The organism is Streptomyces sp. NPDC025721, from assembly GCF_055558595.1.
Genome location: NZ_JBVHMF010000033.1, coordinates 1 through 94,283 on the forward strand (window position 1 = coordinate 1; position 94,283 = coordinate 94,283).

92 protein-coding genes and 4 pseudogenes are annotated in these 94,283 nt (G+C 71.0%); 55 read left to right on the forward strand and 41 right to left on the reverse strand.

Going from position 1 to position 94,283, the window contains the following annotated elements; all coding sequences use genetic code 11:
• The 3 genes and pseudogenes from ACZ4EF_RS32255 to ACZ4EF_RS32265 form a co-directional block, all read right to left on the reverse strand.
• Positions 1-276: transposase (locus ACZ4EF_RS32255; RefSeq protein ID WP_467507679.1), on the reverse strand; the 276-nt coding region annotated here is incomplete at its 3' end.
• A gap of 655 nt (positions 277-931) precedes the next feature.
• A pseudogene (locus ACZ4EF_RS32260) lies at positions 932-1,258 on the reverse strand (helix-turn-helix domain-containing protein); the annotation flags it as partial.
• Between the two features lie 450 nt (positions 1,259-1,708).
• On the reverse strand, positions 1,709-2,215 hold the full coding sequence (locus ACZ4EF_RS32265; protein WP_467507681.1) for an RHS repeat-associated core domain-containing protein: 507 nt from the start codon (positions 2,213-2,215) through the stop codon (positions 1,709-1,711).
• 327 nt (positions 2,216-2,542) lie between these two features.
• Between ACZ4EF_RS32265 and ACZ4EF_RS32270 the strand changes: the two genes are divergently transcribed.
• Complete coding sequence (locus ACZ4EF_RS32270) at positions 2,543-3,070, forward strand: hypothetical protein (protein ID WP_467507682.1); 528 nt, start codon at positions 2,543-2,545, stop codon at positions 3,068-3,070.
• Between the two features lie 577 nt (positions 3,071-3,647).
• Here ACZ4EF_RS32270 and ACZ4EF_RS32275 read toward each other — a convergent pair.
• Entirely contained in the window at positions 3,648-4,262 is a 615-nt protein-coding gene (locus ACZ4EF_RS32275) for a hypothetical protein (protein WP_467507683.1), read from the reverse strand.
• 151 nt (positions 4,263-4,413) lie between these two features.
• Between ACZ4EF_RS32275 and ACZ4EF_RS32280 the strand changes: the two genes are divergently transcribed.
• A complete protein-coding gene (locus ACZ4EF_RS32280; RefSeq protein WP_467507685.1) occupies positions 4,414-5,202 on the forward strand; it encodes a helix-turn-helix domain-containing protein in 789 nt (262 codons plus the stop codon).
• Positions 5,203-5,337: 135 nt separating this feature from the next.
• Here the strand turns inward: ACZ4EF_RS32280 and ACZ4EF_RS32285 are convergent, their stop codons facing one another.
• The 5 genes from ACZ4EF_RS32285 to ACZ4EF_RS32305 all read right to left on the reverse strand — a co-directional run bounded on the left by ACZ4EF_RS32285 (position 5,338) and on the right by ACZ4EF_RS32305 (position 7,585).
• Positions 5,338-5,781 carry a hypothetical protein gene (locus ACZ4EF_RS32285; protein WP_467507686.1) on the reverse strand — a complete coding sequence of 148 codons (444 nt, stop codon included), beginning with the start codon at positions 5,779-5,781 and terminating at the stop codon, positions 5,338-5,340.
• Positions 5,778-6,122 carry a hypothetical protein gene (locus ACZ4EF_RS32290; protein WP_467507688.1) on the reverse strand — a complete coding sequence of 115 codons (345 nt, stop codon included), beginning with the start codon at positions 6,120-6,122 and terminating at the stop codon, positions 5,778-5,780. Before ACZ4EF_RS32290 ends, ACZ4EF_RS32285 begins: the two co-directional genes overlap by 4 nt.
• A 43-nt stretch (positions 6,123-6,165) precedes the next feature.
• The gene (locus tag ACZ4EF_RS32295; protein WP_467507689.1) at positions 6,166-6,387 is read right to left on the reverse strand and encodes a hypothetical protein; all 222 of its coding nucleotides are present in this window, start codon (positions 6,385-6,387) and stop codon (positions 6,166-6,168) included.
• 65 nt (positions 6,388-6,452) lie between these two features.
• Positions 6,453-6,875 (reverse strand): hypothetical protein, encoded by a 423-nt coding sequence (locus ACZ4EF_RS32300; RefSeq protein WP_467507691.1) that lies wholly within the window; start codon positions 6,873-6,875, stop codon positions 6,453-6,455.
• Positions 6,876-6,937: 62 nt separating this feature from the next.
• Positions 6,938-7,585, reverse strand: a complete 648-nt coding sequence (locus ACZ4EF_RS32305) for a hypothetical protein (protein ID WP_467507692.1) — start codon at positions 7,583-7,585, stop codon at positions 6,938-6,940.
• A gap of 203 nt (positions 7,586-7,788) precedes the next feature.
• Between ACZ4EF_RS32305 and ACZ4EF_RS32310 the strand changes: the two genes are divergently transcribed.
• The 3 genes from ACZ4EF_RS32310 to ACZ4EF_RS32320 all read left to right on the forward strand — a co-directional run bounded on the left by ACZ4EF_RS32310 (position 7,789) and on the right by ACZ4EF_RS32320 (position 10,901).
• Entirely contained in the window at positions 7,789-8,328 is a 540-nt protein-coding gene (locus tag ACZ4EF_RS32310; protein ID WP_467507693.1) for a hypothetical protein, read from the forward strand.
• Between the two features lie 224 nt (positions 8,329-8,552).
• On the forward strand, positions 8,553-8,933 hold the full coding sequence (locus ACZ4EF_RS32315) for a hypothetical protein (RefSeq protein WP_467507695.1): 381 nt from the start codon (positions 8,553-8,555) through the stop codon (positions 8,931-8,933).
• A gap of 1,635 nt (positions 8,934-10,568) precedes the next feature.
• On the forward strand, positions 10,569-10,901 hold the full coding sequence (locus ACZ4EF_RS32320) for a MerR family transcriptional regulator (RefSeq protein ID WP_402713083.1): 333 nt from the start codon (positions 10,569-10,571) through the stop codon (positions 10,899-10,901).
• 574 nt (positions 10,902-11,475) lie between these two features.
• Here ACZ4EF_RS32320 and ACZ4EF_RS32325 read toward each other — a convergent pair.
• From ACZ4EF_RS32325 to ACZ4EF_RS32345, 5 genes are all read right to left on the reverse strand, one after another.
• Positions 11,476-11,679, reverse strand: a complete 204-nt coding sequence (locus ACZ4EF_RS32325) for a cold-shock protein (RefSeq protein WP_355342726.1) — start codon at positions 11,677-11,679, stop codon at positions 11,476-11,478.
• A 466-nt stretch (positions 11,680-12,145) separates the two neighbouring features.
• Positions 12,146-12,454, reverse strand: a complete 309-nt coding sequence (locus ACZ4EF_RS32330) for an SCO5918 family protein (RefSeq protein WP_401308827.1) — start codon at positions 12,452-12,454, stop codon at positions 12,146-12,148.
• A 71-nt stretch (positions 12,455-12,525) separates the two neighbouring features.
• Positions 12,526-14,067, reverse strand: coding sequence for a DEAD/DEAH box helicase (locus ACZ4EF_RS32335; protein ID WP_467507698.1), 1,542 nt, complete (start codon positions 14,065-14,067; stop codon positions 12,526-12,528).
• Positions 14,068-14,395: 328 nt separating this feature from the next.
• A complete protein-coding gene (locus tag ACZ4EF_RS32340; protein ID WP_311297653.1) occupies positions 14,396-14,599 on the reverse strand; it encodes a cold-shock protein in 204 nt (67 codons plus the stop codon).
• A 381-nt stretch (positions 14,600-14,980) separates the two neighbouring features.
• Complete coding sequence (locus ACZ4EF_RS32345; protein WP_355342716.1) at positions 14,981-15,421, reverse strand: hypothetical protein; 441 nt, start codon at positions 15,419-15,421, stop codon at positions 14,981-14,983.
• Positions 15,422-16,273: 852 nt separating this feature from the next.
• Between ACZ4EF_RS32345 and ACZ4EF_RS32350 the strand changes: the two genes are divergently transcribed.
• The 4 genes from ACZ4EF_RS32350 (at position 16,274) to ACZ4EF_RS32365 (ending at position 18,153) form a co-directional block, all read left to right on the forward strand.
• Positions 16,274-16,714: a hypothetical protein gene (locus tag ACZ4EF_RS32350; protein WP_467507700.1), complete on the forward strand. Its 441-nt coding sequence runs from the start codon at positions 16,274-16,276 to the stop codon at positions 16,712-16,714.
• Between the two features lie 241 nt (positions 16,715-16,955).
• Complete coding sequence (locus tag ACZ4EF_RS32355) at positions 16,956-17,672, forward strand: hypothetical protein (protein WP_467507702.1); 717 nt, start codon at positions 16,956-16,958, stop codon at positions 17,670-17,672.
• Complete coding sequence (locus ACZ4EF_RS32360; protein WP_467345888.1) at positions 17,669-17,806, forward strand: hypothetical protein; 138 nt, start codon at positions 17,669-17,671, stop codon at positions 17,804-17,806. Before ACZ4EF_RS32355 ends, ACZ4EF_RS32360 begins: the two co-directional genes overlap by 4 nt.
• A 47-nt stretch (positions 17,807-17,853) precedes the next feature.
• Positions 17,854-18,153 (forward strand): hypothetical protein, encoded by a 300-nt coding sequence (locus ACZ4EF_RS32365; protein WP_391046191.1) that lies wholly within the window; start codon positions 17,854-17,856, stop codon positions 18,151-18,153.
• Between the two features lie 15 nt (positions 18,154-18,168).
• Here the strand turns inward: ACZ4EF_RS32365 and ACZ4EF_RS32370 are convergent.
• Positions 18,169-19,014: pseudogene (locus ACZ4EF_RS32370) on the reverse strand (IS5 family transposase).
• A gap of 904 nt (positions 19,015-19,918) precedes the next feature.
• Here ACZ4EF_RS32370 and ACZ4EF_RS32375 point away from each other — a divergent pair.
• Positions 19,919-20,530: a hypothetical protein gene (locus tag ACZ4EF_RS32375; protein ID WP_467507704.1), complete on the forward strand. Its 612-nt coding sequence runs from the start codon at positions 19,919-19,921 to the stop codon at positions 20,528-20,530.
• Positions 20,531-20,713: 183 nt separating this feature from the next.
• On the opposite strand, the gene ACZ4EF_RS32380 is transcribed toward ACZ4EF_RS32375, so the two are convergent.
• Complete coding sequence (locus ACZ4EF_RS32380; RefSeq protein WP_391162955.1) at positions 20,714-21,541, reverse strand: class I SAM-dependent methyltransferase; 828 nt, start codon at positions 21,539-21,541, stop codon at positions 20,714-20,716.
• Between the two features lie 289 nt (positions 21,542-21,830).
• Here ACZ4EF_RS32380 and ACZ4EF_RS32385 point away from each other — a divergent pair, with 289 nt between their 5' ends.
• The 3 genes and pseudogenes from ACZ4EF_RS32385 to ACZ4EF_RS32395 all read left to right on the forward strand — a co-directional run bounded on the left by ACZ4EF_RS32385 (position 21,831) and on the right by ACZ4EF_RS32395 (position 24,927).
• Positions 21,831-23,357 carry a multicopper oxidase family protein gene (locus ACZ4EF_RS32385; protein WP_467507706.1) on the forward strand — a complete coding sequence of 509 codons (1,527 nt, stop codon included), beginning with the start codon at positions 21,831-21,833 and terminating at the stop codon, positions 23,355-23,357.
• Positions 23,358-23,543: 186 nt separating this feature from the next.
• Positions 23,544-23,714: pseudogene (locus tag ACZ4EF_RS32390) on the forward strand (MarR family transcriptional regulator); the annotation flags it as partial.
• Between the two features lie 229 nt (positions 23,715-23,943).
• A complete protein-coding gene (locus tag ACZ4EF_RS32395; RefSeq protein WP_467507707.1) occupies positions 23,944-24,927 on the forward strand; it encodes a phosphotransferase family protein in 984 nt (327 codons plus the stop codon).
• A gap of 112 nt (positions 24,928-25,039) precedes the next feature.
• Here ACZ4EF_RS32395 and ACZ4EF_RS32400 read toward each other — a convergent pair whose 3' ends face one another.
• On the reverse strand, positions 25,040-25,267 hold the full coding sequence (locus tag ACZ4EF_RS32400; protein ID WP_467507709.1) for a hypothetical protein: 228 nt from the start codon (positions 25,265-25,267) through the stop codon (positions 25,040-25,042).
• Positions 25,268-25,854: 587 nt separating this feature from the next.
• Here ACZ4EF_RS32400 and ACZ4EF_RS32405 point away from each other — a divergent pair.
• The 6 genes from ACZ4EF_RS32405 (at position 25,855) to ACZ4EF_RS32430 (ending at position 32,530) form a co-directional block, all read left to right on the forward strand.
• A complete protein-coding gene (locus ACZ4EF_RS32405; protein ID WP_355342695.1) occupies positions 25,855-26,709 on the forward strand; it encodes an STAS domain-containing protein in 855 nt (284 codons plus the stop codon).
• Positions 26,706-27,110 (forward strand): STAS domain-containing protein, encoded by a 405-nt coding sequence (locus ACZ4EF_RS32410; protein ID WP_355342692.1) that lies wholly within the window; start codon positions 26,706-26,708, stop codon positions 27,108-27,110. The genes ACZ4EF_RS32405 and ACZ4EF_RS32410 overlap by 4 nt, the downstream gene beginning before the upstream one ends.
• Positions 27,107-27,520, forward strand: a complete 414-nt coding sequence (locus tag ACZ4EF_RS32415) for an anti-sigma regulatory factor (protein WP_355342689.1) — start codon at positions 27,107-27,109, stop codon at positions 27,518-27,520. Before ACZ4EF_RS32410 ends, ACZ4EF_RS32415 begins: the two co-directional genes overlap by 4 nt.
• Positions 27,517-28,857, forward strand: a complete 1,341-nt coding sequence (locus ACZ4EF_RS32420) for an ATP-binding protein (protein WP_391046178.1) — start codon at positions 27,517-27,519, stop codon at positions 28,855-28,857. The genes ACZ4EF_RS32415 and ACZ4EF_RS32420 overlap by 4 nt, the downstream gene beginning before the upstream one ends.
• An 8-nt stretch (positions 28,858-28,865) precedes the next feature.
• Positions 28,866-30,245, forward strand: coding sequence for a PP2C family protein-serine/threonine phosphatase (locus ACZ4EF_RS32425; protein ID WP_401719149.1), 1,380 nt, complete (start codon positions 28,866-28,868; stop codon positions 30,243-30,245).
• A 323-nt stretch (positions 30,246-30,568) separates the two neighbouring features.
• Positions 30,569-32,530, forward strand: coding sequence for a hypothetical protein (locus ACZ4EF_RS32430; protein ID WP_467507712.1), 1,962 nt, complete (start codon positions 30,569-30,571; stop codon positions 32,528-32,530).
• Positions 32,531-32,784: 254 nt separating this feature from the next.
• Here the strand turns inward: ACZ4EF_RS32430 and ACZ4EF_RS32435 are convergent, their stop codons facing one another.
• The 8 genes from ACZ4EF_RS32435 to ACZ4EF_RS32470 are packed head-to-tail and all read right to left on the reverse strand — an operon-like array spanning position 32,785 to position 42,157.
• The gene (locus tag ACZ4EF_RS32435) at positions 32,785-33,849 is read right to left on the reverse strand and encodes a hypothetical protein (protein WP_467507713.1); all 1,065 of its coding nucleotides are present in this window, start codon (positions 33,847-33,849) and stop codon (positions 32,785-32,787) included.
• The gene (locus tag ACZ4EF_RS32440; protein ID WP_467507715.1) at positions 33,846-35,063 is read right to left on the reverse strand and encodes a ring-opening amidohydrolase; all 1,218 of its coding nucleotides are present in this window, start codon (positions 35,061-35,063) and stop codon (positions 33,846-33,848) included. Before ACZ4EF_RS32440 ends, ACZ4EF_RS32435 begins: the two co-directional genes overlap by 4 nt.
• Complete coding sequence (locus ACZ4EF_RS32445) at positions 35,060-36,499, reverse strand: amidase (RefSeq protein ID WP_402711537.1); 1,440 nt, start codon at positions 36,497-36,499, stop codon at positions 35,060-35,062. Before ACZ4EF_RS32445 ends, ACZ4EF_RS32440 begins: the two co-directional genes overlap by 4 nt.
• On the reverse strand, positions 36,496-38,148 hold the full coding sequence (locus ACZ4EF_RS32450) for an ABC transporter substrate-binding protein (protein ID WP_467507718.1): 1,653 nt from the start codon (positions 38,146-38,148) through the stop codon (positions 36,496-36,498). Before ACZ4EF_RS32450 ends, ACZ4EF_RS32445 begins: the two co-directional genes overlap by 4 nt.
• Entirely contained in the window at positions 38,138-39,238 is a 1,101-nt protein-coding gene (locus ACZ4EF_RS32455; protein WP_467507720.1) for an oligopeptide/dipeptide ABC transporter ATP-binding protein, read from the reverse strand. Before ACZ4EF_RS32455 ends, ACZ4EF_RS32450 begins: the two co-directional genes overlap by 11 nt.
• Positions 39,235-40,131 (reverse strand): ABC transporter ATP-binding protein, encoded by an 897-nt coding sequence (locus tag ACZ4EF_RS32460; RefSeq protein ID WP_467507721.1) that lies wholly within the window; start codon positions 40,129-40,131, stop codon positions 39,235-39,237. The genes ACZ4EF_RS32455 and ACZ4EF_RS32460 overlap by 4 nt, the downstream gene beginning before the upstream one ends.
• Positions 40,128-41,063 carry an ABC transporter permease gene (locus ACZ4EF_RS32465; RefSeq protein WP_391162970.1) on the reverse strand — a complete coding sequence of 312 codons (936 nt, stop codon included), beginning with the start codon at positions 41,061-41,063 and terminating at the stop codon, positions 40,128-40,130. Before ACZ4EF_RS32465 ends, ACZ4EF_RS32460 begins: the two co-directional genes overlap by 4 nt.
• On the reverse strand, positions 41,060-42,157 hold the full coding sequence (locus ACZ4EF_RS32470; protein WP_355342656.1) for an ABC transporter permease: 1,098 nt from the start codon (positions 42,155-42,157) through the stop codon (positions 41,060-41,062). Before ACZ4EF_RS32470 ends, ACZ4EF_RS32465 begins: the two co-directional genes overlap by 4 nt.
• A 355-nt stretch (positions 42,158-42,512) precedes the next feature.
• Here ACZ4EF_RS32470 and ACZ4EF_RS32475 point away from each other — a divergent pair, with 355 nt between their 5' ends.
• From ACZ4EF_RS32475 to ACZ4EF_RS32495, 5 genes are all read left to right on the forward strand, one after another.
• A complete protein-coding gene (locus ACZ4EF_RS32475) occupies positions 42,513-43,478 on the forward strand; it encodes an IclR family transcriptional regulator (RefSeq protein WP_391046162.1) in 966 nt (321 codons plus the stop codon).
• Positions 43,475-44,755 (forward strand): hypothetical protein, encoded by a 1,281-nt coding sequence (locus ACZ4EF_RS32480; protein ID WP_467345911.1) that lies wholly within the window; start codon positions 43,475-43,477, stop codon positions 44,753-44,755. Before ACZ4EF_RS32475 ends, ACZ4EF_RS32480 begins: the two co-directional genes overlap by 4 nt.
• Positions 44,752-46,047, forward strand: coding sequence for a Zn-dependent hydrolase (locus ACZ4EF_RS32485; RefSeq protein WP_391046157.1), 1,296 nt, complete (start codon positions 44,752-44,754; stop codon positions 46,045-46,047). Before ACZ4EF_RS32480 ends, ACZ4EF_RS32485 begins: the two co-directional genes overlap by 4 nt.
• A 29-nt stretch (positions 46,048-46,076) precedes the next feature.
• Complete coding sequence (locus tag ACZ4EF_RS32490) at positions 46,077-47,390, forward strand: dihydroorotase (protein WP_467346208.1); 1,314 nt, start codon at positions 46,077-46,079, stop codon at positions 47,388-47,390.
• Positions 47,391-47,580: 190 nt separating this feature from the next.
• Entirely contained in the window at positions 47,581-47,952 is a 372-nt protein-coding gene (locus ACZ4EF_RS32495; RefSeq protein ID WP_467507724.1) for a hypothetical protein, read from the forward strand.
• A gap of 194 nt (positions 47,953-48,146) precedes the next feature.
• Here the strand turns inward: ACZ4EF_RS32495 and ACZ4EF_RS32500 are convergent, their stop codons facing one another.
• Together ACZ4EF_RS32500 and ACZ4EF_RS32505 are read right to left on the reverse strand one after the other, a co-directional pair.
• Positions 48,147-49,226, reverse strand: a complete 1,080-nt coding sequence (locus tag ACZ4EF_RS32500; RefSeq protein WP_391162977.1) for a glycoside hydrolase family 25 protein — start codon at positions 49,224-49,226, stop codon at positions 48,147-48,149.
• A gap of 499 nt (positions 49,227-49,725) precedes the next feature.
• Positions 49,726-50,466, reverse strand: a complete 741-nt coding sequence (locus ACZ4EF_RS32505) for a class I SAM-dependent methyltransferase (RefSeq protein WP_467507726.1) — start codon at positions 50,464-50,466, stop codon at positions 49,726-49,728.
• A 131-nt stretch (positions 50,467-50,597) separates the two neighbouring features.
• Here ACZ4EF_RS32505 and ACZ4EF_RS32510 point away from each other — a divergent pair, with 131 nt between their 5' ends.
• From ACZ4EF_RS32510 to ACZ4EF_RS32530, 5 genes are all read left to right on the forward strand, one after another.
• Positions 50,598-51,728, forward strand: coding sequence for a sensor histidine kinase (locus ACZ4EF_RS32510; protein WP_467507728.1), 1,131 nt, complete (start codon positions 50,598-50,600; stop codon positions 51,726-51,728).
• Positions 51,725-52,375, forward strand: a complete 651-nt coding sequence (locus ACZ4EF_RS32515) for a response regulator (RefSeq protein WP_391046147.1) — start codon at positions 51,725-51,727, stop codon at positions 52,373-52,375. Before ACZ4EF_RS32510 ends, ACZ4EF_RS32515 begins: the two co-directional genes overlap by 4 nt.
• Before the next feature lie 260 nt (positions 52,376-52,635).
• Positions 52,636-53,202, forward strand: a complete 567-nt coding sequence (locus tag ACZ4EF_RS32520) for a type 1 glutamine amidotransferase domain-containing protein (RefSeq protein WP_391046146.1) — start codon at positions 52,636-52,638, stop codon at positions 53,200-53,202.
• A 128-nt stretch (positions 53,203-53,330) separates the two neighbouring features.
• Positions 53,331-53,888 (forward strand): DNA starvation/stationary phase protection protein Dps, encoded by a 558-nt coding sequence (gene dps, locus ACZ4EF_RS32525; protein WP_355342623.1) that lies wholly within the window; start codon positions 53,331-53,333, stop codon positions 53,886-53,888.
• Between the two features lie 44 nt (positions 53,889-53,932).
• The gene (locus ACZ4EF_RS32530; RefSeq protein WP_355342620.1) at positions 53,933-54,211 is read left to right on the forward strand and encodes a DUF6479 family protein; all 279 of its coding nucleotides are present in this window, start codon (positions 53,933-53,935) and stop codon (positions 54,209-54,211) included.
• Positions 54,212-54,335: 124 nt separating this feature from the next.
• Here the strand turns inward: ACZ4EF_RS32530 and tal are convergent, their stop codons facing one another.
• Both tal and ACZ4EF_RS32540 read right to left on the reverse strand, forming a co-directional pair.
• Positions 54,336-55,958, reverse strand: a complete 1,623-nt coding sequence (gene tal, locus ACZ4EF_RS32535) for a transaldolase (protein WP_467345917.1) — start codon at positions 55,956-55,958, stop codon at positions 54,336-54,338.
• Between the two features lie 371 nt (positions 55,959-56,329).
• Positions 56,330-57,004, reverse strand: coding sequence for an HSP18 transcriptional regulator (locus tag ACZ4EF_RS32540; protein WP_391046140.1), 675 nt, complete (start codon positions 57,002-57,004; stop codon positions 56,330-56,332).
• Between the two features lie 141 nt (positions 57,005-57,145).
• Here ACZ4EF_RS32540 and ACZ4EF_RS32545 point away from each other — a divergent pair, with 141 nt between their 5' ends.
• Both ACZ4EF_RS32545 and ACZ4EF_RS32550 read left to right on the forward strand, forming a co-directional pair.
• Positions 57,146-57,577: an Hsp20/alpha crystallin family protein gene (locus tag ACZ4EF_RS32545; protein WP_355342611.1), complete on the forward strand. Its 432-nt coding sequence runs from the start codon at positions 57,146-57,148 to the stop codon at positions 57,575-57,577.
• A 174-nt stretch (positions 57,578-57,751) separates the two neighbouring features.
• On the forward strand, positions 57,752-58,186 hold the full coding sequence (locus ACZ4EF_RS32550; RefSeq protein ID WP_467507731.1) for a DUF2267 domain-containing protein: 435 nt from the start codon (positions 57,752-57,754) through the stop codon (positions 58,184-58,186).
• Here the strand turns inward: ACZ4EF_RS32550 and ACZ4EF_RS32555 are convergent.
• A complete protein-coding gene (locus tag ACZ4EF_RS32555) occupies positions 58,141-59,385 on the reverse strand; it encodes a PP2C family protein-serine/threonine phosphatase (protein WP_391046133.1) in 1,245 nt (414 codons plus the stop codon). The two genes, ACZ4EF_RS32550 and ACZ4EF_RS32555, sit on opposite strands and share 46 nt — an antisense overlap.
• A 367-nt stretch (positions 59,386-59,752) precedes the next feature.
• Positions 59,753-60,085: a MerR family transcriptional regulator gene (locus tag ACZ4EF_RS32560; protein ID WP_355342602.1), complete on the reverse strand. Its 333-nt coding sequence runs from the start codon at positions 60,083-60,085 to the stop codon at positions 59,753-59,755.
• Between the two features lie 717 nt (positions 60,086-60,802).
• On the opposite strand from ACZ4EF_RS32560, the gene ACZ4EF_RS32565 reads away from it, so the two are divergent.
• Both ACZ4EF_RS32565 and ACZ4EF_RS32570 read left to right on the forward strand, forming a co-directional pair.
• Positions 60,803-61,816 (forward strand): dihydroxyacetone kinase subunit DhaK, encoded by a 1,014-nt coding sequence (locus tag ACZ4EF_RS32565; RefSeq protein WP_355342599.1) that lies wholly within the window; start codon positions 60,803-60,805, stop codon positions 61,814-61,816.
• A 35-nt stretch (positions 61,817-61,851) separates the two neighbouring features.
• Positions 61,852-62,598 carry a DAK2 domain-containing protein gene (locus ACZ4EF_RS32570; protein ID WP_391162991.1) on the forward strand — a complete coding sequence of 249 codons (747 nt, stop codon included), beginning with the start codon at positions 61,852-61,854 and terminating at the stop codon, positions 62,596-62,598.
• A gap of 130 nt (positions 62,599-62,728) precedes the next feature.
• Here ACZ4EF_RS32570 and ACZ4EF_RS32575 read toward each other — a convergent pair whose 3' ends face one another.
• Together ACZ4EF_RS32575 and ACZ4EF_RS32580 are read right to left on the reverse strand one after the other, a co-directional pair.
• On the reverse strand, positions 62,729-63,421 hold the full coding sequence (locus ACZ4EF_RS32575; protein WP_355342593.1) for an HAD family hydrolase: 693 nt from the start codon (positions 63,419-63,421) through the stop codon (positions 62,729-62,731).
• A 161-nt stretch (positions 63,422-63,582) separates the two neighbouring features.
• Positions 63,583-64,548 (reverse strand): ScbA/BarX family gamma-butyrolactone biosynthesis protein, encoded by a 966-nt coding sequence (locus tag ACZ4EF_RS32580; RefSeq protein WP_355342590.1) that lies wholly within the window; start codon positions 64,546-64,548, stop codon positions 63,583-63,585.
• Positions 64,549-64,659: 111 nt separating this feature from the next.
• Here ACZ4EF_RS32580 and ACZ4EF_RS32585 point away from each other — a divergent pair, with 111 nt between their 5' ends.
• Positions 64,660-65,319: a ScbR family autoregulator-binding transcription factor gene (locus tag ACZ4EF_RS32585; RefSeq protein ID WP_391163259.1), complete on the forward strand. Its 660-nt coding sequence runs from the start codon at positions 64,660-64,662 to the stop codon at positions 65,317-65,319.
• 248 nt (positions 65,320-65,567) lie between these two features.
• Positions 65,568-65,882 carry a hypothetical protein gene (locus ACZ4EF_RS32590; RefSeq protein ID WP_391162994.1) on the forward strand — a complete coding sequence of 105 codons (315 nt, stop codon included), beginning with the start codon at positions 65,568-65,570 and terminating at the stop codon, positions 65,880-65,882.
• Positions 65,883-65,947: 65 nt separating this feature from the next.
• On the opposite strand, the gene ACZ4EF_RS32595 is transcribed toward ACZ4EF_RS32590, so the two are convergent.
• The 6 genes from ACZ4EF_RS32595 to ACZ4EF_RS32620 all read right to left on the reverse strand — a co-directional run bounded on the left by ACZ4EF_RS32595 (position 65,948) and on the right by ACZ4EF_RS32620 (position 73,212).
• The gene (locus ACZ4EF_RS32595; RefSeq protein WP_402711524.1) at positions 65,948-67,213 is read right to left on the reverse strand and encodes a chloride channel protein; all 1,266 of its coding nucleotides are present in this window, start codon (positions 67,211-67,213) and stop codon (positions 65,948-65,950) included.
• A 221-nt stretch (positions 67,214-67,434) separates the two neighbouring features.
• The gene (locus tag ACZ4EF_RS32600) at positions 67,435-70,389 is read right to left on the reverse strand and encodes an AfsR/SARP family transcriptional regulator (RefSeq protein ID WP_467507735.1); all 2,955 of its coding nucleotides are present in this window, start codon (positions 70,387-70,389) and stop codon (positions 67,435-67,437) included.
• 93 nt (positions 70,390-70,482) lie between these two features.
• Positions 70,483-70,845 (reverse strand): hypothetical protein, encoded by a 363-nt coding sequence (locus tag ACZ4EF_RS32605; protein ID WP_467507736.1) that lies wholly within the window; start codon positions 70,843-70,845, stop codon positions 70,483-70,485.
• A 118-nt stretch (positions 70,846-70,963) separates the two neighbouring features.
• Positions 70,964-71,485 (reverse strand): hypothetical protein, encoded by a 522-nt coding sequence (locus tag ACZ4EF_RS32610; RefSeq protein WP_391162999.1) that lies wholly within the window; start codon positions 71,483-71,485, stop codon positions 70,964-70,966.
• 120 nt (positions 71,486-71,605) lie between these two features.
• Positions 71,606-72,238, reverse strand: a complete 633-nt coding sequence (locus ACZ4EF_RS32615) for a response regulator (protein ID WP_188280250.1) — start codon at positions 72,236-72,238, stop codon at positions 71,606-71,608.
• 26 nt (positions 72,239-72,264) lie between these two features.
• The gene (locus tag ACZ4EF_RS32620) at positions 72,265-73,212 is read right to left on the reverse strand and encodes a HAMP domain-containing sensor histidine kinase (RefSeq protein ID WP_401856479.1); all 948 of its coding nucleotides are present in this window, start codon (positions 73,210-73,212) and stop codon (positions 72,265-72,267) included.
• A 449-nt stretch (positions 73,213-73,661) separates the two neighbouring features.
• On the opposite strand from ACZ4EF_RS32620, the gene ACZ4EF_RS32625 reads away from it, so the two are divergent.
• The 6 genes from ACZ4EF_RS32625 (at position 73,662) to ACZ4EF_RS32650 (ending at position 78,556) form a co-directional block, all read left to right on the forward strand.
• Positions 73,662-73,934 carry a cation:proton antiporter regulatory subunit gene (locus ACZ4EF_RS32625; RefSeq protein ID WP_188280217.1) on the forward strand — a complete coding sequence of 91 codons (273 nt, stop codon included), beginning with the start codon at positions 73,662-73,664 and terminating at the stop codon, positions 73,932-73,934.
• A 45-nt stretch (positions 73,935-73,979) separates the two neighbouring features.
• Positions 73,980-74,438: a CBS domain-containing protein gene (locus ACZ4EF_RS32630; RefSeq protein ID WP_355342569.1), complete on the forward strand. Its 459-nt coding sequence runs from the start codon at positions 73,980-73,982 to the stop codon at positions 74,436-74,438.
• A 112-nt stretch (positions 74,439-74,550) separates the two neighbouring features.
• Positions 74,551-75,837: an ArsB/NhaD family transporter gene (locus tag ACZ4EF_RS32635; RefSeq protein WP_355342566.1), complete on the forward strand. Its 1,287-nt coding sequence runs from the start codon at positions 74,551-74,553 to the stop codon at positions 75,835-75,837.
• 365 nt (positions 75,838-76,202) lie between these two features.
• Entirely contained in the window at positions 76,203-76,565 is a 363-nt protein-coding gene (locus ACZ4EF_RS32640) for a hypothetical protein (RefSeq protein WP_355342563.1), read from the forward strand.
• 227 nt (positions 76,566-76,792) lie between these two features.
• Positions 76,793-78,037, forward strand: coding sequence for an NAD(P)/FAD-dependent oxidoreductase (locus ACZ4EF_RS32645; protein WP_467507738.1), 1,245 nt, complete (start codon positions 76,793-76,795; stop codon positions 78,035-78,037).
• A 165-nt stretch (positions 78,038-78,202) separates the two neighbouring features.
• On the forward strand, positions 78,203-78,556 hold the full coding sequence (locus ACZ4EF_RS32650) for a PRC-barrel domain-containing protein (RefSeq protein ID WP_355342557.1): 354 nt from the start codon (positions 78,203-78,205) through the stop codon (positions 78,554-78,556).
• On the opposite strand, the gene ACZ4EF_RS32655 is transcribed toward ACZ4EF_RS32650, so the two are convergent.
• Entirely contained in the window at positions 78,544-79,185 is a 642-nt protein-coding gene (locus ACZ4EF_RS32655) for a TetR/AcrR family transcriptional regulator (protein ID WP_467507740.1), read from the reverse strand. The genes ACZ4EF_RS32650 and ACZ4EF_RS32655 overlap by 13 nt on opposite strands.
• A gap of 141 nt (positions 79,186-79,326) precedes the next feature.
• Between ACZ4EF_RS32655 and ACZ4EF_RS32660 the strand changes: the two genes are divergently transcribed.
• The 14 genes from ACZ4EF_RS32660 (at position 79,327) to ACZ4EF_RS32725 (ending at position 94,182) form a co-directional block, all read left to right on the forward strand.
• Positions 79,327-80,478: an FAD-dependent oxidoreductase gene (locus ACZ4EF_RS32660; RefSeq protein WP_467507742.1), complete on the forward strand. Its 1,152-nt coding sequence runs from the start codon at positions 79,327-79,329 to the stop codon at positions 80,476-80,478.
• Positions 80,479-80,804: 326 nt separating this feature from the next.
• The gene (locus ACZ4EF_RS32665) at positions 80,805-81,458 is read left to right on the forward strand and encodes an RNA polymerase sigma factor (RefSeq protein WP_355342550.1); all 654 of its coding nucleotides are present in this window, start codon (positions 80,805-80,807) and stop codon (positions 81,456-81,458) included.
• On the forward strand, positions 81,455-82,534 hold the full coding sequence (locus ACZ4EF_RS32670; protein WP_467507744.1) for a CU044_5270 family protein: 1,080 nt from the start codon (positions 81,455-81,457) through the stop codon (positions 82,532-82,534). Before ACZ4EF_RS32665 ends, ACZ4EF_RS32670 begins: the two co-directional genes overlap by 4 nt.
• A gap of 154 nt (positions 82,535-82,688) precedes the next feature.
• The gene (locus ACZ4EF_RS32675) at positions 82,689-83,708 is read left to right on the forward strand and encodes an aldo/keto reductase (RefSeq protein ID WP_401856423.1); all 1,020 of its coding nucleotides are present in this window, start codon (positions 82,689-82,691) and stop codon (positions 83,706-83,708) included.
• A gap of 269 nt (positions 83,709-83,977) precedes the next feature.
• A complete protein-coding gene (locus ACZ4EF_RS32680) occupies positions 83,978-84,553 on the forward strand; it encodes a hypothetical protein (protein ID WP_401308691.1) in 576 nt (191 codons plus the stop codon).
• A gap of 147 nt (positions 84,554-84,700) precedes the next feature.
• Entirely contained in the window at positions 84,701-85,672 is a 972-nt protein-coding gene (locus ACZ4EF_RS32685) for an outer membrane protein assembly factor BamB family protein (RefSeq protein WP_467507747.1), read from the forward strand.
• Between the two features lie 667 nt (positions 85,673-86,339).
• Positions 86,340-87,413, forward strand: a complete 1,074-nt coding sequence (locus ACZ4EF_RS32690; RefSeq protein WP_366823751.1) for a substrate-binding domain-containing protein — start codon at positions 86,340-86,342, stop codon at positions 87,411-87,413.
• Positions 87,410-88,393: an ROK family protein gene (locus ACZ4EF_RS32695; RefSeq protein WP_467507749.1), complete on the forward strand. Its 984-nt coding sequence runs from the start codon at positions 87,410-87,412 to the stop codon at positions 88,391-88,393. The genes ACZ4EF_RS32690 and ACZ4EF_RS32695 overlap by 4 nt, the downstream gene beginning before the upstream one ends.
• Positions 88,390-89,214 (forward strand): ATP-binding cassette domain-containing protein, encoded by an 825-nt coding sequence (locus tag ACZ4EF_RS32700; protein WP_188280229.1) that lies wholly within the window; start codon positions 88,390-88,392, stop codon positions 89,212-89,214. Before ACZ4EF_RS32695 ends, ACZ4EF_RS32700 begins: the two co-directional genes overlap by 4 nt.
• A complete protein-coding gene (locus ACZ4EF_RS32705; protein ID WP_391046090.1) occupies positions 89,211-90,452 on the forward strand; it encodes a sugar ABC transporter permease in 1,242 nt (413 codons plus the stop codon). The genes ACZ4EF_RS32700 and ACZ4EF_RS32705 overlap by 4 nt, the downstream gene beginning before the upstream one ends.
• Positions 90,449-91,474 carry an SIS domain-containing protein gene (locus ACZ4EF_RS32710; protein WP_467507751.1) on the forward strand — a complete coding sequence of 342 codons (1,026 nt, stop codon included), beginning with the start codon at positions 90,449-90,451 and terminating at the stop codon, positions 91,472-91,474. Before ACZ4EF_RS32705 ends, ACZ4EF_RS32710 begins: the two co-directional genes overlap by 4 nt.
• Positions 91,475-91,580: 106 nt before the next feature.
• A complete protein-coding gene (locus ACZ4EF_RS32715; RefSeq protein WP_355342525.1) occupies positions 91,581-92,426 on the forward strand; it encodes a GntR family transcriptional regulator in 846 nt (281 codons plus the stop codon).
• Complete coding sequence (gene nagA, locus ACZ4EF_RS32720; RefSeq protein WP_402711515.1) at positions 92,423-93,520, forward strand: N-acetylglucosamine-6-phosphate deacetylase; 1,098 nt, start codon at positions 92,423-92,425, stop codon at positions 93,518-93,520. Before ACZ4EF_RS32715 ends, nagA begins: the two co-directional genes overlap by 4 nt.
• Positions 93,517-94,182 (forward strand): N-acetylmannosamine-6-phosphate 2-epimerase, encoded by a 666-nt coding sequence (locus ACZ4EF_RS32725; protein ID WP_401719060.1) that lies wholly within the window; start codon positions 93,517-93,519, stop codon positions 94,180-94,182. The genes nagA and ACZ4EF_RS32725 overlap by 4 nt, the downstream gene beginning before the upstream one ends.
• On the opposite strand, the pseudogene ACZ4EF_RS32730 reads toward ACZ4EF_RS32725, so the two are convergent.
• Positions 94,179-94,283, reverse strand: a pseudogene (locus ACZ4EF_RS32730) (IS481 family transposase); the annotation flags it as partial. The gene ACZ4EF_RS32725 and the pseudogene ACZ4EF_RS32730 overlap by 4 nt on opposite strands.

The following is a 94,283-nucleotide window of genomic DNA, read 5'->3' on the forward strand; positions in this document are numbered from 1 at the left end:
CCGCGGCAGCGGCACCCCGGCAAGGGCCCGCCGCAGCCGCGCGACATCGAGCCCGCCGCGGTTGAGGCCGGCATACAGGGAGCCGTGTCCGCGGCGGTGTTCGGGTGCCAGGGACAAGTCGACCAGCGACCGCACCGGCCCGTCCGTGCACAGCACGGCGTCCGCCAACTCGAACAGCGCGTCCGTGCGGGCGGTCAGGCAGTCGTAGAAGCCGGTCCGGAACCGGGACAGCACGGCCAGGGACTCGGCGCGGACAGCATCGTGCAGCGGACTCACCCTCGCGGCCTCGACATGATCAGCAGCATCATGGCAACGCGCATGATCACACCGGGGCTGCATCGTTGTCACTTCGGCCTGTCTGTGGGAACCCGCAGGGTGAGACGGGTGGTTCGTCCGCGTCGGCGGGGTGTGCGGGAGTAATCTCCGCTGACGGTTGTGGAGACGGGCCGGGGGGCTGAGGTGGGCGGCGGGCGTACGGGGGTTTTACTCGGCCTGGTGGCGGTCGAGGCGGTTGCGGCGGCGGGGGGGTCGCTGGCCAGCAACGCCGCGACGGGGCAGGACCGGTGGCTCGGTGTGCTGGACCTGCTGCGGCAGCATCCGTGGCCGGCGTTCGGCGCGTTCACCCTTCTGCTTGTGGTCGTGGGCCTGATAGCCGTGGTCACGGACAGCGGGGGGTGGGCCGGGCGGGGCGATCCGCCGCCTGACCCGCCCCGGGTGCCGGGGTGGGTGGTGGACCGGGACGAGGCCGACCGGGTGGTGGCGGTGTGCGGGGGTGGGTGGCGGGCAGTGGGGATCACCAGCACCACCGGCCTGCACGGTGCGGGCGGCTTCGGGAAGACCACCCTGGCCGAAGTGGTGTGGCCCGCCGGCGGGTGCGGCGGCGTTTCAGGAGGTGGGTCTACCGGATCACCGTGGGCCGGGATGTGCGCAGCCCGGCCGCGACGCACTCGGCGAGGGTCCCATCGAGGAGGACGAAGTCCGGGTCGTTGTCGCGCAGCGTCTTCAGCAGTCCCGGGGCACGATCGGCAAGCAGGCCGGTGAGGGCGGTGACGTATCCATGCGCGGTGCCGACGGATATCCCGAAGGCGACTGCAAGGCGGGCGAGGGTCTCGTGACGGCGTAAGTACACCAGCGCGACGAGCGCACGCTGATGCGGCGGAAGTTTGCACCGCCGGTCACCCTCTCGGATGACGATGAGCATTGTGACCCACTCGACCAGGCCATGAGGCAGGTCAAGTGCGGCAGGATAGGGAACCAACAGAACTCCTGTGCCATCGGGTTGAGACATCGAACACCTCACTCAACGGCACGGGAGCCCTGTCCGTTGCGGCCCCGCCCTCACGCCGCCCCCGTCCCCCGATCGGTGACCCGCTGAAAGGCTCAGTTAATGCTCCTCGTGACCATTACCTCAGGGCTGGGATTTTGACTTCACCCGCATGATGTAGAAAAAGGGACCTGATAGCATAAGAATGAACGCCAGAAGGAACCACCCGCCTTTGTTTCCCATGGCGATAAGTGCGATTGAAAGCACCAGCCCAAGGAATACAAATACACTAGTGAAGATGACCGAACGTCGCAGTACCGCACGCTGTCGAATGTTCCATCCGAGATCAGGCATGCAGCTACCCCCTCTAACTCTACTTTCATGAAGGGGCTGAGGCGACTGCGTCGCCTCAGCCCCAGAAATCTTGCGCAGAACTCAAATCAATTATCCTGAGACTTCACCTGATGCATATTGGCTCCCCGTGTTGGAAAGTGCGTAGCACCTCAGTCCCGCTACAAGGGAAATTCCTTCAGTCTCAGGAGCTCCTGCCACGGCAAGGCTAGTGCACATACCTCCTACGATTCCACCAGCCATAACACCAGCCAAGTCTCCCCACAAAGCTTTTGTGTCGCCTTGGTATGCGTGATAGCCAGCTTGAGCGAGGTCGCCAACCGGTCCAGCCCACTCGCTAACGGCATCGAGGATTCCGAGCCCGTTGGGGTCGGTGTGGTTGACGGGGTCGGCGCCGAAGGCGGCGTAGGGGTTGGTTTCCTGGCCTGAAGGGTCGGTTTGGGTGAAGCGTTCGGTGACGGCGTCGTAGTAGCGGGCGCCCATTTTGTACAGGCCGGTGGGGTCGAGGTAGGCGCCGTGGTAGCGGTAGGGCTGGGGGACGGTCTCGCTCACGCCGCCGGTGCGGGGCATGCCGGTGGGGTTGTAGGTGTAGGTGTTCACGCGGTGCGGGGCGTTGTCGACCAGGCCGAGGACGGAGCCGTCGGCGTCGGTGAGCCCGGACCCGTGCAACAACGTAGGGAAGTTTGATCGGCGATGTCCGGGCAACAGGCTGGGAGGCGGGTGACGTGTACGTACATGTTCCGTATGTAGAAGCGGACTGGGTCACCGCCGAAGATCTCCATTGTCCGGCCGTCGAACGGGTAGCACCTGGTGCCGACCGTGATGATCACCTCGGGGTGACTGCTCGTAGACGATGGCCGCGCCGGACAGGCTGCACATGTGGATAGGCCGTCGGCCGATGTCAGTGGGGTGGGTTCTACTGGGGTCATGAGCGAGAACACGGGTGAGAGTGCCTTCCGTGAGGACGAGGACGCCGCGTTCTTCGACCGGCTCCGCCGGTGGCAGGCGCGTTACGGCGACGGCGCCATGGTCGGGCCCATGCCCCGGTGGTGGCCCTGGCCGCTGGAAGAGGTCACCTTCGACGACGGCGACCCGGACAGCGGGCTGATCGTCATCGGCCTCGAACCGGTGCTGGCACCGCGGCACAGTGCCGCCGAGGCCGGGCGGCCGTACGCGAAGCTGGCACGCCAGCCCGCGGGCGAGCCGCCCTACCGCTTCGGCTGGGCCGGCCTGGCCTGGGGGCTTCCGCCGCTCACTGAGGAGGAGGCCGCAGAGCTGGAAGCGGAGCCGCTGGACCCGGTGGTCGCGTACAGCTGGCACGAAGCCGACTGGCAGTGGCACCTGTTCACGAACGGAGGGCAGCGGCGGCTGACCGCCGCCGAAGTGACCCGTATACGCGAGAACCTGGACCACGATCACCGGTTCCCGCCGGGCTTCTCCTCTTTCCGGCTCTGACGCTTCCAGCGATGCAGTTGTCGCCGCTGAGCGCCACCGGGGACGCTGCTGCTCGGTGGGGCTACTTCGCGTTCGTGATCGGCGCGGCCACCGTCTGCGAGCAGTCACCCGAGATGATCAAGTTCAGTGGCAAACGGTCAAGGTTCAGTGGCACCGGACAGCGCCGCGGTGCGGGGACCGGCCGGCAGGGGCCGGCGGCCCGGCACAGCGTCAGCGGTGAGGCGCGCGCGTCACCACCACCGTGGCACGCAGCACGCGGGCGAGCGGGCCGTCCGGGAAGCCGCCGCCCGGCCCGCGCCGGGACCGGAACGCTCGACGCCATCGGCATCGACGAACCCGACCTCCACGGCTGAGGCGTACTCCTCAGCCGACGCCATCACTGCACCCCCGTCCACGACCACCTCCGCCCCGCTGCGATCTCCCCTGCACTGCGAGGGCCGAGCACCTTGCGGACCGTCGCTGCCAAGACCCAGGTCGCGTCACTCGAAAGGGTGACAACCCGTCTCAAACAATCTGGTCGGGGCAGGGCAGCAGGCACTTGACTCCGTACCGGGCGGAGGATGGGCCGCTGGGGAGCTCACTCCCGGCTGGAGAGGGGAGCGCGTAGTTCGACACGGAGTCGGATGGACGTGTCGATGGGCAGTCCCAAGCTGGCGTGGCGAAGATCCTTTGAGTGTCGTGCGATGAGGTCCAGATCCCGGAGTTGCCGCTGGAGCTCAGAGGCGAGCACTTCGTCCGTGTCGACGGGAAGTTCGTCGTCTTCTTCCTGCTCGGCCAGGTACTGAAGGTGCTGGTCGATCGCCTCGACCGCCTGGTTGCTGGTCCAGGCTGCGAATTCCTGGCAGCCGAAAAGGTAGGCGTGTGCGGAATACAACGTCGCCGCTGCTGCCGACTCGTCTGCGTCATCCGGGCCGTCCTGGCCGTCGTTGTGGCAGTACTCGCTGAGTATGTACTCGCCGACACCGCGCTTGACTGCCGAGAAGGCCGTCGAGTCGCCGAGAACGCCCTCCCATACGAAATTCAACAGAGGCCGCAGGCTCATGGTGAACGGCGCTTGCTCGTCCTCGGGCAGTGTTTCGTGCCGACTCATCAGTCGTTCCGCGACACCGGCGGCGAACACACTGCGTTCGCCGGACGGCATCGCCTTCAGTCGCTCGTCCACCAGAGCGGAAAGCTCCTGCCACGTATCCATTCGAAGCCACTCCAAAGGCGCGGTGCCAGCGTGCTCACGCCGGCCAGAGCGATCATCGCAGTCGCCAGTGACAGGTCCGCCCGCGCCCTCAGCGGCCCGCGTTCATCGAGGACGGCTGTGTCCCACACGCGCACCTGGTTAGTCTGCGGGTATGACGGAGCACTTCGCGTTCGGCGCGATGCTGGCGCGGCTGCTGGACCAAAGAGAACTCGGCGCCCAGGAGCTGGCCGACCGCGCCGGGCTGAGCCCAGACGAGGTCCGCACTGTGCTCGCCGGGGACAGCCCCAGGCAGGAACTCCTCCGACGGCTTGGGCCCGCACTGGGTTTCCATGCCGTCGATCTGTTCATCCTCGCTGGGCTGGCGGTCCCGGACGACATGGCGCCGCTGGACGCCATGGCCGCGATATGGGTGAGGAACACGGTGACGGAGGCGGTGCGTCTGCCTACGGCGGGACGCCGCGAGCTTCTGCAACTGGTCCGCTCGCTGCCGCAGGAGAAGCGGTGTTCCAGCTTCGTCCCGGAGCCGCTCATGCCCCTCGATGGCGGTCCGGGTGCTTGGGTCATCCGCATGCTCCAGTACCGCAATCTGAACTGGACGGGCATGGCGATGGCGCTCGCGTTCGTGACGCCCACGTATCTGTCGGCGGCCACTTACGGTGTGATCGGCACTGGCCGCAAGGAGTTGACCCCGCGCTTGGTGACGGACTTCGCTGCCCTGATGGGGATCGACGCACGCGATCTCGCCGCGCTGACGCGCGTCGATCTGACTGAGCTTCCACCGCCTCCGCCATCGGAGGCGGTAGATGCCGCAGCACTGCTGTGGGAGGCACGGCGTCTGTCCGCTGCCCAGGTACAGCACGTCTTCGATTTGGCACGCTCAATGCAGGGCGACTCCCACGACACGCATTTCACGGAGCCGCCCGGATCTGACACCTGCTGACTGGCCCGTCTCATTAGATCTTGCAGGGGCGAGGCCGTTGACCTGCGGAGTGACAGGTTCAACCGCGATTTACTGGGGGGCAGCGACGAGGCGTCGCGAAGACGCGTGGGCGGTGCGGTTGGCGCGTCTCATGGATCATGGCGAGGGTGGTGCCGCCTGAGCAGGACCTTGCCAGGTTGGCGAGACGCCTGACGGTCGTTTTCGGGTTGAAGATGGCAGTTTTCCTGGTCGGGATCCGCAGTAATGGACGTGCTCAGGAAGGGGGCGCCGCTGACGATGCTGAAGTTCACCGCGGGCGGTCGACCAAACGATCTCGAACTGATCGGCCGACGACGACTGCGGGTCGTGCCCTTCCCACTCGGAGATGGCCGGTTCCGCGGTCAGACCGTAGACGCTCTCGTATTCAACGGACCGACCGTCTCTTCGGGCTTCTTGCCACTCGGCCAGCGAGGCAGCGGTCAGAGCCTTGTTTCCAGGCTCCTGCAATTCGACTTGACGGATCACATAGCCATCGGCGTCCAACTCGAAGTAGAAACAACCGTCTTCCTCGTCCCAGAAGCAGTGGACCCAGGCCGTCACGGGCTCACCGCGTCGAAGGGCTCGTCGTGCCAGCGCCAGCCGGCGGTGCCGTCGTCGTGGATGTGCAGCATGAACTCGGCGACCCGGCTGCCGCCGGGAAACGTCAGGGTCAGCGCACTGCGGATCTGGGTGTAGCAGGCATCGGCCCGGTCCCAGTCCTCCTCGTCGACAGCCCGCTCTTGCTCACTGAAGAGGGGACGGAACTCTTCAAAACCAGGAAGTGCCTCGACTTCTGCGTGCGGCCAGGGCATATCGGCGCCGGTCACGGTCAGCCGGGCAATCTCCTGGTCGCCGTGGTGGAGCCGCCAGATACTGCCGGTGATGAGGTTCGGGTTGGTCATGTCTCCGATGATGACGATCGACACTGACAGCCGGCGAGTGAGATCACGGCCCCTCCTCGGTCGCGGTGACGACCGTCTCATGCAGCGGAAGCCGATGGGGTGCGATGTTGAGCCGCTGTGCCGCTTCGGTCGGCAACTGGGGATGGTCTTGCCAGTAACGCGAGGCGAACAGGCCGGTGAGAACGATGGCCTCGGGGTAGGTGGCCAGTTCGATCCGGGCGTCGGAGGGACGGTGGGGATCACCGAACGTGTCCTCGCGCAGCACGTGGAGTCGGCGGTTCCATCTCTGTTGAAGCGGCTCACCGTTGCTCTCGCTGGTGAAGCACCCGTTCAGGCGGTCGTGGGCGTCGACGTAGGCCAGTGCCGTGGAGGGATGTGCGCCTCCACCCGCCCCACCACGCCGTCGTCCAGGACAACCAGCACGCCCAGCGGCGTGGTGTCGATCTGCACCACCTCACCGGGACGGGCGGCCAGCGTCGGAGAGAACGGGAGCATCCGGCCGCCCGGCCAGAGAACGCCGGGTCGTTGCCGCCCCAAAGCTGTGGCGCCCTCGGAAAGCGACTTGAGCAGCCGGAAGTACGTTGCCTGCGACGGCAGCGGGACCGCGCCCTGCCCATGCCGCTCGGCGACGAGCTTCTCGGCCAGCCGGATCACGCGGGTGCGGGTCCCCGACGACGCATCCTCCTGCGCGGCCAGGACCTTCAGCACCGCCTCGGCCAGACGCTCGTCCACCCGCCCGATGCCCGGCACCATGGACAACCGGGTAGCCCGCCGATCCACCAACCCCCAGAGCCCTTCATCCCGCCACTTCGACCTCAGCCGGAACAGGGTCCGTCCGACACCTCGTTGCCTGCCGCGGTCAGCCCGGCCACCTTGGACACGACGCGCTCGTTCACGGTTCGCCACTGCGGGTCGTACTCCGGCCGAGGAACAGTCCCTTTCGGCGCATCCGGCGGGAGCCTGGTCTCCACCTCGATCAGGTGCTTCTCGTAGAACCGGGCCTTGCGCAGAGCCACTTCGGGAACGGTGTCCAACAGGCCGAAGGGCGGAATCGCCGGCGTGGGCGCCGTAGAGTCCAGCAGTTCGAACTCCTGTGACACCATCAGCTGAGCGAACATCAGCATGCTCGCGGTGTTGTGCTCGTCGAGCAGGCGGACCGCCGTGCCCGACAAGCCCACCACGGTGTGGACCCGGTCCTCGAACCGGATCCGATCACCCACTCGCAGCACACCCTTCGGCCGCTCGTGCTCGGTCATCAGCCCTCCACCCGGCTCACCAGAGAGTGATCGTTCAAAGGGCGCGACAGATCCGTTGTCAGCCGCCCGCAGCCGGCCAGACGACACCGCCACCCCACCGGCCACCACCACGACGACCGCGTCCGCCAAAGCCAACCCGAAGCCCGCCGCCGCGATGCCTTCGCACACCACTACGAAAGCGACGGTCCCCGGGCCCGCATCGTGCAAGGCCGCGATCAAAGCCCGGTACGCCCCGGGTACCGCGGTGCTGACCTGGGGCGCCGTCGAAGCCCCCGGCGGGCGACGACCTGTCGTCGGATGAGCTGTCTCAGATCGTCACGGACGTGCTCACCGAGAACACCAGCGGCTGACCTGTCGGACCCGCGCGCCATACTGCATACGGGCGCTGGGGCACCCGGATGGAGGACTTGATGGCTGCGTTCGATCGGCTGGGCGACCTGTTCGGCAGCGACGCAATCCGAGAGCATTTCATGGAAGCGATCGAGACAGCCGGGCTCGGCAGCCCCAGCACGGAACGCGACCTCCGCCAGAGGGCGTTTGCCGAGGCGGCGAAGCTCACCTACCACTTTCTTCGCGGTGACAACACCGCACGGACCGCGGAGGGGCGACGCCAAGTCGCTGACGCCGTTGTCTTTGCGCGGCACCTTGTGCGCTGCGGATACGCGATGCGCCAGGCGCGCCAGCACAACGACCCGGTGGGGGACGACTGGGCCGAGCTCCTGGCCTTCGTGACGAAGGCGCGGGCGGCGATGGCAGAAGGCTCGGCGTCAACGGCGTGGTGCGGTGCGTTCGTCTACATCACCGAGCGGTGCGAGCAGTTGCACCAGCCCGGTCGACCCGAGGCGGACCGCACGGACGCGTACGCCGCCGTGCGGTACCTCGCCACCGAACTGCGGGGGTGCACCGGCTTCGAGGAGCGGTGGGCTCTGGTCGTCGGCGAGCCTGAGTAGAGGGGCGTCCGGCCCCGCCACCAGGTGCGCTGCCCAGCCTGTGGTGTCGAGCTCGCGCTCTGGGGCCCGGCACTACTCCGCGCAGGCATGCGACAAGTGAGCCCCGCCACCAGCGCGGTAACGGGGCGGCGACGCCTCCGGGGTGCTTCTCCCTGAGTGCCAGACCCAGGCCCGGAAGGACCGGTAGCACCTGCAACTCCCGTCCCGTGAACGAAGGGGTGTCCATGCTGACGGTTCGGCCAATCACGAAGCCAGAGGACGCCAAGTTCGCCACGGACCCCCTGGTCGCACCGTCGGCATTCGTGAGGCCGCAGGAGCCGCGGGACCTGCGGGCGCACACGGTGTGGTCCGGCTCGGATGAAGCGCTGCACGTTCTTGGTCTGCAACGGGGCATGCAGGCGAAGGAGGAACAGATCGCGGCGGCGATAGTCGGGCTGCACGTGGACAGCGGCGAGAAGGTCCGGGACGGCCGCGCGTTCGACCTGACTCTTGTCGCTCCGGACTCGCTGACACGGCTGCAATTGGTGGATGGCTTCTTCTCCCGCTTGTGGCCCTCGTCCTCGGCTCGTGCCGCCACGTACTCGGTCCAGTCGCGTCTGACGTAGGCGACCCAGCGGATCGCGGTGTGGCGGTGCGTGCCGGTCAGGTCGGCGAGGATGGGGCTGGGGAGGTTGGTGGCGAGGGCGGAGTTGGGGGCCGCGCGGCACGAGATTCTGTGCCGGTTCAGCTTCTGTGCCATGGAGTGCGTCGAAATCGGCTTCCGCGGGACCAGACCCGCGAACGGCAGTGGTGGACCTGGAGTGGTCTGAGCGAACAGGGGTCGGGGGACGGACCATGGTTCGTCGGCCAGCTGCTGCAGCAGCTCGACCAGTCGTGGCGCCACCATCCGTACGCGCCCAGGACCATTTTGCGGTTGCCCGCAAGTGCCGTCAGACCCTGAGCCTGGTCACCGGCTTCGAACAGGCACTCGGCCGCAGCGCGGGCTCGGGCGACCGTCTCGTCCGTTACGGCAGGGGACCAACCGGGGACCACACGCGGTGCGCGGTAGTGAGCGATGGACGCATAACTAGGCGTAATACGCGGGGGGATTGGTCCCGAATGGCGGGGAAATTCCCTTGGCCTTCGCGACTGGGGGTCAGGGGGTCGCAGGTTCAAATCCTGTCGTCCCGACGGTGCACGAAGGGCCCGCTGGACTGGCATTTAGCCAGGTCAGCGGGCCCTTCGGCTTGTCGGCAGCGGTTTCCGTGTGATGAGGCGTCGGAGGCGGCGCTGGGTGGTCTGCGGGAGCCGTGGACGGTGATCAACCGCAGGACGTGCAGGGGGACTCCGGCGTCCGCCGTCCAGGTCGGGTCGGTGTGTCTCAGGTCGTGTCGGCGCGGGTGTTCGTAGTCGAGGGTCTGGACGACGTCGTCCCAGTGGGTGGCGTCGCGCAGGACGGCGGTGGTGATCCGTCTCCCATGGGTGCCCGCGAAGATGCGGGCGTCGGAGTTGGTGGCAGGTTACCTCGGCCCCCGGTGACTGAAAATCTGTGATGGCCGGAGTAGACATTTGGTGGTGGCGTGGGTACGGTTTCTCTTGTACCCAGAGAGACAGAGGGCCCGGCAGAGACGAACTGCCGGGAGGCAGTACGCACATGACGCAGGTCGGTACGGTGGTGGAGTTCCAAAGCCAGGGATGTTGCCAGACGGGCGATGGGACTGACGACCGGACCGGGTGGCCCGCAGTGATCAGGGGCCGCCGTGAGAAGGACCGCAGCGGTAGTAGCGGTAAGTGCAGTGTGCGGTAACCAGCAGCGAAGTCAGTGAGCAGTACCTCGGTGAAGGCGTCGGCTGCGGGCGCGCGCACCGGGAGGTTCGGCAGTGGGGTTCCAAGCCAGAGAAGACGCAGGACGGGCGACGGGGCTGGCTGTCGAAGAGTGGTGCTGGTAGAGGCCATCAGCAGTACAAGAAGTGTGCAGTTCACGTTTGGCAGGCAATTGATCCAGAGGGAAGAACGGAGGAGTTGAGCGCCATCGGGATCGCCCGGGCGGAGTGTTGAGTCCGGGTACCGCAGGACATCGATAGTGAGGTGGTCTCCGGTCAAGCAACCGCGATCCCCGCACCTGCCGCTCACCCTTTGGTGGCGGTGCGGACACAGTAGGCCGACGCAATAGCAGGTCGGCAGATGGTGTAGCAGTTCCTTCGGGGCCCCGGTGCCGGTATGGCACCGGGGCCCCTCCACGCGTTCCGCAGAGAGGTGCGATGACAGCAGGCGACACGAACGGGCGTCTCGATGACGACGACTACCCCGCGTACACCATGGGCCGAGCAGCCGAGATACTCGGTACCACCCAGGGCTTCCTCCGCGCGATCGGCGAAGCCCGCCTGATCACCCCGCTGCGTTCCGCGGGCGGCCACCGGCGCTACTCCCGCTACCAGTTGCGCATCGCCGCACGCGCCCGCGAACTCGTCGACCAGGGCACCCCGGTGGAGGCGGCCTGCCGCATCGTGATCCTTGAAGACCAGCTCGAGGAAGCGCAGCGCATCAACGAACAACTACGCCGTTTCCAACCCGGCGACCGGGCCGACGTCTGACCGGTGTCCCTGACACGAGGGAGCCTCTGCGGCTCGCGGAGGTGCTCCTCATATGTGCACATGATCGCCGAAGACGTTCAGCCGCCGGCTCCTGAGCGTGCTTCCCGGCCTGGTGCCGACACGCCACCCGACGTCGTCCCGGACACCGCTGGTGCACCTTCCGCCAGCGGGCCCGGCCACCGGTCCTCTGCCGCGGATGGCGTCGTGGGCGTCGTGGTGGAGCGGGTGGTCGCCGGGCCGAAGCCGGGGATGCGTGGCTCGCTGCACGCGGGTGGTCGAATCCGCTTTTGTGGTGTCCCGGCGACGGCCAATCCTTGGGCCTGCCAGGAGAGATGGTGATCGACCACGGGGACCCGCTGTGCTCGGGTGCTTGACCAAGCGTACGGAAAAAGATTGGCACTTCTTACGAGCCGCGGGTCTTTTCCGGTACGGGCGTCCGGCTCGACGAGCCGTGCGTCGGGGCGGGCCGCGACCGTCGGATCGCGGAGGGGTCCGGACCGGGAAGACCGCCGTGTCCACGCTACGGAGCCACCGGACAGCGAGCCGACTGGGACGGGCCGGGAGTGGCCCGGCGTCAGTCGCAGGTGATGTTCTCCGCGTACAGACCCCTTGGGTTCTGCCCGATGTCGAAGTGGACCCTCTGGCCTTCGGTCAGCCCAGGAAGAGCGTCGTTGACGAGATTGGAGTAGTGCGCGAAGACGTCTTCACCGTCGCCCGACTGCTCGATGAAGCCGTATCCTTTAGCTGAATTGAACCATTTCACAGTACCTGTGGCCATTCTGTAACTCCTGCTCGCTCGGCGTGCGGCAACAGATTCGCGAACTCCGCATCTTTGTGGAATTTTCTTGTCCGTGCACCGGTGAAAAGGAAGAACCAGTCGTCAATCACGCGGCTGGCGCGGCCCCACGGGCTGGTGGACGCGGGCATCTGCGGCGAGGCCGCCCGCAGCCCTCTTCCTCGGGCGTCGCCCGAGAGGCCCCTGGCGTCTGCCCCGCCGGCGGCTGGTGGGGCAGAGGGCTGAGCGTCCGCCCGCGACATGCGAGGGTCGGCGACCGCGGGCTGAGCATCCGCCCGCGACATGCAAGGGTCGGCGACCGCTCGAATCGGAAGCCTGGCACGGCCGTTGGCCGGGTTGGCGCGGGCCGAGGAGTGACCTCGGCGCTTGGGGCGAGGCGGGATCGGGCGCCTGCTGCTCGGAGCCAGGAGCCCGCCGGTGTGCCGCGAGTGTGGGTTCTCCTCGTGGGTCAGGCTGTCACGGGGATGCCGAGCAGTGACTGGGCTGTCCGGAGTGGACTGGAGGCGGTGGCGGGGACGTGGGGGGCGATGTTGCGGCAGGTGTAACCGAGGCTGAGGAGGGCGCGGGTCATCTCGGCGGCGCTGAAGTCGCGGCGGTCCTGGCGGGTGATCACCTCTCCCACTTGCTTCACGGGGTAGTGGCGTCGGCCGATGATCACGTACTCGCCCGTGACGACCTCGGGTTTGATGCCCTTCATGGACGCTTGCACGCCGCTTTTGGTGAGGTCGAAGGGGAAGTGGGCGATGATGCAGCGCATGGGACCTCGCGGAGATGAGGGGGGATGGGGACAGGAGCCGGTTCGCCCTGGTGAGTGCGGTCCGGCGGCGTTCAGGCCGCCGGGCTGAGGGCGGTACGGCGGCCCTGGGTCTCCGTCGAGGCCGTGGTCGGACGGGCGGAGCGCCGGGCCGCGGCGGGGCGGCTGCGCCGGCCGCGCGCGGAGGCGGCGGACGTGCTGCGCCTGGTGCGGTCGGCGACTGGCTCGGTGATGGTGACGGGCACGCCGGAAGGCGTGCGGGCTCCGGTGATGCGGTTCAACTCGGCTTCCCCGGACCGGATCTGGGTGGTCTGCGGGGTGATGCCTGCGGTGGTCATCAGACGGGTCATCTCGCGGCGCTGGTGGGGCAGGACCAGGGTGACGACCCGGCCGGACTCACCGGCGCGGGCGGTGCGTCCACCGCGGTGCAGGTAGTCCTTGTGGTCGGCGGGCGGGTCGACGTTGACCACCAGGTCGAGGTCGTCGACGTGGATGCCGCGGGCGGCCACGTTGGTGGCGACCAGCACCGTGACGTGCCCGGTCTTGAACTGCGCGAGGGTACGGGTGCGCTGCGGCTGCGACTTCCCACCGTGCAGCGCCGCCGCCCGTACACCGCTCTTGAGCAGGTGCTCGGTGAGCTTGTCGACGGCGTGCTTGGTGTCGAGGAACATCAGCACCCGGCCGTCACGCGCGGCGATCTCGGTCGTCGTGGCGTGCTTGTCCGTGTTCTGCACGTGCAGAACGTGATGCTCCATGGTGGTGACCGCGCCGGCGGACGGGTCGACGGAGTGGACCACCGGGTCGTTGAGGTAGCGGCGCACCAGCAGGTCGATGTTGCGGTCCAGGGTGGCGGAGAACAGCATCCGCTGGCCGTCGGGGCGCACCTGGTCGAGCAGCGCGGTGACCTGAGGCATGAAGCCCATGTCGGCCATCTGGTCCGCTTCGTCCAGGACGGTGACGCCGACCTGGCCCAGTTGGCACGCGCCGCGGTCGATGAGATCCTTGAGCCGTCCGGGCGTCGCCACGACGACTTCCGCTCCGCCGCGCAGCGCGCTGATCTGCCGGCCGATGGACATGCCGCCGACGACCGTGGTCATCCGCAGCCGCAGGGCGCGGGCGTACGGGGTGAGAGCGTCGGTGACCTGCTGGGCCAGTTCGCGGGTCGGAACCAGCACCAGGGCCAGCGGTTGCCGGGACTCGGCGCGCTGACCAGCGATACGGGCCAGCAGGGCCAGGCCGAAGGCGAGGGTCTTGCCGGAGCCGGTGCGCCCGCGGCCCAACACGTCACGTCCCGCGAGGGAGTTGGGCAGTGTCGCGGCCTGGATCGGGAAAGGCACGGCCATTCCCTGTGTGGCCAGCGACGTCAGCAGAGTGGCGGGCAGGTCGAGCTCGGCGAAGGTTTCCACCGGCGGCAGGGCCGGAGTGACGGAGACCGGCAGGGCGAACTCGCCCAGCGGGGCCGAGGGCCGCCGACCGCCGTAGCCGCCGGAGCGGGAAGGGCCGCCGGAACGGCTCGGGGCCTGGCTGCCGCGGTATCCACCACGGCCGGAGCCGGAGCCGGAGCCCGGGGAGCGGGTGCGGGAGTAGCGGTCGGTGGAGCGAACAGTGCGGTTCACGGAGAACCTTCCTCGATGCGGTGCGTCGAGGGATCCCCGGCGGCAGACGAGCCGCACAGGGAGCACAGGAACGAACCGATGAAAGTGAATGTACGAAGCGGGCCATCTGGAGCTCTCGACGAGCTGTCCGGTCGTTCCCGCGGGCACCAGCGGTACTCACACGTTGATGGCGGACCGGGGCTGGACTTCCCCGCTGCGGCAGAGGTGCTCCTCCGGGCGGCCGGGAAGGCGCGCGGGCTGCCATGGCGGCCGGGGGCGGGGGGAAAACCAAGTAGGCCGGGGCCCGCACCCCAAGGTGCGGGCCCCGGCCTACTGCTACGCGTGAGCGTCAGGCGGGAACGATGTTCTCGGCCTGCGGGCCCTTCTGGCCCTGCGTGACGTCGAACGAAACCTTCTGGCCCTCCTGCAGCTCGCGGAAGCCGGAAGCGGAGATGTTCGAGTAGTGAGCGAACACGTCAGCGCCGCCACCGTCCTGCTCGATGAAGCCGAAACCCTTTTCCGCGTTGAACCACTTCACGGTGCCAGTAGCCATGTCATATCTCCTTCGGGGCAGTGCCCGGAGCCCGCACTGTGCGGCCTCCGCGTCGCCGCGAGGTTGCCCCATCCGGAATGCACCGGAAATACAAAAGTGCTTCCACCGCTTACAGCAGTGAAGGCACTTGAAGTCTTTGGGAACCACAACTGCAACTGGGGAAACCATAGCATGCCACCAGCGGTAATGCTGGATCTCCGATTACTGGCCGCTAAAGGCACGAAATGCTGCGGTCGGTCTGCTGGTATTTCTGTGCCGGCGGTGTCAGATATTCCACCTGGGCTTTGACAGGGTCGGCGGACAGGATGCCGGGGGAGGCGGTCACCGACCGGCCCTCGCGCGCAGGCGGGCGACGCGTGCGGGGGCTGGCGAACTGCCCGGTCAGCGGCGGCCGGTGGCCAGGATGACGAGGAACTGGCCGCCGCCCGGCTCGATTTCGGCGGTCACCGGCAGCCCGGGAACCAGTCGGGAGAACCGGTCCACCAGCCAATCCGCGGCCTCCTGGGCGTCCCGCCGGGTCGGACAACGGCCCACCATCTCGCGACCCCCCTTGCGCTCCAGTCTTCCGGCAACGGTAATCAGCGGCGCGGGTTCGACCACGTACAGGCGGTCCGGCCAAGCGATGACCACCTCGACCGCGCCCTTGCGGGTGTTGCAGCCGCGGTGCGCCAGCCGCTCGGCGACCTTGGCCTTCCGGTCGGCGGTCCGGCTGTCCACGCTGGGCCCCCGCGGGTCGTTCACCGACATCTCGGGGTCGACCGGTTCGTCGCACACCCAGCACCGCCAGCCGTCGCGCTCGGCCACATCATCAAGGAGGCTCACCCGGGTAAGCTACCGCGCCCAGCCGGTACCCCGCGCACCTGGGCCGCGGCGGGCGAGGGTCCAGCCGTCAGTCGGGCACGGCGACTCTCCGTAGCCAAGAGACCGACGAAAACCCACCTGTAATCTCGCATCAGCCGCGATGTCAGGCGGCCAATAAACGACCGCGTTCATACCCGGTCACACGGAGAATGTGAACGCAACAGGCATTGAGCCGTACGCGCGTATCGCCAGTTCATCCCGGTCGGTCTGGAATTCCCGGGCGCTGCCGGAGGCGTCATGACGGTCGACGCGCACCCTTCGTTTCCTCCGCCTGCCATCCCTCCTCCACCACGTCCCCGAGCCGCCATCCCCCGACCGCCCCTGACCACCCGTCAGCCGGAACATCCGCAGGCCACACCCTGTCCCCCTGCTCCGCTGGGGGACAGGGCAGGTGCATCGCCTGACTCGCCGCAGGTTCGGGCGCTCGAACCGTTACCACATCCGAGCCGGTACCACCTTGCGGCATCCGGGGGCGTGGGATCCTCCGTTGCTGATCTTCCGGTCACGTTCGCTCTGCGCGACGAAGAGGCCATCCGTCGGGAACTGGAAGCTTTCCCAGCCGCCTTCAGTCTGCGAGTTCTGTGGCGGGGGCTGGATTCGTAGTCACCTGTTTGACCGGTCCGGCAGGCGTGGGCACGCGGGGAGCCGCCTACTGGGGATGGGTGCGTGGTGCCGGGCCTGCTTTACGAGCCGGCTTCCGGGACCCGCGGAGATCTGTTCGCACGAAGGGATGTTCCTGTGCCAAGTCAACTCACGCGTGGCAAGCGGCTTGCACTGTGCGCTGCCGTAGGAGCGGTTGTGGCGGCGGGGGGTGTGGCTGCTCTGGGCTACGGTACGGCCGCAGCGGTTCCGCAGGCGGCGGCGCGGCACACCGCATCGCCGAACCCCTGCACAGCCCAGGACCATCTGCTCACCATCGCCGTTACCACGGATGCCAAGAACGTCGCTGTCGGCGACCGCCTGTGGGACAGCCATGCCCGCTTCGTCAGGAGCACTCATCAGTCCTTCCTGGTCGCCTACGGCCTTGCGAAGGGTCCGGAGCGGGCCGACCCGCTGGACCCGGCCTCGGCGCTGACGGGTCGGACGGTGTACGTCCTCAACGAGTGCTACCGGACCAGCGCCGACATCAGCAGGCACTGGAAGATCACCTCCACGCGGTGGCCCGAGTTCCAGGCAGTCCTCGACTGGATGCACACCCCGGGCACGCAGGTGGTGACCCTGCACGACGGGCAGGTCAGAAACTCCCTCTGGTAGTCCGCGGCCCGGCGCCAGTCGGGCGGGCAGGGCTGGTCGGCGCGGCGCCTGACTCTAGCTGTCGGCAGTCGACGGCCGGTTCGTCCACGTCAGCGATGCTGGGGCCTTCGGGCGGCGCCCGCTCCGGCGTCTCGCGGCCTTCGGCCGTGGCGGCGCGCAGCCCTGGGGGCGGTTTTCCTGAGGCTGCGGGTTCTCGGCGACGGGGCCTCCGGGCAGGGTGAATGGGCCGTTTCCGTTGGTCGTGTCCCACGAAGATCAGGACGGCGGTCCAGTGGACCGGCGGTCGCCAGTTCTCGTATCGGGCGCATGCCAGTGGGGCGACCGGACCGGCGTCCACCACGTCCTCAGCCGCGCCGAGGAGCTCGCCGAACGGCACGATGTTCCCGACACCATGACGCCGTGCGTCTCGCTGTCCCCCTACGGCCTGACCCGTACCCGCGCCAGCGCCGCGACCGCCCACCTGGCCCTCGGCGACAGCTCGCAAGCCCTTTTCCGCGCCGGGCAATTCGCCGAGGTTCCGGCAGACCCGTGGAGCCGCGCACTCGTCAGCCTCGACGCCGCCACTGCCTACCTGGCCGTACGGGACGTAGAACGCGCGATGGAACTGTGGGCCGCCGCCATCCGGCAGCCCGCCGGACCGCCGATCCCGTCCGTCGTCACACGCGCCCACGAACTCGCAGCCCGCGCCACCGCCCGCTGGTCAGAACTGCCCTCGGTCCAGGACGACACCGAGATCCTCAGAGCCTGGTCCGCGACCCCTGCTGTCGCCGGCTTCGCAACACCTGCCACCATGATCGCAAAGCCGGTCGAGGGAGGGACATCAGCACGTGCGGACCGGCCCGGACAAGCGGCCGTTTCCCGCCGACCCGCCGACCCGCCGACCCGCCGCCCGACCTCGACAGTACGGCATCGGTGGCCGCACACGACTGGGCCGCGTTCACCGATGTGGAGGTCATGACCAACCACTGGGACGGGCCGGGCTGGACCGAAGCGACACGCGCCTACTACTGGCTCGTGCACTTCACCGATGCCCCGGACCTAGGAGCTGTCCGGCCGATCATTGATGGCGTGCGTGCGGCTGCTGCTGCATGAGATCGAAGTCGATTGCTGGGCGCCTGTTGCTGCGCGACCATCGTCGGATGAGTATGGATGAAGGTCGAAAGCTGACGCGGGTCGTGCAGACGTGTTCTGGCTGCCCATCGCAGTGGGATGCCTGGACGGCGGACGGCCACTACCTGTATCTCCGATACCGGCATGGCGAGGGCAGCGTCGAGTGGCACCCCGGCCCTGACTTTGATGACAGTCCGGAGTCTTGGAACGAGGGTCGCTCGGGGCTCCTGACCGAATGGGACGACGGCACCGGCAGCGGCGTCATCAGCCTTGAGGACTTCATGACGGCAGCCGGCCTAGTACTTGCGCCGGCAGCTTTGGTGGGTTGATGTCATGACACGCGGTCAGGTCCGGAGCCTGATGACAAGGGCGGCTGGCGTGACGGTGCCGAGGAAGACGTAGCCGCGCTTGTGGTAGCGGGTCGCGACAGCGCGGAAGTTCTTCAGCTTGTTGATGGCCCTCTCGACAGTGTTGCGGCTCTTGTACCGCTCCTTGTCGAAGCCGGGTGGCTGTCCGCCTCGCGATCCCCTGCACAGGCGGGCAGCCTGGCTGTCGGTCTTCTCCGGGATCGTGTGCCGGATGCCGCGCCGCCGCAGGTACTGACGGCAAGGACCGTTGCTGTAGGCCTTGTCGACTGCGGCGCTGTCGGGCTTCTTACGGTGCCGGCCCGACCCGAGCCGCGGAACCCGGATCTTCTCCAGCACTGGAATGAACGGGGTGCAGTCGGCCCGCTGCCCCGGCGCGACGATGAGGGACAACGGATGGCAGAAGCCGTCCGCTCTCAAGTGGATTTTGCTGGTGAAGCCGCCGCACGAGCGCCCCAGGCTCTCGCCTCCCGCACCACCTCCGCCGGGCGGCCGACGAGGCTCTGCCACGGAGTTTCGTCCTGGTGTTCCAGGGCCCCCGTCCCCCTTTGAGTCGGCAAGGCCCGGCGGCGGGTCGGTGCCGGCGCCGGCCGCGTGCTGATGCGCGCGCACGATGGTGGAGTCCACCGAGACGGCCCAGTCGATCTCGCCCACCGCGTCAGCTGCGGCTGGACCTGCCGCATCAGGCGTTCCCAGGTACCGTCGGCCGACCACAGCCGATGGCGGTCGTAGACCGTCTTCCCACCGACCGTTGCTCACCGGCAAGAACGGCCGCAGCCGTTCCCACTCGGCGTCCGACAGATCGCCGCGTTCTCCCCGCCCCATAACGGGAACACCGAGCAGATCAGGCGACGGTCACATGATCGGCCGGACAGCTCTTAGCAGACCAGGCAGAGCGCTGCCGGACCGTCCTCACCGGTCTGGGCTTCGACGCCATCGACCGCACCGGCCTTTACCTTGCTCTCGGCCGCATCGGACGGGCCCAAGACGTCACCGAACACCAACTCGCCCGTCTCGTTGACCTGGCCGGACACAACCTGCCGTCGGCGGCTACCGTGCACGCCATCCCCATGACAGGCTCCTGCGGCGCCGTCCGATACAGCCTTGCACCCTGGACCCCCGTCCGTCGGCTCCACTCCCATCTCGACACGTCGACTCGCGCCGCGGGGCTGCCCGGCCTACACCCCACCCCGACGCTGCGCCCCCACATCGGCATCGCCTACTCCAACCGAGTACAGCCCGCCGCTGCATGGGGTTCCACGCGGGCACGGCGGGCACGGACAGTGCCCACTACGTCCAGCCCCTTGGCGCTGGACCGAGTCTCGCGACCGCCCTGAACAACGCATTGCGTGCGGGGCGTTGGGACACGGCGGCGATGTTCGACTGTCAGATGCTGCCATGTGAGGCAGACCAGAAAAGGGACGTCTTGTGAGGCGCGGGCCCAGGTTGCCAGGGAGCAACCGGGGACCACACGCGGTGCGCGGTGGTGAGCGATGGAGGACTTCGCGATTTGGTGATCAAGGAGTCGCAGGTTCACATCCTGTCGTCCCGACGGTGCACGAAGGGCCCGCCGACCAGGTCAGCGCCACTTCACCCTGGACCAAGATCGTCTCAACCGGCGGTGAGCCCGCGCGGCCCGGGGCTGTCGGTGAACTACCTGCGCAATAAGGTGAGTTGAGCCTCCGGGCAGTACCCTGTGGTGCTTTGCGGCGACCACAGGGAGATCACGATGCACTACCGGAATCCCCGTTTCGAGCACTGGCCGGTCTACGAGGACATCACCGACACCTACTACCGGCACGGCCGCTTCTTCTACGGCGAGGACCGGGACGGCCACCTGCGGGTGGGGCGCGTCGTGGCCTTCTACCGGTACCTGCATCCCATCAACACCTCTGCCGTCGAGCCGGTCGTGCGCTTCGTCGGCACCGGCGGGGTGGAGGGCGAGCCCGAGTACGTCTCGCTGGGTGAGGTGACCGAGCGGTGGTGGATCGGCCGGACCGCCGAGGACGTCGAAAAGGCGTGGCGGGCGGCATCCACGACCGGGGAGTGGCCGCAGCCGCAGACCGGCGGGCCGGGACAGCACCCCGCGGCACCCTTCTACGTCGATCCGGCGCACTACCTGCTGTACTACGCGGCCCGTGACGACGACCGGTCCTACCTCGGCCGGGTCGTCGGGTGGGATCCGCCGCTGGATCGCAATGAGCTTCCCACGCCGATCGTGCGTCTCTACCAGCCGGACGGCAGCCTGGACGAGGAGGGCCAGTACGAGGGGCTGAACCTGCCGGTCGGCGGTTACGTCGCCGGGACGCTGGATGCAGCCCGGGACTACCTCGACAAGTAGCGCTAACGGGTGCCACATGCCCTGCCGCGCGAGGGGAGGCGCGGCGGGGCGCTGTCGAGCCGCTGTTCGCGGGAAATGCCTGGGCCCGCCGCCATTCGGTGGAGCGCGCCCAGTCGTCGCGATGCGGAATCTCCACGCCCACGGTCGAGTCCACGGCCGATCCGCGCGCACGGCGCGGGTGGCTCACTCGGCGCGTTGTCCGACCCGGAGGACGCTCAGATAGCGGCGTGCTGCTCGGTCGCCCATCCGCGTGCGGACGCGCTCGGCTACCGCGTCGAGCAGGGGCTCACGGATGTCGCGGTCGAGCCTCCGGTACAGCGACAACGAGCGAAGGTGATCGGCAAAGCCGTCTCCGTCGAACCATTGCACGGTCGGGTACCAGCGCACGATCGGGGGGCCGAACAGTCCTCCGGGATCGTCGACCAGGCCCCAGCCCTGGTCGGTGGCGCGCACCTCGTCCTCCAGGGGAGGACGACGCCAGTCGGGGTTCCCGGGGCAGAGCTGCTCGTGGAGATCGGCGGTCTCGGCGTAGAGCTCCTGCTCTCCCGGCCGGCGGACAACGACGTGGCCGAGCACCGCCATCCAGCCTCCGGGACGGAGCACGTCGTGCGCCCGTTGCCAGCCGATCGACGGGTCGACCCAGTGCCACGACGACGCGGCCACGAGAGCGTCGAAGCGTCGGCCGCGATCGTCCCACTCCTCGAACGTCGACGTCTCGACGTCGACGTTGCCGAAGGACGCGATCCGTTGGCGAGCGAGCGCGGCCATCTCCGCGCCCGGCTCGACGGCGGTCACTGAGCAGCCGAGTGCTGCCAGCGAGCGCGTCGCCTGACCGGTGCCGCAGCCCACTTCCAGCACCGACGACCTGTCGTCCGTGCCGGTGACGGCGACAAGGTCCGCGAACAGTTCGTCGGGGTAGCCCGGCCGGACCCGGTCGTAGAGCTCCGGCACGTCGTTGAACACCCGGCCGAGGTCGCGCGGATTCGGGCGCATCTCCGGAGTATCGGTCATGGGCGTACAAGCTATGAGGTTCGTCCACGGGGACGCCACTGGTTTAACGGCGGCTCCTCGACAGCAGCCGTGTCGGTCCTCTCTGTCTGCCCTGCGCGACGGCCCCGCAGCGGTCGCGGCGGTGTGGGACAGGTGGAAGGCCGGGGCGAGGTGCGGCGGGTCGGCGCCGACGGCCAGAGCTTCCCGGAGTGACGCGGCGCATCAAGGGTCAGGCGTGTCGTGCTTGTAGGCATTTGCGCATTTCGCGATGCTTGACGCGACATTGGTCGGCATCGTGTGGAGGCGTTTCATGGGTTCATCACGTGGTGTCAGCCGGCGTGCGCTGCTGGCGTCGGCCCCGGCGCTGGCGACGGGGGCGCTGCTCGCGCCCCGGGCCGCAGCCGCGCCCGCGCCGTTCCCGCAGCCGCCGGTCATCCGCTCCAAGGGCGGCGTCCTGTCGACCTCTCTGCGGGTCGCGTTCACCCGCGGCGTGCTGCCCGGCGTCGGCAACGTCAACCTCCGGCTCTACAACGGGCATGTGAACGGGCCGACACTTCGGCTGCGCCCGGGCGACGTCCTCGACCTGGAGCACGTCAACGACCTGCCGCCCAACCCCGACCAGACCTCCCACGCCGACCACAACGTCCCGCACAAGTTCAACTCGATCAATGTTCACACTCATGGCCTGCACGTCTCGCCGACGGGGAACGCGGACAACGTCTTCCGCGAGTTCACCCCCTACGACCCGCGCAACGGCCTGAACACGCGCAGCTACCGCAGCCGGATCGAGATTCCCGCGGATCACGAGGGCGGCACGTTCTGGTACCACCCCCACGTACACGGAGCAGCCGCCGTCCAGTTGTCCAGCGGGCTGGTGGGCGCCCTGATCGTCGAGGGGGCCATCGACCAGGTCCCGCAGGTGGCCGCCGCGAGCGACCTGGTGATGTGCGTCGGCGAACTGAAGCTCGCCCGGGGCCAGGTACCCGACCTGCACGCCGAGGACGATCTCAGCTCGGTTCCCTCGACCTTCGTCGTGAACGGGAACTACCGGCCGCAGGTGCGGCTGCGGGTGGGCGAGGTCCAGCGCTGGCGCCTGGTCAACGCCTCCGCGTTCACCGTCCTGCCGATCGAGGTGGAGGGGCACACCCTGCACCAGATCGCCATGGACGGCATCGCCTTCACCCGGCCCGTGGAGCGCGAGCGCGTCACCCTGGCCATGGGCAACCGCGCGGACGTCATGATCCGCGCACAGCGCCCGGGCAACTACCGGATCATGGCCGGGGACACCCTGCTGGCCACCGTGACCGTGCAGTCGGGACCCGGCGTACGGATGGACCTGCCCACCGAGCTGCCCGGCCCCGCGCCGTTCATCGACCCTGCCGAGGTGACCCGGCGCCGGGCCCTGACCTTCCACAGCGACATGGACGCCTTCCCCGGACAGGCGTTCACCCACGCCTTCCGCATCACCGGTGACGGCGCGACCCCCGCCACCCGCGACGCGGCTGACCCGTCGGATCCGACCTACGGGCGATTCGACCCCTCCTACGTCAACCACACGCTGCGGCTCGGCGACACCGAGGAATGGACGCTCACCAACGACTCCGCCAGCCACGCCAATCACCCCTTCCACCTGCACACCAACCACTTCCTGGTCACCGCCGTCGACGGCCGCGCACTCGACACACCCGTCTGGCAGGACACCGTCGCCATCAACAAGTCCGGCTCGGTGACCCTCCGCGTCCGCTTCAAGGACTTTCCCGGCCGGGCCCTGGTGCACTGCCATCACCTCCAGCACGAAGACCGCGGCATGATGCAACTCATCGAATACGTCTCCTGACCAGGGCGGGGACCAAGCCTGTTGCTCGACGCCCGGCCGGCCCTCCTCGGTCGTCCCTGCCCCGGAGACCGGCCGTCGAGCCGCTCTTCACCGCAGGCCAGCGGACCGAGGGCGATCCGGAGACCCCGACCGTGCTGGACGCCGCCTACACCGCCCGTCGGTGCCCGCCACCAGGTGGTCGGGGCAGCGGGCAGCGCTCTGCGGCTCACGGATGCCGGGGACGCTGCCAGGGCGAGGTTGCGCGCGCTGGTGACCGAGCTGCGCGGTGTGGTCCACGAGGGCATCAGCGACGAAGGGTACGTAGCCGCGCTCAAGGCGCTGCGCAAGATGGTCGCCAACGTCCAGCGCAGCAAAGCCTCCGGGCCGGCTTCTTCCTCTCGGCCTGCCTGCGAACCGGTCGGGGGAGACCATGTGCGTAGGGTGCAGAAGCCGGTTGACGGCGGCGCTGGCCAGCGTCTTGGGCTTGGTCGAATCGACGTCTGAGGGGTACAGGTTCGAGGCGGCGCACGCCGAGCGGGCGAACGGGACCGTCGTGGGCACGGTGGCCATGGGATGCGTCCGTCGGTGAGGTCGGTAGCCTGCCGTCATGGTTTCGGGCGAGGGGGCCGGGCACATCGGTGCCGATCTTGAGGGTCAGGGCTGGGGTGTGACGCGTGCCTGGGTGGAGAAGGGGCTGTCAGCGGCCGAGCGCATCGAGGACGTCGTACGGTTGCGTGGCGGCTGGACGTCGGAGATGCGCCGCCTGGGCATCTGCGGGCCGGGCGGTCGACGCTCACTAGTCCTGCGGTCCTTTGCGAAGCCCTTCTTCGTCCGGCACGCGGAGGGCCTGCTGACCCGCGAGGCAGCCGTCCTGCGCCTGCTCGGCGACACGGACGTGCCCGCAGCCACGCTTGTGGCGGTGGACGCAACGGCGCGCTACTGCGACCATCCCTCCTTGCTGATGTCCCTGCTGCCCGGGACCGTGCGCCTGGGCGATGAAGGGGCCGAGCGGCGTGCCGAACTGCTTGCCCGTCAATTGCTGCGCATCCACCGGCTGCCGGTGACCGCGGAGGCCCGGCCGCGCACCTATCAGGCGTGGACCTCTCCCGAGCGGGTGAGCCCGCCCGAAGACACCGAGCGGCCTGAGCTGTGGCAACGGGCCGTGGACGTGATCCGCCGCGAGCCCCCGGACTACCGGGCCTGTTTCCTGCACCGGGACTTCCATCCCGGCAATGTCCTCTTCACGGGTGACGGCGACGGTCTGCGGATCAGCGGCGTCGTCGACTGGGTGGAGACCTCCTGGGGGCCGGCCGACCTGGACGTGGCCCACTGCTCGACGGCCCTGGCCCTGCTGCACGGCGTTCCCGCGGGCATGCGCTTCGCCGACCGCTACCTCGATGCGGGAGGAACGCTGGCCGAGGACCGCGCCGCTCATCTCTACTGGCGTCTGCTGGACGCGTTGGCCTTCGCTCCGGACGCCGAGAAGGTCGCCATCCCCTGGCGCGAGGTGGGCCGTGCTGATCTGACCCCCACCGTGCTGACCAGGCGGCTGGAGGGATACCTCCAGGCCCTTTTCGACCGGTACGCATGAATCCGGACCGGTGGCCCGGCCGCCAGCGGTCCTGGGCGGACGCGATCAGCGGCGGTCTCCCGCTGCGGCAAGCGGCTCAGCCACGCGGGAGCGGTGGGCGTTGACCGTCTCGTCAACTGCCTGACCGAGGTTGGCCCCAGGAGAAACCGGTCCCCGACCCGCGGTGCAGGCGGCGGCGGAGTTGCCGTAGAGCGCGGACTGCGAGGCACCGGTCGGCGAGGTCGTAGGTGGTGTGCGGCACCGAGGCGACCGGCTGGGCCTGGTCGGTGTTGGGCGCGGCCAGCAGGGTCCGCGTCGCGGAGGGGTAGGACAGCCGGGCCACCGAGTCGCCGGGCCGCACCGGCGGCTGGGCTGGTGATCGACGTCAGCTTGTGCGCGGTGTAGCCGAAGGACGTCGTGCGGTTGAGGGTGTCGTTCACCGAGGCCAGGTCCCCGGAGCCGTTGACGGCGTAGGTCACGGTGCGGACCGTACCGTCGGATGCCGTCTGCTTCAGGGGCGCCGTAGCGCCATTGAGCAGATCCCGCGCCCCGCCAGCGGCATACGTCTCCGCGAAGAACTTCGCCGTGACCTTCCTCATGACATGAGCCGCGTTATCCGGGGAACGGCCGTGCGCGGCCGGAGAAGCGAGGCCGCCCGGCCAGGGGGAGGCGCAATGCGCAGGAGAGGCCGAGGCGCGGGAGGGGCGGCGACGCCGCCTCGTGCTCGGGGGGCGGGGCGTTTTGGCTTCGGCGCCGTCGACCAGAAGGGTTTGACCCGGTTGGTGGGCTTGGCGTCTCTCGTGATCGTCGGTGGTACGGGGGGCGGAAGGGGCGTCGCTTCGCGGGGGAGCGGAGCGGCGGCGCCTCGGGGGATCACCCGGCTGCCTCTCACCCGTATGGCTTAGAGTTCCGCGAGGATCGCTTGATCCCGTTGAGAGAGGATTCCCTGTGGCTGGCAAAGACATCGCTAAGCGCTTGATCGGTCTGCTGTCCGTCCGGGGTGAGGATCTGGCCGCCGAGTGGGCCGACAAGGTGACCGGTTCGCTCGGCGGACGGGTGAGCCGTTCCGAGGTCGAGCGGGAGCTCCGGGAGATCTACGCCGCGCTGCTGGCCGCGCTCGGCAGCGGGAGCGTGGACGGGCACGACGAGGCGTTCGGCGAGGTACGTGCGCTGCTGACCGAACTGTCGCGGAACCGGGCCATGCAGGGCTTCGCTCCCACCGAGACCGCCGTGAGCGTGTTCGCGCTCAGGGAGGTCCTGGCGCCGGCGCTGGAGGGCGAGGACAGCGACCCGCAGGCGTACCTGCAGTTCGCCGCGCTGCTGGACACGCTCGGGCTGTTCACCATCGAGGTCTACACCCGTACCCGCGAAGGGCTGATCGCGGCGCAGGCGGAGCAGTTGCTGGAGCTGTCCACCCCGGTCGTGAAGCTGTGGGACGGCGTGGTCGGCGTCCCGCTGGTCGGAACCCTGGACTCGGCGCGCACCATGGTGGTCATGGAGAAGATGCTCCAGGCACTGATCGACACCGGGTCGGAGCAGGCGATCATCGACATCACCGGTGTGCCCGCCGTGGACACCGAGGTCGCCCAGCATCTGCTGAAGACCGTCGTGGCGGCCCGGCTCATGGGCGCCGAGTGCACGATCTCCGGCATCCGCCCGCAGATCGCCCAGACCATCGTGGCGCTGGGCATCGACTTCGGTGACATCGTCACCAAGGCCACGCTGGCGGACGCCCTGCGGCACGCGCTGCGCCGTTCCGGAGTCACGGTCTCCCGTACGGCACCGCAGGCCGGTGGCCGATGAGCGAGCAGGTACCCGTCCTGCGGATCGGGCAGGTACTTCTGGTCTCGATCCAGACCGACCTCGACGACCAGGCCGTGATGCGACTCCAGGACGACCTCGCCGCCGCGGTGGTGGACACCGGCGCGCACGGGGCGATCATCGACATCACCGCCGTGGAGATCGTCGACTCGTTCGTCGGCCGCATGCTGGCCACCATCGCCAACCTCGCCCGGCTGCTGGACGCCCAGACCGTCGTGGTGGGCATGCGCCCCGCCGTCGCGATCACCCTGGTCGAACTCGGCCTCTCGCTCGGCAACGTACGGACCGCGCTCACCTTGGACAAGGGCCTGCGCATGCTCGAACACGACCGCGTCGGGCACGGCTTCGAAAGCACCGTGCCGGACGCAGCGGCTGACGCATGAACGGCGCCTCCCGTACCCCGGAGGTACTGGAGATCACCGCCACCACCCAGGTCGTACAGGCCCGCCAGTTGGTGCGCGCGCTGGCACAGGAATGCCGGTTCTCCCTGGTGGAGCAGACCAAGCTGATCACCGCGGCCAGTGAACTGGCCCGCAACACCCTCATCCACGGCGGCGGGGGCACCATGACCGCACTGCTGGTGGAGCAGCACGGACGGCGCGGCGTGCGGCTCGTCTTCACCGACGACGGACCGGGCATCGCGGACATCGACCTGGCGATGACCGACGGCTGGACCTCGGACAGCGGAATGGGCCTGGGACTGCCCGGTTCCAAGCGGCTGGTCGACGACTTCGTACTGGAGACGACGCCCGGCGAAGGCACCACCGTCACCATCACCAAGTGGGTCCGATGACGACCCCCGGTTCCCCCGGGCTGGCCGACTGCGAGGACGTGGCCTGGTTCCGCGACCGGCTCGACGCCGCGCGTGGCGCGGCGGCGGCGCTCGGCCGCCGGATCGGCCTGGGCGATCAGCGCACCGCCGAGTTGGTCCTGGCCGTCTCGGAACTGGCGGCCAACATCACCAAGCACGCCGTCGACGGCTCCCTGCTGCTGCGGGTGCTGCGCAGCCACGCCGAGTCCGCGGGGAACGTGGTGGCAGGTGTGGAGGTGATCGCTGTCGACAGCGGTCCCGGCATGGCCGACGTCTCCGCCGCCCTGCGGGACGGGATGTCGACCGCGGGCACGCTGGGCATCGGCCTGGGCGCCGTACAGCGTCTCGCCGACACCTTCGACATCCACTCCCAACCGGGCGTCGGCACCGTCCAGTTGGCCCGCTTCTGGCCGCGCTCCGCGGCGCCCGCCACGGCCGGGGAACCCGCCGTCGGAGGCATCACCCGCCCGATCAGCGGCGAACAGTCCTGCGGCGACGCGTGGGCCGCGCGTATGGACGCGCGGACAACGGCGCCGCGCGGCCAAGCGCCGACAGCCCCTGACCAGGCCGCCGGCGCACCGCCCAGTTGGTCGGACCTGACCAGCCCCCGTCCCACCGCGGTCAGCGCCGCGGACGCCGGCCTCCGGGCCGGTCCGTGGCCGGGTTCGGGCGGCCGTCCGGCGTCGGCACACGGAGGCGACCGTCCGGCGTCGGCACACGGGGGCGGCCGTCCTGCGCCCGTGCACGGGGGCGGACGTCCCGCGTCGGTGCGCGGAGGCGGACGTCCCGCGCCCGTGCGGGGCGCCGTGCCAGGGCCCGGCGAGGGCCTGCTCGTCATGTCCTGCGACGGACTGGGCCACGGCCCGCTGGCCGCACTGGCCGCACAGGCGGCCGTCCAGGCGTTCCGCACCGGATCCGGTCATACGCCCGAGCAGGTGATGGAAGAAGTGCACCGCGCCCTACGCGGCACCCGCGGCGCCGCCGTGGCCGTCGCCCGTCTCGAGCCCGACGGGCGGGTGCTGTTCTGCGGCGTCGGAAACATCACCGCGGTCCTGCTCACCCGGACCACCCGCACCACGTTGCTGTCCCACCCCGGCATCGTCGGCCACCAGACGCACCAACTGCGCACCCATGAATACCGGATGCCCGCACAGGGGGCGCTGGTGATGCACTCCGACGGGCTCAGCGAACGCTGGAAAGGCGCCGATCTGGCCGGGATGCTGCACCATCCGCCCGCGGTGATCGCCACGGGGCTGCTGCGCCTGGCCGCGACCCGCCGTGACGACGCCAGCGCAGTGATCGCCAAAGCGGCCCAGTGAGCCCGCCCGTGTCCGACCGCCTCAGCCCGACCCCCCTGCTGGTCACCCCCATCAGGACCGAGCGGGACGTGTTCGCGCTGCGCCGCCACGCCAAGACCATCACCGAGGCGGTCGGCCTGGACAGCCGCGACCAGGTACGTCTGGCCACCGCGGTGAGCGAACTGGGCCGGGACCTGCTCCGCCCCGCGGTGAGCGAACCGGGCCGGGACCTGCTCCGCCCGGCGCCGATGACCGCGGTCTTCAGCATGCGGCAGGAACCGCCCGTTCTCCTCACCGTGTTGCAGTGGGGCGACGACCGCGCCCCCAGCCGCGAGTCGCTGACGGCCGTCACCCGGCTGCTGCCCCAGACGCGTTACGAGACCGCCCCCGCCGCTCCCGCGCGGCCCCCGTCGGGCCCCGGCCGCGTCGAGATCGCCTGCCCGATCCCCGAACTCGCCGCCCGCGACCTGAGGATTGAGCAGGTCCGCTCGCTCCTCGCGTCCGCGAGCCCGGCCAGCGCGATCGACGACCTCCAGGCCCAGACCCGCGACCTGATCGCCTCACTCCAGGAAGCACACGCCCAGCGCGACGAACTCGAACGGCTCAACGACGAACTGACCGAGACCAACGCCGGCGTCATGGCCATGTACGCGGAACTCTCCGTCGAGCACAAAGACGTCGTCGAGCGCTACAGCCAGGAACACGAGCTCGCCCTGGCTCTGCAGAGTACGTTCCTGCCCGCCACCCTCCCACAGGTCCCCGGCGCCGAACTCGCCGTGCGCTACCTGCCCTCCGCCACCACGGCCGAGATCGGCGGTGACTTCTACGAAGCCGTCGACACCTCCCGAGGGCTCCTCCTGGCAGTCGGTGACGTGGTCGGCCATTCCCTGCAAGCCGCCATGGTCATGGGCGAACTCCGCCACGCACTGCGCGCCTACGCCGCCCAGGACCACCCCCCGCACGTACTGCTGGAGCAGCTCGACCGCCTCCTGGGCCTTCATCGGCCCGGATGGACCGCCACCGTCTGCATCGCGCTGGTCGAGCCCGGCAACGCCTGCCTGCGTATCGCCAACGCGGGCCATCTCCCGCCGCTGCTCCTCCACCCCGACGGCACCTATCGCTACCTGACCGAACACGGCCCGCTGCTGGGCCTGGGCCTGCCCCATCCCCCCGCCACCGCGCACCCCGTCGAACCCGGCAGCCGACTCCTCATGATCACCGACGGGCTCATCGAGACCCGCGACAGCATCCTGGACAAACGCCTCGAACTCCTCGCCGCCACCGCCGCGGCCGGCCCCCGAGAACCCGACGCCCTGTGCTCGGAACTGCTCGACACCTTCGGCGCCGAGCCCGACGACGACATCATCGTCTTCACCACCCGCCTCACCCCGCCGCCAGCGGAGGGGTGAGTGTCGCCGTCGGCCGTGGTCCTGCCCGGGGCCGGGCCGGGCCGTGCCGCCGGGTGAGACCCGCCGCACCCCCGGCGATCGACGGTGTCGACGGCCCCTGCCGCCGACTTCGGCGATGACGTGGGGGCCGTACAGGGTTGCCAGCACCCGGCATCGTGGTCCGTTGCTCCGTCCTGTCATCATGACCACGGCGCGGGAGTGGCGGCGTCGTGGTCCGCATGAGGGCATCCGCGCCATGTGCCTTCCACCGGTGCTGTGCCGCCTCGCTCCGATGTGCGCGAGCATGCCGGGCGCAAGAGCGCTCGCCTGAGACAGGAGCCGTAATGGCACTGAAGATACGCACACCGAAGACTGCCGCCGTGGCGCTCGCCGCCACCGTGGCCGCGGTCTCGTTGGGCACCGCCCTTCCCTCGGCCGCCGCCGGGTACACCGCGTCGGCGGGACCGTGGAGCGCGGCCGTCGCCCTGACCGGAGCGGACGGCCAGCAGACTCTCATCGATGTCCAGGTGGCCGGTGACGGCGCCGCGTTCGCGCTGTGGCGGGACAAGGCCGCCGGGGCCACCGGTTGGGACTTCCGGACCGCCGTACGGCCTGCCGGAACCACGACATGGAGTGCGCCGCACACCCTGGCGACCGGGCGTGCCGAGAATTCCGCGGCCGCCCTTGCCGTGAGCGCCGACGGACGGGCCGTGGTGTCCTGGCTGGACGGCAGTGGCACGGACGGTTCGCTGGTCGCCCTGGCCGCGGGCTGGAACCCGGCCACGGCGACCTGGTCCGCCCCGGCCACCCTCGCCGCCTGGGACGGCCTGGACATGTCCACGCCCCGCCTGGCCGCGGCGGCCGACGGCACCTTCACCGCCGTATGGGACCAGGGCGACGGGTACCGTAACTACGATGTGAGAACCGCCGCCCTCGCCCCCGGCGACCAGGCGTGGTCCGCACCCCGGACGCTGGCTTCCACCACGACCGGATCCCTCTGGAGCATCGACCTCGCGGTGGCCCCCGGCGGCGCCGCCACCGCGGTCTGGGATGAACTCAACCGTTTCACCGGCGAGCACACGGTCTCCACCGCCACCCGCACCTCGGCCCGGTCCAGTTGGAGCGGTGCCTCCGTGCTGCCCGGCACCGACGCCACGTCAAGCGACGTACAGGTGGCGATGGACGCCAAGAACGCCTCCACCGTGCTGTGGCGCAACGGCGCCAACGACCTCAAATCCGCCACCCGCACCGCTCCTTCGGGTAGCTGGAGCGCAGCTCAGACCGCCGTTTCCGCCATCAACTACAGCGACGGAAGCGAACCGTTGGCCGCGCCCAACGGTGACGTCACCTACGTGTGGACGGGCTGGAGCCCCACCGCCGGTGTCCCCATTGTGCAGACCGTGACCCGTACCGCGAGCACCGGGACCTGGTCGGCGCCGAAGACGCTGTCCACCGGCTACGTGAACTGGCGGGTGGACGCCTCCATCGGCGCTGACGGAACCGTGCAGGTCGTGTGGCCGCAGGTGCCGAGCATCGACAACGGCAACGACCACTACCTCGAGTGGGCGGTGCGCGCCGACGGCACCTGGAGCCAGGCCACCGCTTTGAACAGCACACCTGTCGTCGACGTCCCCAACACCGACGCCCTCGCAGGCGAGGTGGCTGCCGGACCGGACGGCCGGGCCACGGTGCTGTGGCGCAAGGCCGAGTACGTCGGCAGCGGCGGCTACACCTCCCAGGTGTGGTCCGAGGCGCAGACCCTGTCGATGGTCAAGCCACAGATCACCACCAGCGCAGCGGTGAGCGGAACGGCCCGAACCGGCTCCACCCTCACCTGCTCCGCCGCCTGGAACGGCACCAACGCCAAGGCCGCCTTGGCCTGGCTGCGCGACGGCGCGGTCATCTCCGGTGCCACCGCCAAGACCCGCGTCCTCACCTCTGCCGACTACGCCCACAAGGTGTCCTGCCGGGTCACGGTCAGCAACGGCGCGGGCTCCGTCGCTTCCACCTCGCCCGCGCGGAAGGTCGAGGTCGGCCCCGCGCTGAAGACCACCACCGCGCCGTCGATCTCCGGCTCCGTCAAGGTCGGTCACAAGCTGACGGCTGCCCGCGGCACCTGGTCGCCGTCCGCCACTTCCTACACGTACCAGTGGAAGCGCAACGGCAAGACCATCAAGGGTGCGACCAAGTCCGCCTACGCCCTGGTGAAGGCCGACCGCGGCCGGAAGATCACGGTCACGATCACGGCCCACCGCAGCGGCTGGACCAATGGCGCGGCCACCACAAAGCCCGTCACCGTGCGCTGACCCGACGCGGGCCGGTACCACCGGCCCGCGTCCGCCGGTCCGGAGCCCGGTCGACTCAGAGGTGGTGGGCCAGCCCCGAGTCGGCATGTCCAGGTGGGCGAACGCCGCGCGCGTCAGCGCCGGAGGCCGGGCGACGCCACGGCGGCGACCGGGGCCGAAGGGTCGGCCTCCGTGCCCGGTCGCCTGCCTCGCTGACCCGCGGGGACGGTGTTCCGTGAGGTGCGCCGCCCGCTGACGGGATCAGCGGGGGCGGTTCAGCCGATGCCGAGGCGGCGCATTGTCAGGCAGGCCAGGGCCACGTCGCAGGCGGCGACGCCCTGGACGATGCCGAGGACCCGCTCGTCGGGGTGCGTGCGGCCGGGGAGGGAGCCGGCGGCGACGGCGGGGAGGGAGCCGGTGAGCCGGGCGTCAAGGGTCCGCGGGGGCAGGCCCGCCGCGAGCCAGGAGGCGACCGAGCCGATCTCCCGGGCGTAGCCGAGATCGTCGACGAAGAAGCGGTCGGCCGTCCCGGTCCCGTGCCCGGTGGCCTCCGGTGCGAGCACGGCTCCCGCGACGCTTCCGCACCCGGCTGCCTCGGCGGCATCGGGGGCGGGGGTCCGGGTGCCGTACGGCGTCGGCCCAGTCACGATCTCGGCCGCGATCTCCGCGCCGCCGCCGAGGCCGAGCAGCGTGACGCCGGGCCCGAAGTGCCGCGGGTGGACGACGGGTTGGCGGGCCGAGGTGAGGGCGACGACGATGTCCGAGCCCGGTGCGGCGGCGTCCAGGCCGTCGTACGGGGTGAGGGTGGCGCCCGGTGCGACGGGCTGCCGGGCGACGAAGTCGGCGGCGGAGCCGGCCGTGCGCGCCACCACCCGGATCTCCTCCAGCGCGAACGCCTCGGCGAACGCGGCCGGGACGAAGGCGGCGATCTGTCCGGCACCGACCAGCGTCAGCACCTTGCTGTCGGGCCGGGCCAGCAGCCGCGCGGCGACGGCGGCGGAGGCCGCCGTCCGCAGCCGGTGCAGCCAGGTCTCCTCGACGGCGACCAACGGGCGGCCGGACTCGGTCTCCAGCACCAGGCACCAACTGTTGCGCCCGGCGGTGTGGGTCGGGGTGACCCGCACCCCGGCGACCCCGTACCGGTCGAGCAGCGCGCCCTTGAGGCCGAAGCCCCGCGTGCCGCCGCTCACGCCGAGCCGGGTGATGGTGGGGGCGGACAGGGAGAGCCGGTCGGCGCCGAAGTCGGCGTAGGTGGCCTCGACCACCTCCAGCGCGTCGGCGACGGTGATCACCGACCGTACGTCGGCGTCACCCACCATGGGCAGGGTCGGCAGGCTCATACGGCGCCACCCGCCGGGGAGGCCGCGACGGAAGCCGGTACGCCGCGCGGCGGCACGTCGGTGGCCGGCGCGCCGGAGACGGGCGGTCCGACGATCGCGACGCACAGGCCGCCCCCGTCCGGTGCCTGGTGGACGGAGTTGGCGGAGATGAACATCCGCCCGGTGCCGAGCACCGCTCCCGCCACCCCGCTCATGATCGCCCGGACGTGCTTGTCCGGGTCCAACTGGCTGGTCAGCACGGTGGTCCGGGCGCCACGCAGAGTGCCGTCCCGCCGGTTGCCCGCCTTGATCAGCAGAGCCGCGACCTGTCCCGGCTCCCGTACCGTCCCGTCGGCGGTCAACTCCGTGCCCGCCGCGGCCAGGACGCGGCGGATGCCGGGCGCGTCCAGGACGTCGGCGAGCAGTCCGGAGACGATCCGGAGGTCGCCGCCCGCGCCGGGGCGGTTGCCGAACACCAGGACCTCGACACACGCGGCCTCCGAACTGGAGAAGACCATGGTGCGGCGCGAGTGCAGGGTCAGGTCACGGCCGAAGGCGGCCGGGACGACGTCGGCCCGCTCCACCTCGCCGAGCGCGAGCGCCGCGCCGAGGGCGCCGACCGCCTTGGCCTCGGCGGAGGTGACCCGCATGGGCTCGTCGTGTGCGGTCAGCGGCGTCTTGACGACGGCCAGCGCGACGTCGGCGGGGTCGAGACCCGCGTCCGCGACGGCCTCCGCGACGGCCTGCTCGGCCAGCGCGACGTGTTCGGCCGAGCCGATCTCGGAACCGCGGATCCGGCGGCTGCGCCCTATGCCCACGCAGAGCGTGCCCGCTGGGCCGGGCGCCCCGCGAGGAGCCGGGGCCGCCTCCCCGCCGGTGGACTCCGCGTCGTCCGTCACGGCAGCGGCCTCTGCGGCACCCGCGCCGTCCGCGTCGTCCGCGTCGTCCAGCTCGACGACGAGATAGCCGAACGGCGTCATCGCCCCCTCGGCGCCCGTGGAGTGCAGGAACACCGAGCGTTCCAGCAGGTCCCCGCCGCCGTGCGCGAGCACGGCCTCCCGGGCCCGCCAGGACGCGAGTTCGCGTGAGAAGTCGTTGGTCTCGGCGCTGCCCTCGGTCTTCACCAGCAGAGCGAGCCGCCGTATCCGTGCCGGGTCGTGGGCGCTGAGCACCGCCACCAGCCCGTCGGTGTCACCGGGCCCCGCGGTGTCGAAGGAGTCGATCCTGACTGTCATGCTCGGGCGCCTTTCGGAAGGGGGGCGGCGACAGCCGGCCAGCGGTCGGCCCAGCCGTACGCGGCCTCGTAGTCGGATGCGAGGTCCAGCAGCGCCCGGTCCGCGCCGTACGGGCCGACGAGCTGGAAACCGATCGGCAGGCCGGCCGGGGACGGCGGTCCCGGCAGGCTGAGAGCGGGCACACCGGTGGCGTTGGCGATGCCGGTGAACACCCGCTGGTAGGGCGGGGCGAGCTGGTCGGCGGCCCAGGGCATCGCCCCGGCGACCGGGGTGAGCAGCAGGTCGGTGCCGGTGAAGAAGTCGGCGAGCTGCGCGAACAGATCACGGAAGGCGTCGAGCGCGTCCACGTAGTCCGCGGCGCTCAACGAGCGGCCGTGCTCGACCATCGGCGGGTAGATGTCGCCGACCGCCGCGCGCCAGTCCGGGTGACGGCGCATCAGCCAGGCCAGGCCGGTGGTGCCGATGGTCCGCCAGTGGGTGTCGAACCGGCCGAAGTCGAAGGGCACTTCGCCGGTCTCCACCCGGTGGCCGAGCGCGCTGAGCCGGTCGGCCGCGGCCGTCAGCGACGCGGTGATCTCCGGTTCGACCGGATAGTCGCCGAACCGCCCCACCATCCTGATCCGCAGCGACCGGCCGCGGAAGGCGGGGCCGTCCGGCACACCGAGCGAACGGCGGTCCCGCGCGTCGGGCCCGGCCACCGCCCCGAGCAGCGCGGACAGGTCCGCCACCGTACGGGCGGCTGGTGCGATCACCTCCAGGTCGTGCAGCACGGTCGGCAGGCCGTCGAGCCGGGCGACCCGGCCCAGCGTCGGCTTGAGCGCGACCAGCCCGCAGTACCCGGCCGGCCAGCGGATCGAGCCGCCGCCGTCGGTGCCCAGCGCCACCGGCCCGACGCCCGCGGCCACCGCCGCCGCGCCGCCGCCGGTGGACGCGCCGGTGGTGAGCGCGGGATTCCACGGGTTGCGGGTGGTGCCGTGCAGCAGGGTGCTGACATTGCCGAGACCGAGGGTGAACTCCGAGACATTGCTCTTGCCGAGGATCACCCAGCCGCCGGCCCGCAGCCGTCCGACGCACAGTTCGTCGCGCTCCGGTGTGCGGTCGGCGTAGAGCCGGCTGCCCCAGGCGCAGGGCATCGCGGCCACCGGGATGTTGTCCTTGACCGTGAGCGGCACGCCGTCGTACGCGCTCAACGGGGTTCCCGCGCGCCACCGTTCACCGCTGGCGGCGGCGGACCGCCGGGCGGCGTCGAAGGCGCGGTGGGCGAAGACGTTCAGACGCCGGTCGACCTGCTCGGCGTGCTCGACCACCGCTTCCAGCACTTCGGCGGGCGTGGCCGAGCCTTCGGCATAGGAGGCGGCGAGTTGCCGCGCCGAGCGGCGCCACAACGGCTCGGAGCCGGACTCCCCGGTCGACGGCCCGGCCTGCCCGGCCGTCACTTCTTGGGCTCCAGCGTCCAGTAGAGGGTCACGGGCTCCGGGGTGAAGGTCAGGCCGGAGACCCCTGAGGCGCTGACCAGGGTGCGGCCGGTGACCACCAGCGGCAGATACGCGGCGTCCTGCGCGGCGAGTTGCTGGATCTTCTCGTACGCCTGGTCACGCGCCGGGCTCGGCGCCGCCATGGCGAACTCGCCCTGGAGCCGGTCGATCTCCGGGATGCTGGTGCGGGAGAAGTTCACGACCCCGCCGGTCACGGTCCACAGCTTCACCGGGGTCTTGGCGTCCTCCACGTACGTCGACAGCGTGGTGAGCACCATGCCGTCGTCGGCGCTGCCGCCGGTCTTGGCGGTGGCGCGGCCGATGATCGAGGTGATCAGCGCGGCCGAGGTCTGCGGCTGCAGGGTGACGTCGACGCCGATCGGCTTGAGCGCGCTCTTGATGAGCTGGGCGGCGGTCGCGAAGTCGGTGTTCTCGCTGGGGTAGCGGAGCTTGGTGGAGACCGACGGGTTCCCGGCCTGCGCCATCAGGCTCTTGGCCTTCGCGGCGTCGCCGTAGTCCTTCCACGCGGCGCTGTAGCCGGGGGCGCCGGCGGAGACGTAGGAGTCGGCACGCTCGGCCTGGCCGTAGTAGACATTCTTCACCAGCGCGTCGTACGGGAGTGCCTCGGCGACGGCGCGCCGCACCAGCGGGTTCTTGAACGGGCCCGCGTCGGAGGCGAGTTGGAGGTAGAGGTAGCTGGAGGTGTTGGCGTGCTGGACGTTGAAGCCGGCCGACTTCAGCGAGGTCGCGTCCCGGGGGCTCAGGCCGTACTGGGCGATGTTGACGCTGCCGCCGCGCAACAGGCCCGCCACATTGCCATCGTTGACGACGCGCAGTGTCACGGCGGAGAACTTCGGCGCGTTCAGGGCCGCCCCGGGCACCGCCGCGAGATTCAGCGACTGGCCGGTCTGCCGGCTCTTGACGTAGTACGGGCCGCTGCCCGCCACGTGGCTCTTCAGCCACTCGGCGGCGATCGGGTCGGACGGGCCGGCGTTCTTGAGGGCGGCGGCGGAGTCGATGACGCCGTACCAACAGGTGCGCAGCGTGGCGATGTTGACCTCGCTGGCCTTGATCGGTTTGCCCGCGCTGTCCTGGTAGCGAATGGCGACGTGGGTGGCGTCGGGGGCGGTGATCTGCGCGGCGTCGAAGACACCGCTGTTGTTCAGCTCGACGGCGCCGTTGAGCTTCAGCGCCCGCTGGAGCGACCAGACGGCGTCCTTGGCGGTGACCGGGTTGCCGCTGGGGTAGAACTTCAGGCCGTCGCGGAGAGTGAAGGTGACGGTGTCCCCGGCGATGGTCCAGGAGGAGGCGAGGGCGGGTGCGGCGGCGAGGCCGCTGGAGGCGGAGTGGCCGCCCTGGGCCGTGGTCTTGTAGCCCACCAGGTTCTGGTAGACGTTCATCGCCAGCTCTTTGTCCTGGTCGGTGTTGACGTTGCCCGGGTCCATGGTGGAGATGTCGCTCGGCCAGGCGGCGACCAGCGCCGCGGGCGGTTTGGCGGCGCTCTGTCCGGTGGTGCCTGCCGAGGACGAACAGGCCGTCAGGACGGCGGCGACCGCGACCGCGGCCGTACCGGCCAACAGCCGGGCGCGCCGCGGAGATCTACTGGTCATCTGAGTCTTGCCTCTCTCTTCGCGCGGCCGAGAGGTCGGCGCTGACCTGTCGGTGGGTGATGGGGCAGGCGGCGTCGTGCGTGCCGCCGAAGGACAGTTGCGGGGGCCTACCGGCCGTGCAGGACTCCTCCGCCAACGGGCAGCGGGGGGCCAGCGCGCAGCCGGCGGACAGGTCGAAGGGGCCGGGGTTCTCGCCGCTGAGCCGGATGGCGCGGGTGTGGCCGCCGTACGCGGCGACCGGGGCGGCGTCCAGCAGCGCGCGGGTGTAGGGGTGAGCGGGACGGCGCAGCACCTCCTCGGTGGTGCCGGACTCCACGACCCGGCCCACGTACATCACCTGCACGCGGTGCGCGATCCGGCGTACGGCCTGGAGGTCGTGCGAGATCAGCAGGTAGGCGATGCCGGTCTCGCGCTGGAGGCGGGCCAGCAGGTCCAGCACGACGCCCCGGGTGGAGGCGTCGAGCGAGGCGGTGGGCTCGTCGAGGATGACGGCCCTGGGCTGGACGGCCAGCGCGCGGGCGATGCCGATCCGCTGCCGCTGACCGCCGGAGAGCGCGGCCGGCCGCCGGTCCAGGAGGTCCTCGGACAGCTCAACTGAGGCCAGCAGCTCACGGATTCGGGCCTCACGCCGAGGCGCGGGCATCCGCAGGTGCAGCCGCAGCGGCTCGTCCAGGATCGAGCGGATCTTCTGCCGGGGGTCGAGGGAGGAGCGGGGGTCCTGGAAGACCATCTGCACGTCCCGGTACACCTCGCGCCGGTCGCGGAAGGACGACAGCGGGCGCCCGGCGACGGTCACCCGGCCCGCGGCCGGTTCGACCAACCGCAGGATCGACCGGGCCAGCGTGGACTTGCCCGAGCCGCTCTCCCCGACGACGGCCAGCGTCTCGCCCGGCCGCAGCACCAGGTCCACGCCGTCCACGGCGCGCAGGGTGTGCCGCAGGCCCCGGCTGCGGACGGTGAACTCCGTCCGGAGGCCGTCCACTTGGAGGACCGGTTCGGACCCGGCCGGGGCGGACGCGCCGACGGCGGCCGAGTCGGCGGCGGAGGCTTTGACTGAGGCGGAAGAAGCGGGTACGGCGGACGCGGTCATGACGGCCTCCCAGAGTCGTCGTCAACGCGGTTGGCGGCCAGCAGGAGTTGGGAGTAGTCGGCCTGCGGAGCCCGGAAGAAGTCCTCGGCGGCGGTCTGTTCGATCACCGTGCCGCCCCGCATCACCACCACCCGGTCGCAGGTCTCGCCGACGACGCCCAGGTCGTGGGTGACCAGGCACACGGTGAGCCCGTCCTGCCGGGCCAGCTCCACGACAAGTTCCATCACGTCGGCCTGGGTGGTGACGTCCAGCCCGGTGGTCGGCTCGTCCAGCAGCATCATCCGGGGGCGGCACAGCAGTGCCATCGCGATCATCGCCCGCTGCGCCATGCCGCCGGAGAACTGGTGCGGGTACTGCGCCATCCGCCGCACGGGGTCGGGGATCCGGACGCGTGCCAGCGTCTCGGCCACCAGTGCGCGGCCCGCGCGTTTGCCGAGGCCGTGGTGGAGCCGGGCCACGTCGGTGAGCTGGCGGCCGACGGTGAGCACCGGGTTGAGCGAGGAGCGGGCGTCCTGGAAGACCATCGCGATCTGGCCGCCGCGCAGTCCGCGGTAACCGGCCTCGTCCAGGCCCAGCAGTTCCTTCCCGTCGAAGCGGATGGAGCCCTCGACGGACAGCCGGGGCGGGCACAGTCCCATCACGGTGAGCGCGGTCAGCGACTTCCCGCTGCCGGTCTCGCCGACGATCGCGGTGATCTGCCCGCGCGGCAGCTCGAAGCTCACATCGCGCAGCACCTGGACGGCGCGCGCCCGGTCGCCGTGCCCGGAGCGGAAGGCGCCGGACAGGCCGGCCACCGTGAGCAGCGGGACGCCGGGTTCGGCGCCGGACGCGTTCCCGGCTCCGTCGGCCAGGGGCGCGGACGGCTGTACGGCCGCGCCGGAGGTGGCGCTCATCGGTCGTCCTCCCGTTCCAGCAGGCCGTCGCCGAGCAGGTAGAAGGCGGCGGCGAGCAGCAGAATGCAGACGCCGGGGAACAGCGAGATCCAGTACGCGTCCGGGGAGTCCTTGCCGCCCGCGATCATCGAGCCCCACTCCGGGCTGCCGGGTTCGATCCCGACGCCGACGAAGCCGAGACTGGAGACCACGATCGCCACCCAGGCGGCGTTGACCGCCGCGTAGGACACCAGCGGGGTGAGGCCGTTGGGCACCAGGTGCCGGGCCAGGACACGCCGTCCGCTGTTGCCCGCCAGCACGGCGGCCTCGGCGAACTCCCACGACTTGCGGCCCTTGACCTCCGCGCGCAGCAGCCGCAGATAGCCGGGCAGTCCGACGAAGGCGACCACGACGATCACATTGGCCAGGCCCGAGCCGAGCGTGGTGACCAGCAGCAACGCCAGCAGCAGCGCGGGGAAGGACTGGAGGATCTCGGTGACCCGCATGATCACCGCGTCCGCCCAGCCGCCCCAGTACCCGGCGACCGCGCCGAGCAGGCTGCCGATCACGAAGGCGATGGCGACCGCCACCAGGGTCAGCCACAGGTCGGTCCAGGTGGCGGCGAGCGTCTTGGAGAAGACGTCGGACCCCGCCTGGTCGGTGCCGAACCAGTGCTTCCCGCCCGGGGACTGGTACGGCAGCCCCACGCCGGGCTGCTCGGGGTCGTACGGCGTCCAGATCCTGCCGACCGCGGCGGCCACCAGCAGCACGGCCATCAGGCCGAGGCCCAGGCGTACGGTCAGCGAGTCGGCGCCGCCGGCGCCGGGCAGCAGGCGGGTCAGCCGACGGCCGGACGGGCGCCGGTCCTGGACCGGGCCGCCGGGCCCCGCGGGCGGGCCCGCTGAGGGGGCGGCGGTCAGGTCGGCGGAGGGCACGGGGGCCGGGGCGGTCATGAGCGGATCCTCGGGTCGGCCAGCGAGTAGGCGAGATCGACCAGTGCGTACAGGGCGACGTATACGACGGCCGCGTAGAGCACGAAGCCCTGGAGCGCGGGGAAGTCGGACTGCTGGACGGCGGTCAGCGCGTACTGGCCGATGCCCGGCCAGCCGAAGACCCCCTCGACCAGCACCGCGCCGGTGAAGGCGAAGGCGACGCCGCCGGCGATCATGGTGATCACCGGGAGCAGCGCGTTGCGGAGCGCGTAGCTGCGGTAGATACGGGACCGGCTGAAACCGTAGGCGTGCGCGGTCCTGACGTATTCGCTGCGCAGCGCCTCGACCATGCCGGACCTGGCCACCCTGGTGATGGGGGCGAAGATGCCGCAGACCAGGACGACGCAGGGCAGCACCAGTTGGAGCAGGGCCTGCCGGACGGTGTCCCACTGCCCGGCCAGCAGCCCGTCGATGACGTAGCTGCCGGTGACGCCGGGCGGCGGCGCCAGGCCCGCGGGCAGTCGGCCGATGGGTCCCGGCAGGATGCCGAACCGGACGAAGAACAGCGACAACAGCACCAGGCCGAGCCAGAACTGCGGCATCGCGAGCGCCGCCACGGTGACCACCCGGATCGCGTGGTCGGCGGCCTTGCCCCGGCGGACCGCGCTGATCACGCCGAGCGCGGTGCCGAGCAGGACGCCGATGATCAGGGCGGGTACGGCCAACTCCAGCGTGGCGGGGAGCCTGCTGGTCAGGTCGGCGCTGACGGCGCGGCCGGTGCCGAAGGACGTACCGAGGTCGCCGTGCAGCAGATCGCGCAGGTAGATGAGGTACTGGCGAGGGATGCTGTGGTCCAGGCCGAGGGAGGACCGCACCTGGGCCCGGACCTCCTCGCTCGCCCCGGGCGGTACCAGCAGGCCCGTCGGGTCCGGCGCCACGACGCGGGCCACGACGAACGTGAAGGTGACCACGCCCCAGACGACCAGCACCGCGCCGCCCAGTTTGCGGGCGACCAGCAGCAGGGCGCCTCGTGGCAGCAGGCCACGGGACGGGGACCGGTTCGGCGGCCTGGCGGCGGCCGGAGGTACGGCCACCTCGATGTCGGAGACGGTCATCAACCCCCCTTCCCTTATTTCCGTGAGACGGAAACGAATATTCCGCACTGCGGATTCGACAGTATTGGAAGGCCCCGGTCCGGCTGTCAAGGGTTTCGTGCCCGATGACCTTGCGAATCGGTATTCCCGCTGCGCAGTCTGAGGAAGTGTCATTGACAGGGGGCCGGTGAGGCTCCGATACTCCAGTGGTGCGGAGCCGATATGTTGATTCCGTGTTACGGAATGACTCTCGCCGACACCTCAGCGGTAACGGCGGGGAAATCCAAGGGATCCAGCGGCGACCAGCGGGACGGACGCGACCTGCGCGACGATGCGATCCAGGCGATCTGCGGGATCAACGGGATGGGGACACCTCATGAAGAAGACCGGCGCCCAGCGACCACGGTCTGACAAGTCCGCTGCGGAGACGGCGGGTTCGGACAAGCCGGGTCCGGAGCGGTCGGGCGCAGACAAGCCGATGCACGTGGTGGTGCGGGCCCTGTCGGTGCTCACCCACCTGTCCGCGTACCGCCAGGGCCTCACCCTCCAGCAGCTCCACCAGCAACTGGAGATCCCCGTCGGCAGCATGCACCGGGTGATGAGCACCCTGGAGCACACCGGCTTCGTCAGCCGGTCGCCCACCACCAAGCGGTACGTGCTCGGCCCCAACGCGCTCGAACTCGGCCATGTCGAGGACTACGAGCCGTTCGTGATCCAGCCGCCCTCGGCGCTGGTGGAGGCCGAACGGCGGTGCGGGGAGAGCGTGGTGCTCACCCAGTTGATCGACGGCCGGGTGGTGGCGGTGTCCATCGCGGGCACCAAGCGCCCGCTGCGGCTGTTCGTCAGGCTCGGCCAGGAGGTGCCGCTGCACGCCGCCGCCTCGGCCCGCGCGATCCTCGCCTACCAGGACCCGGCCTTCGTCGAGACGCTGCTGTCGTCCTACCCCCGCGCGTCCTTCACCTCCGGCACCGTCCGGGAGATCAACCGGCTCATCGACCACCTCGCCGTGGTCCGCCAGCGGGGCTTCGACGTGTGCGACAACGAACTCGACGAGGGCGTCTGGGCGGTCTCCGCGCCGGTCCGCAGCGGTCCGTCCGGACGGGTCAGCTCGGCCGTCACCGTCTGCGCGGCCTGGTCGCGGGTCGCCGATCCGGCCGACCGTGCGGTCAAGGCACGGATCGTGCTGGACGCGGCGCAGGCGCTGTCGCGCGAGCAGGGGTACGAGCGGCCCTTCGCGCCGGACCCGACCCAGGAGCAGCTCGTCGCACTGATGCAGGCCGACAGCACGTCGCCGGACGTCTTCGTCCCGCGGCCCTCCTTCGCGGGAGGGGACCGGCCATGACGGCGGAAGCGGGAGCCGGGGCGGTCTCCGCGGCGCCGGTGGTCGCGGCGGCCGGGGCGGAGGCGGTCGCATCGCGCGGCGTGGCGGAAAGCCGGTCGCGGGTCGGAGCCCGGGTGCTTCCCGGTCTCGACCGGGCCCCGGGAGTGCTGGCGGACGAGCTGGCCGGGGACCTGGCCGCGGCCGGGTACGCCGCAGGTGACGCCGCCGCCGGTGACGCTGTCGGCGACCGGGGGAGTGGCTCGGGCTGGCTGGACCGGCCCGCGCTGCTGCGCCGGCTCGCCGCCGCCCTGGCCGCCGAAGTCCCCGCCACCGCCGACCGGTTGGTGGCGGCGGGGCCCGGCGCCCAGGCTCTGGGCGCGGCAGTGTCGCTGGAGACGGGACTGCCGTTCGCGGCCCTCGTCGCGGGCGCCCCGCCATTCGGCGTGATCCACCCGGGCGAGACGGTCGTCGTGATCGCCGTCGACGCCGCCTCGGCCGCCGGAGCGCTGCCGCTGCTGCGCGAGGCCGGAGCCCTGCCGCACAGCGCGGCCGTGGTGGTCGCGCCGTCCGGGGAACCGCCCGCCGGCCTCGGCCTCCACACCGCCCTCGTACGGCGGACGGCGACCGGTTACGCACCCGTCGGGTCTCTCGGCCCGCTCGAAGGGGTCACCCCCGCGGGCCCCGCAGCCCTCGCCGGACCCGCCGGCCCCGCCCCGAAACCCACCGCCCGGCAGGAGAACCGTACGACCCGACAGGAGAGCGCCATGCCCACCAGCCCCCTTCCGCATCCCCCCGCCCCGCCGACTCCGGCCGCCAAGTCCCCCGCGGAGCCCGCGGATTCGACGACGGGCGCCGGTGCCGCTCTGCTCGCCGACGACCCCGCCACCGTGGAACGGGCGGGCGCGGCGCTGGCCGAACTGGCCGCCCGCTACCACCCCGAGGCCGTCGTGAGCTGGAACGCGACCGCCGACGTACTGCTCGCCCACGTGGTCGCCCACACCCTCGGGCTGCCGCGCCGGGTCGTGGTCGAGGACCTCGGACGGCTGATCGTGGAGGACGTGCTGCCCGGCGAACGCACGGTCGTGGTCGCCCGGGGCGGCGTCGACAGCGGCGGCCCCGGAGCCGAACTCGCGCCGCTGGTAAGGGCGGTGACCGGTCACGGCGGCCGGGTCGTCGCCGTCTGCTCGCTCGCCCCGCTCCTCGGGGCGGCCCCCGACGGCGTGGACGTGGTCAGCCCCGGGAACGGCGGAGCCGACCGTGACAACGGCCGCACCGGCCACGACAGGGACGAAGCGTGAGCACCGGGACGGCCCAGCCGGCGACCGCCGACCTGCTCGACGGGGTCGACCTCGGGCGGATCGACGCTCATCTGGCGGGCTTCGCCGCGCTCACCGAACCGGGGCCCGGCTGCACGCGCCTGGCGTACAGCCCGCTGGAACGCCAGGCGCACGCGGTGTTCGCCGCCCACATGACGGCCCTCGGGCTGACGGTCACCACCGACCACGCGGGCAACACCGTGGCGGAACTGCCGCCCGCCGGGCCGAACACGGGCTCCGGCGACGCACGCGCGCTGGGCACCGGCTCGCATCTGGACACCGTGCCGCAGGGCGGCGGCTTCGACGGCATCGTGGGCGTCGTCGCGGCCATGGAGGTCGCCGAGATCGTGGTCCGGCAGGAGGCCGCGCACCGTCGACCGTGGCGGTTCGTGGCGTTCGCGGCCGAGGAGGGCGCGCGGTTCGGGCAGGCGTGCAACGGCAGCCGGATGGCCGCCGGGCTGACCGGCGCGGCGGATCTCGCGGGGCTCACCGACCGCGACGGGGTGACGATGGCCGACGCGATGGCCGCAGTCGGGCTGCGGCCGGACCTGGTGGACGCGTCGCGCTGGCGGCCCGAGGAGTGGTTCGCCTTCGTCGAACTCCACATCGAGCAGGGCGAGGTGCTGCGGTCGCAGGGGGTCGACCTCGGCGTGGTCGACGTGATCTCCGGCAGCACCCGGCTGCGGGTGCGGGCCGAGGGCCGCGCCACCCACTCCGGCGGCACCCCCATGCACCTGCGGCGCGACGCCCTGGTGGCCGCCGCCGAGTGCGTGGTGCTGGGCGACCGGCTCGCCCGCGACCCCCGGCACCACGGCGTACGGGTCACCGTCGGCCGGCTCCGCGTCGAGCCCGGCTCGATCACCACGGTCCCGGGGTCGGTCGAGTTCTTCGTCGACGTACGCGACGTGGACTCCGTCCGCCAGCGCGACACCGCCCGTACCCTGGCCGCCGAGTTCGCCGCGCTGGCCCGAGACCACGGGGTCGCGCTCACCACGGAGGTCATCGCCGATACCTCACCGGTCATCCTGCCGGGCTGGGTCGCCGACCACATCCGCCATGCCTGCGCCTCCCTGGGCCTCCCGTACCGCGTCCTGCCCAGCGGCGCCAGCCACGACGCGCAGCAGATCGCCCATGTCATCCCGACCGGCCTGCTCTTCGTCCCCAGCGACGACGGACTCAGCCACGTCCCCGCCGAGTTCACCCCTACGTCCCAGATCGCCTCGGGCGTCCGTACTCTCCTCGCCGCCCTCCACCGGCTCGACGGCACCTCGTGAACACGACGCCGGGGCACGGGACATGGCGGGTGGAGCGGGTCGGCGTCGCCGGGCGGACGGGGGTCTTCGACCTGACTGTCGAGGACGGGGTGATCCGGTCCGTGGACGCGGTGGCCGGGGAGCCGACAGGCGGGACGGTGCTGCCCGGGCTGGTCGATCTGCACACGCATCTGCGGGAGCCGGGCGGAGAGGAGGCGGAGACGCTGGCGTCCGGGGCCGCCGCGGCGGCGGCCGGAGGGTTCACCGACGTCTTCGCGATGGCGAACACCTCACCGGTGACGGACACCGTCGCGCGAGTACGGGAGGTACGGCGGCGGGCCCGGGGGCTCGGCGTACGCGTCCACCCGGTGGCGGCGGCGACGGCCGGGCTGGCCGGAGAGGCGATCGTGGACGTGGCGGCGTTGGCGGCGGCCGGGGTGACGGTCTTCTCCGACGACGGCAAGTGCGTGAACGACGACAATCTGGTCCTGGAACTGCTGACGGCGATGGCCCGGTACGGCACCGCGTTCGCCCAGCACGCGCAGAGCGCCGCCATCGTCCGCGACGGAGTCGTCAACGCGCCGGTCGCCGCCGGTCTCGGCGTGCCCGGCTGGCCGGGCGCGGGGGAGGAGACGGTGATCGGCCGGGACCTGGCGCTCGCCGCCGCCACCGGTGGACGGCTGCACATCTGTCATGTCTCCACGGCGGGTTCCGTCGCGCTGGTACGGGCCGCCAAACGCGAGGGCCTGTCAGTGACCGCCGAGGTGACGCCCCATCACCTGATGCTCACCGACACCCAAGCCGCCGAGCGGGGACCGGCGTTGAAGGTCAACCCGCCGCTGCGGTCGGCCACCGACGTGGCCGCGGTGCGCGCGGCGCTGCGCGACGGCACGATCGACGTCGTCGCCACCGACCACGCTCCGCACCCGGCTCGAACGAAGACCTGTTCCTGGCTCAGCGCCGCCTTCGGCCTGACCTCGTTGGAGACGGCGCTGCCGGTGGTGGCCGAGGTGTTCGCGGACCCGGCCACCGGGGCGGTGGACTGGACCGCGGTGGCGCGTGTGATGTCCACGGCCCCGGCCGCGATCGGCCGGATCGCCCACCTCGCGGGCCGCCCGGTCGCGGTCGGCGAACCGGCGACCTTCTGTGTCGTCCGGCCGCAGGCATGGCGGGCCGAGCCCGCCACCTGGCTGAGCCGGTCGGCCAACTCCCCTTTCCACGGTCGGGACTTCGCACACAGAGTCACCCTGACCGTCCTGGAAGGCCGCCCCACCCACGGCAGCCTCACCCCCGACCCCGTCACGCCCATGAGCCCGCCGCAACGCAGCAGCCCGCTCGCGGAGCCTCCTTCGTCTCCGCGGTGACCCGGATCCGGCCACTCCCGCGACATCAGCGCCTGGAGGACTCGGCCCACTGGCAGCGGCGTTGCCTCGCCGGGGACGGCGTTGTGCGGATGCCGTATTACGGTGCCCGTAGGTTCCACGAAGGGGCCCGTGTCGTGAGCGACCGGGCGGATGGAAGCGACGTAGCCGGAGCGGCGGAGATGGGGAGCGGATGACTCTGAAGGCGGGCCAGCGGGTGGTGCTGGCAGCGGACACCAGACTGACCGATTCGGCGGAGGTGTCGGGGGTCGTGATCGGGTTCCTGTCTTTGGCCGCGGGCACAGGCGGGGCCGTCGAGCGGGTGGTCGCCCACCGGGACGAGAGCGACGAGGTGCGCGAGTACGAGCGGCTCAAGTCGCTGCTCGACGCCTTCGGAGGCGAGATGCCGACGGAGAGCAGGAGGCAGCTCGAAGAGAAGGTCGGCTCTCTGGAACCCGCGTGGACCGCCTTCCAGGAACAGCCGCCTCTCGTGAGCGTGCGGGTCCGCTTCGACAACGGGTTCATCCTCGACGGGGCCCACGAGGCTCTCTTCGTCCCCGCCTGATGCGTCACCGATCCGGGTCATGCGCAGACCGGCACGGGCGGGACTCGGAGGGCGGGTTCCGCGACCGGCTCTGGCGTTCTTCGCTGACGCGTTGTCGGAGATCACCGTTCCCCGCCCGACATACCGGCCGCCCCAGTGGCGCTGGCCGGTACGTCGGGTCTTGAGGGGTCCGGGGGAGCCCCCCGCGCGAGGGGTCAGTCCCAGGCGTTCTGATTGAGGAAACGGGCCACGCCGCGCCAGGAGTTGGGGCCCATCACGCCGTCGATCGGGCCGGTGTAGCCCCACTGCGCGGCGAGCCGCTGCCAGGCGGCGTACGTGTTGACGCCGGGCACCCCGTCGACGGGACCGGCGTAGCCGAAGTGCGCCTTCAGGTACCGCTGGAGGGCCGCGTAGGTGTTGACGCCGGGCACGCCGTCGACCGGGCCGGTGTAACCCGAGGTGAGGGACAGCCACTTCTGCGCGCGGCTCCAGAACACCGGTCCCGGGATGCCGTCCTGCTCCGTCGTGGTCTTCGGCAGACCTCCGCCTCCGCCGCCCCCTCCTCCGCCCCCGCTGCCCGGAGCGACCAGATCGAACGCCGAGCCGCGAGCGAGATTGTGGTCCACGTTCCGGATGCCGCCGATGGAGCCCACGGAGGTGTACTGGTGGACCGCCCAGTCCGGGTACGCGCCGCCCAGCTCCGGTTCGCCTTGCCGCGTACCGTTGTTGGAGCCGTACGCGGCCACCCACAGCTTGGCCCCGGTGGCGATCGTCTGGCCCCAACTGCCGCCGCGCAGATTCGCGGCGCCGATGTAGAACCAGGGCACGCACGTACCGACCCTGGCCTGCACCTGCCGGAACCAGGCGGCGACCTGGCCGTCGTTCCACAACCCGGTGGAGTCGTCCAGCACTTCGTCGTCCAGGGCCAGTACGTCGCCCTGCCGGTAGTCGTGCAGGTGGTCGACGAAGTAGTTCGCCGCGTCCGTCGGCGCCTGGAAGTCGCCGGACAGCCAGTAGTGGCCGACCCGCAGTCCGGCAGCTCGCGCGCTGTCCACTTGGGCCGTGTAGTACGGGCTGACGTACGGTCCCTCGCTGAGCTGGCTGCCGCCGGTCTTGGCGATGGCGAACTGTTGGCCCTGGTTGCGGGCGAGCGCGAGGTCGATGCCGCCTTGGGTGGTCGCGACGTCGATTCCGTACGAATCGGCCGCGGCGGACGCGCTTCGTGCGCCCAGTCCCAGACCTGCCGGGGCGAGCGTGCCTACGGCGAGGGCGCGTATCAGCGTTCTCCTGCGCATGTTTCCTCCGTGACGGTGGGGACGAGAGGGGCTGTCGAACTTTCGTTCCCTACCCACGATTGGGTCCGCGCAGTTCCTCGCGCCCCTGCGAAGACGGGGCTCGGGCAGAGTTCTGGATTTCCGAACTAGCGCGGGAGCGAGGCGAGTTGGCGATTCCTACGGTCACGGTGGAGGGCGCGGGCGGGGCGGGCCGTGGAGCCCTCGAGTCCACGAAGGGCCGCAGGACGCGGTCGTAGTTCGCCAGCGCGGTCGGCAGGTCGTGCTGGAGGAGCAGGCGGACGCGGGGGCGCCGGACGATGTCCCCGTCGTCACTCACGAGGAGGCGTTCGAGGCGGGCCTCACGCTCATCCTCGGGTGCCTCGATCAACCGGCGGGAGACCCCTGTACGTTCGAGGGCCCTTTGCGGGGCCGGCTCCGGTCGCTTCCGCGGGCGGAACGGGCGTTGGCGGTCGCGGGATATGACGCGACGATCCGGCGACGCGCCAACTGGGCTCTCCGGTCAGGGAGTTGGCCGAGACGTCACGGCGGCGACGGGCGACGCCGCCGCCGGGGCGGACACGTCGGCGGGTCGGCGCAGCCGCCAGACCCTCGCCGGGGGCAGGTTGCCCCACACGGTCCGGCAGCCGGTGGCGTACTGGTCCTGGTATCCCGCGAGGACCTCTTCGACGGCGCGGTGGCGGCGGGCTTCGCGGCGGGTGGCGGTCAGGGCGCGGGCGTAGCGGGTGCCGCGGTAGGCGAAGTACGTGAGCGTGCCGCCGGGCCGCAGCAGTTCGATGTACCGGTCCATGATCGTCGTGACGTGCGCCGGGGTGAAGTTGGTGAACGGCAGCCCTGAGACGATCACGTCGTAGCGCCGGTCGGTGTCGAGCTGTTCGACGAAGGCGTGATGGACGCGAATCCGTTCGCTCCCGTCCGCCGGAAGCGGATGGGAGCTGACGAGGCGTCGCAGTTGGGAGGCGAAGCGGGAGTTGGCCTCGACGATGTCCAGGCTGCTGCCCGGGGAGAGGCGGGGGAGGAGCGTGCGGGTGACGGAGCCGGTGCCCGCGCCCGCCTCCAGGACGTTCAGGGGCCGCGCTCCGTATTCGCCCGCGGGATCAGTGAGCAGACGGGCCAGAGCCTTGCTGCTGGGAGCGATGGCGCCGGTGGTGCGCAGATCGCGGGCCGCTTCGAGCAGGAACATCCAGCTCTCCGCTTTGCGCCGCCCGGGGGCACGGTGATGTGAGGTGGTCCAGTCGTCCATGTCCGAGACGCTAGAGACGCCTTCAGCCGCGCATATCCTCCCTTGTGCGGCCGTCCTCCCCTACCAAAGGTGGAGGTCGGCGTAGCCGAACGTCGGACGACAGGCATCCGGGCGCGTGCCACGCTCTGCGGGTGAACGGGGAACAGGGGCAGGGGTGGGCGGTCTACGGCCGCTACGGCTTGGTGGCGTTGCTGGCTCTGGCGGCTTTCCGGAACGAGGCGTTGAGCGCTGAAGGCCGGTACGCGCCTGCCGGCGGTGCGGCGGCTGTGGTGTGCGGACTGGCGCTGCTGCGCCGGGCGCCCTGGTGGCTCGCTCCGGTGGTGACCACAGCGGCGGCGGGGGTGTGGGGATGGCCGCTGCTGCCGCTGCTCCTGCTCGCCCTGTTCGACCTCGCCGCGCACCGGCACGTCGTGGCGGCTGTGACCTGTTCGGCTGTGGCGCTCTCGGTGAGCGCCGTGCTCCACCCGGCGGTCTCCCTGTGGCGCCCGCAGCAGTACGGCTCCACGGTGCTGGCGGTGGTGGGAGGGCTGTGGATGGGCAGTCGGCGACGCCTGGTGCGGGCGCTGAACACACAGGTGGAGCATCTGCGGACCGAGCGGGAACTGCGCGAGCAGGCCGTACGCATGGCCGAGCGTTCCGCCATCGCCGCCGAGATGCACGACGTACTCGCCCACCAGCTCAGCCTGATCGCCCTGCACACCGGCGTGCTCGCTGCCAGGAAGGACGTCCTGCCCGCCGCACTCGTCCACCGCCTCACCCTGTTGCGCACCGCCTCCACCCATGCCCTGACCGACCTGCGTGACGTGCTGGGCGCCTTGCGCACCACCGACGTCCCCCACGGTGCCGAACGGCCGGCGCCGGTCCTGCGTGATGTCGAGGAGATGATCGGGCAGGCGCGGACGGCCGGGCAGCACATCGACACCGTCATCGAGGGCAGGCCGGAACAGGCCCCGTCGGCCCACAGGCTGGCGGTCTTCCGCCTGGTCCAGGAAGCCCTGACCAACGCCCGCAAACACGCTGCCGACGCCCCCGTCCGCGTCCGTATCGACTACGGGCCGCCCGCCACCGTCGTCGAGGTCACCAACACTCCCGGCGGGCGCGGCGAGGCGACGGCGCCCTCGGGGTTCGGCCTTGTCGGGCTGCGCGAGAGGGTCGAAGCACTCGGCGGACACCTGAATGCCGGGCCCGGCGGCAGCGGGTCCTGGCGGCTGGCCGCCCGGATACCGCACCGCGCCGCCGCGCCGAACGGTCCCCGCGCATGATCCGCGTCATGGTCGTCGACGACGACGCACTCGTCCGCCTCGGACTGACCGACCTCCTCGACGGCGACGAGGCCATCGAGGTCGTCGCCCAGGCCGCTGACGGGCTCCACGCCATCGAGCAGGCCACCGCCCACCGCATCGACATCGCCCTGGTCGACATCCGGATGCCCCGCATGGACGGCATCGTCGCCACCAAGCGGTTGCGCGCCTTGCCCCACCCGCCCAAGGTCATCTCGCTGACCACCTTCGACCTCGACGAGTACGTCTACAACGCGCTGGCCGCGGGTGCCGACGGCTTCCTGCTCAAGGACACCGACCCCGCCGAGATCCTGCGCGCCGTCCACCTCGTCGCCGCCGGCTCCGCCTTGCTCCATCCCGCCGCCGCCCGCCGTCTCATCGACTGCTACCACCGCACCAACCGGCCTCGGGCCGCCCAGGCCCGGACGCGGATCGACCCTCTGACCCCGCGGGAGAAGGACGTGCTGGCCCTGCTCGCCGAGGGGGACACCAACGCCGACATCGCGAACGCGCTCGGCATGCGGGAGAGCACCGTCAAATCCCACGTCAGCCGCATCCTGACCACCTTGCGCGTGACCAACCGCGTGCAGGCCGCACTCCTGGCCCGCGACGCCGGCCTCGCGCCGTGAGCCGTGAGCCGTGAGGTCCAGCGCGGCCGTCCGGGGGAGGGGCCGCCGCGTCCCGCGCACCGGGCGTCGTTCTCCCTCCGCCCTCGGCCGCGTGCCCGCGAGGGGAGTCCCGGAGGACGTCCGACCACCCGGATCGCCGCAATATCGCGCCATTCGGGCAAATCGGTGAGCATTTCGAGGCATTAAAGCTGGTGAAGGGGTAGCCGCACATCGAGCCCGGGGGGCCACCAGCACAAGAAGCGCGTAAGGAAGGAACCGCCATGGCGGTCAGCAATCTCAAGGACCGGAGCGTTCTGGCGATCGTGACGAACTACGGCGTCGAGCAGGACGAACTCGTCGTCCCCGTGGAACACCTGCGGGCGGCGGGCGCAAGAGTCGACGTCGCGGCCGTGTCCGACGAGCCGATCCGGACGCTCGTCGGCGACAAGGACCCCGGCAAAACCGTGCAGCCGACGCTGACCCTGGAAAAGGCGGACGTCACGGCGTACGACCTGCTGCTCGTACCCGGCGGCACGCTGAACGCCGACAGCCTCCGGCAGGACGAAACGGCCGTGCGGGCCGTACGGGCCTTCGCGTCGGCCAAGCGCCCCGTCGCGGCGATCTGCCACGGCCCGTGGCTCGCGGTCGAGGCCGATCTCGTCCGCGGAAAGACGCTCACCTCCTACGCGTCCCTGCGCACCGACATCCGCAACGCCGGCGGCGCGTGGGTGGACAAGCCCGTGGTGAGCGACACCGCCGACGGCTGGACGCTGATCACCTCGCGCACGCCCGACGACTTGGACGACTTCCTCCGCGAGGTCGACGCAGCCCTCGTCCCGGCGCCCTGAGCCCGTCAAGCCCTGGGGCGACCCGCCCCCGCCGACCGCGCGGGGACCGCTCACCAAGCCCGGCTCGTGCCTGACACGTGCCCGAGCCGAAATTCACGACCTTCTCGACCGACGAAAGCGAGACAGCCATGCCCACGCGCAAGCTTCCGAAGTACACCGTCCCCGGCCTGACCACCAAGCAGGGCGGCGAGCTCATCGGGATTCTCCAGATGCGGCTGCACGCCCTCAACGACCTCCATCTGACGCTGAAGCACGTGCACTGGAACGTCGTCGGGCCGCACTTCATCGCCGTCCACGAGATGCTCGACCCGCAGGTCGAGCAGGTCCGCGCGATGGCCGATGACGTCGCCGAGCGCATCGCCGCGCTCGGTGGTGTCGCCCTGGGCACCCCGGGCGCCCTGGTCAGTGAGCGGACCTGGAACGACTACAGCATCGGCCGCCAGGACGCCATCGCCCACCTCGGCGCCCTCAACCTGGTCTACAACGGCGTCGTCGAGGACGTCCGCAAGGCGATCGAGGTGGCCGGCGAGATCGACCCGGCCACCGAGGACCTGCTGATCGGACAGCTCCGCGACCTGGAGCAGTTCCAGTGGTTCGTCCGGGCGCACCTGGAGACCACCGGCGGCACCCTCGTCACCGACGGCGCCGCCACCGAGAAGGGCGCGGCCGGCAAGGCCAAGGGCTGACCGCTCGTCACCGCCGGACAGCCCCAGAGCAGGAGACAACCCTCATGACATCCACCCACTACCTGGCAAGCTCCGGGGTTTCCGGCAGCCTGCTCATCCTCCTGGCCGCGATCGTGGTGGCCGCGGTCCTCCTGGGCGGCTTCTGGTACGGCAGCCGCCGTATGCGCTCCCGCCGGACCGCCGCCCCGGCCGTACGTCCCGATCCCGCCGCGCCGAACGGGCAGCCGGATCCCGCCGCCTCGGCCGACGCCCAGCGCGGCCGGACGTGGCAGACCATCGACGACGACCCCGAGCAAGGCGCCCCTCACCGTCAGACGCGGTGACGGGCGGCCTTCCCGGCCCGTACCCGCGCCCGCCGTCCCGGACGTCGGGACGTAGAACGCCGAACCCCGCATCCGCCTCACGGCAGGTGCGGGGTTCGGCGTTCTCGGCGATGACGGCCGGGGACTACGGGAGGGCGCGGGCGGCCGCGGCCAGACGCAACTCCTCGAGTACGGCGCTCTGGTGCTCGGCGCGCTCCAGCAAGGTGTCCAGGTGCTCGGGGTACAGCCGGGTCTCGGTCTCGGCCAGAGTGCGCAGGGTGCGCCAGCAGGCCGCCTTGCCCGCAACACCCAGGCACATGGATTCCAGCTCCAGCAGGTCGCTGAGCGGGGATCGCGTGAAGAGGTGTCCGTTGGGCTTGAGGCGGCCGACCTTCTCCGCCACCCATCCGATGGCGACCTTCGAGCGGTCGGGGGACACGTCCAGATCGGTCATGATCTGGATCAGCGAGTCACGGTCCTGTTCGATCTGGCGGGCCAGCTCCGCCAGTTCCGGGCCGCCGTCGCGGTCCTTCTGGGTCTGCGCCGCCCGGCGGAAAAGCTCCAGTCCGCCGGTCGCGCCGGACAGGTGGTCGTTGAGATAGATCGCCAGCAGACCGGCTCCGCCGGAGGCGGACGCGGCGGCGGCGGTGGCGCCGCGCATCTCGTTGTCCACGGAGGCGCCCAGTTCGGTCCAGCTGTCCTCGAACTTGGTCAGCCCTTCGCGCTCCAGGGTGTCGGTGACATCCGCGAAGTCCACGCCGACCCGCGCCAGCGCCTCGAAGTGGGCGGTCGCCGCGGTGTACTCCTCGCCGGTCGGCGGGTGGGCCGGAAGGGCGCCGTGGTCGGCGAACGCTTCAAGGGTCGTGCCGGGCATGGTGTTGACGGTGCCCGCGATGACGAGTTCGCCGACGTACATCGTGTCGGGGTAGTCCGGGTTCTTGACCCCGGTGGACGCCCACAGGGGGCGCTGCGGGCGGGCTCCGGCGGCGGCGAGCGCCTGCCAGCGCGGCGCGGCGGTCATCTCCTCGTAGGCCCGGTACGCCAGCCGGGCGTTGGCGACGGCGGCGGCGCCCCTGAGGTCGCGGGCCTCGGGAGTGCCGAGCGCGTCGAGCCGGGCGTCCACCTCGGTGTCCACGCGCGAGACGAAGAACGAGGCGACCGAGTCGATGGCCGCCAGATCGAGACCCGCCTCACGGGCCTGTTCGAGGCCGCTCTGGTAGGCGTCCATCACCGCGCGGTAGCGGTCGAGGGAGAAGATCAGCGTGACGTTGACGCTGATGCCCCGGGCGACGGCGGCGGTGATCGCGGCGAGGCCCTCGCGGGTGGCCGGGATCTTCACCAGGAGATTCGGCCGGTCCACGGCCTCCCACAACTTGCGTGCCTGCTCGATCGTGGCGTCGGTGTCCCGCGCCAGCCGGGGGTCCACCTCGATCGAGACCCGCCCGTCGGTACCACCGGTGCGCTCGTGCACCGGGGCGAAGAGGTCGCAGCCGGTCCGGACGTCGTCGGTGGTCAGGGCGAAGACGGCCTCGTCCACGCTCGCGCCCTCGGCGCCCAGGCGCCGCAGTTGCTCGCTGTAGCGGTCCCCCTTGGACAGCGCGGAGGCGAAGATCGTGGGGTTCGTCGTGACCCCCACCACGTGCCGGTCCGCGATCAGCCGCTTCAGCTCACCACCGGCGAGCAGCTCGCGGGACAGGTCGTCCAGCCAGACCGAGACTCCGGCCGCGGAGAGTTCGGCGAGCGGATCGGATGCGACGGGAACAGACATTGCGGGACCTCCATAGGGGCGCTGCGCCGAACGACGCGCGGTGTACGCGGTGCGCGTACCGGCCCGACGCCCGGGGACGCGGGGTTCGTACATGTACGAGGGGCAGGCAGAGCGCCGTGCGCCGGGCGTACGGAGCGCCCAGCGGATCAGCGCGTGCCGTGCCGGGGAACGGACGGCTGAAGCTCGACGGATTCCTCGGCCTACGGCATGACTGGGCACCTCAGAAGAGACCGGCCCCCGTTATGCGGCTGCCCAGCCAGCGAATTCAAAACCTCGAACGCCGCCGGGTCCGCGCGCTGCCCGGTCGGAGCCCGTCCGGCGGTCGGCCGGGCCGGAACGCGGCGGGCGAGACCACCTGACCGGAGGTGTGACTACGGGGTGTGCGGCGGTCGCCCCGCGGGGTTGCGGAGCTGGTGGGTGTGTTCGGTGACGGTGTGGACGCGGTCGGCGAGGTCGGGGTGGCCCGCTTGGAGGTGGGCGTGAGTGGCGGTGAGCGGGGTGATGAGCGCGGCGGCGTCGTCGGCGGCCAGGGCGGTGTCGAGGTGGCCGAGGGCGGTGTCGGCGGCGGTCGGCAGGTCGGTGAGCTGAGTGATCTGGCCGGCGAGTCTGCGCAGGTCGGCGGCGTTGGTGCGGGCCCAGGCGTCGACGGTTCTGTCGGCGGCGCGGCGGTTGCGGGTGGCGTTGACCCTTTCCTCGCCGGTGGAGCCGGCCGGGCCTGGGCGCAGGCGCAGGTAGCGGCGCTCGGCGGCCTGGCGGCTGGAGACACCGAGGGGCGCGGCGAGGTCGGCCCAGCTGGCACCGGCCGCCCGCGCGGTCTCGATCAGGCCGGTTTCCCAGCCGGCGAGTTGTTCGCGGATCTCGCGCAGGAGCAGGAGCGAGGCGAGTACGTGCCGGGGGTCGGCCGCAGCGGCCGACGGCTGGTCGGGTGCCGGGCCGCGGGCGTCGCGGACGGCCGCGTCGATGGTTTCCAGTGCCGCCGCGGCGGCGGGGAAGGTGGCCGCGGCGGGCGGTGGCGACGGTGTCGGGGCGGGCTGGTCGGCTGTCATGGCGCCTCCTCCGGGCTGTCACCCAGGGGTGTCACCCTCAGGGTGACATCAATGTTTGTCATCGGATAGATGACATGCTACAACAGAGGGCAGGTGAACGACACCGGCGCCAAGCGCCCGACTTCCTGGAGGTGTTCCGCGATGCTGATGCGTACCGACCCCTTCCGTGAACTGGACCGACTCACCGAGCAGCTCCTGCGCCCCGGCACCTGGTCGAGGCCCGCCGCGATGCCGATGGACGCCTACCGCGACGGCGAGCAGTACGTGGTGTCCTTCGACATCCCCGGGGTCTCGCCGGACGCGATCGACATCGACGTCGAGCGCAACATGCTGACGGTGAAGGCCGAGCGCAGGCCCGCCCCGCACGACGAGGGCGTGCAGATGGATCTGTCCGAGCGGCCGCTGGGGGTCTTCTCCCGCCAGATCGTGCTGGCCGACTCCCTGGACACCGAGCAGATCCAGGCCGACTACGAGGCCGGGGTGCTGACGCTGCGCATCCCGATCGCCGAGCGGGCCAAGCCCCGCAAGATCTCCGTCGGCGCGGGTGACAACCGCCGGCAGATCGCCGGCTGAGCCCCCGCCGCCCGCGGTACCGCCCCCGCCGCCCGCGGTACCGCGCTGGCGAAGGACGCGAACCCGTCGGCACCCTCCTTCGCCGCCGACCGACATCTCCTCCACCCCGCCCGGCGGCCGGCCCCGCTCACCGGGCCCGGCCGCCGCCCGAAACGGAAGGCCACCGCCGCAGCCATGCCCGCCCAGTCCGAACAGCGCCGGACCGCGTCGGCGCTCACCTACGACCAGATGCTGGAAACCGTCCGTTACGACGGCGCCTACCCCACCCGCGAACGCGCAGAGCAGGCCGTCCACGCCGTGCTCGCGGCCCTGGGAAGCCAGCTCGGCGACGACCCGCGCACCTCACTCGCCGCCCATCTGCCCCGTCAGGCCGCTGACGTCCTCACCGCCCAGGCGCCCACCGCGCAGCCTCGCACCGGCTGGAGCTTCGTCCAGGACATCGCGGCCCGCACCGGCGTCACCCCCGCCGTCGCCCGCTGGGACACCGGCGCCGTCCTGAGCACCGTCGCCGCCCTCCTGCCCGGCGACCTGCTCACCCGCACCATCAACGAACTCCCCGCCGGCTACGCCCTGCTGTTCGGCCGCGCCGAACTCGCCCGAGCCGCCTGACCCCCCGTCGCGCCGTCCGGGCCGTGCCATTCGCAGAACAGGACGGTGGCGTCGTCCTCGAGGCGGCCGTGGTGGTACTCCATGACGGTGCGCATCAGGCGGCGCAGCGTCTCGTCCACGGGAAGGTTGTCCGCGTGGTGGCGGGTGATGAAGTCGGTGAAACGCTCCACACCGAATTCCCGGCCGTCGCTGTCGCGGGCCTCGGTGATGCCGTCGGTGAACAGCAGCAGCCGGTCTCCGGGCTCCAACTGCTCGGTGCGCTGCTCGACCGGCAGGTTGAATCCGCTGCCCATCGGCCCGGCCGGAGGGCAGTACAGGGTGCTGGACCACCGGCCCCCGCGGATCAGTACCGGCAGCAGGTGGCCCCGGTTGACCCAGCTGAACTTGCCGGTGTCCAGTTCCAGGTCCGCCAGGACGCCGGTGGCGTACCGGGTGTGTCCGAACTGCCCGACCAGCGTGTCTTCGATGGCTCTGCTGGCGTCGGGAATGGTGGCGCCGGCGCGGCGGTGGCTGCGGCAGGTGGACATCGCCAGAGCGGCGGTCAGTCCGGCGGACGTGTCGTGGCCCATGGCGTCGAAGATCGCCAGGTGCAGGATGTCGTCCGCCAGCGCGTACTCGAAGGCGTCCCCGGCCACCTCGTAGGCCGGTTCCATGAAGGCGCTGACCGTGGCCCGCTGGTCGGAGAAGGTCCGTGGCGGCATCAGCGCCCATTGGAGTTCGGCGGGCACGCCCATCGGCCGGGTGCGGGTCAGCCGGGCGTGGGAGTCGCTGTTGGCCCGCTTGGAGACCAGCAGCAGTCCGGCCATCGACGCCAGCGCCAGCGCCACCTCACCGTCGGGCGTGCCCGTGTCGTCGGGGCCGGGCTCGACGTGCAGGACGCCCAGACGTTCCGTGCCGTCCCGCACCGGCATCCAGCACGCCCCGCCGGACGCCGGGGCGGTGACCTGTGTGATCTGGTAGGCGCGACCGGGCAAGGTGCCCTCGATCCGGTGCTCCTCGCCGCCTTCGCCGGCGTTCAGGCCGGTCCCGGTCACCTCGCGCAGTACCTCCTCCTGGAGATCCGCCACGAAGAGCCGGGCCCCGCCCGCGCCTGCCTGCTTGGCCGCGGTGTCCAGCAGACGCGGCAACCGCTCGAACGGCGCCGTATGGCTGGCCTCCAGCAACCCGGCCAGTGCGCGCGCCAGACCGTGCGCGGTCATGCCCACCGCTTCGGACCGGAACGCACCCTGCCGGCATCAATCTCTTCCGCCATGACTCAATCCCCTCACAGCGCGGGACCACGAGGTCGCGCACATCGACCAGCACATGCCACCGGGGACCACAGGGCACACGCCCGAGGGAACGACACCAGCGCGACCACCCCACCCGGCCACTCCGCGGCGGCCGGGACGACGGTCCCCACAACCCTCCCACCCAGGCCCGTCCCCAACAAGCGGCTCTCGCCGGGAGCGGCGAGGACACGGCTCGGGCCTCCGCCGGGAGCACGCGGAATGCCGGGCCACGGCACGTCGGAGTCGTTCAGGGAGCGAGTCGTTCAGGTAGGGAATCGCTCAGGTCGGGAGTCGTTCAGCCGGTGGCCCGGTCGCGGGGCTCGGAGGAACTCAGCTCCTCGTTGATGCGCTGGGCCTCCGCGAGCTGGTCCTCGAGGATGACGATGCGGCACGCCGCCTCGACGGGGGTGCCCTGGTCGACGAGCTCGCGGGCGCGCGCGGCGATGCGCAGTTGGTAGCGGGAGTAGCGGCGGTGTCCGCCCGCGGAACGCAGCGGGGTGATCAGGCGGGCTTCGCCGATCGCGCGGAGGAAGCCTTGGGTGGTACCGAGTATCTCGGCTGCTCGGCCCATGGTGTACGCGGGGTAGTCGTCGTCGTCGAGTCGGCCGAACGAGTCGTCTGCTGTCATCTCGCCTCTCTGTGGAACGCGCTTGAGGGGCCTTGGTGCCGAACGGCACCAAGGCCCCGAAGGAACTGCTACACCATCTACCGGCTTACGTACTGCGCCGGCTCTCTGTGTCCGCATCGCCACCGGGAGGGGGTTGGCGGCTGATGCGGGGATCGCGGTTGCTTGACCGGAGACCACCTCACTATCGATGTCCTGCGGTACCCGGGCCCGAAAATCCGCCCGGGCGATCCTGATGGCGCTCGGCTCCTCCGTTCTTCCCTCGGGATCAACCCTCTGAATCATCTCTTGGCACTGCGGTACTGCTCGTGGCGGCCCCTGATCACCTCGGGCCACCCGGTCCGGCGGTCAGTCCCATCGCCCGTCTGGCAACAACCCCGGCTCTGGAACTCCACCACCGCACCGTCCTGCGTCCTGCACTTCGCGTACTGCTGCCCGGCAGTTCGTGTCTGCCGGGCCTTGCTGATCTCGGCTACGAGAGAAACCATAACCACGTCACCGCCGAATGTCTACTCCGGCCGACATAGATTCTGCGTGTCCCGAGAGGGAGATAACCTCCGGCGGCCACGCGGCACGCCTTATACCCGACCGCCCGCTCGTACGTCCGGTACTTCTGGGACAGCCACTCGTACGTGGGCGGAAAGTTGCCGTTTCGGGTGATACCGAACAGCATGATTACGCAGGAGACCGACCGCGTTCTCCGGAAAGGTCTGGTGCACCATGGGCCTTTACTTCGCGAACGAGATCGACGACCTCGTCGTGGACTCCCTGGCCGGTTTCGAACGGGCGCACGCCGACAGCGTCGCCTGGGACGAGGCGAACGGCTTCGTACGGGCGCTGACCCCGTCGCCCGCGCGGCGCGTGGGCCTGGTGTCCGGCGGCGGCTCGGGGCACGAGCCGCTGCACATCGGCTACGTGGGCGCGGGCATGCTGGACGCCGCCTGTCCCGGCCGCGTCTTCGCCTCGCCGCACAACCGCCAGATCTTCGCCGCCTCGCTCGCCGTGGCGCGGGAGAACGGTGTGCTGCACCTGGTGAAGAACTACACCGGCGACAAGATCAACTTCGGTATCGCCGCCGAACGGCTCGCTCGCGAGGGCGTCGACTGCGCGCGGGTCCTGATCGACGACGACGCCGCCTCGGACTCCGCGGAGGTCGTGAACGGCCGCCGGGGCACCGGTGCGACGGTGCTGGTCGAGAAGATCCTCGGCGCGGCGGCGGACACCGGGATGGGCCTGAAGGACCTGGCCGCCCTGGGCGTGGACGTGGTGGGCCGCTGCCGCAGCATGGCCGTGGCCTCCGCCGCCCACACCGCTCCCGCCACCGGCCTGCCCGCCTTCGACCTGCCGGCCGGCGGTCTCGAGTACGGTGTCGGCATCCATGGTGAACGGGCCCGTCGCACGCTGCGCGAACGCCCGTTGCGCGACCTGGCCGCGGACATGGTCGGCACGCTGGCCGACCCCCTGGGCCTGGTCCCCGGCACGTCGGTGATCGTGCTGGTCAACGGCCTCGGCGGCATCACCAGGATGGAGCTGTACGCCGTCCTGCACGAGGTCACCAAGGTGCTCGACGGGCGCGGCGCGGCCGTCGAGCGCACCCTGGTCGGCGACTTCGTCACGGCCCTGGACATGCGCGGCTTCTCGCTGACGTTGCTGGTGGCCGACGCGGACACCCTCGCCTATTACGACGCGCCCGCCCACACCCCCGCCTGGCCCGCGACCGCACCGGTCGTATAGGAACCCCGCGACTCACGAGTTCCCCGGAGGCAGTCATGGCCGCACCGTCCCGCACCGCGTTCACCGATGCCTGGATACGCCGGTTCGCCGCCTCCGCGGAGGCCACCGAGCCCGAACTGACCGCACTGGACCAGCAGGTCGGCGACGGTGACTTCGGCGCGAACCTCGTCGCGGGCCTCCGGGCGACGCTGCGACGTCTCGACGACCCGATCGGCCCGGAGGCGTGGAAGGCCGCCTCGAACGGCGCACCGGAGCGGGTGAGGCCCCCCGAGGCGAGCTGCGCTGGCCCGCTGGACGCCGCCGCGGCCGCTTTCCTCGATGAGGTCGGCGGCACCAGCGGGCCCCTGTTCGGCCTGCTGTTCCATGAGATGGCGGCGGCGCTCGCGGTGAGCGAGGGGGGACCCGACGCCGGAGCGCTGGCCGCCGGAGTCGGCAACGGCCTCGCGGCCATTCAACGGGTCGGAGAGGCGACCGTTGGCGACAAGACCCTGGTCGACGCGCTCGCCCCGGCCTCCGACGCGCTGACGGCGCAGCCGCCGGGGACCGACCCGGCCACCGCCGTGGCCCACGCGGCGCGGGCCGCGTGGGAAGGCGTCGGCAACACCGCCCGGCTGACGGCCAGGCGCGGCCGCGCGAGCTACCTCGGCGACCGGGCGGCCGGCGTCCCGGACCCGGGCGCGGTGGGGATCGCGCTGCTGTTCTCCTCCGCGAGCGGAACCGTCTCCCGGCTGGGCCCGCTGCTCGCGGCGGCGGGGGACGTACCGGAGGAACAGAGTGCCTGACCGGCCACGCGGCTGACGGACGACCGGCGGACCCGGCGGGTGACCCGCGGGCGGACGGGGCAGCGGGGGAGTGGGCCGGTCCGTCCGGAGGACACGGGGCGGGAGACCCGCCGGTCCGCGGCGGGTCGGATCAGACCGGCAGCCGCTGGGCCATCCGGCGCGTCGCCCACTCGAAGATGCCCGGCTCGTCGAGCGTCGCGACCCACAGGTCGACCCGCGCCGCGATGTCCTCGCCCGGCCAGGGGCCGACGCCGACGACGCGCAGGCCGCCGCGTACGGCCGCCTCCACCCCGCAGGCGGAGTCCTCGACCGCCAGTGTGTCGCCCGGCGCGGCGCCGCAGAGCCGGGCCGCGGTCAGGTAGACGTCCGGGTGGGGCTTGGGCCGGTTGTCCTCGTCGGCGACCACGATGTGGTCGAAGTGGTCCCGGAGCCCGGCGTGGTCGAGGCAGGTCTCCACGACGTCCAGGGGGCAGTTGCTGGCGACCGCGAGCGGGGCGAACTTGGCGGCCGTCTCCACCAGCTCCCGCGCGCCGCGCATGGTCTGCGGTTCGCGGGCCACCAGCGCGCGGAAGTGGTGCAGGAGGCCGGAGGTGAGCTGGACGCCGAGCTCGGGGCGGCCTGCTTCGTCGGCCATGAGCTGACCGCACTCGGTGAAGTGCAGGCCCTTCGCCCGTTCGGCGAAGCCCTCGGCGGGGGCGACCCCGACATCGTTCATGGCCAGTTCGCGGGCCTGCTGCCAATGGCGTTCGGTGTCCATGAGTGTGCCGTCGCAGTCGAAGACGATGGCCGCGGGTGTCCACGAAAGAATGGGGTGAGAGTTCATCGGGGATTTCCTTTTCAGGAATGCCTGAATGTGCCGGCGATGCGACGTCGCATTCCTCGCGGCGGGGTCGGCATACCGGTGAAAGCAGACGGGCGCGGGCCCTCGGCGGACGCGGCCCCGTAAAAGGGCCGTCTGGGAGACCGCCAAGAACATATCGATCGTTACGTTATGGACGTCAACCCAACGTAGTCAAGTGAGTCCTCTGCGTAATCACCCGAGTCGCCGTATCCGAGTACGCCGAAAGCGGCGCGCTCGGCGCCGTTGTGGATGCGGAAGACGCAGGTCCGGTGGTGCGGGACGCACTCCACGCTGGCCCGCGGCGTGAACTCGGCGAACCGCGCCGCCACCAGACGGCCGCACGTCGGATGGAGTAGTACGCCGCCGCTGACCTCGGCGGCGGCCTGCCGCGCCGCCTCCAGGAGCACCATGCCGGGGACGTGGTCGGTCGGGTGGTCGAAGAAGAACGGGTGGCAGGGGTCGGCCGGGTCGATCTCGACCGTGCCGCCGCGGTGGGTGATCAGCACATCTCTGAGGTGGGCGACGGCCAGGGCGGCGGGCGCGGGGCGCCCGTCGGCCGTCGGCGTCGGCTGGCGCGCCGTGAGGCGTTCGGCGCGCAGCGCCGCGTATCCGTGAGCGCTCAGGAAGCGGGCACCCCCGTTGGCCTGCGCGAACGCTCGGCCGTCGGCGAGGTAGGTGACGTCGAGCCGCAGGCCGGTGGTGACGCCGTCCGCCCCCTGGCGGCGACCGCCGACCGCGATCCGGCACGTCACCTCGGTGCAGCCGTGGCCCGCCCGCGGCGCGCGTGCGGGCCGCAGGTCGAATGACAGGTCGGTGATGAGCAGGTGGCTGGTGGGCGGGACCCCGTACCAGCGCAGGGGTATGTAGATGCCGAGTTGCCGCAGGGTCTCCACCAGGACCAGTGGGCTGTGCCGGTCGGTCCCGTCGAGGGGGAAGGTCGTATGCGATCGGGGCCAGGCGGCGGCGGCCTCGAACGCGTCGTCCGCCGTCGGCCGTACGTCGGTCAGGAGAACCTCGGCGACGGACGCGCGGTGCACTGTCTCGCGGGGGACCGTCCGGGACCAGGTCAGCGGACGGGCACGACCGCCGACCCCTGTCGGAGAATTCATACCATAAGGAGAACTCACGCCCTGGGGATTTGCACGCGCATTGCTTCGTGGATGTTACGCGGAGGTAGTAGATTGCCTGCTGTTGGTGACGGCGCGGCAGGCGGAGTGAACGTGCAGGAGCGGGCGGAGACGACACGGCGGTTTCTGCTGGAGGCCGCGGCGCGTCTGTTCGACGAACGTGGTTATGCGGGGACGAGTATCAGCGACATCAGCGCGCTGTCCGGCCGCACCAGCGGAGCGATCTACTTTCATTTCGCCAACAAGGAGAAACTCGCGCTGGCCGTCGTCGAGGCGCACTTCGCGACCTGGCCGGAACTGGTCGACCGTGCCCGGACGGCCGACGCGCCCGCGCTGGAGAAACTCGTCGCGCTCAGCTTCACCGTGGCGCGCGCCTTCCGCGACGATGTCGTCGTGCGCGCCGGGTCCCGGCTATGGATGGAGCGCAAGGCGATCGACGCGAGGCTGCCGACCCCGTTCAGTCCCTGGATCGAGACGGTGACCGCGTTGCTGGAGGAGGCCGGCCGCCGTGGGGAACTGGCCGACGGTGTCGCCCCGGCGGTCGCGGCCCCCGGTGTCGTCTACGCCTTCTTCGGCCTCCACACCGTCTCCGACGCGCTGGACGGCCGCGACCAGATCGAGGAGCGGCTGCACGACTTGTGGGTGCTGCTGCTGAGGGCGCTCCAGCGGGTGCCGGAGGCGGCGGGGCTGCTGGGGCGAGTCAGGAACGGGAAGGCCGAGCCGGTGGGGGAGCGGGTCGCCTCGCCCGCGTAGCGGCGGTGGAGCCGGCGGATTCCGCTGAGCCGGGCCATGGTTCTCCGCACGGGCCCGCGTCATGCGGGGCCGGGTCCGCGCGTGCGGTGATGCGTACGTTGACCGCGGGCCGCCGCGCGGCGACGTCCCGACCGTGATCTGATGGAAAGGCGCTCTCGCCGCCGAGCGCGACCCGCGGGCGAAGAGGTCCGCCGACGGATCGGGCGTCTCACCCCCCGATCACTTTCCAGCGCCTGAACGAGGCCGCTATGAACCAGCTCCACCACTTCCACATCGAACACGCCGGACACTCGATCAGCGTGGACGTCAGCGGCGGACACCACCGAGAGGTCGAACTCCTCGTCGACGGGCGGGAGGTGGGCCACCGCGAGGACCGGAACGCCGACCGGCTCACGCTCTCCGGGGAACTGCCGGAGGACCCGCCCCGGCCCTTCGCCGTCCGCGTGGAGGGGCGACCGCACCACCGATCCCAGCCTCCGACCTGCACGCTCGTACTCGCCGGAGACGAATTCCCCGTCCCCGACCGGACCCCTGTGCGGCGTCCTGACCACCGCGTCCGCTGAGCAGGAGCAGGAGCAGGATTAAGGCCGGAGGCGGAGCCGGAGGGGGAGCAGGACCGGCGCCGGGGTCACGCGGGTCGTCCGGAAAGAACGGGCCCCTGTGGCAGCAGTTCGGCGGCCATGAAGGAGATCACGGAGGCGAGGACGATGACCGGCACGGAGCCGGAGTGGCCGAGCATGATCGCGACCAGTACGACGCTGCTGACCGGCAGCCGCAGCGCCGATGTGGCCGCCGCCGCCATCCCGGCCGCCATCGCGGGTACCAGGCCGAGCCCCGGCAGCGGGGCGAGCAGCGCGCCCGCGGCTCCGCCCAGGAAAAGGGCCGGGAAGACCGGGCCGCCGCGCAGGCTCCCCAGGCACAGGACGTAGGCGGCCCCCTTGAAGACGAGCACCGCCACCAGCGCCCCCACCGACCAGGCATGCGGGTCCTTGGCCAACTGCGACAGCGTCGCCTGACCCGACAGCGCCGCCTCGGCCGGCGAGCGGCCGGTGCTGACCGCGAAGAGCGCGACGCACCCGCCGGCCGCCAGCGCGCAGAGCGTCGTGTGCGGCAGCAGTCGGCCGGACACGAAGACCGCCACGTACCGTCCGCCCACCACGAGTACGTGGACGGCCGCTCCGATGACCAGCCCCATCAGCAGCGACCAGACGACGTCGCCGGTGTCCAGCACGGGAGGGGCGGGCAGACCGACCGCCAGGCTCCCGGTCTTGAAGCCGGTCCACTGGCCGAACCCGCTGAAGATCACCGATCCGATGCCGCTGGCCAGCAGGGCCGGCAGCATCACGGCGAAGAGCTGCGGCCCGCCCACGCCCGCCACCTCCATCAGCAAGATGCCCGCCACCAGCGGGTTGCCGAAGATCGCGGAGATCGCCGCCGCGGAACCGGCGGCACCGAGCAGGGCGGTGCTCTGCGGTGAGGCCGGCGCGCGCGCCAGGTCACGGAAGACCAGGGCCAGCCCACCGCCCAGCGCGATCAGCGGCGCCTCGGGTCCCAGCACCGCGCCCAGCGGCAGGCTGAACAGCGCCGCGATGATCACACCGGGAATCGCTGCCCTCGTTGGCCCACCTGAGTGCAACCCGGCCGCCGGTACGTGTCCGCCGCGGCCGGGCAACCGGCCCGCCACCAGCGGGACGACCAGTCCCGCCAGCGCGAACGCCGGAAAGGGCCACCACCAGGGTGCGTGCGGCCACCCCAGATCCTTGGGCCAGTCCGTCCAGACCAACTGCTCCAACTCGTGCAGCGCCGCGAGGAACCAGAAGGCCAGCGCGGACACCGGAATGCCGATCAGGGCGCAGAAGAGCAGCGCTCGCCGGTAGGCGGGGTCGCGCAACATCGTCCGCAGCCGCTCGGCCTCGGGCGGCTGGGTTCCGGGGGAGGCCCCCGCGGTGGCGGCCTTCGACTCGGCGATAGGTCATCTCCATCGGTCGGCGCGCAGGCGGAACTGCACCCGGGGCAGCGCGAGACTACCCACCCCGACCCCGCCGCCCCCGGCGGCCACGGCCCCGTGACCTGGAATTCCCCTGAGTGGCGGTACGGACGGACCGCGCGGCGTCGTCATGGTGACGACGGGGGCGCCGGGGCCTTCGTCCGGTGCGCGTCACCGATGGTCTGCCACAGCCGCAGTGCGCGTTCGTGGTGGCGGTGTGCCAGGTCGTGGGCTCCGGCGGCGGCGTCCAGGTCGCCGAGCAGTTGCCAGCACGCGGCTTCGTCGTGGCGGTCGCCGTGTCGTTGGAAGATTCCGGCCGCGCGTTCCAGCGCCGGGCCTGCCCGGTCCCGGTCGTGCCGGCCGGCGTGCACGCGGCCGACTTCCAGCAGTGTGTACGCGGCGCACCGCTCGTCGGCCAGTTCCTCGAAGGCGGCCAGCGCCTGCCCCAGGCAGCGCAGCGCCTCGTCCGGATCGCCGCGCCGGTCGTGCAGCCGGCTGAACCGCCGCAGCACGACCGCCACCCGATGCCCGTCGTCGAGCGCCCTGGCCTGGCGCAACGCCTCGCCGAACCAGGACTCCGCCTCGTCGAGTTCGTCCTGCATGAGCCGCATCACGCCCATCGAACAGGACAGTTGGGCTTCGAGGTGGCGGTCGCCCTCACCGACCGCGATGGACAGGGCCCGCTCGATACGGGCGGCGGCTTCGTCGTAACGGCCCTGCACCCGGCTGATCGTGCTCAGCATGGCCATCGCCAACGCCTGGCCGCGCTTGTCCTCGCCGTTCTGGCACAGGGCGGCGGAGGACTCCAGGGCGCGGGTCGCCCCGTCGAACTCGTCGCGGTAGATGTTCAGTTGGCCAAGGCCGCGCAGCAGCACCGACGCACCGCGCGTATTGCCCGCGGCCTCGGCCGCTCCCAACGCGAGCAGGTGCCCGTGCTCCCAGTCCTGGTACAGGCACCGGTGGTCGTAGTAGGTCGCGGGACCTGCCGCCAACTCCCAGGCCAATTCGTCCAGTCCCCAGTCCACGGCCAGCCGCACCGCGCCGAGCAGGGTGACGCGTTCGGCGTCGAACCAGGCGACCGGGTCGGCCATCAGCCGGTCCACGACCGCGTCCGGCAGCGAACGGCGCGGCGCGGAACCGGGTTCGGCGACCAGCAGCCCTGCGGGCAGCCGATCGGTGGCGCGCCCGGCCAGATCGAGCCAGGTGGCCAGCACGCGGACCATCGCGTCCCGCCTGTCCGCCTCCGGCAGCTGTGCGGCGAGCTCCACGGCACAGGTCCTGATCAGGTCGTGGAGCCGGTAGCGCGGCTGGCCGATGGCGTCGGTGCTGGTGAGACGGACCAGGCTGGCGTCGACGAGGGTGTCCAGCACGTCGTCGGCGTCGCGGCGGTCCAGCAGCGGGCCGACCACCCAGCCGGGCAGGGTGGACGCGCCGAGCAGCCCCAGCAGGCTCAGCGCGCGTACCGCGTCGGGCGGGAGCAGCCGCACGCTCAGTTCGACGTTGGCTCGCACGCTGAGGTCCCCGATCCTCAGCTCGGCCAGCCGACGGGACTCGTCCTCGATCCGTTCCCGCAGCACCCGCAGCGACCAGGCCGGGCGGCCGGTGAGCTTGGCGCCGGCGATCCGGATCGCCAGCGGCAGGTTGTCGCAGCAGGCGAGGATCGCGTCGGCCTCCGCCGGTTCCCGCTCGACCCGCCGCCGCCCGACGATGCCGGTGAACAACTCCCGCGCCTCCGCCAGGCTCAGCACGTCCAGGTCGATGTGCCGGGCGCCGGGAAGCTGCGTCAGCAGCATGCGACTGGTGATGAGCACCGCGCAGCCGTCGGCGCCCGGCAGCAGGGGCAGCACCTGACTGGCGTGACCGGCGTCGTCCAGTACCACCAGCATCCGGCGGTCCGCCAGTAACGACCGGTAGAGCGCGGCCCGTTCGGGCAGGCCGTTCGGGATCGCGCTGCCGCCCACCCCGAAGGCGCGCAGTGCCTCGGCCAGCATCAGCGCCGGGTCCCGTGGCGCGTCCGACGTTCCGGCGAGGTCGAGGTAGAGCTGGCCGTCGGGAAAGGAGGCGCTGGCCAGCCGCGCGGCGTGCGTCACCAGGGAGGATTTGCCGACACCGGGACCGCCCACGACGACGGCCACCGGGGCCCGGTCGGGCGCCGACACGTCCAACTGCCGTGCGACCTGCGCCAGCGCGTCGGCTCGGCCCACGAAGTCATGGACGCCTAAGGGCAGTTGGCGTACCGGTAGCGCCATGGCCGGTTCGGCGGCGGCGCCGGGCCCGTCCGGTCCGGTGGTCGCGGGGCCGCTCGCCGGGCCGCTCGCCGGGGCGGGTGCCGGGGCGGGCGCCGCCAGGGACGGGTCGGCGGCCAGAATGCGCTGGTGCAGGGCTTGGAGCGGCGGGGTGGGATCGACGCCGAGTTCGTCCGCGAGCGTCCGGCGCAGCCGCTCGTACACCTGTAACGCCTCGCCCTGCCGCCTGCACCGGTACAGGGCGACCATCAAGTGCTCGGCGACCTGCTCGTCGAAGGGGAACTCCCCTAGCAGGGCGGTCAGTTCCTCGATGACCTCACGATGGCGCCCCAGGCCGACCTCGATGCTCAGGCAGAGCTTGTGCGTGGCCGCGCGCTTCTCGTTCAGCCGTGCCGCGTCCAGCTCCAGGACCCGGCTCGCCATGCCGACCAGGGCGTCACCGCGCCAGCAGGCCAGCGCGCGCCGCAGCGCGACGGCGGTCTCCAACGGTGAGGTGTGCCGCTCGGCGAGCTGCCGCTGGTGGTCGAATTCCAGCAGGTCCAACTGCTCCCGTTCCAGGTGGATCTGGTAGCCGCCGCGCCGGGTGCTGATCAGGGAACGCGACGCCCCGCACGCGGCGAGGTTGCGGCGCAGCCCGGACATGGCGTCCTGGACCTGGCGGACCGCGGTGGCGGGGACCTTCCCGTCCCACATCACGGCAACGAGCTGTTCCATGGTGACGAGGTTGTTCGCGTCGACCAGAAGCGCGGCAAGCATCTTCGCCTGCCGCGCTCCGTCGAGTCGGACTTCGCACCCCGCGACCTGGGCGTGCAACGGCCCCAGCACGCCGAATCTCATGCCCCCGGCACTCCACGATCAGTGCCGGACCCCCGTCTGACCCGGCATCAGAACCGATCTTAGCGCCGCCCCGTGGCCCGCAGGGGTGCAGGTTCAGCCATACGCCGCGAGGAAGCACGCGGACGTCAGAACGTCATAGTTCCTGTCATTGACGTCCTTTATCGTGGCGGCCAATGCGGGCACACAGGCGACAAAGGCGTTCTCCGCGTTGACGAAGGCGGCGACAGCGGTCGTGTTGCAGATGATGATCCGCGTCGTCGTGGCCGCGTAACCCCACTGCGTGAGCGTGCTGATGCAGGAGTTCGGGTTGGCGTCGGGCTTCACCTGCGCCGCGGGCGCGCCGGCAGGGGCCGTGGCGGCGGAGGCGGCAGGCGCCATCGCCAGACCACAGCCCGCGAGAGCGACCGCGGACAGCGAGGCGGCGGCGAGGCGGCGGCCGGAGAGCGGCTTTCTCATCTGTTACCCCGTTTCGTGGGAAAAGGTGCTGATGGTACGGACGGTGTCCGTCACCAGCCGGACGACGGCCTTGGACAGGGGACTTCCTTCGACGGTGGGCTTTCGTCGACAGGGGGACTCAGGTGGCCACGTCGAAGACGAGCCACGCCTGGTATCCCGAGTCCTGGGACGTTCCATTGCACGGATAGCCGCGCAGGCCGTACTGGAGGGAGAGATCGGCGCACATGTTGGCGTGGTCTTCCTGGTACCGCCCGTTCTGGAGCACGACCTGGGTGATGCCGTGAGCCTGGCGGGTGACGAGCCGCCACTCCTGCCATCCCCCGGTGTAGCTGGTGTTGTAGCAGGGGAAACCGCGCAATCCGTATTCCTGGGAGTAGTCGAGGCAGTTGCCGCTGCCCACGTTCTCCAGGTTCGCCCAGCCGTTGGCGTTGATGACGACCTGCCACCGGTACGACGTGTCGTAGAGATCGCACGGAGCGTTGCGGACCCAGTCGACCGGATGCCCGTGATAGGTGGTCAACTCGCGGGAGTCCTGCATGCAGGTGTTGCCCGCGTCCGGAGACAACGATTCGAGCCGGTAGATGTGGCCGGTCTGCCACGACCAGGCGGGCGCGGCGTCGGCGGATCCCGTGGTGGCCATCGGGAAGCGCCGCTGATGTCGCCGCGTGCGGCGCGCCGGACCCGGACCGGGACCCGGCGCCGGACCCCTGGCCGATGTCGGACCCCTGGCCGGTGCCGGACCCAGCCGCGGCCCCGGGCCTCAGGGTTCGACGAGGCCGGCCCGGATCGCGTACCGGGTGAGGTCGATCCGGTCGCGCATGCCGAGCTTCTGGAGGATGTTCGCCCGGTGCCGGTCGACGGTCTTCACGCTGATCACCAGCGTCTCGGCGATCTCCTTCGCCGAATTCCCCTCGGCGATCAGCTTGGTGACCTCCTCCTCCCGCGGCGTGAGGATGCTCTCCGGCAGCTTCTCGCCCTGCCTGGCCCGATGCAGGTAGTCCCGGATCAGCGCGGTGATCGCGCCGGGATAGAGGAACGGCTCGCCGCGCATCGCCGACCTGACCGCCTCCAGCAGGTCCCGGTCGGCGACCGACTTGAGCACGTATCCGGACGCGCCGGCCCGGAGCGCCTCGAAGAAGTACTGCTCGTTGTCGTGCATCGAGAGCATCAGGATGCGTACGCCGGGGGCTCGCCGGGAGATCTCACGGGCCGCTTGCAGGCCGGTCATCCGCGGCATCGCGATGTCCAGAATCGCCAGGTCGATCTCGGACCCGCGGATCATCTCCACCGCTTCCGCCCCGTCGGCGGCCTCGGCGACCACCGTCATGTCGGGCTCGGCGTCGAGAATCAGTCGCAGGCCCCGCCGGACCAGTGCGTGGTCGTCCGCCAGCATGATCCGGGTCTTGGTCGTGGACACGCTTACCCCCGCTTCCTCTCCGCCGCCGACGGAATCGGGCCGTCGGCGGGAACGGTCAGCCGGACCTCGGTGCCGGTGCCGGGCACGGCGGTGATGGACAGCCGCGCGTCGATCAGCAGCGCCCGTTCCCGCATTCCCCGGATGCCGGCGCCCTCCCGGCTCACCTCGCCGAGGCCGTCGTCGGCGACCCGCAACACGACCGTGTCCGCCTCGGGCCGCAGCGACAGCTCGACCCGGCCGGCCCCGGCGTGCCGGGCCACGTTGGTCAGGCTCTCCTGGGCGATCCGGTAGATCACCAGTTCCTTCTCCGTGCTCAGCGCGGGCAGGTCCGGCTTCGCCCGCCGTACCACCGGCACCCCGCTGACCTGCGAGAACTCCGTCGCCAGCGCGTTCATCGCGCTGAGCAGCCCGAGATCCTCCAGCACGTCCGGGCGGAGCCTGCGGGCCACCCGTCCCACCTCGTCGAGGCTGGACCGCACCGTCTCCTGCACGGCGTGCAGGTCGTCGCGCAGGTCGTCCGGGGCCCGGTCCACGGCCCGCTTGAGGCCGAGCAAGACCACCGTGAGACTCTGCCCGATCTCGTCGTGCAGTTCCCGCGCGATCCGCTGCCGCTCCGCCTCCTGGGCGGCGAGCGCGTCCGCGCTGCTGGCGCTGCGTTCGGCCCCCAGCCGGTCCAGCATCGCGTTGAAGGTCGCGATCAGGTCCGCCAGGTCACCGTTGCCGGAGTCCGCCAGCCGGTCCCCGCCGCGCAGCAGGTCCACCCGGCGCATCAGCGCGGTCAGCGCTTCGAGCGGGGCCAGGCTGGCCCGCAACAGCAGGGCGTTCACCGTCAGGATGAGCGCCAGTCCGACGATCAGCACCGGGATCTCGGCCAGCCGTACCCGTGAGGAGACGGTGGCCGGTGAGAGCGCGAGCACGAGCGTACCGATCGTGAAGACCAGGCCGTTCAGCACGACCAGACGGCGGAACAACGCCTGGGCAGGTGCCCTGCGGTCGGGCTCGTCCCGGCGCCCGTCCTTGCCCCGGCGGTCGGGCTCGTCCCGGCGCCCGTCCTTGCCTCGGCGGTCGGGCTCGTCCCGGCGCCCGTCCTTGCCTCGGCGGTCGGCCTCTTCTCGGCGTCCGTCCTTGCCTCGGCGGTCGGCTTCTTCTCGGTGCCCGGGCTCCTCTCGGCGGCCGGGCTCGGGGATGGCTGCCCGGTCAGCGGAATTGGTCACCGTGCCAGCCTCGCTCGGGAGCGGCCCGTTTGTCCATCGGGTCGCTCACCCATCCACAACCCCTTTCACCTGCATGTTCCGCGCGGGCAGAGATGGGTGTCGGACCCCATGGCCGGGCCGGCCGAATTCCCGAAACGTAGAGGGGGACCAGCCTCCCTTGCTCGAATGACCCGAAGGAGCCCTCAGTGGAGATCACCCGCACCAGTGTTTTCGGCGTCGGCGTCGTCAACCACTTCTCGACCCGTGAAGGGCAGCGCTTCGGCGTACTTGTGCATCAGTCCGGACGCCGATCGCTGCTCTGCTACGGCGCGGGCGATCCGGACGTACCGGTCAACCAGATCGAACTGGACCTCGACGAGGCCGACCAGGTCGCCGAGGTGCTGCACAGCGTCTCGGTCGCCGACCGGCTGGCGAGCCTGGAACGCCGGCTCGCCGAGCTCCAGGGCGGGTTCGCGTGATCAGGACGTATCCGAAGGTTGGTCCAGGCCAGGGGAGTTGGTGGAATGCAGGCACAGCAGATCGCCGTGACCGTACCGACGGTGACCGTTCGGGACTCCGTGGCCCACGCGGTCCGGTTGATGGCGCTACGCCGGTTGCCCGGCATGATCGTGGTGGACGACCGGGGCCGACCGCGTACGGTGCTGCCGGGCACGCAGGTGCTGCGGATGGCGGTGCCCGACAGCTACCGGGCGGACCGGGCGTTGGCCCGGGCCATCGACGAGGCGCACGCGGATCACTACTGGGACGAACTCGGCGACCTGACCGTGGGCGACTGCCTGCACCAGGGGCTGGCCCGGGTGGTCACGGTCGGCCTGGACGGGACGCTGCTGGAAGTGGCCGCCCTGATGGCCGGGCAGCGCAGCCCGCTGGTGGCGGTGGTCGACCACGCCGGTGTGCTGGTCGGGGCGATCACGCTGGAGCGGGTGATCGCCGAATTCGCGGTGGCCCACCCGGACGTCTGATCGCGCCCGGACGTCTGCTCCCGCCGGGACGGCTGAATGCGGCCGGACGTCCCATGGCGCCGGGACGGCTGATCCCGTCGTGCGGCGGCGCGAGCCGGTCGGGGGGTGACCGGTGAGCGCCGTCGTCGCGCTGGCCATCTTCTCGGTGGCGTTCTTCTTCATCGCCACCGAGAAGGTCGACAAGGTCAAAGTCGTACTGGTCGCGGCCGCCGTGATGCTGGTGTTCGGCCTCGCGCCCGGAGCCGAGGTGTGGTTCTCCCAGCACGCCGGGGTCGACTGGGAGGTCATCCTCCTGCTGCTCGGGATGATGATCATCGTCGGGGTGCTGAAGCAGACCGGCCTCTTCGACTACCTCGCCATCTGGTCCGCGAAGCGGTCGGGCGGCCGGCCGTACCGGCTGATGGTCATGCTGATGCTGATCACCGCTGTCGCGTCGCCGTTCCTGGACAACGTCACCACGATCATGCTGGTCGCCCCGGTGACCGTGGTGGTCTGCAACCGGCTGCACATTCCCGCGCAGCCGTACCTGATCGCGGAGATCCTGGCCTCCAACATCGGCGGCGCCGCGACCCTGATCGGCGATCCGCCGAACATCATCATCGGCAGCCGCGCCGGGCTGACCTTCACGGACTTCCTGGTGCACATGGCGCCGATCGTCGTCGTGATCTTCGCGGTCTTCGTGCTCTTCACCCGGGTGCTGTTCCGCAAGTCGTTCCGGTACAACCCGGAGCACGTCAACGCTGTCCTGGCGTTGCAGGAGCGGCGGGCGATCACGGACGTACGGCTGCTGGTGCGCTGCCTGGCCGTACTCGCGCTGGTGGTGGTCGCCTTCTCGCTGCACTCCGTGCTGCACCTCGACCCGTCGGTGGTGGCGCTGGTCGGCGCCGGGCTGATGCTGCTGGTCTCCCGGATGGACGTCACCGAGGTGCTCAACGAGGTCGAGTGGCCCACCCTGGTCTTCTTCATGGGCCTGTTCGTGATGGTCGCCGGTCTGGGGCACACCGGGGTGATCAGCACGTTCGGCGATTGGGTGGTCGGCCAGGTGGACGGCAACTTCTTCGGCGCCGCGACCGCCCTGCTGTTCGGTTCGGCGATCCTGGGGGCCTTCTTCGACAACATCCCGTACGTCGCCTCCATGGCCCCGGTGGTCGAAGGGCTGGTGGCCGAGGCGCCCGACGAGCGCACCGGTCAGGCGATCTGGTGGGCCTTCGCCCTCGGCGCGGACTTCGGCGGCAACGGCACGGCGGTGGCGGCCAGCGCCAACGTGGTGGCGATCGGCATCGCCGCCCGCAGCGGCCACCGCATCTCGTTCTGGCAGTTCACCCGTTACGGCATCATCGTGACGACCATGAGCTGCGTGATCGCCTGGCTCTACATCTGGCTCCGCTACTTCCTCTGAGCGGGCCGAGGCTTCTCTGAGCAGGCCGCATTCCCTCCGAGCGAGCCCGCCGACCGGGCAGGACATCCCGTCCTGCCCGGTCGGCGCGCTGCCGCGCGGCCGACCGACCGCGGCCTCACCTCGCCCCGGCGTCTCGCGCCCCGGTGTCACCGGCAGCCCCTCCCGCCATCCTCCGACGCCCCTGACGCATCACTGAACTCACTTCTTTTCAGGCTGAGTTACGGAAATTTCTTTCACTTGCCCGGCTTATTGCGCGACTGTGTCGCCGAACCTACGATCGGTGGCGCGCGGAGACCCCGCCCCGTCCCACGGATGCTGCTTCCGGCTCGTTCCGCTCCCCCCGCCCACCGAAGGGACAACGACCTGTGAGAAAGCTCCGTCTGACCGCCGCCGCGTGTACCGCGGCCCTGGCCGCCCTGCTGGTACCGGGCGCCGCCACCGCGTCCGCGAGCACCACGGACTGGCCCAGCGGCTGCCAGTACTACACCGACTTCGACTTCATCTACGGCCAGCTCTCGATCTACAACAGCAAGGTCTGCAACGGCGTCAGCCAGCCCGCCTACGCCGTGATCGAGAAGGTCAGCAGTACGGGCACGATCACCGCGGTGGCGTACGGCGTCGGCATCGTCCGCTACACCTGCCAGGGCACCGCCGTGAACACCTTCCGCTTCGACGGTGACCTCAGCCACCAGGTGACCCTGACCCCGGGGGCGCTTCCCTGCGGCTGACCACCGCGCACCCGTCCGCCGCCTCCCCCTCCGGCCGACGGTGAAGACGGGTCCTGTCACGGCGGTGGCAGGACCCGTCCACCGGCGGGCGCCCGCGCGGAGCCGGTGATCCCACGGGCTCACAGGCCGTGGCAGACGTGCGGGGCCGCCGACGGCCTGCCATGATCCGCAGGAAGAGGCAGCGCGTCGCCGAATCCGCGTTGCCCGTCGCGGGGCGGGAGGCTCGAATGACACGCGGAGCGAGTGAGGGCGCCGTCGACGTGGTGGTCGTCGGCGCGGGTGTGGCGGGGCTGGCCTGCGCGCAGGACCTGGTGGCCGCGGGGCTGCGCGTGCGAGTGCTGGAAGCGTCGGACGCGGCGGGCGGCAGGATGCGTACCGACGTACGCGACGGGTTCCGCTTCGACCGCGGCTTCCAGGTGGTCAACACCTCCTACCCGCAGTTGCGCCGTCGCCTGCGGCTGAGCGAGCTGCGCCTGCGGCCGTTCACGCCCGGCCTTCTGGTGCACACCCCCCAGGGGAAGCTCCGCCTGGGCGACCCGACGCGTCACCCGCGGATGGCGGCCGACCTGCGGCCCGGGCGGTTGGCCACGCTGCGTGATCTCGCCGGACTCGCCATGATGAGCGGCCGCGACCTGCTGGCGCCGCCCCGCGTCCTCAAACACCAGACGGACCGCACGACCCGCACCGCGCTCGCGCAGGCGGGCATCGGCGACGAACTGGTCGAAACCCTGTTCCGCCCGTTCCTGTCGGGAGTCTTCCTGGAGGACGAGCTGGAGACCTCCAGCCGGTTCTTCCACCTGGTGTGGCGCTCCATGCTGCGCGGCACGCTGTGCCTGCCCGCTCGGGGAGTCGCCGCGGTGCCCGAGCTGATGGCGGCCACGCTGCCGGACGGCACCGTCGCCTTCGACGTCCCCGTGGAACGGCTCACCGACGACGGGGTGCTGACGGCCCGCGGTGACGAACTGGCCGCGCCCGCGGTGGTCGTCGCCGCCGGCCCGGCCGCCGCGGCCTCACTCGTACCCGGCCTGCGCGTGCCGGCGACGCGATCGGTCACCACGTACTACCACGCGGCTCCTGAACGACCGCGGGCCGAACCGACGCTCATCGTGGACACCGCACGGCGCGTGCTCAACACCGTCGTGCTCAGCGAGGTCAGTCCCACCTACGCGCCGCCCGGCCGGGCCCTGGTCTCCACCTCCGTGCTCGGAGTCGACGAGACCGAGGGCGGCGAGGCGGAGGTGCGCCGGGTACTGGCCGAGCTCTACGAGACCGACACCACGACGTGGGAGCCGGTGGCCGCCTACCGCGTCGCCGAAGCGCTGCCCGCCATGCCGCCGCCGTGGCCGCTCAGCCGTACCACGCGGGTCTCGCCCGGCCGCTACGTCTGCGGCGATCACCGGGCCACCGGCTCGGTCCAGGGGGCGATGGCCTCAGGCGCCCGCGCGGCTCGCGAGCTGCTCGCCGATCGCTGAGGCCGTGCGGGCGTTGAAGCCGTCCGGGCGGGCGAGTCCGGGCCGGAGGTGTGGGCGCGGGGCGGGCGGGCACGCGACCGTCTGAGTACGCGTCACCGGCGAGCAGATGCCGCGACGGCATTCTCGTCACTCGGGGCGCGACGTTTCCGATGGAGGAGCCGCGACATGAGGGACAACATCTGGGGCTATCAGCACACCACCGGCCATACGGCGGGGACCGACCTGATCGGTTACCAGGTCGAGGCGACGGACGGTCACATCGGCAAGGTCGACAAGCACTCCGACGACTTCGACTCGGCGTATCTGGTCGTCGATACCGGCGTGTGGATCTTCGGCAAGCACGTACTGCTCCCCGCGGGCACCGTACGGTCGATCGACACGGCGGACCAGAAGATCTTCGTCGATCTCACGAAGGACCAGATCAAGAGCTCCCCGGAGTTCGTCGTGGACGAGCACACCGGTGATACCCACTACCGCGAGCTGGTGGCTCGGTACTACGAGAACCACTACAACATCTGACCCGCCGTCGGGGCGGCGGGGCCGGGCGGGGCGACCGCGGCCGTCCATCCCCGGTCGAGCAGGAGCATCGCCTGGTCGATCGCGGCGACGGGATCGGGACGGGAACCGGCGAAGGCGAGGGTTTCCAAGGTGAAGCGGGCGTAGGCGGCGCAGAGCAGGTCGTCGTGGGGGCGGCCGGTCTGCTCGGCGAGGGCGACGGCCAGGGCGTTCTCGTGGCGCAGGGTCATCGCGCGCGCGTACTCGCGCAGGGCCGGGGTCTGCCGGACGAGCTCCTGGAGGTCGGCGAAGCGCGGGTCACGCGTGTGGGGTGAGGTGGCGAAGCCCGTGAAGTGCGCGCGCAGGGCCTCGGGGATCGTCCGGTCCGCGGGGCGGTCGGTCACCGCGGCGACCAGGCGGGCCTCGTTCCCGGCGTCCTCGTCGAAGACCAGGGCCTCCTTGCCGCCGGGAAAGTAGTTGAACACCGTCGACACCGACACATCGGCGGACTCGGCGATCTCGCGGACGCTCACCTGGTCGTATCCGCGCTCCAGGAACAGCCGCAGCGCGGCGTCGGCGATCGCCTGCCGGGTGGCGGCCTTCTTGCGTTCGCGCCTTCCGGCGGGGGCGGCCCGGTCGGTGGTGTCGTCCATGCGCCGACCGTACCCCGAAAGTTGTCATCGCACCATTATTGGAGTCGTTGTATGTTTGGAGGCGTTCGAATAATGTGACGGCGCTGGACCTGCCTGCGGCATCGGGCCGCGGCCGTCCGGCGTCGGCGAGAGGAACCACCCATGAACCCCACGAACCCCGTAGCACCGGCCCAAGCCAGGATCAGCGTCATCGGCGCGGGACCCGGCGGCCTGACCTGCGCCCGCATCCTCCAGCGGCGCGGCCTCGCCGTCACCGTCTACGACCGCGAAGCCGGTCCCGACGTCCGCGACCAGGGCGGCTCCCTGGACCTGCACGCCGACAACGGCCAGATCGCCCTGCGCGAGGCCGGTCTGCTGGAGGAGTTCTTCGCGCTGTCCCGGCCCGAGGGCCAGGAGATGCGGCTGCTGGACCCGGATGGCACGATCACCGTCCGGCACGTCCCGGAAGCCGACGAGCTGTTCAAGCCGGAGATCGACCGCGGGGTGCTGCGCGACCTGCTCCTGCGGTCGGTCGAACCGGGAACGATCCGATGGGGAAAGGGACTTGAGTCCGTCGGCGGTCCCGCCGAGGGACCGCGGCTGCTGCGCTTCACCGACGGCACCACCGTGGAGACCGACCTGGTCATCGGCGCCGACGGCGCCTCGTCACGCGTACGCCCGGCCGTCTCGCCCGCCGTCCCCGCGTACACGGGGGTGAGCTTCCTGGAGGCCTGGTTCGACGACGTCGACAACAGCCACCCCGAGATCGCCGAACTGGTCGGCCAGGGCATGGCCCACGCGGGCGACGGCGAACGCGCGCTGGTGGCCCAGCGCAACGGCGGCGACCACATCCGCGTCTACATCGTCCAGCAGGTCCCGGCCGACTGGATCAGCCGCGGCGGCCTGGCCGCCGACGACACCGACGCCGTCCGCGCCCTGCTCCAGGAGCGGTTCGCCCACTGGTCGGCACCCATGCGCCGGCTCATCACCGACAACGACGGCCCCTACGTCCAGCGGCCGATCTTCGCCCTGCCGGTCCCGCACACCTGGGAGCCGCACCCCACCGTGACACTCCTGGGCGACGCCGCCCACCTCATGCCCCCGCTGGGCGTCGGCGTCAACCTCGCCATGCTCGACGCCGGTGAACTCGCCGTCGCCCTGGCCACCGAGGCCACCGTCGCCGACGCCGTCCGCGCCTACGAGAGCACCATGCTCCCCCGCTCCACCGAGACCGCCGAACTCCTCGACGGCGCCGTCGCGGACCTCCTCACCCCCGACCTCCCCGACTTCGCCGACGCCCCCGCAAGGCCCTGATCCCGCAGGGACCTCTTACGGCCCTGAGCCGCGAGGGCGGATTCCGTCATACGAACCCCGGCGCTCCGTCGGTGGCGGGACGGAGCGCCGCGGGCCCCGGTCAGCAGGTCGTGAAGGCGACGCGGGCGTTGTCGTAGGAGCAGACGTCGAGAACGAGGCCGGGCACCCCCCTTGCGGGCCCGGCCGACCCGTACTTCACCAGATAACGGAGCGCACCGTCAGCCCTTTGTGCAAACCGGACGCACCGTTACTCTCGGGCGCGGGAAGCGGGCGGGCGGGCGGCTGTGACGGCGGACACAGGAACTCGGCCGGTGCTGCGGAGAGTAATGAGTGTGACGCAAACAGAACCAGCGGAGCCGTTGCGTGGGCGGATCCGTGCCGGAGACCGTTCCGCGTTCGCCGAGCTGTACGAACAGAGCGCGCGGGCGGTCTACAACCATGCGCTGCGGCTGACCGGGAGTTGGCCGGAGGCCGAGGACGTGATGTCCGAGACCTTCCTGGCCGCCTGGCGCGGGCGGGAGACCGTGGAGCCGGAGGGCGGGTCCCTCACGCCATGGCTCCTGGGCATCGCCACGCACAAGGCGCACAACGCCAACCGCGGACGGTGGCGCAGGCTCGCCTTCCTCGCGCGCAGCCCGGAGCCCCGCGCGGTCGAGGACTTCGCGGAAGAGGCGATCGGCCGGATCGACGACGCGCGACGGCTGGCCGCCGTCCACGAGACGCTGCGCCGACTGCGCCGCCAGGACAGGGAGGTGATCGCCCTGTGCGTGGCGGCCGGGCTGGACTACCGGCAAGCCGCCGAGGCACTGGGCATCCCGGTCGGCACCGTGCGCTCGCGGCTCTCGCGCGCCCGCAAGCGACTGGCCGAGCTGAGCGCCGTACCGGCACGCGACACGGCGGGGGAACCGGACCGCGTTCCCGGAGAGAAAGACGGCGAGGCCGTGTTCGCGGCGCTCTTCTTGCAGGAGGAAACCCGATGAAGGCTGACAACGCGCCCGCCACCGTCCCGGCCGAGGCGGAAGAACTGCTGGCCGCCTCGGCCGCCTGGGACCACCTTTCGCCGAGCCGCCATCGGCACCTCAAGGACGTTCTGATGCGGCGGATCGACCAGGACCTCGCCCGCGGGACCCGTACGACGGCGATGGCGACGACGACGATGGTGGCGACGGCGGTCTCGCGGCGCCGCCGCTGGCAACCGCGTCCGATGATGGTGCTTCCCGTGGCGGCCGCACTTACCGCTGTGCTCGTCGTCACCGCGTCCGGCGGCGGACACACCCCTGGGCACTTCCCCGCGGCCCCTCCGGCGCACTACAACAGCGCGTCCGCCACGCTCAGCCGCATCGCCGCCGTCGCCATGACGGGCAACGTGACGCCGGTGAAGGACGACCAGCTCGTGTATGTCGAGACGCTGACCCGGGGGAACAAGGGCGCGTTCGGCGGCCAGGTCCGGCTCGGCGCGCTGCACAAGCAGGAGTACTGGACCGTCCAGCGCCCCGGCCCCATGACGGAGGAGGGCTGGATCCGTGAATCGGGGAAGGACGCGGTGATGCCGGGGCTGGGGCCCATGGTGGCCACCTCGCCCGTGTACGCGGGACTTGACCACCCCACCTACAAGTGGCTGGCCACGCTGCCCACGGACCCCGAGGCGCTGCGCGCGCTGCTCTACGCCGAGACCGAGCCGTGGGGCACCTCCTCGCTGGACGAGACCGTCTTCTCGAACATCGGCGGGATGCTGAGCACGGCGATCATGCCCCCGGCCACCGCGTCCGCGCTGTACCAGGTCGTGGAGAAGATCCCCGGCGTCCGCGTGGTGCCCGACGCCGTCGACGCGGCGGGCCGGCACGGCTTCGGCATCACTCGCCACGACCCCGGCGCCGCCACCCGCGACACGTGGATCTTCGACAAGGCCACGCTCACGTATCTGGGCTCGCGGTCCTACATGATCGGTCACCAGGGCGACGGCACCGCCGTCGAGACGTTGTACGGCGTGAATGCCGTCATGCGGCGCGGCGTGGTCGACCGCCCTGGTGAGGTGCCCGCGAGCGTCGAGGGCTGACGACGGGCGGGCCGGCCGCCGTAGCCGGACGGTGGTCGGACGAGTTGCCGTACGAAGTGCTGGACGTATTGCCGTACGAAGTGCCGGACGTAGTGCCGGACGTAGTGCCGGACGTATTGCCGGATGAGACCGGCACGACAGTGGAGAGCGCACCATGAAACGCAGAGTCCTCGGCGGTACGGGTATGTCGGTGAGCGAATTCGCCCTCGGGACGATGATGCTCGGCGCGATGGGCAACACCGACCACGGCGAGTCCGTGGCGATGATCCACACCGCGCTGGACGCAGGCATCAACTTCATCGACACCGCGGACGTCTATTCCGCGGGCGAGAGCGAGGAGATCGTCGGCAAGGCGCTGAAGGGGCGGCGTGACGAGGTCGTCCTCGCCACCAAATTCGGGCTGCCGATCGGATCGGACGACAACCGGCGGGGCGGATCGCGCAGGTGGATCACCCAGGCGGTGGAGGGGAGCCTGCGCCGTCTCGGCACCGACCGCATCGACCTCTACCAGATGCACCGCTGGGATCCGTTCACCGACCTCGACGAGACGCTTTCCGCGCTCTCGGACCTGATCCGGGCCGGGAAAGTACGGGCGATCGGCTCGTCGCTGTTCCACCCGGAGCAGACGGTCGAGGCGCAGTGGGCCGCCGAGCGCGGCCACCACCACCGCTTCCGGTCCGAGCAGCCGCCGTACAACGTCCTGCTGCGCGGCGTCGAGGCCACCACCCTGCCGACCGCCCAGCGATACGGCATGGGCGTCCTCACCTTCGGCCCGCTCGGATCCGGCTGGCTCTCCGGCCGCGCCGATCCCACCGCCGGTCACCGCAACGCGGGAGCTGCCACGCCCCTGTTCGACCAGGCGGAACCGGGGAACCGGGCCAAGGCGGAGGCCGTCGGAGAGCTCACCGAACTGGCCGCCGAAGCGGGGCTGAAACTCGCCCATCTGGCCACCGCGTTCGTGCTGACCCACCCGGCGGTCACCTCGGTCCTGCTCGGTCCGCGCACCCCCGCGCAGCTCACCGATCTTCTGGCCGGCGCCGATGTCGCACTCAGCGACGACGTACTGGACCGCATCGACGAGATCGTCCCGCCGGGGGTCAACCTCAACCAGAAGGACATCCTCTTCCTGCCCTCCACCCTCGGCGACAAGCACACCCGCCGACGCCCCCGCTGACGCCGCCCCAGGACGAGTTGCCCCGACGACGGGCTCGGTCCCCTCCAGGTGCGCGGGGACCAGCTTGGGGCTGTTTCCTCCAGGGACGACCGATGACCCCGGGGGCCCAGCGGCACACCGGGATGGGGTCCGTACGGGCAGTGACCTGTACGGGCCACGATCTTTCGGAGGGGGCCGCACCGGCACCGGGCTTGACATCGTGACGACGCGTTCGCGCGATCCTCGGGGGTAGACGACTGTCGTTGTGGCGACGGCAGTTGGGGGCGCGGATGAGCAGCGAGTACCGCCAGGACGGGGATGTGGACTGGGATGGTGAACGCCGTTGGTACGACCGCCTGTGGGTGCGTGTCGGGACGGCAGTGGCCTTCCTCGCGGTGATGTACGCCGCGCTGTGGTTCTGGCTGGGCTTCAACTTCGGCGGTTTCGCGGGAGGCTTGGGCGCCGCCACGGCGGGCTTGTGGCGGCAACGGACCTTCCGGCGACACCTCGCCCAGGAGGCCGGAATCCGGCCCCGGCAGATCCCGGTGATCGCCCGCCGCCTGCGCAAGGGACGCGTTCCCGCGGACCCGGCCGTACGGCACGCCATGACCGTCCTTCTGCGACGCCAACGCAAGGCGGCGCGCAGCGGCCTTCGGTGGCTGCCCTGGCTCGCCGGGTTCTATCTCGTCCTCGGTGCCATCTTCCTGATCGTGGGTACCACCGGCTTCGGTGTCTTCTGCCTGACGATCGGCGTCCTCCTCGCCGCCGCCCGGGCCGCCCACAGCCGCACAACCAGACGCCTCGACCGAGCCGAAGCCCGACTCATCCCTCCGCCGCCCCCTCCCGCCACCATGGCTCGCGGCTGACGGTGACACTCTCCGTCGCGCATGGTCGCCTTCAACGAGGTGCGTCGATCCGTCAGGGGTCGGGTGGGGAATTCTGGGATGCGGCCTCCGCTCGTCGGAGCTCTGGAGATGTGTCGGCGCCGCGTAATGCGGAGATTGGGAGGCGTTGTGCTCGAATTGCTAGATGTGGTCCTGGAAACAGTGTTTGCGAAAGAAGCTCCGGACGGCGTCGTGCCGGTTTTGGCTCAAGGTGAGAGTGATACGCCCATATTGCTCTCAAACGGTACCGGCTACGATTTTTGGCGTTGGGACCCTCGCACCGGTGAAATGCTCTGGAGGTTTGCGGGTGAGGATCTGATATCGACGCTTGCGGTGGCCACCCCGACGAATGGTGATGCCGTCGTCGCGGTGGCCACGGATATCGGGGTAGTGCGGGTTGACGCTGCAAGTGGCAGGCCCGTGCCCGTTGGCGCGATGGCTGAGTTTGATGACACCGCTTGGGACGTCACCAGTGGGCCGCTGCCCGGTGGGCGAGCGTTCATCGCTGTTGCCGCGCAGTGTGAGCCGTTCATCCACTATTGGGACGCGACTACCGGCGAAGCGTTGAGCCCTCAACTGACGGGGCCGGATTATCCGCTGAAGACCATCACGTCACTGTCGCTCAAGGACGGCACGGTCCTCATCGCGGCGGAGGACGAGGCTGGAGTTGTGTATCGGTGGGTCGCCTCGACCGGCGAGCCATTCGGATCACATATTCATGGTTTCGGCGAATACAACATGAGGATGACCGCGCTGACGCATCCCGACGGCCGGGCTGTCCTGGCGTCACTCGACATGAATGGAAACTTGTCTCGGTATAACGGGGTGACTGGTGAGCCGCTGGGTCCTGCTTTGTCGATGGGCTCGGACGTCGGTGCCATCGCTGCGGGCTGTTTGAATGAGTCCGCGCTTCTGTTCGTGTCTTCCGGTGCGGGCCCTGTGCACATTCTCGATGCCTTCACGGGTGAAGCCGCCTATGCACCGATCCCGGGTAACAACCCAGCGGTTCTCGAGTGTTCTGACGGCGCTATCCTGTTGGCTACGGTTCACGCATCCGACGACTATGCAACGGTGAGCCGATTGACTCACCCTTCCGGCTAGCTTGGCCACTGCGGGCGGCCCGCCGAAGTCGGCGGAACCGCCATGGGCCGGTGCTGGTCTTGGAGCCGCCCGGGAATGGATCTTCGCCCACCTGAGGCACCTGAGGTACCTGAGGTGAGCCGAGGAGGCTGCGCCGATCCGGTCGCGCGTCCGCTCGCCGGGCATCTTGCGGGTCCTCGTCCACGCCGCCGCCCGTGCGCTGTCGTCCGCTGGGCCCACGTGCGTCCCCAAGGTTCCACAGGCCGTCCAGTTCGCTTGCCTCCGGTGAGGCGCGTCCGGGCCGGCCTCTTCCTGTCTGCGGGGGCTTTCGGTTCGGAGGGGGTGGGTGCGGCGGGGTGGGATTGGATACGACCGGTGGTTCGTACCAGGGGGAGGGCGGGGGTCGGGGGGAATCGCGGGGGAGTTGGGGTCGACGGGGGCGGCGGCGCGGGGTGTGCGGGTGGGGCGAGGGGAAATTTGCTGGTCACCTCGGGGTAATACCAGTGGTTTGCTTAGGTTATCGAGCTGTAATACCAGAGGGTTGACCACTGGTTGATACCAGATCTAGCTTGAGGCAACTCACCCCGCTACACATGGCTCAGAGGTGGACGAAACTCTCATGAACGTTACTTCTCATTCACACCGCCGACGCATGGCCGTTGCGGGGGTGGCTGTAGTTGGAGCCCTCATGCTGGCCTCGTGCTCGTCGGACACATCCGACGCGACCTCCGGCTCGACCGGCGGCTCCGGCGGCGGCAAGGCCAAGGACAAGCCGATCGTGGCGCTGCTGCTCCCGGAGAACGCGACCGCCCGGTACGAGGCGCGGGACAAGCCGACCTTCGAGAAGCAGCTCGCGGAGAGCTGCCCCAAGTGTCAGCTCCGCTACTACAACGCGGCCGGGGACGCGAGCAAGCAGCTCAGCCAGGCCGAGTCCGCGCTGACCGAAGGGGCCAGCGTGCTGGTGATCGACCCCGTCGACTCCAAGGCCGCCGGGGCCGTGGTCGCCAGCGCCCGCAGGCAGGGCGCGAAGGTCATGAGCTACGACCGCGTCATCTACAACGCGGCCGTGGACTACGGGGTGAAGTTCGACAACGTCCAGCAGGGCGCCGTCGGCATGCAGTCCCTGCTCGACAAGCTGAAGAAGGACGGCAAGACCTCCGGCAACGTCGTCATGATGAACGGCGACCCCGTCGACTCGGGAGCCAAGCCGGAGAAGGACGGCGCGCACAGCGTCATCGACAAGTCCGGCTTCACCGTCGCCGCCGAGTACGACACCAAGGGCTGGTCGGCGGCCAACGCGCAGAACCAGATGCAGCAGGCCATCACCAAGCTCGGCGCGTCCAAGATCGCCGGTGTCTACGCGGGCAACGACGGCATGGCCACCGGTGTCGTCGCCGCGCTGAAGAGCGCGGGCATCAAGCCGATGCCGCCCGTCACGGGCCTCGACACGCAGCTCGACGCCATCCAGAACATGGTCGCGGGCGACCTGTACGAGAGCACGTACCTGCCGGTCGAGACCGAGGCGCGGATCGGCGCCAAGGCCGCCGCCGCCCTCGCCACCGGGCAGAAGCCCTCCGGCGAACTGCTCAACGGCACCATCGACGACGGTGCGGGCAAGGTGCCCGCCTACCTGCTCGAATCCATCGCCGTGACGATGGAGAACATGAAGGAAATCCTGCTCGACAGCGGCTATCTGACCGTCGATCAGATCTGCACGGCCAACTACAAGAAGGCGTGCGTCGAGGCGGGACTCATCAAGTGACCTCCTTCTCCACCGGCGATGCCGCCCAGGTCGTCGCAGTCGACCTGGGCGGGACCACCGCCCGCGCGGCGCTCGTCGACCGCGGCGGAACCGTGACCGCCAGGCTCAAGGAGCCCGTCCGGCACGACGCGGCGCACGAGCAGGTCGCCGATCTCATGACGCGGATCGCGGCCGGTACGGACGCCGTCTCGGCGGTCGTCGGACTGCCGGGACGGGTGGACCACGTCGAGGGCCGTCTGCACGTGGCGCGCAATCTGCCGTCCACCGACCTCGGCCGCCTGTCGGCCGCGTACCTCTCCGAGGCCACCGGACTCGCCGTCGAGCTGGCCGGTGACGCCGAGTTGGCCGCGATCGGCGAGGCGTACTTCGGCGCCGGGTCCACCGCGGGGACGACGGCCTATCTGACCCTCTCGACAGGGATCGGCGCGGCGGTGGTGAGCGACGGCCGCGTGCTGTCCGGACGCGTGTCGGGGTTCCAGATCGGATTCCTGCACCTGCTCGGCGCCGGGCGCCCCATGATCGAGGACCTCGGCTCGGGACAGCGCGTACGCGAGGCCGGGCGTGAACTGGGCAGGGACGTCGACTACCGCGCCCTGACCGAACTCGCCTCAAGCGACGGCGCCCCCGGCGCCGACCCCGTACCGACCGCGCCCCACCCCCGCGCCCTGGCCGCCGCCGCCCTCACCGACATCGCCGACGCGGCGGCCGCCGCCGCGATCCTCCTGTGCCACGTCGTCTCACCCGACGTACTGGTCGTCGGCGGCGGCCTCGCCCGCGCGGCCGGCGCCCAGCTCCTCGACGAGCTCGGCCGCCGCATCAGCGACACCGCGCGCTCGCACGTCTCCTGGGACGTCGACGTACGCGCCGCCGTGTGCGGCGACGACGCCGGTCTCGTCGGCGTCGGCGCGTGGCACCTCGCCCAACCGATCGCGGTCGCCACCGCGGCGGACCGACTCGGCATGAAAGGAGACCGCCGATGACAACGACCGTTGACAGGGCGGCCGACCGGGCGGGAGAACGCCCGCCGCCCGTGCTGGAACTCGAACACATCAGCAAGAGCTTCGGCGCCGTTCAGGCGCTCAGCGACGTCAGCATGACCGTCGCCGCGGGAGAGGTCGTCGCGCTCGTCGGCGACAACGGCGCGGGCAAGTCCACCCTGATCAAGACGATCGCCGGTACGCACCCCCGCGACGGCGGCACCATGGCGGTGAACGGCGAGCCGGTCTCCCCGCGCAAGCCCACGGACTCCACCCGCCTCGGCATCGCGACGGTGTACCAGGACCTCGCGCTGTGCGACAACCTCGACATCGTCGCCAACCTCTTCCTCGGCCGCGAGAAGCACCACGGCGGCTTCCTGAGCGCGCTCGACATGGAAGAGGTCGCCGTCGGGCTGCTCAAGCGGCTCTCGGTCAAGATCAAGGACCTGCGCGCGCCCGTCTCCTCGCTCTCCGGCGGGCAGCGCCAGTCGGTGGCCATCGCGCGGTCCCTGCTCGGCGACCCGCGGCTGGTCATCCTGGACGAGCCCACCGCGGCGCTCGGCGTCGAGCAGACCGCCGAAGTGCTCGAACTCATCGAGCGGCTGCGGAGCGAAGGGCACGCCGTCCTCATGGTGAGCCACAACCTGGCCGACGTCTTCGACGTGGCGGACCGCATCGTCTGCCTGCGGCTCGGGCGCAGCGTCACCGAGTTCCCCGTCGAGGGGACCACAGAAGAACAGGTCGTCGCCGCCATCACCGGCGTCGCCGACAGCAGTGCCCAAAAGCGCCGGACGCTGCGCCGCGACCGGGCTCAGGAAGGATGACCGTGACCACCAACACCGCAACCGCCCCCGCCGGGCAGAGCGTGCTGCCGCCAGGACCGCCGGCGCAGGAGAACTGGGTGCGCGAGCGCGTCCAGCGCCTGCGTACCGGCGACTTCGGGGCGCTGCCCGTCATCCTCGGCCTCGTCGTCATCTCGCTGGTCTTCCAGATCGCCAACCAGCGGTTCCTCTCGCCGCAGAACCTCTCCAACCTGAGCCTGCAGATCGCCTCGACCGGCGTCATCGCGCTGGGCATCGTGTTCGTCCTGATCATCGGCGAGATCGACCTGTCCGCCGGATCGGTGAGCGGGATCACCTCCGCCTCCATGGTGGTGCTGAGCATCAACCAGGGCTGGCCGCCGGTCCTCGCGATCGTCCTGGCCGTCGTGTTCGGCGCCGCGATCGGCCTGTTCCACGGCTTCATCTTCACCAAGCTCGGCGTTCCGTCGTTCGTGCTGACCCTGGGCGGCCTGCTCGCCTGGCAGGGCGGCCAACTCCTCGTCCTGGGCAACCAGGGCACGATCAACATCCCCTACGACGGCACCATCGCCTCGCTCGCCAACACCACGCTCCCCGCGTGGATCGGATACGTGATCGCCGCTGTCTACGCGGGCGCGGCCTTCGGCGGGACGGTCCTCACCGCGAGACGGCGACGCGAACGCGGCCTGACCGTACGGCCGCTCACCGGGGGCCTGGTGCGCGCCGGAGTGATCACGGTCCTGATCGTCGCGGCGACGACCGTCTTCGCGCGGTGGCACGGCATACCCCTGTCGCTGATCATCTTCGTCGGACTCGTGGTTCTGGTCGACCTGCTGCTGCGCGGCACGACCTTCGGCCGCAAGCTGTTCGCCGTCGGCGGCAACGCCGAGGCGGCCCGGCGCGCGGGCATCCAGGTCGGCACCGTCAAGGTCATCGCCTTCACGATCGCCTCGTCGCTCGCCGCCTTCGGCGGTGTGCTCGCGGCCTCACGCCTGTTCGCGGTCAACCAGGCCAGCGGCGGCAGCGACATCCTGCTCAACGCGATCGCCGCCGCGGTCATCGGCGGCACCAGCCTGTTCGGCGGACGCGGCACCGCGTACTCCGCACTGCTCGGCATGCTCGTCATCGGAGCGGTGTCCAACGGCATGGATCTGCTGAACCAGACCTCCGCCGTCAAGTACGTGATCACCGGCGCCGTACTCGTGGCCGCCGTGGTGATCGATTCCCTGGCACGACGAGGAAGGGCGGCCAGCGGCCGATGAGTGTCAACGCGTTTCTGCGCCAGGGGTTCATCCCCTTCGACGAGGGCGTGCTGAGCCAGACCAGCCGGCTCACCGAGGTCGCACCGGTGCTGCGCGAGCGGGCGCTCGCCGCGGCGGGTGCGGTCGGCCGCCCCGACCAGGCCACGTTCATCGGCATCGGCGCGAGCCTCGCGGCGCTCGCCGCACCGGTCGCCCACCTGTCGGCGCGCGGCATCCCCAGCGTCCGGCTCAACGCGGCGCAGGCGGGGCCGTTCGACGAGAGCACCACGCTCGTCGCGCTGTCCCAGTCGGGCCGCAGCCGCGAGACGGTCGACGTGATGCGCGCGGCCACCGGCCGCAAGCTCGCGGTCGTCAACGTCACCGACTCGCCGATGGCCGCCGCCGCCGACTCGGTGCTGACCCTCGGCGACCTGCCCGACAGCCTCGCCTCGACGATCGGGTTCACCGCCTCCGCGATGGCCGTCTCCATGCTCGCCGAGACCTGGACCGACGGCGAACCGTCGCCGACGTGGCTCAGCCTGGGGGAGCGGCTCGCCGGGTTCCTCGACGCGACCTCCGCGCAGGCCGAGGAGATCGCGGACCGGCTGTCGGCCGCGTCGATCATCGACCTGGTGGCGCCCGCGGACCAGTACGGGGTCGCCGAGAGCGGCGCGCTGCTGCTGCGCGAGGTGACGCGGGTCCCCGCGGCGTCGTTCGAGACGCGGCAGTACCTGCACGGGCTGATGGAGTCCACCCACCCCTCGACGCTGCACATCGTTCTCGACGGTCCCGACGACGGGCAGATCCTGCGCGCCCTCGGCTCGCTCGGCCGTCAGATCGTCGAACTGCGGACGGGCGCTCCCGTCGTCCACGGCGAGCGGACCCTGGTCGTGCCGGTCGAGGCGCACAACCCCCTGGAGATACCGGTGTTCGTGGCGGCGCTGCTGCAACAGGTGGCGCTGCGCTCGGCGCGGGCGCGGGGGATCGATCCGGACGAGTTCCTCTTCCTCGACACCGGAACCAAACTCGACGACGGCGAATAGCCCGGCCGGGCGGCCGTACGAGGGCGGTACGGCCGCCCTCGCACCGTGCGACACGGGCTGCTGATTACGTTCATTCCCACCAACTCCACGAGACACAATCGGGGTCATGTCTACTTCGCCAGCACTGCACCGCAAGGTGGCGCAGCACCTCAGGGAACGCATCGAATCGGGTGTGATCGAGCCCGGTTCGAGACTGCCTTCCGAGCGGGTTCTCGCTGAGCAGTTCGACGTCAGCCGGGTCACCGTCCGTCAGGCACTGAAGGATCTGGAGGCGGCCGGCCTGGTCACCGTCGTCATGGGCGCCCGGTGGGTGCGCGGGCAGACGCCCGCCCCGGCCCCGGCCCGGCCCGCGGACCAGGACGAGGCGGAGTCGATCGAGGAGGGCGCCACCGGCCTGGTGAGCTTCTCCGACCTCGCGGAGGCGAACGGCCTGACCTCCAGCTCGAAAGTGCTGAAGTGCCTGACCCGCGCCAGCTCGCTCGACGAGGCGGACCTGCTGGGTGTCGCCCCTGGCGCACCCATCGTCGACCTGGTCCGGCTGCGGTATCTCGACGGCATCCCGACCCTGATCGACTTCTCGCTCATCCCTGAGCAGTTGGCGCCGGGCCTCGGCGACCACGATTTCACCACCGCTTCCCTGTACTCCACGCTCTCCGACGAGTACGGCCTGCACGCGGTCAGAGCCGACTGCGTCATCGAGGCGCGCGGGGCCACCGCCGACATCGCCGAGAACCTGGGCCTTGCTCCGGGCGACCCCGTCCTGGGGATCGTCCAGACCACGTTCGACGAGAACCGCCGGGTCGTGCAGTGGTGCCGCAGCGTCTACCGCGGTGACCGTTACCGCTTCCGCGCCGCCCTCCAGGGCCAGGCCGGCCGCGCGCACCGCCATCAATCCGCCGCAGAGCCGACCGGCCGCGGCCCAGCCCCCCATATAGCGAGGTTGTATCCATGAGAATTTCCGCACGCGGCGCCGTCGTCGCAGGCGCCTGGGTGAAGGGCGACGTCGAGGTCGACGGCGGACGGCTGGTACGCACCGGCCTGCCCTCGACCGGCACGGGGTACGTCCTGCCCGGCCTGGTCGACCTCCAGGTCAACGGTTACGGCGGGGTCGACTTCAACGCGGCCACGGCCGAGGAGTTCGAGCGGGCGCTCGCCGCCCTCACCCGCGACGGCGTCTTCCACGTACAGCCCACCGTCATCACCGACTCCGAGGAGAACGTGGTCCGGCAGCTCGGCGTGCTGGACAAGCTCCAGGCGTCCTCGCCTCCCGGCGCGAAGGTCGTCGGCGTCCACGCCGAGGGCCCGTTCCTGTCGCCGCACCACCGGGGCGTGCACCGGCCCGAGTACCTCCGCGACCCCGACATCGGCATCGTGCGACGCTTCCTCGACGCCGGGCCGCTGCGTACGATCACCGTCGCTCCCGAACTGCCGGGCGCGCCGGAGCTGATCGCCTGGGCCGCGGGCCAGGGGGTCATCGTGCAGGCCGGGCACTCGGGCGCCGACGCGGCGACCGCGTACGCCGGTTTCGACGCGGGAGCCCGCGCGGTCACGCACCTGTTCAACGGGATGATCGCGTTCAGCCACCGCGCGCCCGGCATCGCGGGCGCCACGCTCAACCGGGAGGAGGTCGCCATCCAGCTCATCGCCGACGACATCCATCTCGCGCGGGAGACCTCGCTGTTCGCGCTCAAGGCCGCCGAGCACCGCATCATGCTCGTCACCGACGCCGCGTCGCCCGCGGGGGCCGGTGACGGTGTCTTCACCGTGGGCGGTTTCACCGTCGAGGTCACCGACGGTGTGCCGCGCCTGCCCGACGGCACCCTCGCCGGCAGTACGGTGACGCTGCTCCAGCAGGTACGCAAGCTGGTCGAGCACGACTGGCCCGTCGACCGGGCGGTGAACCTGGCCAGCCGAGCGCCCGCCCGCTTCTACGGGCTCACCGGCGCGGGGGAACTCACCCTCGGCGGCCCGGCCGACCTGATCGTCACCGACGAGGACGTCGCCGTCGAGCGCGTCCTGGTCGCAGGAGAGGAGTTCGCGGCGTGAACATCCTTCCTCGCGGCCTGATCGTCTCGCTCACCCCGTCGCCCCAGTCGCCCTGGCAGAACATCGACGACGTCGTCCGGCTCGCCGCCGCCGCGCAGGCCGGTGGCGCCGTCGCCGTGAAAATGGACGGCCCGGACGCCGTACGCGCGGTGAAGCGCGCGCTCCCCGGCTTCCCCGTGCTCGCCGTGAGCATCGACGGCTCGCACGGCGGGGTCGTCCGCATCACGCCGACGCTCGACCACGCCGCCGCCCTGGTGGACGCCGGGGCCGACGTCGTGGAACTGGAAGCGGACGCGGCGGCGCGCCGACACGACGGCCAGGACCTGGCCGAACTCGTCGCGTCCTTCGTCGCGCTGGGCAAACCGGTCAAGGCGGGCGTGCCGGGGATCGACGACGCACGCACCGCCGTGGAGGCGGGCGCCGCGATCGTCAGTTCGTCCACGATGGGCTACCCCGCCAAGGCGAACTCCGGGCCCCTGCCCGACCTGGGACTTGTGGCCACCCTCGTCGCAGGCGCCGGGGTGCCGGTCGTCGCCGAGCGCGGCTACTCCACGCCGGACGACGTACGCGCGGCCCTGGCCGCGGGCGCGCACGCCGTCGTGGTCGGCTCGGCCATCGTCGACCCCGTCTGGCTGACCGCCCGCTTCGCGGGCGCGGCCTAGGTGTAGTGACCTGGAGGGTTGTTGACGCGGGTGATGGGTGGCTGGCCGCCGAGTGCGGTGTGGGTGCGGTGGTGGTTGTAGGTGTGGAGGAAGTCTGCCAG

Excerpts from the sequence above, each read along its gene's own strand:
- ACZ4EF_RS32365 (WP_391046191.1), top strand. The coding sequence starts at position 17,854 with ATGAGTATGGATGAAGGTCGAAAGCTGACGCGGGTCGTGCAGACGTGT.
- ACZ4EF_RS32420 (WP_391046178.1), top strand. The coding sequence starts at position 27,517 with ATGACGACCCCCGGTTCCCCCGGGCTGGCCGACTGCGAGGACGTGGCC.
- ACZ4EF_RS32515 (WP_391046147.1), top strand. The coding sequence starts at position 51,725 with ATGATCCGCGTCATGGTCGTCGACGACGACGCACTCGTCCGCCTCGGA.
- ACZ4EF_RS32565 (WP_355342599.1), top strand. The coding sequence starts at position 60,803 with ATGGGCCTTTACTTCGCGAACGAGATCGACGACCTCGTCGTGGACTCC.
- dps (WP_355342623.1), top strand. The coding sequence starts at position 53,331 with ATGCCCACGCGCAAGCTTCCGAAGTACACCGTCCCCGGCCTGACCACC.
- ACZ4EF_RS32715 (WP_355342525.1), top strand. The coding sequence starts at position 91,581 with ATGTCTACTTCGCCAGCACTGCACCGCAAGGTGGCGCAGCACCTCAGG.
- ACZ4EF_RS32375 (WP_467507704.1), top strand. The coding sequence starts at position 19,919 with ATGCACTACCGGAATCCCCGTTTCGAGCACTGGCCGGTCTACGAGGAC.
- ACZ4EF_RS32470 (WP_355342656.1), bottom strand. The coding sequence starts at position 42,157 with ATGACCGTCTCCGACATCGAGGTGGCCGTACCTCCGGCCGCCGCCAGG.
- ACZ4EF_RS32415 (WP_355342689.1), top strand. The coding sequence starts at position 27,107 with ATGAACGGCGCCTCCCGTACCCCGGAGGTACTGGAGATCACCGCCACC.
- ACZ4EF_RS32280 (WP_467507685.1), top strand. The coding sequence starts at position 4,414 with ATGACGGAGCACTTCGCGTTCGGCGCGATGCTGGCGCGGCTGCTGGAC.
- ACZ4EF_RS32450 (WP_467507718.1), bottom strand. The coding sequence starts at position 38,148 with ATGACCAGTAGATCTCCGCGGCGCGCCCGGCTGTTGGCCGGTACGGCC.
- ACZ4EF_RS32660 (WP_467507742.1), top strand. The coding sequence starts at position 79,327 with ATGAACCCCACGAACCCCGTAGCACCGGCCCAAGCCAGGATCAGCGTC.
- ACZ4EF_RS32650 (WP_355342557.1), top strand. The coding sequence starts at position 78,203 with ATGAGGGACAACATCTGGGGCTATCAGCACACCACCGGCCATACGGCG.
- ACZ4EF_RS32700 (WP_188280229.1), top strand. The coding sequence starts at position 88,390 with ATGACAACGACCGTTGACAGGGCGGCCGACCGGGCGGGAGAACGCCCG.
- tal (WP_467345917.1), bottom strand. The coding sequence starts at position 55,958 with ATGTCTGTTCCCGTCGCATCCGATCCGCTCGCCGAACTCTCCGCGGCC.
- ACZ4EF_RS32705 (WP_391046090.1), top strand. The coding sequence starts at position 89,211 with ATGACCGTGACCACCAACACCGCAACCGCCCCCGCCGGGCAGAGCGTG.
- ACZ4EF_RS32385 (WP_467507706.1), top strand. The coding sequence starts at position 21,831 with ATGGGTTCATCACGTGGTGTCAGCCGGCGTGCGCTGCTGGCGTCGGCC.
- ACZ4EF_RS32480 (WP_467345911.1), top strand. The coding sequence starts at position 43,475 with ATGACGGCGGAAGCGGGAGCCGGGGCGGTCTCCGCGGCGCCGGTGGTC.
- ACZ4EF_RS32315 (WP_467507695.1), top strand. The coding sequence starts at position 8,553 with ATGCTGACGGTTCGGCCAATCACGAAGCCAGAGGACGCCAAGTTCGCC.
- ACZ4EF_RS32310 (WP_467507693.1), top strand. The coding sequence starts at position 7,789 with ATGGCTGCGTTCGATCGGCTGGGCGACCTGTTCGGCAGCGACGCAATC.
- ACZ4EF_RS32330 (WP_401308827.1), bottom strand. The coding sequence starts at position 12,454 with ATGCGCTGCATCATCGCCCACTTCCCCTTCGACCTCACCAAAAGCGGC.
- ACZ4EF_RS32610 (WP_391162999.1), bottom strand. The coding sequence starts at position 71,485 with ATGGCCACCACGGGATCCGCCGACGCCGCGCCCGCCTGGTCGTGGCAG.
- ACZ4EF_RS32475 (WP_391046162.1), top strand. The coding sequence starts at position 42,513 with ATGAAGAAGACCGGCGCCCAGCGACCACGGTCTGACAAGTCCGCTGCG.
- ACZ4EF_RS32580 (WP_355342590.1), bottom strand. The coding sequence starts at position 64,548 with ATGAATTCTCCGACAGGGGTCGGCGGTCGTGCCCGTCCGCTGACCTGG.
- ACZ4EF_RS32300 (WP_467507691.1), bottom strand. The coding sequence starts at position 6,875 with ATGGTGCCGGGCATCGGGCGGGTGGACGAGCGTCTGGCCGAGGCGGTG.
- ACZ4EF_RS32435 (WP_467507713.1), bottom strand. The coding sequence starts at position 33,849 with ATGAGCCTGCCGACCCTGCCCATGGTGGGTGACGCCGACGTACGGTCG.
- ACZ4EF_RS32600 (WP_467507735.1), bottom strand. The coding sequence starts at position 70,389 with ATGAGATTCGGCGTGCTGGGGCCGTTGCACGCCCAGGTCGCGGGGTGC.
- ACZ4EF_RS32530 (WP_355342620.1), top strand. The coding sequence starts at position 53,933 with ATGACATCCACCCACTACCTGGCAAGCTCCGGGGTTTCCGGCAGCCTG.
- ACZ4EF_RS32570 (WP_391162991.1), top strand. The coding sequence starts at position 61,852 with ATGGCCGCACCGTCCCGCACCGCGTTCACCGATGCCTGGATACGCCGG.
- ACZ4EF_RS32645 (WP_467507738.1), top strand. The coding sequence starts at position 76,793 with ATGACACGCGGAGCGAGTGAGGGCGCCGTCGACGTGGTGGTCGTCGGC.
- ACZ4EF_RS32395 (WP_467507707.1), top strand. The coding sequence starts at position 23,944 with ATGGTTTCGGGCGAGGGGGCCGGGCACATCGGTGCCGATCTTGAGGGT.
- ACZ4EF_RS32340 (WP_311297653.1), bottom strand. The coding sequence starts at position 14,599 with ATGGCTACTGGCACCGTGAAGTGGTTCAACGCGGAAAAGGGTTTCGGC.
- ACZ4EF_RS32560 (WP_355342602.1), bottom strand. The coding sequence starts at position 60,085 with ATGACAGCAGACGACTCGTTCGGCCGACTCGACGACGACGACTACCCC.
- ACZ4EF_RS32410 (WP_355342692.1), top strand. The coding sequence starts at position 26,706 with ATGAGCGAGCAGGTACCCGTCCTGCGGATCGGGCAGGTACTTCTGGTC.
- nagA (WP_402711515.1), top strand. The coding sequence starts at position 92,423 with ATGAGAATTTCCGCACGCGGCGCCGTCGTCGCAGGCGCCTGGGTGAAG.
- ACZ4EF_RS32675 (WP_401856423.1), top strand. The coding sequence starts at position 82,689 with ATGAAACGCAGAGTCCTCGGCGGTACGGGTATGTCGGTGAGCGAATTC.
- ACZ4EF_RS32290 (WP_467507688.1), bottom strand. The coding sequence starts at position 6,122 with ATGACCAACCCGAACCTCATCACCGGCAGTATCTGGCGGCTCCACCAC.
- ACZ4EF_RS32275 (WP_467507683.1), bottom strand. The coding sequence starts at position 4,262 with ATGGATACGTGGCAGGAGCTTTCCGCTCTGGTGGACGAGCGACTGAAG.
- ACZ4EF_RS32505 (WP_467507726.1), bottom strand. The coding sequence starts at position 50,466 with ATGGACGACTGGACCACCTCACATCACCGTGCCCCCGGGCGGCGCAAA.
- ACZ4EF_RS32615 (WP_188280250.1), bottom strand. The coding sequence starts at position 72,238 with ATGCTGGCGGACGACCACGCACTGGTCCGGCGGGGCCTGCGACTGATT.
- ACZ4EF_RS32500 (WP_391162977.1), bottom strand. The coding sequence starts at position 49,226 with ATGCGCAGGAGAACGCTGATACGCGCCCTCGCCGTAGGCACGCTCGCC.
- ACZ4EF_RS32575 (WP_355342593.1), bottom strand. The coding sequence starts at position 63,421 with ATGAACTCTCACCCCATTCTTTCGTGGACACCCGCGGCCATCGTCTTC.
- ACZ4EF_RS32655 (WP_467507740.1), bottom strand. The coding sequence starts at position 79,185 with ATGGACGACACCACCGACCGGGCCGCCCCCGCCGGAAGGCGCGAACGC.
- ACZ4EF_RS32495 (WP_467507724.1), top strand. The coding sequence starts at position 47,581 with ATGACTCTGAAGGCGGGCCAGCGGGTGGTGCTGGCAGCGGACACCAGA.
- ACZ4EF_RS32430 (WP_467507712.1), top strand. The coding sequence starts at position 30,569 with ATGGCACTGAAGATACGCACACCGAAGACTGCCGCCGTGGCGCTCGCC.
- ACZ4EF_RS32545 (WP_355342611.1), top strand. The coding sequence starts at position 57,146 with ATGCTGATGCGTACCGACCCCTTCCGTGAACTGGACCGACTCACCGAG.
- ACZ4EF_RS32520 (WP_391046146.1), top strand. The coding sequence starts at position 52,636 with ATGGCGGTCAGCAATCTCAAGGACCGGAGCGTTCTGGCGATCGTGACG.
- ACZ4EF_RS32325 (WP_355342726.1), bottom strand. The coding sequence starts at position 11,679 with ATGGCCACAGGTACTGTGAAATGGTTCAATTCAGCTAAAGGATACGGC.
- ACZ4EF_RS32360 (WP_467345888.1), top strand. The coding sequence starts at position 17,669 with ATGACCAACCACTGGGACGGGCCGGGCTGGACCGAAGCGACACGCGCC.
- ACZ4EF_RS32665 (WP_355342550.1), top strand. The coding sequence starts at position 80,805 with ATGAGTGTGACGCAAACAGAACCAGCGGAGCCGTTGCGTGGGCGGATC.
- ACZ4EF_RS32380 (WP_391162955.1), bottom strand. The coding sequence starts at position 21,541 with ATGACCGATACTCCGGAGATGCGCCCGAATCCGCGCGACCTCGGCCGG.
- ACZ4EF_RS32710 (WP_467507751.1), top strand. The coding sequence starts at position 90,449 with ATGAGTGTCAACGCGTTTCTGCGCCAGGGGTTCATCCCCTTCGACGAG.
- ACZ4EF_RS32465 (WP_391162970.1), bottom strand. The coding sequence starts at position 41,063 with ATGACCGCCCCGGCCCCCGTGCCCTCCGCCGACCTGACCGCCGCCCCC.
- ACZ4EF_RS32440 (WP_467507715.1), bottom strand. The coding sequence starts at position 35,063 with ATGACAGTCAGGATCGACTCCTTCGACACCGCGGGGCCCGGTGACACC.
- ACZ4EF_RS32460 (WP_467507721.1), bottom strand. The coding sequence starts at position 40,131 with ATGAGCGCCACCTCCGGCGCGGCCGTACAGCCGTCCGCGCCCCTGGCC.
- ACZ4EF_RS32455 (WP_467507720.1), bottom strand. The coding sequence starts at position 39,238 with ATGACCGCGTCCGCCGTACCCGCTTCTTCCGCCTCAGTCAAAGCCTCC.
- ACZ4EF_RS32670 (WP_467507744.1), top strand. The coding sequence starts at position 81,455 with ATGAAGGCTGACAACGCGCCCGCCACCGTCCCGGCCGAGGCGGAAGAA.
- ACZ4EF_RS32680 (WP_401308691.1), top strand. The coding sequence starts at position 83,978 with ATGAGCAGCGAGTACCGCCAGGACGGGGATGTGGACTGGGATGGTGAA.
- ACZ4EF_RS32630 (WP_355342569.1), top strand. The coding sequence starts at position 73,980 with ATGCAGGCACAGCAGATCGCCGTGACCGTACCGACGGTGACCGTTCGG.
- ACZ4EF_RS32690 (WP_366823751.1), top strand. The coding sequence starts at position 86,340 with ATGCTGGCCTCGTGCTCGTCGGACACATCCGACGCGACCTCCGGCTCG.
- ACZ4EF_RS32320 (WP_402713083.1), top strand. The coding sequence starts at position 10,569 with ATGACAGCAGGCGACACGAACGGGCGTCTCGATGACGACGACTACCCC.
- ACZ4EF_RS32550 (WP_467507731.1), top strand. The coding sequence starts at position 57,752 with ATGCCCGCCCAGTCCGAACAGCGCCGGACCGCGTCGGCGCTCACCTAC.
- ACZ4EF_RS32595 (WP_402711524.1), bottom strand. The coding sequence starts at position 67,213 with ATGTTGCGCGACCCCGCCTACCGGCGAGCGCTGCTCTTCTGCGCCCTG.
- ACZ4EF_RS32590 (WP_391162994.1), top strand. The coding sequence starts at position 65,568 with ATGAACCAGCTCCACCACTTCCACATCGAACACGCCGGACACTCGATC.
- ACZ4EF_RS32540 (WP_391046140.1), bottom strand. The coding sequence starts at position 57,004 with ATGACAGCCGACCAGCCCGCCCCGACACCGTCGCCACCGCCCGCCGCG.
- ACZ4EF_RS32270 (WP_467507682.1), top strand. The coding sequence starts at position 2,543 with ATGAGCGAGAACACGGGTGAGAGTGCCTTCCGTGAGGACGAGGACGCC.
- ACZ4EF_RS32605 (WP_467507736.1), bottom strand. The coding sequence starts at position 70,845 with ATGAGAAAGCCGCTCTCCGGCCGCCGCCTCGCCGCCGCCTCGCTGTCC.
- ACZ4EF_RS32555 (WP_391046133.1), bottom strand. The coding sequence starts at position 59,385 with ATGACCGCGCACGGTCTGGCGCGCGCACTGGCCGGGTTGCTGGAGGCC.